Origin of the sequence: Campylobacter corcagiensis, assembly GCF_013201645.1 — a bacterium.
GTDB lineage: Bacteria > Campylobacterota > Campylobacteria > Campylobacterales > Campylobacteraceae > Campylobacter_B > Campylobacter_B corcagiensis.
Map to the genome: position 1 here is coordinate 630,416 of NZ_CP053842.1, position 115,343 is coordinate 745,758.

The 115,343-nt window shown below is 32.2% G+C and carries 112 protein-coding genes, 3 tRNA genes, 3 rRNA genes and 1 pseudogene (2 of these 119 running past the window's edge); 60 read left to right on the forward strand and 59 right to left on the reverse strand.

The annotated features are described in order from the left end of the window. Positions 1-589 carry the 3' portion of a sensor histidine kinase gene (locus CCORG_RS03355; protein ID WP_232088131.1) on the forward strand. 458 nt of this gene lie to the left of the window's left edge, so the window shows 589 of its 1,047 coding nt (coding positions 459-1,047); its start codon lies off the left edge, out of view; the stop codon is at positions 587-589. On the opposite strand, the gene CCORG_RS03360 is transcribed toward CCORG_RS03355, so the two are convergent. Genes CCORG_RS03360 through glmS form a run of 5 tightly spaced genes read right to left on the reverse strand, consistent with a single transcriptional unit; the run spans position 556 to position 4,557 of the window. Next, positions 556-1,392: a cache domain-containing protein gene (locus tag CCORG_RS03360; protein ID WP_025803856.1), complete on the reverse strand. Its 837-nt coding sequence runs from the start codon at positions 1,390-1,392 to the stop codon at positions 556-558. The genes CCORG_RS03355 and CCORG_RS03360 overlap by 34 nt on opposite strands. 20 nt (positions 1,393-1,412) lie before the next feature. Continuing rightward, positions 1,413-1,715 carry an ABC transporter permease family protein gene (locus CCORG_RS03365; protein WP_025803855.1) on the reverse strand — a complete coding sequence of 101 codons (303 nt, stop codon included), beginning with the start codon at positions 1,713-1,715 and terminating at the stop codon, positions 1,413-1,415. 53 nt (positions 1,716-1,768) lie between these two features. Then, the gene (locus CCORG_RS03370) at positions 1,769-2,335 is read right to left on the reverse strand and encodes a YceI family protein (protein ID WP_025803854.1); all 567 of its coding nucleotides are present in this window, start codon (positions 2,333-2,335) and stop codon (positions 1,769-1,771) included. Between the two features lie 34 nt (positions 2,336-2,369). Continuing rightward, on the reverse strand, positions 2,370-2,753 hold the full coding sequence (locus tag CCORG_RS03375) for an HIT domain-containing protein (RefSeq protein ID WP_232088130.1): 384 nt from the start codon (positions 2,751-2,753) through the stop codon (positions 2,370-2,372). Then, entirely contained in the window at positions 2,746-4,557 is a 1,812-nt protein-coding gene (gene glmS, locus CCORG_RS03380) for a glutamine--fructose-6-phosphate transaminase (isomerizing) (RefSeq protein WP_025803852.1), read from the reverse strand. Before glmS ends, CCORG_RS03375 begins: the two co-directional genes overlap by 8 nt. A 144-nt stretch (positions 4,558-4,701) precedes the next feature. Here glmS and mqnE point away from each other — a divergent pair, with 144 nt between their 5' ends. The 13 genes and pseudogenes from mqnE (at position 4,702) to CCORG_RS03440 (ending at position 18,773) form a co-directional block, all read left to right on the forward strand. Next, a complete protein-coding gene (gene mqnE / locus CCORG_RS03385; protein ID WP_025803851.1) occupies positions 4,702-5,778 on the forward strand; it encodes an aminofutalosine synthase MqnE in 1,077 nt (358 codons plus the stop codon). Position 5,779: 1 nt separating this feature from the next. Further along, complete coding sequence (locus CCORG_RS03390; protein WP_025803850.1) at positions 5,780-7,069, forward strand: NCS2 family permease; 1,290 nt, start codon at positions 5,780-5,782, stop codon at positions 7,067-7,069. A 3-nt stretch (positions 7,070-7,072) separates the two neighbouring features. Further along, positions 7,073-7,516, forward strand: coding sequence for a phosphoribosyltransferase (locus tag CCORG_RS03395; protein WP_025803849.1), 444 nt, complete (start codon positions 7,073-7,075; stop codon positions 7,514-7,516). An 8-nt stretch (positions 7,517-7,524) separates the two neighbouring features. Then, positions 7,525-8,670, forward strand: coding sequence for an MFS transporter (locus CCORG_RS03400; protein ID WP_025803848.1), 1,146 nt, complete (start codon positions 7,525-7,527; stop codon positions 8,668-8,670). A 46-nt stretch (positions 8,671-8,716) separates the two neighbouring features. Further along, positions 8,717-9,847 carry a glycosyltransferase family 39 protein gene (locus tag CCORG_RS03405; RefSeq protein WP_161632389.1) on the forward strand — a complete coding sequence of 377 codons (1,131 nt, stop codon included), beginning with the start codon at positions 8,717-8,719 and terminating at the stop codon, positions 9,845-9,847. 44 nt (positions 9,848-9,891) lie between these two features. Continuing rightward, positions 9,892-10,644: a pilus assembly FimT family protein gene (locus CCORG_RS03410; RefSeq protein ID WP_025803846.1), complete on the forward strand. Its 753-nt coding sequence runs from the start codon at positions 9,892-9,894 to the stop codon at positions 10,642-10,644. A 517-nt stretch (positions 10,645-11,161) separates the two neighbouring features. After that, positions 11,162-12,673, forward strand: a 16S ribosomal RNA gene (locus CCORG_RS03415). A 202-nt stretch (positions 12,674-12,875) separates the two neighbouring features. Further along, positions 12,876-12,951, forward strand: a tRNA-Ala gene (locus CCORG_RS03420). A gap of 655 nt (positions 12,952-13,606) precedes the next feature. Continuing rightward, positions 13,607-16,500 (forward strand): 23S ribosomal RNA (locus tag CCORG_RS03425). 327 nt (positions 16,501-16,827) lie between these two features. Then, positions 16,828-16,945: ribosomal RNA gene (rrf, locus tag CCORG_RS03430) — 5S ribosomal RNA — on the forward strand. The 16S, 23S and 5S rRNA genes sit together here with 1 tRNA gene alongside, the layout of an rRNA operon. Before the next feature lie 547 nt (positions 16,946-17,492). Then, positions 17,493-17,669: a hypothetical protein gene (locus tag CCORG_RS03435; RefSeq protein WP_172658545.1), complete on the forward strand. Its 177-nt coding sequence runs from the start codon at positions 17,493-17,495 to the stop codon at positions 17,667-17,669. A gap of 157 nt (positions 17,670-17,826) precedes the next feature. Then, positions 17,827-18,036: pseudogene (locus CCORG_RS09125) on the forward strand (hypothetical protein); the annotation flags it as partial. A gap of 431 nt (positions 18,037-18,467) precedes the next feature. After that, complete coding sequence (locus CCORG_RS03440; RefSeq protein ID WP_172658546.1) at positions 18,468-18,773, forward strand: ComEA family DNA-binding protein; 306 nt, start codon at positions 18,468-18,470, stop codon at positions 18,771-18,773. Here CCORG_RS03440 and CCORG_RS08925 read toward each other — a convergent pair. The 25 genes from CCORG_RS08925 to CCORG_RS03555 all read right to left on the reverse strand — a co-directional run bounded on the left by CCORG_RS08925 (position 18,770) and on the right by CCORG_RS03555 (position 36,783). Continuing rightward, positions 18,770-18,934 carry a LexA family transcriptional regulator gene (locus CCORG_RS08925; protein WP_265092853.1) on the reverse strand — a complete coding sequence of 55 codons (165 nt, stop codon included), beginning with the start codon at positions 18,932-18,934 and terminating at the stop codon, positions 18,770-18,772. The two genes, CCORG_RS03440 and CCORG_RS08925, sit on opposite strands and share 4 nt — an antisense overlap. Next, positions 18,931-19,026, reverse strand: coding sequence for a S24/S26 family peptidase (locus CCORG_RS09085; protein ID WP_265092852.1), 96 nt, complete (start codon positions 19,024-19,026; stop codon positions 18,931-18,933). Before CCORG_RS09085 ends, CCORG_RS08925 begins: the two co-directional genes overlap by 4 nt. Before the next feature lie 26 nt (positions 19,027-19,052). Beyond that, positions 19,053-19,427: a hypothetical protein gene (locus CCORG_RS08930; protein WP_232088129.1), complete on the reverse strand. Its 375-nt coding sequence runs from the start codon at positions 19,425-19,427 to the stop codon at positions 19,053-19,055. 393 nt (positions 19,428-19,820) lie between these two features. Further along, positions 19,821-20,624: a DNA adenine methylase gene (locus tag CCORG_RS03450; protein ID WP_025803640.1), complete on the reverse strand. Its 804-nt coding sequence runs from the start codon at positions 20,622-20,624 to the stop codon at positions 19,821-19,823. 110 nt (positions 20,625-20,734) lie between these two features. Next, a complete protein-coding gene (locus CCORG_RS03455; RefSeq protein WP_025803639.1) occupies positions 20,735-22,786 on the reverse strand; it encodes a phage tail protein in 2,052 nt (683 codons plus the stop codon). Between the two features lies 1 nt (position 22,787). Further along, positions 22,788-23,012, reverse strand: coding sequence for a hypothetical protein (locus CCORG_RS03460; protein WP_025803638.1), 225 nt, complete (start codon positions 23,010-23,012; stop codon positions 22,788-22,790). Between the two features lie 61 nt (positions 23,013-23,073). After that, entirely contained in the window at positions 23,074-23,820 is a 747-nt protein-coding gene (locus CCORG_RS03465) for a phage BR0599 family protein (RefSeq protein ID WP_025803637.1), read from the reverse strand. Continuing rightward, complete coding sequence (locus tag CCORG_RS03470; protein ID WP_025803636.1) at positions 23,813-24,373, reverse strand: hypothetical protein; 561 nt, start codon at positions 24,371-24,373, stop codon at positions 23,813-23,815. Before CCORG_RS03470 ends, CCORG_RS03465 begins: the two co-directional genes overlap by 8 nt. Continuing rightward, positions 24,370-25,377 (reverse strand): hypothetical protein, encoded by a 1,008-nt coding sequence (locus CCORG_RS03475; RefSeq protein WP_081755098.1) that lies wholly within the window; start codon positions 25,375-25,377, stop codon positions 24,370-24,372. The genes CCORG_RS03470 and CCORG_RS03475 overlap by 4 nt, the downstream gene beginning before the upstream one ends. Then, the gene (locus CCORG_RS03480) at positions 25,374-26,447 is read right to left on the reverse strand and encodes a hypothetical protein (protein ID WP_025803634.1); all 1,074 of its coding nucleotides are present in this window, start codon (positions 26,445-26,447) and stop codon (positions 25,374-25,376) included. The genes CCORG_RS03475 and CCORG_RS03480 overlap by 4 nt, the downstream gene beginning before the upstream one ends. A 3-nt stretch (positions 26,448-26,450) precedes the next feature. Next, on the reverse strand, positions 26,451-27,620 hold the full coding sequence (locus CCORG_RS03485) for a hypothetical protein (RefSeq protein WP_025803633.1): 1,170 nt from the start codon (positions 27,618-27,620) through the stop codon (positions 26,451-26,453). A gap of 227 nt (positions 27,621-27,847) precedes the next feature. Then, entirely contained in the window at positions 27,848-30,166 is a 2,319-nt protein-coding gene (locus tag CCORG_RS03490; RefSeq protein WP_025803632.1) for a tape measure protein, read from the reverse strand. Beyond that, a complete protein-coding gene (locus CCORG_RS03495; protein ID WP_025803631.1) occupies positions 30,159-30,473 on the reverse strand; it encodes a hypothetical protein in 315 nt (104 codons plus the stop codon). The genes CCORG_RS03490 and CCORG_RS03495 overlap by 8 nt, the downstream gene beginning before the upstream one ends. Position 30,474: 1 nt before the next feature. Next, positions 30,475-30,750: a hypothetical protein gene (locus tag CCORG_RS03500; protein ID WP_152534269.1), complete on the reverse strand. Its 276-nt coding sequence runs from the start codon at positions 30,748-30,750 to the stop codon at positions 30,475-30,477. Positions 30,751-30,770: 20 nt separating this feature from the next. Next, positions 30,771-31,268, reverse strand: coding sequence for a hypothetical protein (locus CCORG_RS03505; RefSeq protein ID WP_025803629.1), 498 nt, complete (start codon positions 31,266-31,268; stop codon positions 30,771-30,773). A 325-nt stretch (positions 31,269-31,593) separates the two neighbouring features. After that, positions 31,594-31,959, reverse strand: a complete 366-nt coding sequence (locus CCORG_RS03510; RefSeq protein WP_025803628.1) for a hypothetical protein — start codon at positions 31,957-31,959, stop codon at positions 31,594-31,596. Then, the gene (locus CCORG_RS03515; protein WP_025803627.1) at positions 31,959-32,876 is read right to left on the reverse strand and encodes a hypothetical protein; all 918 of its coding nucleotides are present in this window, start codon (positions 32,874-32,876) and stop codon (positions 31,959-31,961) included. Before CCORG_RS03515 ends, CCORG_RS03510 begins: the two co-directional genes overlap by 1 nt. 227 nt (positions 32,877-33,103) lie before the next feature. Continuing rightward, positions 33,104-33,388 carry a F0F1 ATP synthase subunit B family protein gene (locus tag CCORG_RS03520; protein WP_025803626.1) on the reverse strand — a complete coding sequence of 95 codons (285 nt, stop codon included), beginning with the start codon at positions 33,386-33,388 and terminating at the stop codon, positions 33,104-33,106. Continuing rightward, a complete protein-coding gene (locus tag CCORG_RS03525; RefSeq protein WP_034971690.1) occupies positions 33,381-33,608 on the reverse strand; it encodes a hypothetical protein in 228 nt (75 codons plus the stop codon). The genes CCORG_RS03520 and CCORG_RS03525 overlap by 8 nt, the downstream gene beginning before the upstream one ends. Next, on the reverse strand, positions 33,574-33,909 hold the full coding sequence (locus tag CCORG_RS03530; RefSeq protein WP_081755099.1) for a hypothetical protein: 336 nt from the start codon (positions 33,907-33,909) through the stop codon (positions 33,574-33,576). The genes CCORG_RS03525 and CCORG_RS03530 overlap by 35 nt, the downstream gene beginning before the upstream one ends. After that, a complete protein-coding gene (locus tag CCORG_RS03535) occupies positions 33,909-34,328 on the reverse strand; it encodes a DUF5675 family protein (protein WP_025803623.1) in 420 nt (139 codons plus the stop codon). Before CCORG_RS03535 ends, CCORG_RS03530 begins: the two co-directional genes overlap by 1 nt. 179 nt (positions 34,329-34,507) lie before the next feature. Next, complete coding sequence (locus CCORG_RS03540) at positions 34,508-34,858, reverse strand: hypothetical protein (RefSeq protein ID WP_034971686.1); 351 nt, start codon at positions 34,856-34,858, stop codon at positions 34,508-34,510. A gap of 1 nt (position 34,859) precedes the next feature. Next, positions 34,860-35,159, reverse strand: coding sequence for a hypothetical protein (locus CCORG_RS03545; protein ID WP_025803621.1), 300 nt, complete (start codon positions 35,157-35,159; stop codon positions 34,860-34,862). A gap of 38 nt (positions 35,160-35,197) precedes the next feature. Beyond that, entirely contained in the window at positions 35,198-36,052 is an 855-nt protein-coding gene (locus CCORG_RS03550) for a Mu-like prophage major head subunit gpT family protein (RefSeq protein WP_025803620.1), read from the reverse strand. Further along, entirely contained in the window at positions 36,052-36,783 is a 732-nt protein-coding gene (locus CCORG_RS03555) for a phage protease (protein WP_025803619.1), read from the reverse strand. The genes CCORG_RS03550 and CCORG_RS03555 overlap by 1 nt, the downstream gene beginning before the upstream one ends. Before the next feature lie 458 nt (positions 36,784-37,241). Between CCORG_RS03555 and CCORG_RS03560 the strand changes: the two genes are divergently transcribed. The 5 genes from CCORG_RS03560 to CCORG_RS03580 all read left to right on the forward strand — a co-directional run bounded on the left by CCORG_RS03560 (position 37,242) and on the right by CCORG_RS03580 (position 42,634). Then, a complete protein-coding gene (locus tag CCORG_RS03560; RefSeq protein ID WP_025803618.1) occupies positions 37,242-37,724 on the forward strand; it encodes a DUF1804 family protein in 483 nt (160 codons plus the stop codon). Continuing rightward, positions 37,714-39,318, forward strand: coding sequence for a phage terminase large subunit (terL, locus tag CCORG_RS03565; protein ID WP_025803617.1), 1,605 nt, complete (start codon positions 37,714-37,716; stop codon positions 39,316-39,318). Before CCORG_RS03560 ends, terL begins: the two co-directional genes overlap by 11 nt. After that, complete coding sequence (locus CCORG_RS03570; protein ID WP_025803616.1) at positions 39,315-40,604, forward strand: phage portal protein family protein; 1,290 nt, start codon at positions 39,315-39,317, stop codon at positions 40,602-40,604. The genes terL and CCORG_RS03570 overlap by 4 nt, the downstream gene beginning before the upstream one ends. A 120-nt stretch (positions 40,605-40,724) precedes the next feature. Then, positions 40,725-41,939, forward strand: coding sequence for a phage head morphogenesis protein (locus CCORG_RS03575; protein WP_232088128.1), 1,215 nt, complete (start codon positions 40,725-40,727; stop codon positions 41,937-41,939). Between the two features lie 113 nt (positions 41,940-42,052). Next, positions 42,053-42,634, forward strand: coding sequence for a phage virion morphogenesis family protein (locus CCORG_RS03580; protein WP_025803614.1), 582 nt, complete (start codon positions 42,053-42,055; stop codon positions 42,632-42,634). Here CCORG_RS03580 and CCORG_RS03585 read toward each other — a convergent pair. The 9 genes from CCORG_RS03585 to CCORG_RS03625 form a co-directional block, all read right to left on the reverse strand. After that, positions 42,626-43,339, reverse strand: coding sequence for a hypothetical protein (locus CCORG_RS03585; protein ID WP_025803613.1), 714 nt, complete (start codon positions 43,337-43,339; stop codon positions 42,626-42,628). The genes CCORG_RS03580 and CCORG_RS03585 overlap by 9 nt on opposite strands. Before the next feature lie 80 nt (positions 43,340-43,419). After that, complete coding sequence (locus CCORG_RS03590) at positions 43,420-43,608, reverse strand: NrdR family transcriptional regulator (RefSeq protein WP_025803612.1); 189 nt, start codon at positions 43,606-43,608, stop codon at positions 43,420-43,422. Beyond that, the gene (locus CCORG_RS03595) at positions 43,605-44,048 is read right to left on the reverse strand and encodes a hypothetical protein (protein WP_025803611.1); all 444 of its coding nucleotides are present in this window, start codon (positions 44,046-44,048) and stop codon (positions 43,605-43,607) included. Before CCORG_RS03595 ends, CCORG_RS03590 begins: the two co-directional genes overlap by 4 nt. Then, positions 44,041-44,679, reverse strand: coding sequence for a hypothetical protein (locus CCORG_RS03600; RefSeq protein WP_025803610.1), 639 nt, complete (start codon positions 44,677-44,679; stop codon positions 44,041-44,043). The genes CCORG_RS03595 and CCORG_RS03600 overlap by 8 nt, the downstream gene beginning before the upstream one ends. Before the next feature lie 60 nt (positions 44,680-44,739). Further along, a complete protein-coding gene (locus CCORG_RS03605) occupies positions 44,740-45,153 on the reverse strand; it encodes a hypothetical protein (RefSeq protein WP_025803609.1) in 414 nt (137 codons plus the stop codon). A gap of 105 nt (positions 45,154-45,258) precedes the next feature. Next, a complete protein-coding gene (locus tag CCORG_RS03610) occupies positions 45,259-45,429 on the reverse strand; it encodes a hypothetical protein (RefSeq protein ID WP_161632385.1) in 171 nt (56 codons plus the stop codon). 155 nt (positions 45,430-45,584) lie between these two features. Then, entirely contained in the window at positions 45,585-46,508 is a 924-nt protein-coding gene (locus CCORG_RS03615) for an AAA family ATPase (RefSeq protein ID WP_025803608.1), read from the reverse strand. Positions 46,509-46,735: 227 nt separating this feature from the next. After that, positions 46,736-49,348, reverse strand: coding sequence for an IS66 family insertion sequence element accessory protein TnpA (gene tnpA, locus CCORG_RS03620; RefSeq protein ID WP_025803607.1), 2,613 nt, complete (start codon positions 49,346-49,348; stop codon positions 46,736-46,738). After that, positions 49,348-49,569, reverse strand: a complete 222-nt coding sequence (locus CCORG_RS03625) for a helix-turn-helix domain-containing protein (RefSeq protein WP_025803606.1) — start codon at positions 49,567-49,569, stop codon at positions 49,348-49,350. Before CCORG_RS03625 ends, tnpA begins: the two co-directional genes overlap by 1 nt. A 205-nt stretch (positions 49,570-49,774) precedes the next feature. Between CCORG_RS03625 and CCORG_RS03630 the strand changes: the two genes are divergently transcribed. Next, positions 49,775-50,365, forward strand: a complete 591-nt coding sequence (locus CCORG_RS03630; RefSeq protein ID WP_216832733.1) for a LexA family transcriptional regulator — start codon at positions 49,775-49,777, stop codon at positions 50,363-50,365. A gap of 906 nt (positions 50,366-51,271) precedes the next feature. On the opposite strand, the gene CCORG_RS03635 is transcribed toward CCORG_RS03630, so the two are convergent. The 3 genes from CCORG_RS03635 to CCORG_RS03645 all read right to left on the reverse strand — a co-directional run bounded on the left by CCORG_RS03635 (position 51,272) and on the right by CCORG_RS03645 (position 53,207). Continuing rightward, positions 51,272-51,916 carry a hypothetical protein gene (locus CCORG_RS03635; RefSeq protein WP_025803604.1) on the reverse strand — a complete coding sequence of 215 codons (645 nt, stop codon included), beginning with the start codon at positions 51,914-51,916 and terminating at the stop codon, positions 51,272-51,274. Positions 51,917-52,207: 291 nt separating this feature from the next. Then, positions 52,208-52,771, reverse strand: coding sequence for a hypothetical protein (locus CCORG_RS03640; RefSeq protein WP_025803603.1), 564 nt, complete (start codon positions 52,769-52,771; stop codon positions 52,208-52,210). Positions 52,772-52,976: 205 nt separating this feature from the next. Then, positions 52,977-53,207, reverse strand: coding sequence for a hypothetical protein (locus tag CCORG_RS03645; RefSeq protein WP_025803602.1), 231 nt, complete (start codon positions 53,205-53,207; stop codon positions 52,977-52,979). 81 nt (positions 53,208-53,288) lie between these two features. On the opposite strand from CCORG_RS03645, the gene CCORG_RS08875 reads away from it, so the two are divergent. Beyond that, entirely contained in the window at positions 53,289-53,429 is a 141-nt protein-coding gene (locus tag CCORG_RS08875) for a hypothetical protein (RefSeq protein WP_216832734.1), read from the forward strand. Between the two features lie 341 nt (positions 53,430-53,770). Beyond that, positions 53,771-54,493, forward strand: a complete 723-nt coding sequence (locus tag CCORG_RS03650) for a hypothetical protein (protein WP_025803601.1) — start codon at positions 53,771-53,773, stop codon at positions 54,491-54,493. Between the two features lie 107 nt (positions 54,494-54,600). Here the strand turns inward: CCORG_RS03650 and CCORG_RS03655 are convergent. Continuing rightward, a tRNA-Leu gene (locus CCORG_RS03655) sits at positions 54,601-54,686 on the reverse strand. 141 nt (positions 54,687-54,827) lie between these two features. Here CCORG_RS03655 and CCORG_RS03660 point away from each other — a divergent pair. Further along, positions 54,828-56,576 (forward strand): PhoX family protein, encoded by a 1,749-nt coding sequence (locus CCORG_RS03660; protein ID WP_025803600.1) that lies wholly within the window; start codon positions 54,828-54,830, stop codon positions 56,574-56,576. Positions 56,577-56,647: 71 nt separating this feature from the next. Beyond that, complete coding sequence (locus CCORG_RS03665) at positions 56,648-58,396, forward strand: hypothetical protein (RefSeq protein WP_025803599.1); 1,749 nt, start codon at positions 56,648-56,650, stop codon at positions 58,394-58,396. 43 nt (positions 58,397-58,439) lie between these two features. On the opposite strand, the gene CCORG_RS03670 is transcribed toward CCORG_RS03665, so the two are convergent. The 3 genes from CCORG_RS03670 to CCORG_RS03680 all read right to left on the reverse strand — a co-directional run bounded on the left by CCORG_RS03670 (position 58,440) and on the right by CCORG_RS03680 (position 59,819). After that, positions 58,440-58,736, reverse strand: a complete 297-nt coding sequence (locus CCORG_RS03670) for an HU family DNA-binding protein (RefSeq protein ID WP_025803598.1) — start codon at positions 58,734-58,736, stop codon at positions 58,440-58,442. A 179-nt stretch (positions 58,737-58,915) separates the two neighbouring features. Then, positions 58,916-59,647, reverse strand: a complete 732-nt coding sequence (locus tag CCORG_RS03675) for a YaaA family protein (RefSeq protein ID WP_025803597.1) — start codon at positions 59,645-59,647, stop codon at positions 58,916-58,918. Positions 59,648-59,742: 95 nt separating this feature from the next. Beyond that, positions 59,743-59,819, reverse strand: a tRNA-Arg gene (locus CCORG_RS03680). A gap of 140 nt (positions 59,820-59,959) precedes the next feature. Between CCORG_RS03680 and CCORG_RS03685 the strand changes: the two genes are divergently transcribed. From CCORG_RS03685 to CCORG_RS03715, 7 genes are read left to right on the forward strand one after another with little or no spacing between them, the layout of a single operon-like run. Next, on the forward strand, positions 59,960-61,423 hold the full coding sequence (locus tag CCORG_RS03685) for an acetyl-CoA carboxylase subunit A (protein WP_172658547.1): 1,464 nt from the start codon (positions 59,960-59,962) through the stop codon (positions 61,421-61,423). Continuing rightward, positions 61,420-61,590, forward strand: coding sequence for a hypothetical protein (locus CCORG_RS03690; RefSeq protein ID WP_172658548.1), 171 nt, complete (start codon positions 61,420-61,422; stop codon positions 61,588-61,590). Before CCORG_RS03685 ends, CCORG_RS03690 begins: the two co-directional genes overlap by 4 nt. Then, positions 61,587-62,315 (forward strand): arginyltransferase, encoded by a 729-nt coding sequence (locus tag CCORG_RS03695; RefSeq protein ID WP_025803596.1) that lies wholly within the window; start codon positions 61,587-61,589, stop codon positions 62,313-62,315. Before CCORG_RS03690 ends, CCORG_RS03695 begins: the two co-directional genes overlap by 4 nt. A gap of 2 nt (positions 62,316-62,317) precedes the next feature. Beyond that, positions 62,318-63,586 (forward strand): APC family permease, encoded by a 1,269-nt coding sequence (locus CCORG_RS03700; RefSeq protein WP_025803595.1) that lies wholly within the window; start codon positions 62,318-62,320, stop codon positions 63,584-63,586. A gap of 2 nt (positions 63,587-63,588) precedes the next feature. Continuing rightward, complete coding sequence (locus CCORG_RS03705; protein ID WP_025803594.1) at positions 63,589-64,482, forward strand: ATP-grasp fold amidoligase family protein; 894 nt, start codon at positions 63,589-63,591, stop codon at positions 64,480-64,482. Then, positions 64,448-64,927, forward strand: coding sequence for a Cys-tRNA(Pro) deacylase (gene ybaK, locus CCORG_RS03710; RefSeq protein WP_034971681.1), 480 nt, complete (start codon positions 64,448-64,450; stop codon positions 64,925-64,927). The genes CCORG_RS03705 and ybaK overlap by 35 nt, the downstream gene beginning before the upstream one ends. 12 nt (positions 64,928-64,939) lie before the next feature. Continuing rightward, the gene (locus CCORG_RS03715) at positions 64,940-65,545 is read left to right on the forward strand and encodes a DUF2179 domain-containing protein (RefSeq protein ID WP_025803592.1); all 606 of its coding nucleotides are present in this window, start codon (positions 64,940-64,942) and stop codon (positions 65,543-65,545) included. 176 nt (positions 65,546-65,721) lie between these two features. Here CCORG_RS03715 and lptB read toward each other — a convergent pair whose 3' ends face one another. Next, the gene (lptB, locus tag CCORG_RS03720; protein ID WP_025803591.1) at positions 65,722-66,453 is read right to left on the reverse strand and encodes an LPS export ABC transporter ATP-binding protein; all 732 of its coding nucleotides are present in this window, start codon (positions 66,451-66,453) and stop codon (positions 65,722-65,724) included. A 109-nt stretch (positions 66,454-66,562) separates the two neighbouring features. Here lptB and CCORG_RS03725 point away from each other — a divergent pair, with 109 nt between their 5' ends. From CCORG_RS03725 to CCORG_RS03810, 18 genes are all read left to right on the forward strand, one after another. Next, positions 66,563-67,783, forward strand: coding sequence for an argininosuccinate synthase (locus CCORG_RS03725; protein WP_025803590.1), 1,221 nt, complete (start codon positions 66,563-66,565; stop codon positions 67,781-67,783). Positions 67,784-67,830: 47 nt separating this feature from the next. Then, on the forward strand, positions 67,831-68,274 hold the full coding sequence (gene rplI / locus CCORG_RS03730; protein ID WP_025803589.1) for a 50S ribosomal protein L9: 444 nt from the start codon (positions 67,831-67,833) through the stop codon (positions 68,272-68,274). Continuing rightward, positions 68,274-68,819, forward strand: coding sequence for an ATP-dependent protease subunit HslV (gene hslV / locus CCORG_RS03735; protein WP_025803588.1), 546 nt, complete (start codon positions 68,274-68,276; stop codon positions 68,817-68,819). The genes rplI and hslV overlap by 1 nt, the downstream gene beginning before the upstream one ends. Position 68,820: 1 nt before the next feature. Continuing rightward, positions 68,821-70,137 (forward strand): ATP-dependent protease ATPase subunit HslU, encoded by a 1,317-nt coding sequence (gene hslU, locus CCORG_RS03740; RefSeq protein ID WP_025803587.1) that lies wholly within the window; start codon positions 68,821-68,823, stop codon positions 70,135-70,137. Next, entirely contained in the window at positions 70,134-71,012 is an 879-nt protein-coding gene (gene era / locus CCORG_RS03745; RefSeq protein ID WP_025803586.1) for a GTPase Era, read from the forward strand. Before hslU ends, era begins: the two co-directional genes overlap by 4 nt. A gap of 58 nt (positions 71,013-71,070) precedes the next feature. Beyond that, positions 71,071-72,609, forward strand: coding sequence for a hypothetical protein (locus tag CCORG_RS03750; RefSeq protein WP_025803585.1), 1,539 nt, complete (start codon positions 71,071-71,073; stop codon positions 72,607-72,609). Continuing rightward, a complete protein-coding gene (locus CCORG_RS03755) occupies positions 72,606-73,253 on the forward strand; it encodes a hypothetical protein (RefSeq protein WP_025803584.1) in 648 nt (215 codons plus the stop codon). The genes CCORG_RS03750 and CCORG_RS03755 overlap by 4 nt, the downstream gene beginning before the upstream one ends. Beyond that, positions 73,250-73,639 carry a hypothetical protein gene (locus CCORG_RS03760; RefSeq protein ID WP_025803583.1) on the forward strand — a complete coding sequence of 130 codons (390 nt, stop codon included), beginning with the start codon at positions 73,250-73,252 and terminating at the stop codon, positions 73,637-73,639. Before CCORG_RS03755 ends, CCORG_RS03760 begins: the two co-directional genes overlap by 4 nt. Further along, positions 73,620-74,447 carry a hypothetical protein gene (locus CCORG_RS09090; RefSeq protein ID WP_172658549.1) on the forward strand — a complete coding sequence of 276 codons (828 nt, stop codon included), beginning with the start codon at positions 73,620-73,622 and terminating at the stop codon, positions 74,445-74,447. The genes CCORG_RS03760 and CCORG_RS09090 overlap by 20 nt, the downstream gene beginning before the upstream one ends. Before the next feature lie 152 nt (positions 74,448-74,599). Next, on the forward strand, positions 74,600-75,202 hold the full coding sequence (locus CCORG_RS09095) for a hypothetical protein (protein WP_172658550.1): 603 nt from the start codon (positions 74,600-74,602) through the stop codon (positions 75,200-75,202). Beyond that, the gene (locus CCORG_RS03775; RefSeq protein ID WP_025803581.1) at positions 75,195-76,016 is read left to right on the forward strand and encodes an ATP-binding protein; all 822 of its coding nucleotides are present in this window, start codon (positions 75,195-75,197) and stop codon (positions 76,014-76,016) included. Before CCORG_RS09095 ends, CCORG_RS03775 begins: the two co-directional genes overlap by 8 nt. After that, positions 76,009-76,884 (forward strand): tetratricopeptide repeat protein, encoded by an 876-nt coding sequence (locus CCORG_RS03780; RefSeq protein ID WP_025803580.1) that lies wholly within the window; start codon positions 76,009-76,011, stop codon positions 76,882-76,884. The genes CCORG_RS03775 and CCORG_RS03780 overlap by 8 nt, the downstream gene beginning before the upstream one ends. Continuing rightward, the gene (locus tag CCORG_RS03785) at positions 76,881-77,420 is read left to right on the forward strand and encodes a hypothetical protein (RefSeq protein WP_025803579.1); all 540 of its coding nucleotides are present in this window, start codon (positions 76,881-76,883) and stop codon (positions 77,418-77,420) included. Before CCORG_RS03780 ends, CCORG_RS03785 begins: the two co-directional genes overlap by 4 nt. A 4-nt stretch (positions 77,421-77,424) precedes the next feature. After that, the gene (locus CCORG_RS03790; protein ID WP_025803578.1) at positions 77,425-79,182 is read left to right on the forward strand and encodes a GspE/PulE family protein; all 1,758 of its coding nucleotides are present in this window, start codon (positions 77,425-77,427) and stop codon (positions 79,180-79,182) included. Further along, positions 79,179-80,426 carry a type II secretion system F family protein gene (locus CCORG_RS03795; protein ID WP_025803577.1) on the forward strand — a complete coding sequence of 416 codons (1,248 nt, stop codon included), beginning with the start codon at positions 79,179-79,181 and terminating at the stop codon, positions 80,424-80,426. The genes CCORG_RS03790 and CCORG_RS03795 overlap by 4 nt, the downstream gene beginning before the upstream one ends. 128 nt (positions 80,427-80,554) lie before the next feature. Beyond that, positions 80,555-82,687 (forward strand): FtsK/SpoIIIE family DNA translocase, encoded by a 2,133-nt coding sequence (locus CCORG_RS03800; RefSeq protein WP_051487281.1) that lies wholly within the window; start codon positions 80,555-80,557, stop codon positions 82,685-82,687. Further along, positions 82,684-83,853 (forward strand): FtsW/RodA/SpoVE family cell cycle protein, encoded by a 1,170-nt coding sequence (locus tag CCORG_RS03805; protein WP_025803575.1) that lies wholly within the window; start codon positions 82,684-82,686, stop codon positions 83,851-83,853. The genes CCORG_RS03800 and CCORG_RS03805 overlap by 4 nt, the downstream gene beginning before the upstream one ends. Then, on the forward strand, positions 83,850-84,890 hold the full coding sequence (locus CCORG_RS03810) for a UDP-N-acetylglucosamine--N-acetylmuramyl-(pentapeptide) pyrophosphoryl-undecaprenol N-acetylglucosamine transferase (protein ID WP_034971675.1): 1,041 nt from the start codon (positions 83,850-83,852) through the stop codon (positions 84,888-84,890). The genes CCORG_RS03805 and CCORG_RS03810 overlap by 4 nt, the downstream gene beginning before the upstream one ends. Here the strand turns inward: CCORG_RS03810 and CCORG_RS03815 are convergent. Both CCORG_RS03815 and CCORG_RS03820 read right to left on the reverse strand, forming a co-directional pair. Further along, complete coding sequence (locus tag CCORG_RS03815; RefSeq protein WP_025803573.1) at positions 84,863-85,924, reverse strand: tyrosine-type recombinase/integrase; 1,062 nt, start codon at positions 85,922-85,924, stop codon at positions 84,863-84,865. The two genes, CCORG_RS03810 and CCORG_RS03815, sit on opposite strands and share 28 nt — an antisense overlap. Before the next feature lie 10 nt (positions 85,925-85,934). Then, a complete protein-coding gene (locus CCORG_RS03820) occupies positions 85,935-88,496 on the reverse strand; it encodes a YhdP family protein (RefSeq protein ID WP_025803572.1) in 2,562 nt (853 codons plus the stop codon). On the opposite strand from CCORG_RS03820, the gene mltG reads away from it, so the two are divergent. The 11 genes from mltG (at position 88,444) to CCORG_RS03875 (ending at position 104,967) form a co-directional block, all read left to right on the forward strand. Continuing rightward, a complete protein-coding gene (mltG, locus tag CCORG_RS03825; protein WP_025803571.1) occupies positions 88,444-89,394 on the forward strand; it encodes an endolytic transglycosylase MltG in 951 nt (316 codons plus the stop codon). The two genes, CCORG_RS03820 and mltG, sit on opposite strands and share 53 nt — an antisense overlap. Before the next feature lie 42 nt (positions 89,395-89,436). Further along, on the forward strand, positions 89,437-91,608 hold the full coding sequence (locus tag CCORG_RS03830; RefSeq protein WP_025803570.1) for an NADP-dependent isocitrate dehydrogenase: 2,172 nt from the start codon (positions 89,437-89,439) through the stop codon (positions 91,606-91,608). An 11-nt stretch (positions 91,609-91,619) separates the two neighbouring features. Then, entirely contained in the window at positions 91,620-92,435 is an 816-nt protein-coding gene (locus CCORG_RS03835) for a lactate/malate family dehydrogenase (RefSeq protein ID WP_025803569.1), read from the forward strand. Between the two features lie 65 nt (positions 92,436-92,500). Then, positions 92,501-92,815, forward strand: coding sequence for a 4Fe-4S binding protein (locus tag CCORG_RS03840; RefSeq protein ID WP_025803568.1), 315 nt, complete (start codon positions 92,501-92,503; stop codon positions 92,813-92,815). Then, positions 92,812-93,948 (forward strand): 2-oxoglutarate synthase subunit alpha, encoded by a 1,137-nt coding sequence (locus CCORG_RS03845; protein WP_025803567.1) that lies wholly within the window; start codon positions 92,812-92,814, stop codon positions 93,946-93,948. The genes CCORG_RS03840 and CCORG_RS03845 overlap by 4 nt, the downstream gene beginning before the upstream one ends. Continuing rightward, positions 93,938-94,783, forward strand: a complete 846-nt coding sequence (locus CCORG_RS03850; RefSeq protein ID WP_025803566.1) for a 2-oxoglutarate ferredoxin oxidoreductase subunit beta — start codon at positions 93,938-93,940, stop codon at positions 94,781-94,783. The genes CCORG_RS03845 and CCORG_RS03850 overlap by 11 nt, the downstream gene beginning before the upstream one ends. Continuing rightward, positions 94,780-95,325 (forward strand): 2-oxoacid:acceptor oxidoreductase family protein, encoded by a 546-nt coding sequence (locus CCORG_RS03855; RefSeq protein WP_034971671.1) that lies wholly within the window; start codon positions 94,780-94,782, stop codon positions 95,323-95,325. Before CCORG_RS03850 ends, CCORG_RS03855 begins: the two co-directional genes overlap by 4 nt. A 246-nt stretch (positions 95,326-95,571) precedes the next feature. After that, positions 95,572-96,438, forward strand: a complete 867-nt coding sequence (locus tag CCORG_RS03860) for a prepilin-type N-terminal cleavage/methylation domain-containing protein (RefSeq protein WP_025803565.1) — start codon at positions 95,572-95,574, stop codon at positions 96,436-96,438. After that, positions 96,438-97,394: a prepilin-type N-terminal cleavage/methylation domain-containing protein gene (locus tag CCORG_RS03865; protein ID WP_025803564.1), complete on the forward strand. Its 957-nt coding sequence runs from the start codon at positions 96,438-96,440 to the stop codon at positions 97,392-97,394. Before CCORG_RS03860 ends, CCORG_RS03865 begins: the two co-directional genes overlap by 1 nt. After that, a complete protein-coding gene (locus CCORG_RS03870) occupies positions 97,394-97,831 on the forward strand; it encodes a hypothetical protein (RefSeq protein WP_025803563.1) in 438 nt (145 codons plus the stop codon). The genes CCORG_RS03865 and CCORG_RS03870 overlap by 1 nt, the downstream gene beginning before the upstream one ends. 92 nt (positions 97,832-97,923) lie before the next feature. Next, a complete protein-coding gene (locus CCORG_RS03875; RefSeq protein ID WP_025803562.1) occupies positions 97,924-104,967 on the forward strand; it encodes a hypothetical protein in 7,044 nt (2,347 codons plus the stop codon). Between the two features lie 64 nt (positions 104,968-105,031). On the opposite strand, the gene CCORG_RS03880 is transcribed toward CCORG_RS03875, so the two are convergent. The 10 genes in view from CCORG_RS03880 to murJ are tightly spaced (at most 51 nt apart) and all read right to left on the reverse strand, a layout consistent with a single transcriptional unit that may run on beyond the window. Further along, positions 105,032-105,664 (reverse strand): YggS family pyridoxal phosphate-dependent enzyme, encoded by a 633-nt coding sequence (locus CCORG_RS03880; RefSeq protein WP_025803561.1) that lies wholly within the window; start codon positions 105,662-105,664, stop codon positions 105,032-105,034. Continuing rightward, positions 105,664-106,788, reverse strand: a complete 1,125-nt coding sequence (rseP, locus tag CCORG_RS03885; RefSeq protein WP_025803560.1) for an RIP metalloprotease RseP — start codon at positions 106,786-106,788, stop codon at positions 105,664-105,666. Before rseP ends, CCORG_RS03880 begins: the two co-directional genes overlap by 1 nt. Next, on the reverse strand, positions 106,781-107,335 hold the full coding sequence (gene pgsA / locus CCORG_RS03890; RefSeq protein ID WP_025803559.1) for a CDP-diacylglycerol--glycerol-3-phosphate 3-phosphatidyltransferase: 555 nt from the start codon (positions 107,333-107,335) through the stop codon (positions 106,781-106,783). Before pgsA ends, rseP begins: the two co-directional genes overlap by 8 nt. Next, positions 107,332-108,114 carry an enoyl-ACP reductase gene (locus CCORG_RS03895; RefSeq protein WP_034971667.1) on the reverse strand — a complete coding sequence of 261 codons (783 nt, stop codon included), beginning with the start codon at positions 108,112-108,114 and terminating at the stop codon, positions 107,332-107,334. Before CCORG_RS03895 ends, pgsA begins: the two co-directional genes overlap by 4 nt. Then, the gene (gene dapA / locus CCORG_RS03900) at positions 108,114-109,010 is read right to left on the reverse strand and encodes a 4-hydroxy-tetrahydrodipicolinate synthase (RefSeq protein ID WP_025803557.1); all 897 of its coding nucleotides are present in this window, start codon (positions 109,008-109,010) and stop codon (positions 108,114-108,116) included. Before dapA ends, CCORG_RS03895 begins: the two co-directional genes overlap by 1 nt. Positions 109,011-109,012: 2 nt before the next feature. Then, a complete protein-coding gene (locus tag CCORG_RS03905; RefSeq protein ID WP_025803556.1) occupies positions 109,013-110,251 on the reverse strand; it encodes a M16 family metallopeptidase in 1,239 nt (412 codons plus the stop codon). Further along, the gene (locus tag CCORG_RS03910; RefSeq protein WP_025803555.1) at positions 110,241-111,320 is read right to left on the reverse strand and encodes a quinone-dependent dihydroorotate dehydrogenase; all 1,080 of its coding nucleotides are present in this window, start codon (positions 111,318-111,320) and stop codon (positions 110,241-110,243) included. The genes CCORG_RS03905 and CCORG_RS03910 overlap by 11 nt, the downstream gene beginning before the upstream one ends. A 51-nt stretch (positions 111,321-111,371) precedes the next feature. Next, on the reverse strand, positions 111,372-113,108 hold the full coding sequence (locus CCORG_RS03915; protein ID WP_034971663.1) for an ABC transporter ATP-binding protein: 1,737 nt from the start codon (positions 113,106-113,108) through the stop codon (positions 111,372-111,374). After that, positions 113,093-114,475, reverse strand: coding sequence for a cysteine--tRNA ligase (gene cysS, locus CCORG_RS03920; RefSeq protein WP_025803553.1), 1,383 nt, complete (start codon positions 114,473-114,475; stop codon positions 113,093-113,095). The genes CCORG_RS03915 and cysS overlap by 16 nt, the downstream gene beginning before the upstream one ends. Further along, positions 114,462-115,343, reverse strand: the 3' portion of a protein-coding gene (murJ, locus tag CCORG_RS03925) for a murein biosynthesis integral membrane protein MurJ (RefSeq protein WP_025803552.1). Its footprint extends 546 nt past the window's final position; the window shows 882 of its 1,428 coding nt (coding positions 547-1,428); its start codon lies off the right edge, out of view; it ends in the stop codon at positions 114,462-114,464. Before murJ ends, cysS begins: the two co-directional genes overlap by 14 nt.

A 115,343-nucleotide genomic window follows, 5' to 3' on the forward strand; every position in this document is an offset into this window, starting at 1 on the left:
AAATTTAGAGATGCTGGAATTTAGAGATAAGCACACTCATCGTATAAAGGGAGCTTTAAGACAGATGAAGGTTGCATATGAAGATGTTGAGTATTTTATCAAAAATGAAAGAGTAAATTTTCCAAAAGAGATTATAAATTTTAGTGAGTTTTTAAGGGATAGAATACGCTTTTCAAGCACAATAGCAAATGTTAAAAAAATCAGTATAGAAGAATTTATAGCAGATGGATTGGAAATTTATATGAGTAAGGTTGAGGCTACAAGATTGGTTGATAACAATCTTTCAAATGCCTTAAAGTACTCTCATCCAAATAGTATTATTAAAGTAGAACTTGTTAAGGATAAAAATAGTGCTAGTTTTAGCGTGGAAGATTTTGGTATAGGTATAAAAGATAGTGCTAAAATTTGGAGTAGATTTCAAAAAGAAGATACTACTAGGGGAGGTTTTGGTTTAGGGCTTAATATAGTTCTTAAGATTTGTCAGAAATATGCTATAAACTACTCTGTAGATAGTGTATATCAAAAAGGCTCTAAATTTACTTATAAAATTCCACTTTATAAAGAGTTGCTACTTGATAATATCGGATAGTTAATGTGAAGGATTATATAGCCTATAAATTCCTCATTCAAATCAAAAAATTTCATAGAATAGAAGTGATTACTTCCTATTTTTGTGTAGCTTTTATTTAAGTCTATCTCATTTAGCATATTAACAAAATTTAGATCTACATTCATTTCATTTAGTAAAATATAACCCTTTACCAAGGAGAGTTTATCACTAAAGCAGTCAGTTTTAAATCTCTTTGGAATAAGGATAAAAAGATTTACACCGGATTTTTTCATACTCTCATTTAAATATGAAAAATCAAGCATAACCTCTACTGAGCCAAGAAACTCTTCATCTTTAATAATAGGAGAAATTCCTCTTGTATAAACCCCACATCTTCCAATCTCAATACCAGAAATCGGCTTTTTGCTATTTTTAACCATTTTAAGTGAATGCCTAAAGCTACTTAAATCATCGCCTGTTAGATTAGAATCCCAGCTTCTAACTAGACTTAATATATCATTTGAGTGTAGGTGAATTTTCACATTTTTATAAAGTGGAATTTCTTTAAGTGTGTTTACATGGTTGTTTAGTATGTTTTTGCAATCATCCAAATTTTTACTTGACATACACTCCTTGAGGGCTTTATTATGAGAGATGAGAGTTGACATAGCAAGAGCGTTTAATCTATCTTCTTTGGCTGAATTTAATAAAACCTTAGCACTACTGTCTAAAAAATCTTTAGACTCATCTATGTTTTTACTGTTTAAGTACCCAATTAAAAAGTACAAAACCAAAGATGCAGTAGCTATAAAAAAGATAGTTTTTAGAAATTTATGGCTCATTAGTTATATTAATTATTAGGTTAAATCTTACTATATATATTAAAAACTACGATTATCATAAGCAGTACTGATATTGTAAAAAGAAGCACAACACCAACTGTTTGAGTTATCTTTCTGTTTCTAAGGTATCTAAGCCTTTTTCTATCTGCTGGACTAAGCCTTCTTGATATTGTTTTGATGTTTTTATTTATTGATTCTATATTTTGGCTATTTTTTAGCTGTAAATCAAGCAAACTTTCAAGATTTTTTATGCGTTCTTCTTGAGCGGTTTTAAGATCTTCTATCTCTTTTTTTAGAGTTTCAATCTCTTTATCATATGACATCTAAATTCCTTATAAATTTAGCAAATAAAGGTAGCAAATTGCTACCTTTTGGTTTATATTGCGTCTGCTTCTACTTCTATTGTGATATCTACTTCGCTACCAATACCAATGCTTTCTTCGCCAACATTAAATTTAGTTCTATCGATTTCGCCTTCTAGTGTAAAGCCGATTTTATCAACTTTTTCATTTTTAATAACGCCACCAAAGTCATACTCAAATTCAACTGGTAAAGTTACATCTTTTATTGTTAGATCGCCTTTTACAACGCCTTCTTCACCATCATCTTCTTTTACAAACTCTTTCATTACAAATTTCATTTCTGGATATTTTTCTACTTCAAAGTAGTCTGGATTTCTTAAATGGTCATCTCTTCCTTCATTTTTTGTGTTAATAGATGCAACCTTAACTATTGCTTCAAATTTCTTTAACTCCTTTGTCTCAGGATCAAAGTCTATTTTTCCTTCAAAATCATCAAAGCTACCTCTAACATTGCTAATTTGAAGATGTTTTATTTTAAACCCGACATTAGTATGAGTAGGATCAACTGCGTAATCTTTAGCATTTGCAGCTCCTACTAGTAAAAACGAACATGCAACTGCTGAAAATAGTAATTTTTTCATTTTCTTTCCTTTTATTGAAATAATCACCATTTTACTAGGTATAAGTAAACAAAATTTCTAAATTTTTCTTTAAAATTTCTGTAAATTTATCAAAGCTAGGCAAATTTAAGTTGGTATCTCTTTGTTTTTTACCCCACACTGACTCTGGGAAAAAGTTATCGTTTTTAAATCTAGCCATTACATGAATGTGTACTTTTGGAACATAATTTGCAAAACTTGCATGATTTATCTTATCTGGTTTATAAAAGCTAAGCATAGTTTTTTCAACTATCATTGAGGCTTTAAATAGCCTATCTAGCGTAAATTCATCACAATGGCTTAACTCTTTAAAATCCTTTTGGGTAAAAATCTTTACCCAAGGAATTTGAGAGTTTTCTTTTTCTATATAGATAAAATCATCTTCATAAATTCTACTCAACTGTCACACTCTTTGCTAAATTTCTAGGCATATCAACATCATTTCCAAGTCTTATTGAAATTTCAAGCGCAAAAAGCTGCAACACAACCATCATCTCAAAAAACTCACTCATAAAATGCTCTTGTTCACTAGTTTTGATAAAATCATCGCTTAGTTCAAATTCAAGCGGACTTATAGCTAAAACAAAGCCATCTCTAGCAGCTATCTCTTCGACATTGCTTTTTGTTTTTTCATAAAGGGTGTTTTTTGGAAGTAGTGCAATAGTAAAAAGCCCTTCATCAACTAATGCAATAGGACCATGTTTCATCTCGCCACTTGCGTATCCTTCAGCATGAAGATAGCTTATCTCTTTTAGTTTTAAAGCCCCTTCTAGTGCTAAAGGATAAAACACATCTCTTCCAATAAAGAAAAATCCATGTCCGTGCAAGTAGTGCTTACTTATGCGGCGGATTTTTTCATGGAGTTTTGGATCAACTTCTAGGACTTTTGGTAAATTTAGAAGTGCTTTTGTCTCATTTTTTAACTCATCATTTGATAAAATTTTTCTTAAATTTGCTAGATATAAAACTACCATCCAAAGAGTCATAACCTGCGTAGTAAAGGCTTTTGTTGAAGCTACGCCTTTTTCTATGCCAGCTCTTGTTAGTATAACATTTCCAGCTAGTCTTACCATTGAGCTATTATCAACATTGCAAATAGCTAATGTTTTAAGTCCAGCATCTTTAGCTATTTTTAGAGCTTCAAGTGTATCGGCTGTTTCGCCACTTTGAGATACAACTATGAAAAGTGAGTTTTTGTTTAAAAATGGCTCTTTATATCTAAATTCACTTGCTATTTCTACTTTTGTGCGAATTTTTGCTACCCTTTCAAAAAGATAGCTTGCAGTTAAAGCAGCATGGTAGCTAGTTCCACATGCACAAAGAACTATTTCGTCTATGCCATCAAATATTTCAGGTGAAATTTCATCAAATTTTATAGTGCCATTTTTAACTCTTCCCATCATGGTTTCAGTTGCTACTGTACTTTGTTCATAAATTTCTTTTTCCATAAAAAACCTAAATCCCTCTTTTTGGGCATAGCTTCTATCTGTTGGTAGAGCATGTTTTTGTGGTTTTATGGTTTTGTGATTTTTATAAATTTCTACAACACCTTTTTTGGCATAACCATACATCTTGTCATCTAAATAAACAACATCTTTGACATACCCAATAAGTGGTGCATCTGATGAGCTAAAGAAAACTTCGCCATTATCATCTTGTCCAATTATCATCGGAACAGCATTTTTAGCAAAAAATATTGTATCACCAGCAGCTTTTGAGATGATTAAAATAGCATAACTTCCAACTAGTTTTGATATAGTTTTTTCAAAAGCCTTAAATGGATCTTTTAACTCTTCGTTAAATTTCTCAAAAAGATGAACTATAACTTCAGTATCTGTTTGACTTAAAAAATTAACACCATCTTTTTCTAACTCATCTTTTATCTCTTGATAATTTTCTATGATTCCATTATGAGTTACAAAACTATACTCGCCAAGATGTGGGTGAGCGTTGATTTCGGTCGGCTTTCCATGAGTTGCCCATCTAGTATGACCTATAGCAACGCCAAAGCCATCTGAAGTGAAATTTTTAGTTTTTTCTTCTAAATTTGATAGCTTGCCAACAGCTTTAAAGCAATCAATCTTTTCACCTGACATTGTAGCAATGCCTGAACTGTCATAGCCTCTGTATTCAAGCTCTTTAAGTCCGCTAAGTATGATAGATTTTTTCTCTTTGCTTCCGATATATCCAACTATCCCACACATTCTTATATCCTTTATGAAAATTTAAAAGCTTTAATTATATATTGTTAAAATTAACAGTTGAAATTTTAATAAATTTGGATTAAAAAGCTTTTTTAAAGTCATAACTGTATATAATTACCAAATTTAGAAATTTAAGGCTTATATATGGAAATTTTAGAAAAGTTAAAAAACAAAGAGCGTTTAAGCTATGAAGATGGGCTTAAGCTTTACGAGCTTGATCTTTTTACACTTGGAAAATTTGCAAACGCAAAAAGGCGTGAGTTAAATGGTGATAAAGTTTACTTTAACGCAAATCGCCACATAAATCCTACAAATTTTTGTAAGGATGTTTGCCTTTTTTGTGCTTTTTCAGCTCATCGTAAAAATGCTAAATCTTACACAATGAGCCATGATGAGATAATGGCTATAGTTGATGATACTGTAAAAAGAGACACTAAAGAAATTCACATTGTCTCAGCTCACAACCCAAATGTAAGTTGGCAGTGGTATTTGGAAATTTTTAAGATGATAAAAGATAAATATCCACACCTTCATATAAAAGCAATGACCGCAGCTGAGGTTGATTTTTTAGCTAAAAACAATGGCTTTAGTTATGAAGAAATACTTGATAAAATGATAGAGTATGGGGTTGACTCTATGCCTGGTGGTGGGGCTGAAATTTTTGATGAAGCCATTAGAAAAAAAGTATGTAATGGCAAGGTTAAAAGTGATGAGTGGCTAAAAATTCACTCTCTTTGGCATCAAAGAGGGCGTGAAAGTAACGCTACGATGCTTTTTGGACACATTGAAGAAAGAAAGCATAGAGTTGATCATATGCTAAGACTTAGAGATGTTCAAGATATGGCTATTAAAAACGGCAAAGGTGGGTTTAATGCCTTTATACCGCTAGTTTATCAGCGTAATAATAACTACTTAAAGGTTAAGAAATTTCTAGGGTCGGTTGAAATTTTAAAAACTTTTGCCGTATCAAGACTTATGCTTGATAATATCACTCACATTAAATCCTACTGGGCAACTTCAACTATAAATTTAGCTCTTGTAGCACAAGAATTTGGCTGTGATGATTTAGATGGAACGATAGAAAAAGAGACCATTCAAAGCAGTGCTGGTGCAGCAAGTAAAAATGGCTTAACAATGAAAGATTTTATTGATTTAATAAAAACTGCAGGACTAACTCCAGTTGAGCGAGATAGCTTGTATAATGAATTAAAGGTTTACTAAGATGGAGAAATTTTTTAAACTAAAACAGATGAATAGTAGCGTTAAGCAAGAATTTAACGCTGGACTTACGACATTTCTAACTATGATGTATATCATACCTGTAAATGCCATCATAATGGGCAATACTGGAATGCCAATAGAAGCACTTCTTACAGCAACTGCTCTTGTTACGATTCTTGCAACTGGGTTAAATGGATTTTTTTCTAACACGCCAATTGCTTTAAGCGTTGGAATGGGACTTAATGCTTACTTTACTTTTGGGCTTGTAGCTGGTATGAAAATTCCGTGGCAAACAGCTCTTGGTGTGGTATTTCTTAGTGGGGCGATATTTTTAGTTTTATCTCTTACAAATTTTCGTATCTGGATACTTAAAAGCATTCCACTTGATTTAAGAAGGGCAATAAGTGCTGGAATAGGCGCATTTATCAGCTTTATAGGCTTAAAAGAGATGGGAATTATAGTTCATAACGAAGCAACTTTGGTTGGGCTTGGAAATTTCAGTGATCATAACACCTTACTGGGTCTTTTTGGACTTGCTATGGTTGTGCTTTTTTGGGCTCTTAGAGTAAAAGGAGCTTTTATTATTGCGGTGTTAATTACTTCAATTGTTGCGTGGAGTTTTGGAATTTCACCAAAGCCTGATAAATTTTTCTCTCTACCAGCATCTATTTCACCGATATTTTTAGAACTTGATATAGTTGGAGCTTTTAGTTTGGCTTTGATTCCAGCTATTGTGACATTTTTTATTACTCAGCTTTTTGATTCACTTGGAACTCTATCTGGAGTAGGCAATAGAGCTAAGCTTTTTGATGCTAAAGATGGTATGAAAAAATTTGAAAAAACTTTAGGCGTTGATGCTTTTGCTTCTACGACTGGTTCACTTCTTGGAGTATCTACTGTTACAGCTTTTGCTGAGAGTGCAAGTGGAGTTGAAGAAGGTGGTAGAACTGGACTTACAGCAGTTGTTACAGCTGCGTTTTTTATTTTAACTCTTTTTATGCTTCCGCTTTTTGGAGCTATACCTGGAAATGCTGTATATCCTGTTCTTATAATGGTAGGAGTTATGATGTTTAGCGAGCTTGTAAATATTAACTTTAAAGACTCAGCTATCTGCGTTGCATCATTTTTTATAGTTATGCTTATGCCGCTAACTTACTCTATCACGACAGGGCTTGCTTTTGGTTTTGTTGCTTACTTTTTTGTTAGGCTTGTAAAGCGTGAGTTTGAATTTTTAAATATTGGCGTAGTTTTTTTAGCTGCTATTAGCCTAATATCTTTTATTATAAGGTAAAAAATGATTTATTATGGTTATGAAGAATTTAGTAAAGATGCTAAGAATTTAGCAAGACTTGTTAAAGATAGTTACGCACCAGATGCGTTTGTACCAGTTGTTAGAGGGGGGCTTACTTTAGGGCATTTTATAACAGTTGCTCTTGGTAGTAGAAACCTTTTTCCTATAAATTCAATCCATTATGATGACACTCAAAAGCTTGATACTATTGATGTTTTTAATATTCCAAATTTAAACGGTTATAAAAGAATTTTACTCATTGATGATATCATAGATAGTGGTGAGAGTATGGTTGAAATTTTAAGGGTTTTAAAGGAGAAATTTCCACATGCTCAGTTTAAAGTAGCAACTCTTTTTTACAAAAAACACGCTTTATTAAAACCTGATTTTAGCGTAAAAGAAGCAAATGATTGGATTGAATTTTTTTGGGAGAAGGTTGAAATTTAGGAGTTAATATGAGTAAGAAGGCTGAAATTTACATAATGTATTTTTGTGCTGGACTTACGCTTTGTGTGATGTATGGTGTTCAGCCTATACAGCCTGTTTTTATGGAAATTTTAGGAATTTCTAAATTTGAAGCAAGCCTTTTTACCACTTCTATTCTTGTGCCACTAGCAATTGCTAGTATCGTTTATGGCTATATTTTAGAAAAATTTAGCATAAAGAAAATTTTAGTTTTTGCCTTTTTTGCTTTTGGCGTATTAGAGCTTATGTTTGCTTTTTGTAATGACTACTATTTTTTGCTAAACATTAGAGGGCTTCAAGGTCTCATCGCTCCAGCTGCTTTAACTGGCATAATGAGCTATATCTCAACTAATACCTCCAAAGAAAATATCGCAAGTGCAATAGGCGTTTACATAGGAATAACAATACTTGGTGGATTTATAGGGCGGTTTTTATCAGGACTTAGTTATGATATCTTTAACTCTTGGCGGGTATTTTTTGCTATTTTAGGAGTTGTTTTGTTAATGTCTGCTTTTATGCTTACTAAAATTTCAAGTAAAGTAAGTGTAAGTCCTGTAAAACCAAAGCTTGGCGATATATTTAAGATCTTAAAATTTAGATCAAATGCCCTTATAGTTGCTTATATATTTTGTCTGTTTTTTAGCTTTACAGCTGTTTTAAATTTCTTACCATTTGAGTTAAATAAACTTGGCGGAAATTTTAGCGGGACAAAAACAGGACTCATTTATTTTGGGTATTTTATAGGTGTTTTAGTAGCTTTTAATTCTAACAGGATAGTTTCGTTTTTTGGAAATGCCCCAAAAGCGATGTTTTTTGGTGCTATAGTTTTTATATTTGGGCTTTTTTTTCTTGAATTTGATAGCTTTTGGATTATATTTTGTGCGATGCTTGTTGTGTGTTTTGGAAATTTTATAGGTCATAGCATTGCATCTGGATATATAAATAGAATAAACGACACTCATAAAGGTATAGCAAATGGGCTTTATGTGAGCATTTATTATCTTGGTGGTTCTCTTGGAAGTGTAGTTCCAAGCTTCATTTATTCTGGATATGGCTGGAAAATTTTTCTTATATCTATTGGAATTTTAGTTGTGATTTCTCTTATTTTTTCAGGACTTTTAAGTGTTAAGAGATGAGAATTTTCTATTTGTCTTGATATTTCTGATCAATTTAGTCTGCCTTTTGTTTGCAATCTCAAATTTAAGCATAAGTCATTATGAGGCTCAGATTTTTTTTAACTCTGAAAATTTAGTAAGCTTTTTAGCAAATTTATCTTGTCATCTCTTTGGGCAAAATGACTTTGCTGTGCGTTTACCTTTTCTTTTGATACATTTAATCAACTGTATCATAATGTATAGATATTCAAAGCTTATCCTAAAAAGAAAAGGCGATAGATTGCTATGTGTAAGCATTTATATGTTTTTGCCTGGAACTATGGTAAGTGCGATTGTGGTAAATGAAGCTGGCATAATTTTATTTTTTACTCTGCTTTTTTTGTATTTATATGAGAGCAAAAGATCTTTTATATCATATATGGTTTTGACTATTGCTTTATTTGTTGACTCTGCTTTTGGCATTTTATATCTTGGCGTTTTATTTTATGCTATATATGATAAAAAAAGAAATTTAGCCATTGTTGCAATTGTTCTTTTAATGATATCAATTATATTTTATAACTACGACATACATGGTAAACCAAGAGGGTATTTTTTAGATGCTGTTGGAATTTATGCAGCTGTTTTTTCTCTTTTTGGATTTTTGTTTTTTATATATGCTGTTTATAGAATTTGGATTAAGGAAAGAAAGAGCCTTCTTTGGTTTATAGTTATTACTGCATTTTTGTTAAGCCTTATTTTGTCTTTTAGGCAAAGATTTGATATAGAGAAATTTTTACCATTTGCTACAATAGCTGTTCCGCTTATTGTTAAAGTTTTTTTTAGCTCGCAGCGTATAAGACTTCCAAAATTTAGAAAAAAACATAACTTTTTTGGACTGCTAACTTTGATATTTTTAGCTATTCACTCTTTTTTTATAATAAACAGTCAAATTTTGTACCCGATTGTTTTTAAAAATGAACCTAGTAGGCACTTTATATATAAATTTGATATTGCAAAAGATTTGGCTAATGAGTTAAAAAGTAAAGATATAAATAGCGTTATAACATTAGATTCAGAACTTAGAGTAAGGCTAAAATTTTATGGGATCCAAAGCGGTGGAAGATACATTTTAAGTAGTGAAAATATTGGTATTTCAAAGCATGAAATAGATATAGTTAAATTTGGAAATACTGTTGTGAAATTCTATCTTTTGTGATTTTATGCTATAATTTTACTTAAATTTCAAAAGAGGGTTAATTTATGTGTAAATTAAAAAAAGCTTTTACGATGATTGAGCTTGTTGTAGTTATAGTTGTTGTTGGTATTTTGGCAGCTATTCTTATGCCAAGATTTGATAGAAATGCTCTTCTTGAGGCCGCAGATCAGGTGGTATCTCATATAAGATATACGCAACATTTAGCACTAAGTGATGATGTTTATGATCCTACTGACTCAAATTGGTATAAAAAAAGATGGACTATATCTTTTAACAGGGTTGGAGATGATGATACAGATAAATGGCGATATAGTGTTTACAAGGATATAACTGTTAGTGGAAATCTTAATAGTAAAGATGAGATAGCTAGGGATCCTTTAAGTCCTAATAAATATATGACATCTGGTTGGAGCGGTATGTCTAATAGTGAAAAAACAAATACACTTGATAAATATAATTTAAGTTCAAAATTTGGTGTAAAAGAGATTTTTTTATCTGGAGGGTGTTCTGCAAGCACTAAAGGTGGCGGTAATATATCTTTTGATAATAAAGGAGTGCCATATCGTTCAATATCAACAACTAAGGGAGGTGGAGCAAAAAATTCTGTTGATAGAATGATTAATTCTAATTGCAATATTACATTGGTAAATGATGGGCCATCTAAGGATGCTGGAAATCAAGCAGTTATAACCATAACTCCTGAAACTGGGTATGCAAGAATTATATGGTTTCCAGGTTGTGAAAATACTCCTGGACAGCCAAATAGATGTATAAAACCAGCTGACAGAACAATTTAAATCAAAGAAATTTCAATAAATTTGAAATTTCTCCCCAACTTTCAGCTATATTTAAGCTTTACTCTTGTATAATTTCATTTCGCTTTTAAAGGAAGCCTTTTTAAAGAGCTTAAATAATAATTTTATCAAGCTAAGTTAAACAGTCTTTTTATAAAAGTATGTTTTTTAAATTTAATAATGTTAAACTATAAATCAAAGTCAATCTTTGAAATCTAAATAAGTGATCGATTGAGCCATTTATTTATATACTCTTTATAGTCTTTTCTATCGTATATAGATAACTTTAAGATATCTATATAAAATATGGAGAACCTTAGATATAAGCAAGTAATTAACTTACTATATCAATTAAGAGTAAAATTATAAATTAATAAATATTTTAAAATCTTATTTTTACTATAAATTCCATAGTAGATTTAAGCTATTAAAGTTTTAAAGATTAAACTTAAATAAAAACAAACACTCTTTAGTTTTTATATACCATAATAGTAATATAAAAATACTAAAGTTTCATATTTTTATGGAGAGTTTGATCCTGGCTCAGAGTGAACGCTGGCGGTATGCCTAATACATGCAAGTCGAACGATGAAGTCCTAGCTTGCTAGGATGAATTAGTGGCGCACGGGTGAGTAATATATAGTTAATCTGCCTTACACTAGAGAACAACAGTTAGAAATGACTGCTAATACTCTATACTCCAACTTATCATAAGTTAAGTTGGGAAAGTTTTTTCGGTGTAAGATGAGACTATATCGTATCAGCTAGTTGGTAAGGTAATGGCTTACCAAGGCTATGACGCGTAACTGGTCTGAGAGGATGATCAGTCACATTGGAACTGAGACACGGTCCAAACTCCTACGGGAGGCAGCAGTAAGGAATATTGCGCAATGGGGGAAACCCTGACGCAGCAATACCGCGTGGAGGATGACACTTTTCGGAGCGTAAACTCCTTTTGTTAGGAAAGAATAATGACGGTACCTAACGAATAAGCACCGGCTAACTCCGTGCCAGCAGCCGCGGTAATACGGGGGGTGCAAGCGTTACTCGGAATCACTGGGCGTAAAGGACGCGTAGGCGGATTATCAAGTCTTGTGTGAAATCTAATGGCTTAACCATTAAACTGCACAGGAAACTGGTAGTCTAGAGTAGGGGAGAGGTAGATGGAATTCTTAGCGTAGGGGTAAAATCCGTAGAGGTTAAGAGGAATACTTATTGCGAAGGCGATCTACTAGAACCTAACTGACGCTGAGGCGTGAAAGCGTGGGTAGCAAACAGGATTAGATACCCTGGTAGTCCACGCCCTAAACGATGTATACTAGTTGTTGCTTTGCAAGTCAAAGCAGTAATGCAGCTAACGCATTAAGTATACCGCCTGGGGAGTACGGTCGCAAGATTAAAACTCAAAGGAATAGACGGGGACCCGCACAAGCGGTGGAGCATGTGGTTTAATTCGAAGATACGCGAAGAACCTTACCCGGACTTGATATCTAACAAATCATCCAGAGATGGAAGAGTGTCTGCTTGCAGAAATGTTAAGACAGGTGCTGCACGGCTGTCGTCAGCTCGTGTCGTGAGATGTTGGGTTAAGTCCCGCAACGAGCGCAACCCACGTGTTTAGTTGCTAACAGTTCGGCTGAGTTCTCTAAACAGACTGCCTACGCAAGTAGGAGGAAGGTGTGGACGACGTCAAGTCATCATGGCCCTTATGTCCGGGGCGACACACGTGCTACAATGGCATATACAGTAAGACGCAATATCGTAAGATGGAGCAAATCTATAAAATATGTCCCAGTTCGGATTGGGGTCTGCAACTCGACCCCATGAAGCCGGAATCGCTAGTAATCGTAGATCAGCCATGCTACGGTGAATACGTTCCCGGGTCTTGTACTCACCGCCCGTCACACCATGGGAGTTGATTTCACTCGAAGCAGGGATGCTAAATTAGCTACCTTCCACAGTGGAATCAGCGACTGGGGTGAAGTCGTAACAAGGTAACCGTAGGAGAACCTGCGGTTGGATCACCTCCTTTCTAGAGTACAATATAGATACTCTCTCACAAGATATCTATAAGAAAGTTACAATTAAATGATCAATTGAAAGCTTATTTAGATTTTAAAGGTTGACTAAGGTTATTGTCTAATTTCTTAAAAAATAGATATAAATACTAAACCAGTAGCATTTATGAAATTAAGATATATCTGTATTGTAAATGTAAAAAAATATATAAAGATGGGGAATTAGCTCAGCTGGGAGAGCGCCTGCCTTGCACGCAGGAGGTCATCGGTTCGATCCCGTTATTCTCCACCATTAAAATAATTGAGTTAATAGCTTGTCTTAAATTTATAGTTTAATACTAAATAGTAGAGATTTAATCTTAAAATTTACCCAAATTTTAAGATTAGGTCTTTACCTAAACGATCTTTAAAGTACAATTGTTAAAAGTCACAAACAAGTTTTATAAAATAAAACAATTTTACAGGAACTTGTTAAAGCTTTAATCTAACTATTATAAAAGCAAACATATAGATTTTAACTGTTATCAAGATCTATTTGTTAAAGATTGAATCACGGATATATAAAGAGTTAAAACTTATCTTTATATCATCATTAATCTCTTTCCGTCTTAAATAGTTAGTTTAAATATTATAAAGCATATTTAAAACTTCAGTAGTTTTAAATTTAAACATAAAGATATAATTTAAAGATACTATGTAATAATAGATACACTATAATATGATCTATAAGAACTATATAGTATAAATCATTAAATTTCAAATCTTTATAAATTTAACTTTATCTTTAACAAGGAAGTAATGCGAATTAGAATATCAACATAATAAAATGATTCTAATACTTCGTAAGCGACATAGTAAATCTACCTTAATTTAGATTTAGGTGGGTCAAGGGAGTGTTTACACTCCTTGTCGCAAAGAGTAGCTTTGCTACTCTGCGAAGTTAAAAAAGGTAAGCTACTAAGAGCCAATGGCGGATGCCTTGGTTGGTAGAGGCGATGAAGGACGTACTAGACTGCGATAAGTCTCAGGGAGCTGTCAAGAAGCTTTGATCTGGGAATTTCCGAATGGGGCAACCCAGTATATAGTGATATATACTACCATTGTTATGGAGCAAACGTGGGGAATTGAAACATCTTAGTACCCACAGGAAAAGAAATCAATAGAGATTACGCTAGTAGCGGCGAGCGAACGCGTAATAGGGCAAACCACTAGTTTACTAGTGGGGTTGTAGGACTGCAATAAAGACTAAAAAGAGTTAATAGAATAATCTGGAAAGTTTAAGCATAGAGGGTGATACTCCCGTATATGAAAACTCTTTTTTACTTAGCAGTATCCTGAGTAGAACGAGGCACGTGAAACCTTGTTTGAAGCTGGGAAGACCACTTTCCAACCCTAAATACTACTACCAAACCGATAGTGTACAAGTACCGTGAGGGAAAGGTGAAAAGAACCGCGGTGAGCGGAGTGAAATAGAACCTGAAACCATTGGCTTACAATCATTCAGAGCACGATTCTTTATGACGTGTGATGGACTGCCTTTTGCATAATGAGCCTGCGAGTTGTGATATCTGGCAAGGTTAAGGAAATCCGGAGCCGTAGCGAAAGCAAGTCTTAATAGGGCGTTTAGTCAGATATTGCAGACCCGAAACGAAGTGATCTATCCATGAGCAGGTTGAAACCGGTGTAAGAGCCGGCGGAGGACCGAACCCGCTGACGTTGAAAAGTCTTGGGATGACTTGTGGATAGGGGTGAAAGGCCAATCAAACTTCGTGATAGCTGGTTCTCTCCGAAATATATTGAGGTATAGCGTTATGTAGTAACTATAGGGGGTAGAGCACTGAATGGGCTAGGGCATACACCAATGTACCAAACCCTATCAAACTCCGAATACCTATAGTGTAATCATAGCAGTCAGGCGGCGAGTGATAAAATCCGTCGTCAAGAGGGGAACAACCCAGACTACCGACTAAGGTCCCAAAATCTTATTTAAGTGGAAAACGATGTGAAGTTACTTAAACAACCAGGAGGTTGGCTTAGAAGCAGCCATCCTTTAAAGATAGCGTAATAGCTCACTGGTCTAGTGATTTTGCGCGGAAAATATAACGGGGCTAAAATAAGTACCGAAGTCGTAGACTTAGTTTTACTAAGTGGTAGGAGAGCGTTGTATTTAGCGTTGAAGATGTACCGGTAAGGAGCGTTGGAGCAAATACAAGTGAGCATGCAGGCATGAGTAGCGTTAAATCAGGTGAGAATCCTGATCGCCGAAAACCCAAGGTTTCCTACGCGATGCTCGTCATCGTAGGGTTAGTCGGGTCCTAAGCAAAGTCCGAAAGGGGTATGCGATGGAAAATTGGTTAATATTCCAATACCAATTATTATGTGCGATGGAAGGACGCTTAGAGTTAGTGGGGCTAACTGATGGAATAGTTAGTCTAAGAGTGTAGGTTGAGTTATAGGCAAATCCGTAACTCTTTATCCGAAACTTTAAAGGCTTTTCAAACTCTTCGGAGAGCGAGAAGAACCCATGATACTGTCGAGCCAAGAAAAGTTTCTAAGTTTAGTAATAATTGCCCGTACCGTAAACCGACACAGGTGGGTGGGATGAGTATTCTAAGGCGCGTGGAAGAACTCTCTTTAAGGAACTCTGCAAAATAGCACCGTATCTTCGGTATAAGGTGTGCCTACCAGGGTGCAAGCCCTAGAGGTTACAACAAAGAGTCCCTCCCGACTGTTTACCAAAAACACAGCACTCTGCTAACACGTAAGTGGATGTATAGGGTGTGACGCCTGCCCGGTGCTCGAAGGTTAATTGATGGGGTTAGCATTAGCGAAGCTCTTGATCGAAGCCCGAGTAAACGGCGGCCGTAACTATAACGGTCCTAAGGTAGCGAAATTCCTTGTCGGTTAAATACCGACCTGCATGAATGGCGTAACGAGATGGGAGCTGTCTCAAAGAGGGATCCAGTGAAATTGTAGTGGAGGTGAAAATTCCTCCTACCCGCGGCAAGACGGAAAGACCCCGTGGACCTTTACTATAGCTTGACACTGCTACTTGGATAAAGATGTGCAGGATAGGTGGGAGGCTTTGATTAATAGACGCCAGTTTATTATGAGCCATTGTTGAGATACCACTCTTCTTTATTCGGGTAGCTAACTAGCATATGTTATCCATATGTAGGACAATGTCTGGTGGGTAGTTTGACTGGGGCGGTCGCCTCCCAAATAATAACGGAGGCTTACAAAGGTTAGTTCAAAACGGTTGGAAATCGTTTGTAGAGTATAAAGGCATAAACTAGCTTAACTGCGAGGCCAACAAGCCAAGCAGAGACGAAAGTCGGTCTTAGTGATCCGGTGGTTCTGTGTGGAAGGGCCATCGCTCAAAGGATAAAAGGTACCCCGGGGATAACAGGCTGATCTCCCCCAAGAGCTCACATCGACGGGGAGGTTTGGCACCTCGATGTCGGCTCATCGCATCCTGGGGCTGGAGCAGGTCCCAAGGGTATGGCTGTTCGCCATTTAAAGCGGTACGCGAGCTGGGTTCAGAACGTCGTGAGACAGTTCGGTCCCTATCTGCCGTGGGCGTAAGAAGATTGAGGAGAGTTGACCCTAGTACGAGAGGACCGGGTTGAACCAACCACTGGTGTATCTGTTGTTCTGCCAAGAGCATCGCAGAGTAGCTAAGTTGGGATGTGATAAGAGCTGAAAGCATCTAAGCTCGAAGCCAACTCCAAGATTAATCTTCTTTTAAGAGCTCTAGTAGACTACTAGTTTGATAGGCTGGGTGTGTAAGTGATGTAAGTCATTTAGCTGACCAGTACTAATAGCTCGTTTGCTTATCTTATTTTTATTTTTTACTCTTTTTGTTTTATGTGTTGTCAGGTTTCGTAAAACACTGTGGTCACTACCTATAAGGTAGCTCCCTTGTATTTTACTCACCTTCCTAGCCTAAAATCAAAAATAGTTAAAAAAATAGCTATTATGAGATTATAAATATCATATAGTTTTAAGCATTACTTCCTTGTTAAGGATAAATCTTTATCCAAAGTAAAATAGTTTTATAAAATAAAACTTTTGACTTTTAACAACTCCAATCGTTAAATTAGAGATTTGACTACAGTTTTATTTTTAGACTGTAGAGTTTATATCTTAGATCTTTAATTTAACGATTGTCCGTGATTATAGAGAGTTGGAAACGCCTTGACCCATCCCGAACCAAGAAGCTAAGCAACTCATCGCTGATGATACTCTCTCTTACTGAGATGTGGGAAAGTAGGTCTTTGCGGACTTCGTTATTATACATTACTAAAATTCATTAAAACCAACACCCCTTAATAAAAATAACATAATAAAATATAATCTTACCTATTTACTAGTTGTAACAAGTCTTATAGAGAATGTTTGTTTGTAGAATTAAGCTATTTTAACTTATATAAGTTTATAAAGCTATACTATTTTTAAATCTTATGATAGTTTAAATTTGCTTTAATATATTAGGATAATTAAGTAAATTTGGTGTATAGCCTAGTAGAATAAATCTTATAGCTTTTACCGCTTTAAATTAATACTTGTAAATCTTTGTTGGTTTAATACTGTTTTTTAAGTTTTTAAATCCTATCTAGGAAGTTAAGAATTTAATTCAATACCAATATGAACTAACTGGTATTATTATTTTAAATCAATACTTATAAATCTTTTAACTCAAAAAACTACTTTAACTTTATTTTAGTGGTTAAATTTGCTTTTGTAGTACTTGGAATTTAACACCACCTTTAAATTTTAGTATCCATATTAAAATAATAATATGCTATAATTTTTTAAATTTTAGGAGCTGTTATGGGTGATAGGGTAGTTTTATTTACAGATACAATCCAAGATTTAAATGGAGTTAGTAGATTTATTCAAGATATGGCTGATTATGGTAAAGATGATGGTTTTTATGCTATATCATCAAGCTCTTTTAGGAATTTTCCTGATAAGGGGAATGTGGTAAATGCCATTATGTATCTTTGAGGGATATTATTTGTGGCTCTAAACTGGCATTATAATACTTATGAAACAAATATATATAGCTAGATAAAAGCTACTTTTTACCTCTCTAAAACTCATAACTTCAAGCAGAAGGAAAAGTATTTTTAAGATAGTAAAGTAAATACTTAAATAGTATCATTCCACGTTAAAAGGTATTATAAGACGCAAAATGATTCTAAAAGTATTATTTATACTTGATGGTTGGAGTGGTTATGATGGACTAGTAGATATAGTATATGATAAACATTTTAGAGTTAATCACGGTAAAAATAAATTTACATGAGATATATAAATAGTGCCCTTAGTTTTTGGAGTTTTACAAAAAAGACTTACTAAATTTAATGGTGTATAAGTAAATTTTGAATTACGTTTACTAGTAGCATAGTAAAAATTAAAAAAGAGTCTGAATTTAAATAGAAAAAGGATTATTGGCATAATATATTTATAAATTTATTCAAAAAGAAAGGATTGTTAGTATAGACTCTTATTTTTATTGGCATACATCATAGAATCTAATATATAAAAAATACTATAAATAGTACAAGTTAGCTGTCAATACTAAAAATCTAAAATTTCATTAATTTACTTTCATCTATTTTTTAGATTTTTGAAACCCCCTTTTATAGCATTGTAAAATTTATCATTTTTAAGCTCTCTAAATTCATCTTTTAATAAATTAAGAATTTCTATAAAAATAATTTAACAATTAAATTAAACTAATTTACAATATATTAAGTATCCTTTAATAGAATAAAATTTATTTAATTTTAAGGAGAATTTATGAAAAAGTTACTACTATTTTTAGTATTTAGTTTTTCAATGTTATTTGGAGCTGTTAATATAAATACAGCATCAAAAGAGGAGCTTATGACTTTAAAAGGTATAGGTGAGGGTAAAGCTAAGGCTATAATTGAATATAGAGAGAAAAATAAATTTGATAAGCCTGAAGACATTAAAAATGTATTCTCGCATTTAAAATGGGACGGATTTGTATATAAAATGGGAATTTTCAATTTTAAACGCTTAAGCTTAGCAGCAAAATTTCCCATTTTAAATGCAAAAAAAGACTTTAAATTTTATGATTAAAGATGCTTTATAGTAACTTTTAACTTCCCTCTACCTCTTATAATTCCAACAAACATACCAACGATTTTACACTCATATATAAGATATCTTACTGGTGTGTATGTAGGGTTGTAAGACACTAAAAAAAGTTCATTATCTTGCTTATAGCACTCCTTTATCATAAGAGTGTATTTACAGCATAAATCTCACCATCTTTAAATTCAGCCCCTACTGCTATAAAACAGCTATCGCCGTCCATTATATATGGCTCCATGCTCTCGCCAATTGCCGTTATGATGTCTATTTTTCCAAGATATTTAACATTCTACGCTCTAAAATCTTATCACTCATAACCACCTCTTCAAACTCTTCATCACTATTATTAGCTCCACCGCCCAAAGAGGCATTTATATCAAACATTCTTAGAGTTTTAAAACTCTGATTATCTCCAGCCTCCACGCCATAAAAGAATAAATTAATAGAAATGTCCTCTTTTGCTAAAAAGTCCATTATATCTTTATATGGTGGTGAATTTCTAAATTTAAGCTGTGCGTAGTTGTTTGGATCAAGCCCTAAAGTAGTTGCCACATCTTTATCTTTTACGATTTTGCCCCTAAATTTGGGCTTATTTGAGATTATATCTTTAAGCCTTTCATTTATTTCATCCATTGTCATATTCTAATCCTTTATAAAATGTAATGTAAAATTTACCATATTTAAATAAAAAAAGTATAAATAGTATTTTTTATAATAAAAATAGCCTACACACAGCCAAAGCAGAGCTTCGTAGAGTTATAATGATCTTATATTAAAAAGGAGAAAAGATGATATATATAAGTTTAAAAAAAAATGTATTGAAACTATAAAAAGGCTTTTTATAGCAGAAGAGGTTTATGATGATACAGCCGTCATAATAGGGGATAAAATAGGCTATATAAGAAATTCAAGCAGTGGTACTCAGGTTTTTTATTACGTGATTGGAACTTTAAAAGATAAAACCATATATCTAAAACATGGTAAAATAAACCTTGATTATTAAAGGGTGATTAATCACCCTTTAAATTCTTTTTAAAAATTCATTATTAAAAGCTCACTTGTAGTTCTATTTTTAGAGTTTGCGTTTAGACTGTAAGTTGTTTTTAACTCCTTGATATTAAAGTTCTTGTATAGATCTCTAACTACTTCACAATCATTATAGCTTAGCATAAATTTACCACTAATTTTTTTTAAAATATCAGCTAAATTTTTATGGTTATTTATATTAAAGCCTGTTTTATAATAGCTTTCTGTTCCTGCATATGGTGGGTCTAAATAAAATAAGGCATCTTTGTAATCATGCTCTTTTATGAGTTTTTCATAGCTTAAATTCTCAATTACTGCATGTTTTAATCGTTTTGAGTAGGCATTAAAATCTCTATAAATATTTTTAGCGCTTCTATTTTTCTTGCACATTGCAAAGTGCTCTTTTTTAGAACCAAAGCTTAGGCTTATTAGATAAAAATAAAACGCTGCTTTTTGTATATTATTTTTAGGTTTAACTCTTTTAAATTTAATATCTTCAAAAATCTCTCTGCTTTTTAGCATAGAGTTAAGCTCGATGGCTAAACTTTGTGGATTAGATTTTATAACCCTATGCAAATTTATAAGCTCACTATTGATATCGTTTATAATTTCAATTTTGCTTTTTTCTTTTGCATAAAATACAGATAACGCACCACCAAATACCTCTATATAGCTAGTATGATTTGGCATCAAAGTTACAATATCCCTAGCTAAACGACTCTTGCCACCTATCCAGCCAAATGGGGCTTTTAGAGTAGTTTTACTCGCCTTGTTTATGCATGAAGAAGAAGTAATACTATAATTACTCATAGAAAACTCCTTATTAAAAATAATTTTTTAAGAAAACTATAAAATACGAGTTATAATTTTCTTGCATGATGAAGAAGTGGGGGTCTTGCCCCCTTAAGTTTTAATATATCTTACGCCGTTATTTGCTCGCAATCGCTTAAAAAGCCACCTTTATACGCCATTTGCCATAGATAAAATGTAGTTCTAAGTGGCACCTCTGCTTCAAATCTTTCACCTTTTGTCTCAAAAACAAACTCTTTTTCATTAACAAACCATTTAATTATCACCCTGTTTTCATTTAAACCCTCATCAACTCCTGCTATGATATTATCAGCATTTCTGTAGTTTGCACCATGTAATCTAACACGGTTTTTCCACTCTAAAACTACTTTTTTGCCGTCTCTAAGGGCTTTTAAATTTGATATAGGATAAGGTTTTTTTGCGTTTTGAGAATGGCTAAACTCAAGCTTTTTAATTTCACTTTTAACAGCAAAGTTTGAAGCCTCAAAAAATAGCGTTGTATTTGGAGCAACTAGCGGTAAGGTTATAAGATCATTTGCATCAACTGGAGCAAACCAAACTAAAGCCCCTTTTAAATGCCTTGATATCTTTGTTCCACTAAGCCCACGCATTAAGGTCTTAACACGCCATTTTCCATCACCTAAATCCTCTCTATGCTGGAAATTTATAAACTCATTATCTATTAAGCAAGTAAATTTTATCCTTTGCCACCCAGCCCTAGTAGCTGATACTTTCCATAAAGGCGTGATCTCATCTACTAAAAAGCTAATCTCATCACCCATTTCAGGAGATATCTCGAAGTTCTGGCTAAGCCTTGCAACACTAAAAGGCTTTACATCAACGCTTTTTCCACTTAAGCCATCTCTTACTCTTATTTTTTGCACAAACCCACCTGGCTTTGCCACAACTGGTAAAACTCCCATTTCATCACCCATTTCTACGGTGCTTTCAACCGCACTAAAATATTCTAGCTCATCAATTCTTAAATCAATTGGCTTATATAGGTCTTCTTGAACGCTTGTAATTGTGATATTTTTTAAGGCAAATACATCCTCACACGCCTCAACACTGATACTTCCTTCTTTATCACTTCCTAAATTTAGTATTCTAATTGGCATATCAATTACGCCTAAAGCACTATTAGAAAAAAGTAGCACATCCCCAACCATAAGGTTTTTAAACTCATAAGAGCTTAAATCAAATCTTAAATTTGCCAAAGGATAGCTTAGCTTTCTCATAAGTCTAGTTAAGACTTTATTTGCATTTGCTGCACTGCTTATGCTCATATATTCAACACTATAAGCTCTTTCAAATCCTAGAGTTTGCCTTGTAGCTGAGTTTATGGCACTCACACTAGCGGCTGAAAAACTACCCCTGCTGGTATATTTAACAGTTACTCTTGAGTATGTCTCATCCCAAGCCTTTCTTTTAAATTTTAGATTATTCATATTGCTTTCATTGATGAGCTTTAAGTTTTTTTGATCATAATCATCCCTTAAAAGTCTAAGAGTTAATCTTCCTGTTGCTGGATTTATACATAAAGCCCCGTCAATTGTTCTTAATATTTCTTGCACCCACTCTTTTGCCTCTTGTGGCTTACTCATAATAAAGCTTATCCCAAGACCCTCATTTAAAAGTGTTTTATTTGCCTCTAAAAATGAGTCTTTATCAAGCACTTTTTCATCAAGACCGATAAGTTTTGTAAGCATATACCATAAAACAGATGCTGGATTAGCATCACCATTTATCTCATCACTTACACCTACATAGTTCCAACCAGTAAGATTTGTTCTTTTAACTACAGCTGAGTAGTTTGGAGCACTTCTAACATTATCCCCAATAAAGCCATTTATTACAAAGTAAGCGGTATTTTTATATGCGATGTTTTCTCCTGTTTGCTTTGTTAAATAGCTATCAGAAGTGTTTTGAGTTCCATCATAAAAATAAACTCTTGATTTAGAATTTCCACTTCCATGAGTTGGTTGTTCTTTGCCTGTTATAGCCTCAAAACTTCCACAACCTTTTAAATTTGGTTTTGCAGCCGTATCACCATTTAAACGAAACTCTAAAAGCTCATCTACTTTTGAACATAGTGCGTATGCTAAGCCTAAAAAATAAGCATATCCGATGACTTGAGAGCCACCACCTCCACCTTTACCCATTTTAACTCCTTATCTCAGAACTTCTTAGATCTCCATACCATATTACATTACCCCTTATATGGCAAGTCCCAAAAACTTCAGGCACAACCCTACCATTATCATTTGTTGGGTAATTAAAATCATCTAGTCCAGCAGATGATGCATTATCCATAGTTGGTGTTGGCATCATCAAATAAACAGCAACTAAGGCTACAGCGGTAATTGCTGCAATAATAGCATAAAACATAATCTTTCTCCTTTTTTAAACTTCTAAAGATTTACATATTTAAAATCTTTTTAAATCTTTTTTAATATCCATCTGTTATTGGGTTTTTACTTGGAACAAAAGCAAACCCACCAAAACTTACACCATTATTAAACTTATTTTTACAAGTTGATAAAAGCTTATCACACCCAGCGTAGCAATTTATCACACTTGATTTATCCAAATTCCCTAGTGGAAACATCAGAAAAATTGTATCCTTGCTAGATTTTGTTATATAGCTTCTTTGACGGTTAAACTCAGCATATCCACCTGTAAAATAACCAACTGGCTTTTTTTCTATAAGGCTTGATTTTATACTCATAAAATCTTTTGCTATCTCACACTCGCTTCCTAAAATAGTGATTTTAAAATCATCTTTATTTAAAGAGCAGTTTTTATCAAAGCACTCAAAAGAGCAGTTCCTACTATATGTTCTAGTTGGAATTTTGCTTTTCATAAGCCCACCAAGAGTTGCAAGGCGTAAAGATGCAGTGCTGTCATTTAAACTAAACTCCACATCTTTTATGCGTCCTACAAATTGCTGTAAGCCTTTTTCATCTAAGATTCTTACATAAACATTTACACTAGGATTAAAAAATTTAAATAAATTTATAGGATAAATATCCTTACTAGCTATAATTACCGCATCATCATTTAAACTATCTTTTGACAACTCTTTTGTATAGATACTAGCTGCTTTGTAAATATTATTATTTAGAGTAAAATCACTATCTTTGGATGAATAATAAGTAACTTCATTTTCTAAAATAAACTCAAACAACTCACTCATAAAATACCTCCTTAAAGTCTAAGCTTACTCTAAAACCTACTGAATTATTTTTTATAAACTCTATCTCATCTTTGTTAAATCTAACATGGATTAACTCTTCTATTAAGGTATTTTCATCTACATCAAACTCTAAAGCATCTTTTAAAACAACAACTTCACTATTTTCTTTTAATTTAACATCTAAAATTTGAGTAATAAAACGCCTATTAAACATCAAGTGTCTTGTTTGAGCGTATATCCAAAAAGCTTTATTTGAGTTTTTTGATGAAAAATAGTTATTTCCTTTTGGGGATTTTAAAGCAGTGAGATCTTTTGTATGGCTTGGGATAAAAAAATCTTTTAACCTTGCTTTATGCTTATCAAAAAATGCCTCAAACTCTCTTAGTTCTTTTAAGTCATGCACAAAATAGTTATGTGATATAACTCTTAAAGTAGGTGTTAGGCTAAATTTAGTCTGCACATTTTTACCAACTAATGAGTAGTCGTTAGAAATCGTTATTTTTGGCTTTATTAAAGGGGCTTTAAACCAAATATCTTTATCTAAATATCTCATTTTAACTCCAAAAATTCTAATTTATAGCTCTTTACCTCACTTGTTAAAAAATCATAATTTATACTTTTAGCAGGAGTTGTTTTTAAAAGTGGCACTATATAATCCCCACTATTAATTGAAATTTGCTTATCTATTGTGATTTTATCATCATCTAAATTTAGTATCTTTGCAAACTCAAAATCGTTAAAAGCCCTCCAAACTATTAGGTATTTATCAAACTCCTTTAAAGTTGTATCGCATCTTAAAATATTTAGTGTCCCACTTGTTTTACTTATGCTTAAACTATTCCACAATGGCACTAAACAATATCTTTGTAAAGCAAAACTAAGAATTTGTTCAACTCCGCTATTAAGCTCTTTTGTAATTACATTAAAGCTAACTTTTTTCTTATAGCTTTTAGATAGCGAGGTTCTAACCTCTTTTGAGTTTTGTGCTGTAAAAATGGATGTTTGATAAACCTTACTCTCAGAGTAACTATAAGCTGGTTTGTAACTAAAAACAACTGCTCTTGTTCCTTTTATATAAATAGTTATAACTTGTTTTGTAAAAATAAAATTTATTAGCCCACCAGCATCTATATCTCCAACACTACTAGCTATTATGCTAATTTCTCTCCACTGGTTTGGTTTATAGATATCACTAGCTTTTGTGCCTGTGATAGTTAGCCCACTTGAAGTAGTTTCAATATTTTCAAGAGTTGTAGCTTTAATATCAGCATTTCTTAGCCTTAATCTTAAAACCTTATCACTTGTTATCATCTCAAAGTCAAGTTCTCTTTTAAGGCTAGTAAAATCTTTACTATTTGCATCTTTTTTAACTACATAAGCCCATATTGCTAAGTCATGGTAAAATGCCTTGCAAAGAGTTGAGATTTTAGTTATTTTTTCTTTTTTAGTAGCACTAGGGGTAGCTTTTTTAGTGATTTTAGCACTTTTAGAACTACTTTTAGTTAGTATTAAAGAGTTTGGAAAGACTTTATAATTACCAATTAAACCTACCATCATAGCCTTACCGCCAAACCAAATCTATTTCTTCTATATCCTACTTCTTTATTAGCACTATATAAATCTCCGTGTGGTTCAAATACCATAAATTTCTCACTTCCCATATGAAGTTCGCTTCTGTTTTTAAGCCCAGTAAATCCAACTATCCTAACATCATCTAAAATCCCAGCGTGAGTCCATTTTTCTAAATCATTTTTATAAAAAAACTCAGGTGCAACCACAACATTAAGTCCTGTGTTTTTATCCTTTATAACCTTAGCTATCTCATATACACTTAGAGCATTTAGTTTTATATAGTCTTTGTTATTGATATAGTAAGCATTTGTCTTTGACTGGCGGTTTAGATTAGATAAAAAGTTTTCCCACTCTTGCAAATTTGTCATAATCCTACTTTTTGTTATTAGATTATAGATACTAGAGTTTTTAGAGTCTGATTGATTAGTGTGCCAATACCCACCGACTAAGACATTAAATAGTGAGTTATTATCTTCATATTGAGGTAGTTCAAAAGGTGTAAAGTTTTGATTAATTATACACTTTGCATCTTTACTCATCCTACTATAACTTCCATATGGACCATATCCAGCAAAACAATCACTAAAAATAATATGTCCGCCATTAAACTCATGAAATTTAGTTAAATTTGAACTAAAAAAAGAGTATGTTGCATTTGGGCGTAACTCCATATTGCAAAACAAAGTCTTACTATCTCCAACTAAGGTATATCCTTCCATGTCATAATCAACCCTGTTTTTATAGTTGAAAAAAATAGCTGTTGTTATTTGGGCGGACGATTTATAAGCACTGTGCTGATTAAGCCTTGAATACCCAGGTTGGTCTTCAAAGCCCTTACTCTCATCAAAACTCAAAGCCCCTGCAAACAATCCAACATTTGCCCCATTTGCATTTACATAATCAAGCATAATTTGTAAGTAATTTCCATAACTATTTTTTAAATAAAGCTCTGTTTTGCTTTGTTTATTTATACTCCAGCCACACTTTAATGCAAAAGCACTAAAAATAGTTAAAAACTCAAACCGATCAAGACATTTTCCACTTTGAACTATCATATTTTAATCCTTTTTTATGGCAAATAGGTTATATGCACTATTTTCACTTCCATCTTGAATAACAACATACTCGCTTCCATTAATACTAATACAATCCTCACTATTAACCCCAGCAGTTGCGACTATCTTAACTATGCCATCAAGTTCTCCATAAATCTCTCCATTAAAATAATCCTCTGTGTTTTGGCCAGTGATGTTTTGAGTGTTTTTTTTATAATAAAACACAGGGGTGCTAAATAGCTCACCATTTGGATAAGGCGATATATCAAGGCTGTCTTTACTCCAATTTATTATATTTGTAGTAGGCGTTACAACGCTTTGATTTATTGAAAGCTTTGGGTTTTCTAAACAACTTTTTTTAATATCTGAAAACCTAGTAAGTAAGTCATAACTTCCTGCGATACTAGCAAAATTTGATGTAAAGCTCCACTCTCCACCATAAATTCTTAATTTCCCAAAATATCCTATTTGATAAAGCGGACTTTTTAAGTATGCATCGTTTTGGTCATAGACTCTTATAGCAACTATAATTTTGTTTTTATCAATATTTAAAAAATACTTTATTTCGCTATCAAGTCCAGCTAAATTAGAAATAACTCCTCCGACTTGATCTTTAAAACCTAGCTCTCCTGAAAAGCTTAAAGCCACACTACACATCAAATTTGTATAATCACTTGGAACCAAAAAGGCTTTAAAATTAACACAAATTTGTTCCATTTCACTACTGCCACTGCTTTGCAAATAGATCTCTTTTTGGAGTGTTTTATCTGAGTTAATGACTAAATTTATCTCACTAAGATCTTTTGATGAAGTAACCTTATATCTATTAAATTTATCACTTGGAGCAAAAGTAGTTGATGAACTTATTTTATCTTTTATTAAAACCTCTGTGTTATCTTCTAAAACACCATATACACTAACTTCTGCGTCCTCATCAAAATTTATCCCACTAATGCTTTCCTTTCTAGGCAAATTTATAAAGTTTTCTTTTCCTTTTGTGGTAGCTAATCCATCTACTAAAAAAGGATTTGTATTTATAAAGCTTTCATTATCATAGACCTTATTAAAAGGTAAACTAACCTCTTTTTGAAGCTTCCACCCAACGCTTATTGCAGTTGTTTTTATAACCTCAAGTAGTTCAAACATTCCGTTACAACTTCCCTCTACATACATCCTTTACTCCTTTTTTTAAACTTCTAAACTTTTTAACTCCCCATTTAACTACACCTTTATAAAAATCCCACCCTTAGCCACTTGCTCACATACAAAGAGTATGTTCGCTTCGTGGCAGGGCGTGATTTTCATAAATACGCACCTTCTGTTTGGAGTATTTAAACTAGTAAACACTGCCTACTTTATCCTAAGTTATTACTTTCCTAAATCCGTTACTATTTAAAATCTTAATTATCTGAAATAACATTTTTAATCACTCTTTTTCCATCTCTACTACTTGCCCACTGATCAAACACAGACCTATCAAGAGTATTTACTATCACAACTCCACCGCTTGTACCACGATCATCTTTTAAATTTGCTACATCTTTCCTACTTAAAACATACTCTCCTGTTTGAAGTGTGGCATTTACTTCATCACTTCTTAGTCCAACTCCACCACCAAAGTGAAATTTTTGTGATTTTATCATCGCAACTTGTGCCATACCCTCTGCTATTGCAATAGCTGCCATTGCAGCACCAAGAATTGGATTACCAGCTGAGGCATAAGCATTAGTTGCAGCTGTGTAAGTATTTACAATTGCTTTGCCAACCATCATCGCTTGATATGCTCTTAAAGCACCTCTATTTTTACCATCACTTGCTTTATAAAACTGCATCGCCAAACTTCCCAAAGCATCAAACCCAGCCCCAGCTATGCCCATTTTATATGCCATATTCATCCTATCAAGTTCGTTTTCTTTAGCGATGTGATTTACTTTTAAATCTTCAAGTGAGCTATAATGAGCCTCTATTCTTGCTTTTTCAGTCTCTAAAAACTCATTAAGTGCAAACATCTTATCCATAAAGCTTCCAGATATTCCAGTATCAAAGCCCATTTTTGAGTTTAGATTATCGTAATTTTGCTTCCTATTTTCATTACCATACAAGGCTTTAGAAATCTCCTGTCCACTAAAGCCATCCTTTTGCATTTCTAAAGCCCTAATTTGAAGTCTTGTGTTACTAGCTTTTACCTTTTCGCCAAGCAGCTCATAGTATCTTTCTTTGCTTTTTAATTGCTCTAAGTTTTGCTCATCTTTAATTTTGGTTTCCTCTTTTGCAAAATACTCACTTATTTGCAAATCATTAAGCCCCAACTCTTTTAGTTTTAGTGATTGTTTTTCTTTTTCTTTTAATCTTTTATTTTCTAAATCCCCTATAGCATCATAGTAAGCTATTGCTTTATCAAGTGCTTTTTTATACTGGACTTGTGGGTTGGCTTGTTTTTTAGAAATAGTTCTTTTTGGCGTGGTGCTTTGTTTTGTAGGTGTAACAATGTTTTTAATCTGGCTTGGAGCTAGGGGCTTTTTAGCACTATTATATGAAGTTTTTGCTATGTCATTAAATTGCTCTTTGATGCTTTGAAAAATCATATCATTTTGCTTTTTAACTTCACTATATTCATCTTTTAAAGCATCTGTATTAAAGATTTTAACCTCTCCAATCTTGCCTAGACTAACTTCACTTAAGCCCACAAAGCTATTTATCCCATTTATTAAGCCCTCTAGCTTTGAAGTAGCGCTATCTATTAAAGAAGTTACAAAGCTTAAGGCGTTATTAACGCCATCTCCCACAGCAGCACTCATAGAAAGGACGCCTTCTCTAACGCCATTTACTACTAGTATCAAAGCACTTCCAATTAATTCAAAGCTCTTATAAATATCACTTCCAAACTCTACTATATTTGCTCTATTATTATCTATCCACACACTTATTAAATTAAGGGAATTTGCAACTCCTTTACTAGCCCCACTTGTACTATCAAGATCTCCTACCATTGCTAAAAGTGAGTTTTGTATCTTAACTCTTGCATTTTCTATAGTTAGTGGCATCTTTGAAAACTCACTATCTATTACTTCGCCTTGATTTTTTAAAGCGTTAAATACTTCATCTGCACTAAGCTTACCCTCAGCACCAAGCTCTCTTAAAGCCCCAACACTAACTCCTAAGCCCTCGGCTATTGCTCTAGCAAGTCTTGGGCTTTGTTCAAGTACTGAGTTAAGCTCATCACCCCTTAAAACTCCACTTGCAAAAGCTTGAGAGAGTTGAATTAGTGCAGCACTACTTGAACTAGCACTTGCTCCACTTATTAGCAAAGTCTGGTTTATAGTTTTTGTAACATCTAAAAGCTCACGCTGTGAAACACTTAAGTTTGAAGTTGCTGTTTTTAGTGAAGTATAAAGCCCAGCTGTGCTTTCAAAAGATGAAGCTGTGTTTTGAGAGATGCTAAAAAGAGTCTGCATAGATGCTATAAACTCATCATTTGAAGCACTTACTAAATTAACCCTTGCTTTTAGCATACTAAAATTATCCGCAAGTTCAAGTGATTTGCCTACTAAAGATGTAAATTTTGCTCCAAGCGTTGCAAGTCCAGCACTAAGTTGTGCAAGGTGGGCTCCAAAATCTACCTTTTGTTTTAAATTCTCAAAGCCCTTGCTTAATTTATCAACATTTGAAGTAGCATCTTTACTATCAACTGATATTTTTATACTTAGATCTTTACTCATATTGCAATCTTTTTTGGTATAATAAAACTAAAGGAGAGATTATGATACTAGTTCCAAATTTTGGTTTATTTGGTGGGATGATAGCTATTTTTATAGTCTCAATACTACTTTTAAAGAGCAGATCTTTTGTTTTAAAGATTATTGGAAGTTTGCTTTTTATCCCATTTTTACTAATTTTAGGAGTGGTTTTAAACGCAATTTTACCTGATAGTCCTATAAAATTTAGCACCCAAACTTTAAGTATTGCTATTATAATATTGCCTTTTTTAGCTCTATTTGTTTTAGATTTATGTAAAAGATAGTTCATTTTAACCCCTATTTAAACTGCTATTAACCACATTTAAAAGCCTATTTAAAACACCCCAAATTTCAACTATATCAAGACCAAATTTTTTAGCGTAACACTTCGCATAGTTAAAATTTAGTCCTACACCCATATCTTTGTTTTCTAATGCATTAAAAAACAGCTCACAAATCCTAATCTCAAACTCATCATCTAAAAATACAACTCCTACGCTTTGTAAATATGCCTTTTGATTTTCATCTTTATAGTTTGCAAATTCTTTGTTTTTTAAAAATTGCAATACAAACTTACAAAGCTTAGCTACTTTTTTTCCATCTCTTTTGCCACTTCTAAGCCTAAAATTTCCCAAAATTTTTGGTTACTTATACCTTTTTCTTTTAGGGCAGAAAGTAGCCTCTCTTTATCATCCCCACTTATTAAAAGGTTGTTTTTATACTCTAAAACACTCTCCAACTCATCATTTATTTTTTCTAAATTTATATCTTTTAGGCTTTTAAGCTTTGCATCTAAATCTGCGATCTCTTTTAAAATGGTCTTATTTTCACTTAAAAGCTCAAATTTATTAGGACTTTGTTTTAATAGCTCTTTATTTACCCTAATAAGCTCTTTTTTATATTCTATTTGGCTAAGTAGAGTTTGTTTTTTAGCATTCATACTATTAAACTCATCTAATGCCTCACGGCTTTTTAAAGTCATATCTTCTAACTCTTTTTTCTCTTTTAGACTAGGGTCTTTTACTTCGATATTAAAGCTTTCATCATCAACAATAAAATTTATGCTATACCTTGTTTTTATCATCTTTTTAATCCTTTTTTTAAACTTCTAAACTTTGACAACCTTTGCAAAAAGCTTAAGCGTGTCTGCTACTAGCGACGCACAAGGAGTGCGTCTCATTTGCCACGCTACGCTTTTTACAAATACTGCCTACTTTATCCTAAGTTATTGCTTTCCTTTCTAACATTTAAGTTATTTCTAACCACTTTTTTGGCTATCTGCTACGCCATAGATTTTCAAAATTCAGCGTAGTTAAGATAATTTTTTCCTGCCACGATGCGATTTATCGTCTGATAATGAGCGAGTGGCTAAGGGAAGAATTATTTTAAATCCGTTATTATTTTAAATCTTAATTTATATCATAATACGCAATTGCCACTTCTTTCCCATCTAAATTAACCTTAAAATATCCACTTGGCTTATTGGGTGGTTGGCTATATGGCACATCTGTTTTACTTAACTTTAAAACCCCAGCTATATCAATATTTTTAACCATAAAATCCTTTGTTTTATCTCCATTAGCTAATGATTTTAACTCACTTACCTTTGCATACTCTTTTAAAGTCTCATTTAGCTTAGTAACTGATTGATACTCTTTTAATAAATTATCAACTTCACCTTTTGTATAAAGCATTTTAAAATTATCATTTATTATGATTCTCCAACTAGTTACGCCAAGTTCCATTGTTTCAAGTCCATTGCTTAATCTTGCCATTAGACATCCTTATAATAAACTAAACTAAAATTATCATCACCCTTATCACTAAGTGCTAAAAACTCTCTTTCTATCACATAGATACCATCCATATCTTCAAACTCAGGTGTTTTTGATATTTTTGCTCTTGGAATTGTAAGCTTAAAGATATCTTTATTATTTGCATCTTTAAAAACAGCCTCAAATTTCATAACCCCACCACTTGCAAACTCTCTAAATCCACTCTCGCCACCATGTTCAAGACGCATTTTTAAAGTTAGTTTTGGCTCATAATCACTCATATGAAACTCACCGATATTGGTAAATTTCTCATAATTTATCACATTACCCATCTCAAAACTAAACTCACTTAAGTTAATATCTACCCCATTTAAAGTCATAGCCCCTAATCGGCGTATCAGCAAAGCCTCTCCAGCTTTAATATCGCTTATTGTTTGATCACCAACTACCTCTCCATCATATGCAGCCTTGATGCTAAATTTCATCTCTAATTTATCTCCAACCTTACCACTGATACTAAAAGAGCTTTTTGCACCTTTTCCTTTATATTTTCTATCAGGCAGTATTAGATCAACACTTCCTGTTACAGCTGAGTGAGTATCAGGGGTGTAGGTTATTGTTTTTTTAGTTGTATCTTCTTCTTTTTTTAAATTACACATCAAAAACAAATTATCATAAAAATTGATATCTTTATAAAGGCAAGTTGTAGCCTCTATCTCCATTTGCCCCCAATCAGCAATTGTAACAACATCCTTTGCACCACCAAAAAAGCCAAAATTTGGAATTTCAACTTCATCAAAACTTACCTTTGGCTGGATATTTGAACTTACTTTTAAAACTTGCGTTGGTTCTTTGTAAGTTCCACTAACGCTTTCGATTCCCACTTTAAGACCAGTTCTTGCTAAAACTCTTGCCATTATCTCTCCTTTTTTTAATTAACTCCCCATTTAGCCACACCTTTATAAAAATCCCACCCTTAGCCACTCGCTCATTATCAGACGATAACTCGCTTCGTGGCAGACATGATTTTCATAAATACACACCTTCTGTTTGGAGTATTTTGTTAGCAAATTACTTGCTAAACGCTTACTTTATCCTAAGTTATTTTTAAAATTCTCTAACTTTTTTAGCTATTTCTAGCAACTTAGCTTTTTTTTGTGTTATGTAAAATTTCCTTTACATCGGCGTGAATTTCGTTTTGTTTATGTTTAACTTCATCAAATTCTCTATCTGTTTTATCAAGGTTTTTATTTAGTGCATCTGTGTTGTTTTCTACCACTTTTGAGATGTTTTTTACAACATAAACAGCAAAAAATACTAGCACCCCAACCATAACTAAAACAAAAAACACAGTCACCCCTGTAACGCCCCAGCTATCGCTTCTGCTTATAAAATCGCTTCCACTGTTAATTATTTTTTCATCAATCATCTTTTATTCCTAGGCAAAATTTTAAAGTATTCTCACACTCCATGTAATAAATCATTTTTGCTTTATGACTTTCAAAATCGCCATTATTAGCTGGTTTTAAAGGCATTTTAGCGTCACATTTTGTAGGAATTAAAATGTCTTTATAAATCACTTTTTCTTTACTGGCACAACCAGTCAAGATAAAGCTAATCACTAGTATTAAATAAACTTTTATATGCATTTAGTTCCCCTTGACAGCTTTTGTCTTTTACATAGATTTTTTTAATCTTTTCTACGCTTTTTGGCTCTTTTAGTTCGCCTTTAATTTCAAGTCTTTTTATAGCTTCGTTTTGCAACTCTAGGCTTTTATCGCATCTAAAAAGCTCAAATCTAGCAGTTGCTAGATCAAATTTAAGCTCTTTTATTTCACTATCTTTAACTGAAATTTGAAGCATTAAATAAACTAGATAAACTATACTTAAAATCACACCTACAATGTTTAAAGCATTTTTGTATTTAAGTATAAAGCTTATTACTCTCATCATACGCTCACATTATCAATTTCTACTATAAAATCTTCAAATTTAAGATACTCCACTAACTCTTTAAATTTTTTTATAGAGTTAAATACGCCATTTTTTCCTAAACCATCGCCTACTATCACGCACCCAGTTGTATCACGACCATAGTTGCCTGTGTGGATTAAAATCCTTCTATCTTTACTAACTAGCTCATTTGATAGAAGTGGTAGTTTTTTCTTGAATCTTGGACTATAACTCCAAACGGCATTATACTTGCCCTCTGGTATTCGTCTATCTAAATTTGGCTTTACTTCATCAGGTCCAGCTGGTTCAAGCGTCCAGCCTGTTAGTATCTCACCCCCATTTTCATCAAACAAAGAAAACGCCCCTAAGGTTGCATCGGCTACTTCTTTATCTCTTCTTATTACCATTTTTTTCATCACTATCCTTTTAAACTTCTAAATCTTTGCTTTATCCTAAGCTATCAAGCCCACGCTATAGATTTTCAAAATTCAGCGTAGTTAAGATAATTTTTTCCTGCCACGAAGCGAGCATACTTCCTGTATGTAAGCGAGTGGCTAAGGGAAAAATTATTTTAAATCCGTTACTATTTTAAATCTTAAATATCATCTCTAAAAATTTTAAAACTAACACTCATTTCATAGCTATAAAGCATCCCATTAAATCCTTTAAACTGGGCGCTTATATCTCCTGTGTCAGCCAATAAAAAGTCATGTTTTATAAACTCACGCCTAATACTATCTACTAAAGATAAAGCACTAAAGTTATCGTCATTTAAGCTTTTAGCTTGAATTAAGATGATGAAACTAACTAAATCAACATTTATATTGATTTGATTAAGTCCTTTAAAAAGTAGATATACCCCACCTTGAGGACTAGCATTGCTTATATCTATTGAGTTTGGAACTATTTTTTTTAAAGCCAAATATGCATCTTTTAATGTTTTCATTTCAAAACTCACTTTTTCTTATTCCATATATTGTTTGTGTTATTAGCTCACCACTTTCACCCTCTATCTTTTCAGCCATCTTTAAAGCCTCTTTCATCAGTATTAGATCAAGCTCCGTTGGCTCAATCTTTAGTAGAAGCTTTAAGCGAAACATCGCTAGATCCATTATCATCGGCTCTGGTAGGGGCTTGTTTTGTGTTAGCTCCTTTGCTTCCTTTAGTGCTATTTCCACCATTTGTTCTGTTATCTCTTCTGGATTGTAAAGGCTCTGTTTGGCTCTTATCATCAATTCTTGTTCCATCTTTTTGCCCCTTAAATAACTCTACACTATAATGCATCTTAAGCCCCACTTGATTTATAAGCTAACTGCCAAAGCGCATACCCAGCATTCATAAAGCTTTTACACCCAAATAGTGCTGCATCTTTCATAAAGTGGTGATCATTACTTGCTTCAAAAACACCGTCCTTTGCAACCTGTAAAACAAAAGGTTTAACTGGCTTACTAAGATCCATCAAATACCAGCTACTATCAGTTATCTCAGGCATCACTAAAAGCTCATATCTTTTATAAGTTGGATTTGTCTCTCCACCTACTAAAAGATCTTTTTCAATTGTTTTTATGGCATTTGCTAGGTTTTTTGGACCACAAACTAAGTGCGATGGCATTACGCCTAAACTTTGCCCACTATCGCCTTTTATACTCATCATAAAGGCTTGCGCAGCTATTAAGTTTTCACTATTTAAAACACCTGTGCCTAAATTTGCATAAGTATCATTTCCTATTTTGTGTGCATCATTAAAAAAAGATAGTCCATCATAGCACTTACTACTCTCTCCAGTTAGTAAAATATCAGCTACCAGTTTTGCTCCAAATTTTTTAGCATTAAATGCCATCTGTTCAATGGCTGGTTTATATAGACCAACTTTATCATACTCTAAATGATTATTTGGAACTGTTACAGTTGCTTCAAATGGCTGGTTTTCTAAGGTATATCCATAGTCTTTAAACTTTTTGATATCTCTATCGCCAACCCACTCTTTCATCATCGGAAAGTTTCCAAGCCAAACATACTTTTCACTTAAGTTATTGCTATTAACTCTCATAGCTAAGGTATCAGCTTCGCTTTTTACATCATTAAATGTTTTTTGAAATATAGCTTTAAAGCCAATTGCTGTCTCTTCAAAATGTGCCATTATTTTGCTCCTTTGTATTCATCATCACTTAGCCCTAGCATCAAGGCTATTTTTCTCTCTTCATCGCTAAGGGTTTGTTTTTCATTTTTTTCAAGATCTTTTTTGCCAAAAATAGAACTCATCGCATCTAAGCTTTTTTCTATCTTTTCAAGCCTAGAATTAAGCTCTAATTTATCATCTTCATCTTTATTTTCATCAGCCTTACTGCTTTGTTTTAACTCATCAAGCTCTTTTTTAAAAGCTTCATTTAAAGCTTTTACCTCATTTAGCTCTTTTTCTAAAGCCTTATACTCATTGCTATCTTTAATATCCACTTTTTCTCCTTTATGATTTAATGCATTATTTAATAAATTTGGTCTATTAACTAACCCAACGCTATCAAGGGCTACCACACTGCCTCCACTTACATCATATACAGGGCTTAAATACTTATAAACTCTATTTTCAATAAGCTCTTTGCCTTTTTTATTTAGTTCTAGCTTTGCATAAATTCCATCACTTTTTAATTCAAAGCTATTTTTATCAAACCAACCAACCGCACCTCCAAAGCTATGATTTTCATCTAAAACTATATCAAGGGCATTTTTTTGGATATTTTCAACTAAGCTTTCACCGCTGATTTTAAATTTTCTACCATCAAGCCCAACAACCTCTCCAATAGGACTTACTTTTATAAGTTCGTTTTCTTTGAAATTTAGACTTAAAGGTTTTTGAATAACACTCTTTTGCAAAACTAATCCTTTCCTAAACTTTTAAAACTCTGCCATTTTATAGATTTTTTAAAATAACTTCACTCTAAGTGTCTATATTTAGCAAATGTAAGCATTTGGAGTGAAAAATCTCATTTTTTACTCTAAAATGTGAAAAATTAAAAATTTTAGCTTTTAAAAGCAATTTATCTTAAAAGCGACCATTGAGTTAAGTTAAAAGTTTTAAACGATTTTAAACAGCTTAAAAGTGTTTTAAAAGGGTATTGCAAAGAACGGATTATGCAAAGTAATAACTTAGGATAAAGTAGGCGTCTAGGCAAAAGGTTTTTAGTAAAAATAATAGATTTTCAAAAATAGGCGTAGTTATTAAAAACTCGTAAAATCCACAAGGAGCATACTTCCTGTATGTGACGCAGTGGATTTTTAAGAGTTTTGAATAAATCCGTCAAGATTTTAAATCTTTAAAAAAAGGAGATATTTTGAGTTCTACAAAGGAGCTAGCTAGGGAGCTTTACTTAAAAGGCTTTAACATTTCAAAAATAGCCCAAATCTTACATAAAAGCCCTAAAACTATCCAAAACTATAAAAGCCGTGATGGTAACTGGGATATGATAAAAGCAACAGATGCTATCTTAAATGCTAAAAATAGTGGTGAAACTATCTATAATAGCTTCATAGACCAGATGTATCAAGCCATAAAAGATATAACCGATGATGATAAGCTCTCGTCTATAGAAAAAGCAAACGCTTTATCAAAAGTAGGCGATAGCTTTGCAAAGATGAAGTATATTGCTAAGCTTGAAGATCCAGCATCATATAAACTTAGCATTGTAAAAGAGGTTATTAAGCTTATAGTAGAGCACTTTAAAAGCAGTGGGGATGATAAGAGCTTACAAAACTTAGTTTTACTTTTAGATAGTGCTGAGTTTAACAAAAAAATAGAGAATTTAAATGCTATTTAATAAAGACGAACTAAATGGCTTTTTAAATGATGTTAAATTAACTAATCAAAACAGCTCTAATTTACAAAAAATAGCCAAATTTGAGTTTAAAGAGTGGCTAGATGGCTTAAGCTCTGATCTTAAAAAAGCCTTGCAAAGTGGCTTAGACCCTACAAAAAAAGATGAAAGAGTAAAAAAGGCAAAGAGCAGTTTTAAAGATATGGTTAGTATCTATTTTGGCCACCATGTAAAATTTCCAGAAACTTCTAAATTTAGAAACTTTTTTTATAAACACAACTCCACTCTAACTAAAAACAACCATCATATGGTTTTTAAAGCCTACAGGGGTGCGGCTAAAACTACTCTTATAAGTAGACTTTATGTTTTGTTTATAAAAGTAGTTAAAAAAGAAAAAAGAAACACCATCATAGTCTCAGCCACACTTGATCTAAGCAAAAAAACGCTTGATTTTATAAAAGACGAACTAGAGACAAATTCTCTTTTTATAGATGATTTTAACATCACAAAAGGAGAGATTTGGAGTAGTGAAGAGATTGTGTTTTATGTTGGTAAAAAGCCTTTTAAGATAAGTGTATATGGAGCTGGCAAAAAGATAAGGGGCGAAAACTGGAGAGGCTTTAGACCTGATTTGATAATATGCGATGACTTAGAAAATGATGAAAATGTTAAAACAAAAAGTCAAAGAGATAAAATTTACAACTGGTTTGAAAAAGCCATTATGAAGCTACCAGCAAGAGATGATGAAAACTACAACATCTTTGTTATAGGCACAACCTTGCATTATGACTGCTTACTTAACCGCCTTGAAAAAAGAGTGGATTTTAAAAGCTTTACATTTCCTTTGGTTTTAAGCTTTCCTTTTGATTTAGAGACTTTTGCATTAGATGAGTTTATCTTAGATGATATCTCTTTAAATAAAGAGAGATTTTTTCTAGAGTATAAAGCAAGTAAGGGGGCTTTTTTAAGTGAGTATCAACAAGAGCCATTAAGTAGTGATGAGCTTAGCTTTAGCTCTTATCAAACATTTGATGAGATGCCACTATGTGATGCTTACTATATGGGAATAGACCCAAGTTTGGGCAAGTCAAAAGGGGATTATTTTAGTATAGCTATTTTAGGGCTATTAGATAATAAATTTTATGCAAAAGTTAAGATGACAAAATTAAAGCCTGAGGTGATGGCTGAGAGAATTATCAGCGAAGCAGCTAGTATCTTAAGTCTAAACAGGCCTTTAAAAATAGCCATTGAAACTGTGCAGTTTCAAGAGTTTTTTAAAGACTATTTAGAAAAAAGGTCTTGTGAGTTAGGAATTTATTTGCCGATTATTTCGCTTAAAAATACAGTGGCTAAAGAGTTAAGGATAGATAGTTTAACCCCACCAATTAACAATGGAGTTATCTTAATAGACAAGCACTCTCATACTTTTATAGATGAACTTGATACTTACCCAAAATCAGCTCACGATGATGGGCTTGATAGTTTAGAGTTTGCATGGCGTATAGCAAAAGTGCCAAATTTTGATTATGAAAAGGCAAATAAATTTATGAGTGAAATTAGACAAAAGAAAAGCTTTTTAAAAAGGATATTTAGATGAAAGAGTTTCTAAAACCAAAAAGAGAATTTATCAAAACAGATTTAAGCTACTACACAGAACTAACAGCTAGTAGGGTAAGAGCAGCTCTTCTAACCAAAAACCAGCAAGAACTATTTCCTCTTTTTAATCTCTTAGTTGATAAAGATACCAGTTTAGGTAGTGAGTGCGAAAAAAGATTAAATTCTACTTTAAATAAGTTTTTTACCCACGATTTAGGAGAGAGTGAAGATGAAAATATTGAAGAGATAATTAAAGCTAGTGTTGAGGCAAGGTTGTATGGATTTTCACTGCTTGAGCTATATTTAGAAAATAATTTTATAAAAGTTAGTTTGGTAGATAGAAGTTATATTGAGTTTAGAGAAAATTTGCCAACTTTAAGGATAGGTAAAAACCGCTTTATTGCCAAAGAGCCATTTTTTATAACTATTACTTCAAACCCTGCTATGTTAAAAACTCTTTGGATAGCTTATGCAAAACACTATGTTTTAAGCCTTTATCTGAAATTTGCTGAGTTTTTAGGCGTTCCACCGCTAATTGGTGGAGCTACTAGTAGTGATGAAAAAACACTTAAACAGATGAGTGAAGCATTTGAAAACCTAAGAAGTGGAAGTTATGCTATATTTGGCGTAAATGATACGATTAAGATACTTGAAGGGCGTGGAAGCCAAGAGGACTTTATGGAGTTTATCCGCTACTGTGATGCTGAGATAGCAAAGTGTATAAATGGCTCAGTTCTTAGTTCAAACACGGCAACTACTGGAAGTTACGCACAAGGCAAGATCCACGAAAATAACCGCTTTGAGATAATTGATGCTGATATTAAATTTGCCTCGCGTCAAGTAAAGAACTTTTACTCTCGTTTTAACAAAAAGGCTAATTTAAATATTCAGTATGAAAAAGATAAAAACCTGCTTCAAAGAGCCCAAATGCTCTCAATTTTATACCCACTTGGCTATGAAATGAGTATAGATGATATGGCTAAAGAGTTTGATCTTCCTCTTCCAAAAAAAGAAAAATTAAAAAGCTTAAACTATAAACTACCTAAAAAACCACTTGATAAATTTGATGAGTTTATAGAAAGTCCTAATTTTAAAGAGCCTTTAAAGGGCGTTGAAACTATGATTAAAGATAGTTTAAACACCTTATTAAAAGAGTGCAATACTTACGAAGAAGCATTTAATAAGCTTTATGAAATTTATGATGGTGTTCCTTTAGACATTTTAGAAAATGTGATGTTTAGTGCCATGTCTAATGCTGAAATTTTAGGACTTAGTGATGAGTTTTAAACTTCTAAAGATTACTTTATTAAAGTTTTATTTAAATCCACTGCGGATGCACTGCTTTGCAGTGCTATATCCGCCCTTTGAACGTGGTCAGGGGTGGGGGTTAATAAAAAAGGATAAATTTTGATTGATTTTTTTAAAAATCCTGATGAGCTGGTGGCTAAATTTAAGTCTAAAGATTTAAAGACTAGTTTTGATTATGATGAGATAAGGCATGAAGCCCACAAAAGAGTTTTTACAATAGCTAAGATGATAAATCTTGATCTATTAAAAGATATGCAAAACTCTATTAGTAGGGCGATAAATGATGGTATAACCTTTGATGAGTGGAAAAAAGATATCATACCGCACTTAAAAAAGAGTGGTTGGTGGGGTGAAGTTAAGGTAAAAGATCCTAAAACTGGCAAAGAAAAAGATATCTTTGTTGGCTCAAGGCGATTAAAGACTATATTTGATACAAATTTAAGAACTACTTATGCAGGAGCTAAAAAGCAAAGCCTTGATGAAAGTTCTATAGAGTATTACCGCTACACAGCAGTTCTTGATAGTAGAACAAGACCAAGTCATAGAAAAATGCATGGTAAAGTTTTTCATAAAGACCACCCCTTTTGGAAAAAGAATTTTCCACCAAATGGCTGGGGTTGTAGATGCAGTGTTAGGGGCTATACAAAAGATCAGCTTAAAAAAATGGGTATAACCCCACAAAGCCTAAAGCACCCTGATATCGCAGATAAGGACTTTGCTTATAACATAACAGATCACGATTTAAAAGATGAGTTTTACAAAAAGGCTAATAAAAAGCTAAAAAATACCCCTAAAATAGCTAAATTTGAGAGTGAGAGAAATCTTTATGTGTGGCAAAAGGGGCTTGATGAGATGGTAGATGAGATAATTGTAAAGAAAAACTATAAAAGCCCTATAAATGCTATTCAAGTTGGAATGCTAAATAAGGAGGTTATGGAATTAATATCTAAATTCCTACCACTTAAAAACAGAGATAAAAAAGGACTTATTTTAACAAAAGATAGATTATATCATGCAAGACCTGAACGAAAAGGTGAGTATAATCATGATTTTAGTATAGATGAGATGAGGCAAATAGTTAAAATTTTAAGCGATGAGAGTAAAATTTATGTGGATTTAAGAGACAATCATAACAACATAGTTTTTATCTTTGATGATGTAAAGGATGCCAAAAGATTAAATTTAATACCAATTGAGATGATAAAAACTCATAAGAAATTCAAAGATGATAACTATATAATAACACTTGATAAGGTGGATAAAATAGACATAGAAAACTGGATAAAAGGAAAGAAAATAGTTAAACTTAAGTAAGTGTGGGTAGGATTTGAACCTACAACATCGAACTTTTCATTCTGTGGTTACCTGCTTTTAAGCTTCACATCTTCACACTTACTTTATTGTATTATACCACAAAAGGAGTTAAAATGCCAGTTAAAGTAACAAATTTAGATGAAATACAAAAAAGCCTTAAAAGGCTTCGTGCCTACACAATAAACTTAAAACCCACTCTAAAAGCAGTTGGTGAGATGGTAAGAACTAGCATAGATGAGAGTTTTGAGAGTGAAAAAAGTCCATTTGGCAAGCGTTGGAAGCCAATATCTGCAACTACAGCTTTTAACTATGCAGGTGGTAAAAGAAAATCCTACTATAAAAATGGCAAATCACAAAAAAAGGGTTTTTTACAAAAATACGGCATTCATGGAGATAAAAAGCTTTTATATGAGAGTGGAAATTTAAGGACTAGCTGGGGCGTTAAGGCTGATAATAAAAGCGTAGTGGTTGAAAGCTATGCTAAGGGTGGTAAGCAAAATTTTCCATATGGTTTAACTCATCAATTTGGTAGTAAAGGCATCCCCCCACGACCATTTTTACCAATTGATAGTAGTGGAAATTTAGAGCCGAATTTAAAGCGTGATATTTTAGAGATGATAGAAAATGATATAAATAAAAAAGCCACAGATATGGCTGTTAAAACATTTATTAAGTCCATTAAAAATTTAACATAAAGATATGTTAAATTTTCTTACTTTTTTTATAACATCCTTAATCTCTTTTTTATCAAAAACATTGTTTATAAAATATTTTGGTATATTAAAATTAAAATCATCATCTACATAGAGCTTTGTATCTGTTTTGAGTTTTTTATACTTTTGGTGCTCTTTATTGGAGTATTTTAAAGCAAATTCGCTTATGGCTCTAACACTAGAAGTATCACCAAAAAAATTTGGTGGATAATATATCTCAAAAAACGGATCGTTTGGAGTTAAATATTTTTTATCTGCTTTCTTATTAGGGTTGTCATATCCACTTATGTTAAAATACCAAAAATCATCATCCATATTGGCTGTTTGAAATATATAAAAAACTATATTATACGCTAAATTTTCATGATAGTGATATATATCAGATAGTGTATTAGAGTTATGTCCAAGTTGCCTTATGAGTTTTCTTTTTTCTTTGTCTAAGCACTTATAATAGATTTTATCAAAAAAATATCCACTATAAACTAAATTTATCACATCTATATCTAGGTTTTTTATTGTAAAATGTTGGATTTTTTCAAATTTATCTAGTTTTAAGAAATCACTATATAAGCACGGTTTTAACGATTGAAAATATAGTGTTTTTGTCTTTTCAAATATATAATCAATAATATTTTCACTTGATAGACTGTTTTTTCGCTTGAATATTTTTTGAATTTGATTTATCATATCGCCTGATAACCCTCTTTGCTTATATTATATTTTTTTATAAAATTTGTCAAGAATTATGGTTAAAATTATATCAAAATTTATTGTTTTTTCTCACTTTCATTAGCTATTTTTTCATACTCTTTTAGATACTCGTTTGCAGGATTAACACTCTCAGTTGTTGTAAATGTTTTACCACATTTTGGACATTTTCTAAATCTGTGCACGACTAGGCTTTTAGCCGTTCCTATAACTTCAGTTTTATCATTTGCACAATATGGACATATCATCTTTTATCTCTCCAAGCCTTTATCTTACTCATTATGCTTATTAGCTTTGAAAGCTCACCTTTTGTAAAAGAGTTTATCATCTCCAACTTCCAAAGCATCTTTTTTGTATTTTTAAAGACAAACTCTCTAAATTTAGCATCGCTGTAATTAAGCTCATCCTTTAAACTAAGGCATTTTGTGATCTGCTTTTGCGTAGCAAGGTTTGGATTTAATCTAGCTCTACCCTTATAATCAATCTCATCTATAATAGCATCTTTACCATTCATAATATCAAGTAGTAAAATCAGCTCTTTTATGCTTAAATTTGCTGATGAGTTAGTTTTAAATGAGTTTTCTAAAAACTCACTCCAAGCCCCCACTTCAAAAGCACTTTTATAAAAAGGATGTAGGTGAATTCTAGCTAGCAAGCTATTTCTTAAAAGGCGCTGTTTCTTAGTCATTTCCTATCCTTTTTACTACATTTTCTACCATTTTATAAGCTTTTGTGTTTGTATCAAGGACTTTTAATTTCTCATCTTTTTTCTCTATTTGGCTAACTTTTACTTCCTTATACTCAATCACACCAATTCTTTCTTGATGCTTAAACAAATACTCCCAAACCCTTTTAGTATCAAAGCTATCAAGCCTTTGAAAAACTCCATTTTTATTGACTATAAATTTATTTCTTAAATTCCCCTCATCATCTATGCATATCACAACACCCTCAATGTAAGGGCTTCCTTTGCACCCACTAAAAAGATCTTCTCCCCTAAAGGCTAATTTACAAAATCTCTCAACCTCTTTTATGCTTTTTAAAGCTTTTTTGCCCTTTTTTATCTCACTTAAAATTAGGGCTTTTTTATACGCATTAACTGCTCTTTGCATCGCAACATCCACACTTACAAACTCTTCTCTAAAAGTGTCCATATAGATGCTAAAATCAATTAATTTATCTGTCTCAATGCCCTCTAAAACTTTGTGATATTTAATAACCTTTGAGCGTGGTAAAAATGATCTATTATCGCCAAAAAGCTCTTTTATAAGTTTGCGTCTTTCATATCCAATTGCTTCAAAAATCTCATCTATACTCATTTTTTAACCTTTTTAAAACCTTAATCAAGGGCTTTGTTACAAAGCCCTTTGTTAAAATCTTTAAATCAAACTTATATAAGGCGTTTTCTCTCTTATATCCAAGCACCCTTTTATCCCATCATCATTTAAAGCTAGTTCTTGAAGCTTTTTTTCAGGCTTAAACAAAGTCGTAGTTTTAACTAAATCATCAAACCTCTCTCCTAAAATAAGCCTTAAATTACTCTCATCACTTATTTTTACATCATAGCCCAAACTTACCTTTACACCACTATCACTATCAAGTATAAAGTTTATGGTGGCAGCGTTTTTACTTTTAAGCATCTCCTTTGCAAACTCGCCAATTAGTTCTCTAAGTGGCTTTAACTTCTCATTTAACTCATCAATTGCAAGTTTTAAATCACAAAAATCCTCAACTGCTCTAATTAGAGCTTTATCACTATTTTTTACTTCGTTTTTTCCTATTTTTACTAACATTTTTTACCTTTCTTTTTTTGATTTTTCTAACTAATTCAAAAAGCCTTTTTTGTAGGCTACCGCTTTTCATTTCTCTCCTTTCTGTTTTCTGTATTGCGTAATCCTTTACGCCTTTTTAAGCACTCTATTAGCTATTTTTAAGCCGTCTTTACTAAAGCTAATCTCTCTTTTTACTCTTTTTGCATATACACCTCCATCTGGTCTAAACTTAACAACATCAAAGCCTAAAGCTCTCATTTTTGATTTAAATATCATCATCTCTCCTAAATTTCTCATAATTTTTTCCTTTATTTAATGTTTTTAACAAAATAGATTTTCAAATTTCAGCATAGTTATCAAAAACTCGTAAAATCCACAAGGAGCGGACTTTTTGTCCGTAACGCAGTGGATTTTTAAGAGTTTTTGACAAATCTGTTACTAATTTAAATCTTTCAAAGTAAAAGCATCTTTGTTGCTTCATTTATACACTCCCCATCTATACCCATCTCATTTAAATCCGCCACTCTTTTAGCTCTTTTAAGTAGTTTTTCCGTTTTTCTAAAATTTCCCCTTGTAAGGCGTTCTATTTGATTTATCAGCTCGTTATTTTCCACGCCAAAAAGCTTACAAACTTCTACTAGATCTTTATTTACTTTTGCTTTATCACCGTTAAGGTATGTTAACCCTTCCAAAAACCACTTTGACCCCACACGGCTACTAAGTTGTTCATACTCAAGGTTGCTTTTTTTAGCCCCGGTTAAGTTGTTTAGCAGTTTTTTTGTCCCAACCAACACCACAGGGCTTTTACTAAAATCATACATCCTTCTTAACGCCTCTAAAGCACGATATGGCAAATGTTCTGCTTCATCTATGATGATTACCTTATCTATCTTTTTAAGGCTATCTGCCACATCTCTTATCATCTCATCTACGCTTTTACTTGTAGTTATGCCAAATTTAAGGCATAGCATACGAAAAAGTGCCCTTGCATTTGTTGATATAGTTGCCTCTATTAGCACCGCTTCTGGGTGGCTTTTAGAAAACTCTTTTATAGCTCTACTCTTACCAGTTCCAGCATCTCCTATGATTACGCCTAGATCTCTATCTTCCACACTCCACTCAATCACAGCATTTATGCTTTTTGCATCTTTTGTAGTGATAAATGGTAGGTCGTCTTGATTTTTTGGCTTACTTTGGATAAAATTATCAAGGTAATTTTTTGCAAGGTCTTCAACTTTATTTGCATATTTGAAGTCCTTGCCTTCTTTCATATATCCAGTTAAGTAAGCAGGATTTATCCCAACTGTTTTTGCAAACTGATTTTGGCTTACCCCTTTGCTAAGTAAAAACTCAGCGATTCTCTCTTGTAAATTCATATCTATTCTCCTTTTTTAAACTTCTAAATCTTGACAACCTTAACGCTTTTCCTGTGCATATTTCTGCACTTACTATCACAAAGATAGCTCCCTTGAAATATGCAAAGTCAAAAGCGTAATACTGCCTATTTTATTAAAGTTATTTAGCCATAAGGCACCGTCTTAGCAAACAAGCATTTAAAATTTTTAAAAGCTTTTTAAAAGGCATTTTTATGCCCTTTAAAAAACTAACTAACATCTTCTATCAACTCATCAAAGCCCTTAAATTTCTTTGTCTTAGTTTCATCTTTTTTAAGCCTATATTTTTCATAATTTGCAGCTTGGTTTGAGATCTCATTTAGCTTTTTAGATGTTTGTATTTTTTCTTTAACACTACTAATATCATTTGATAACTCCCATTTTTCAGCCTTTAAACTTTTTCTATGCAGTTTTTTTATGTTTTCTAACTCATATAAAGCATCTCTTTTTAAAGACTGGCTAGCTTTATCTATAACCTTTTTTATCTCACTTAGATCTTTTTTAAAGCTTTTATTTACTATTTTTAACTCATCAGCACTTAAATTTGCTTTTTTACTATCTCTTGCCACGCATAAAAACTCGCCTTTTTGGCTAAAGACATAAATTTCACTAACATCATCTATATTTTGACGAATAGTTACCCTTGTTTTAACTGGTGGCATATCAAAGCTAACAAAAACATCTCCGTTAAAATTTATGCCTTTTTTAGTTACTACTCTATCTACACCTTTACTTGCATAAAGTAAAAACTCAGCGTAATCCACGCTTAAAAGTTTAGTATCATCGCTATTCCATATATCCATTGGGCTAGGTTTTCCTTTTCTTCTTTTGCCACTTATTAAATCCCACTTCATATTTAAAATTTCAAGCTCTTTTTTAGCCTGGCTAAAGCTTAGTAAATTCTTTAAATTTGTCATTTTAGAATGTCCATACTCATCTTTTGCGTGACGATCTTTTTTAGGCGTTCTTTGTTCTATCTGCTCTCTTGTTTTTAGATCATTTCCGATATATCCTGGAAGCATTGCAATACCTGAGTGTTGAAGCGTTTTAAATCTTCTTTCAACCATTCCTTTTTGTTCCCCACTATAAGGCAAGGCCGCTTCATAAAAAATACCAAGACCATTTAATAGCTCCTGGAAATTTCCGCTTAAATAGTCTTTTCCGTTATCGCCTTTTATAGTTTGTGGTTTTCCTAGGGTGCTTATAGCCTTCCAAAGTAGGCGAATAATGTTTAAGCTATTGCTTGTTTTTTCTAAGCTTACTACCCCACGACCACTATAAACATCAACTATGCTTAAAATGTGCGGACGAAACGGCTCATTAGTTTCATCATCTCTTACTATCATATCAAGTGGGCTACTATCTATTTGCCAACACTGATTTCTAAAGGTAAAAATCTCTCTTTGATCTCCCATTGATGGTTTAAAATAGCTTTTTGCTTTATCAAAGCCTTTAGTTATAACTGTGTATTCAAGTGGCTTGTTTTTGTAGTGATTATCTAAAAATCTCTTTATCACACCACTATCACAAAAGCTAAACTCACCGCTTAAATTTAAGCCATACTTTAAGCCATCTCTTTTTATAATCTCAGCATTTAGACTATCTACGCACTCAGTTAGATTAAAATTTCCAGCCCCGTAAGCTCTAAATTTACTTAAAACAAATTCCTGCATCCAAGGCTCAAGCTTAGACTCACCTTTGCGGTGCATTCCACTTTTATCCGCTAGCCCCACAGCACCGCCGTTTTTATACTCTTTTTTCCAGCGGTAAAATGTAGATTTGGAGAGATTTCTAGCCTTACAAAAATCAGCCACACTTTGCCCACTTGAAATTTGCTCTTTGATGAGTTTTATCTTTTCATTAACTTCATCTTTTTGTTTATCGCTAAGCTGGAAGTAGGTCACATTTTTAGCGTTACCACACAAAGCACTGTTGTGACTATGGCTATCGGCTTTGGAATTTTTAGAGTTATCACCACCCAAAATGCTAGAGTTATTAGATACACCGCCTAAAACACTTACATCGCTACCCACACCACATAAACCACCCTTAGTGCTACTGCCACATAAGCCACTTTTAGACTCTTTAGCGTCATTAACTACGCCACCTAAAACACCACTTTTTAAATCTTTAGTTAAATTTAAACTAGCGATATGTTGTTTTTCATCATCACTCATCTTGCTTTCGTTTCGCGTTATATGACTATCTAACTCACCATCGCCACTTGAAATTTCACTGCTTTTTATCTCTTTTTTGTTTTTACCACCAATGCCTTGATAACCATTTTTGTTATCTAAAATGCGTCTTTTATTATTTATCTTGTCACAACTATACACACCGCCGTCACTATGAGTATCAAAGCCACTCACTCCAGCCACGCCGTCACTATGACTGTCAAAACCACTTGCTTTATCCACACCGCCATTTACATAACTTGCTCTATCATAATCATTCACGCCACTCACTCCAGCCACGCCGTCACTATGGCTGTCAGCACCACTCACACCACCATTTACCACACCACTTCCTAAATTTTGTATAAAATCATCACCAAAGATATCACCCAAACTAATCTCTTTTAACCCACCTTTATCTAAGGTGTAAATTTTCGTATCATTTGATATTTTTTTACTATGTAGTGCCATTTTTAACTGGGCTATTTCTATTTTAAAAAGTAACCTAGCCCCACCACGACCCCTTTTACCTGTATTTTCTATGCGTAGAAAAGGATAGCGATTAGAATTTCGGCTAACTGATTCTCTTAATGTACTTTGTCCTACATTAAATACTATAGATGCGGTTTTACTGCCCACATAAAACATTAACTAGCCTTTTTATTGTCTCTTAAGCCACTAGGAAGTTCATCTATAAAACCATCATTAAGGAGTGCTTCAAATACTTCTCTAGTTTTTCCTTTTGTGTTTCTCTCGCCAGTTAGTTCTCCCCTAAGCACCCTATAACCAATATCTGGATCTAAATTATTGTTTCTAAACCATTTTGATGGCGTTATGCATTTTTTATCAAATATTTCGCTAAGTGTCATTACTTCTCCTTTCATATTGTTTTATTTTTAAAAAAATACTTCAAATTTAATGGAAGTATCTTTATTTTATGCTACAATACTAATATAAAGTTGGAAGTATTATATCGCAAAAAGAGATGTAAGTCAATACAAAATGCGATATTTATAGAAAGTTAGGGTTAAAATGGGTAACATAAATGATATTTTGAATAGACTATATCACAAATTGAATATAAAGAGTGATGCAGAATTTTGCCGAAAATACAACATAAAACAAAATACTCTTAGTACTTGGAAAGCTAGAAACAGTATTCCTTATGAGTTATTGCTCTCAATATCTAAAGAAGAAAATATTCCAGTAGATTATATATTTTTAAACAAAAATTTTAATACTTCGCATAATGAGAATAACGGCTATAAAATTAAAAAAATTAGCCATAATGCAAGTGCTGGAACTTTGACAGATATTGAAGGCATTGAGGTGTATGATACAGATGATTTTATATTTATTTCGAAAAATCTTTTTAAGACAAATATTAATCCTGAAAAAACTAGAATAGTAGAGGTCGTTGGAGATAGTATGTCCCCCACATTAAACTCTGGAGATTATGTCATAATAAATATTGACAATAATTTTATAGGTGATGGAATTTATGTGATAAATTATAAAAATATTTTCATGGTTAAAATGTTGCAACAAAAACCGGATGGCTTAAAAATTAAAAGTATAAACCCACTATATGAAAGCTATGAATTAGAAGAAGACTCACAAGAAATTTTTGATATTATTGGCAAAGTAATTAAAACTATAAGCTAAAATAAAAAAAATCTTAAAGTCTAACTTAATCATTTAAGGTTAAAAAGTACTGTATTTTAAGTTAACAAATAAGATAGTGGCATATTTTTTTGTCTGACTTAATCTTAAACTACCGATTAATCGTGCTTTATGAACATTAAAATATATTAAGCTTCATTAAGTCATATTTTTAGCTAAATTTACTGACTTAATCCCCAAACCTTAAACAATTTTATCTGTTTTTACTATCAAACCTTAAAAACAAAAAATGCCCATATTTAGTTGTTTTGTTATTTTTGTGATGAATTTTAGGAAATTGTATAGTTGTTAAACATTAGCCATTATTAGCCGTTTAAAGCCCTTTAAATAGCGTTTAAAACTTTAAATTTATGAACGCTTTTGTGAGAAAATCGCCCTTTTGGGATATTTGGGATTTTTTACTATCCTTAAACCACGCACTTAAAATAAGAATATTTTTATCTAAACCACCATTCCATCGCTATTTTAAAACCATTTTCCACCCAACCACTTTTCCCATTTTATCTACACCCCCACAAAAAATGTAAAAGGAATAGGCGATAAGGTTTATGAAGGCATAAAGGATGATATTAAAACAAGTGGAAATACAGAGATAAAAAGTAAGTAGTGAGATATGCAAATAGAAGAGCTTTTTACTAAAATAGTGGAGGCTCTTTTTGCCAAAGTAAAATCAATATTAAAACTAATGCATTAAGCAATAAAAAGTAATAATTAATTATGGTGTAAATTTAGGATATTGGTCAGAATAAGTAAATCTTTATAATTAATATCAATATAAATCTTAATAATATAAAATTAATCAATGAAATTTCCAAATAGTTCAGAACCATCATCTATATAGCCATTGTTATTTTTATCTATAACTAAAAATCCATCATCTTTATCTATCTAAGAAGTTTTATATTTAACATTATTACCGTCGTGATTAAAGTATGAGTTGGAGTTATCTCTATTTATGATTGAAATTTTAGAGTCACTGTTTAGGTCTAGGACTAAAGGGTCGTATTCGTCAATGAGATATTTATTTATAAGCTCAAACCATTCACAATCTGTGCCACCACCCCAAGATATTGAGTTATTGCATTGATAGCCATTAGTATTATTTTTTGAGTTAGTAGCATTGCCACCTGTATTATTTTCTGTGCTATATGTATCTCCACCATTTCCAGTGCCACCACCAGTTTCGCCTGTGTTGTTTGGCTTTTGTGGTGGAGTAGTAGAGTCTTTTTTTGGATTCTGGTCTTGGGTTGGTTGGGCGTTGGAGTTACCCCAATTGACTCTAGGGCTTTGTTTTTCTATTTCGTCAAGCTTATCGAATCTATTATAATCATCAACTTTTCTATTTTTTAAAGTATTTTTTGAATCTTTTATTGTTGGATTACCAATTCCATCCACACCAGGTAAATATTTATCGAAAACTCCTGTTGTAATATCTATTGCATCATCAGCCCAATCTCTTTCGTTTTCTCCGCTAGGGTTTGTGTTCTTTATCTGTTCATCAGCATGTTCAGTTTTCTTTTTTAAGTTAGCCATTGTCAATCTCCTTTATTAATATATTTTTAAGTCTTAAGTTTTTTGTTAAATTCTGAAATTTTAAAAGTCTATTTATAGCGTCATCAACTCTATCGTTTCTATTTTTAAGATGTTTTATAGATAAGCTTAAATAATCAAGTTCATTATCTAAAGCCAGCTGATACTTTTTTGAGTTTAAAAGAGCTAGTTGTTCATCCGTAAGATGAAAATTATCAATACTAAAATACTTAGTTTTTTCATAAAATGGAACTAAAATATTGTAAGCTATATCTATAATTAGAGCATCATTTACTATTGCTCCATTTTTAATGTAGCACTCAAAAAGATTTTTTTATTATGTTTATGTGCTAAAGTAAGAACAGTTGTTTGATAATCATTATAATCCAAATTTATATCTATCTTATCAATATTTTTATTTACAAAGTCAATCAAATACTCTTCATTAAGTGCTATGGTGGCATGTTGTATAAGCGTAAGTTGTGTATCAAGCACTTCGTAATTTAAATCAGCACCCTTCTCAACCAGATGATCAAAAAACTCATAATGGTTTACTTTTTCTGTTTTTTTAAAAAGTTTATTTTTTGCAATAATTTCATCTATAGATTCAGCAAATACAATTGCATGCTCTAGCGGTCTTAAACCCTCACTATCGGTAGCATTTATAAGATTGGGGTATTTATTTAAAATTTCTATAAATTTATCATAATTTGCATAATTGATGGTTTTGTTTAGTTCATCAACTTGTTTAGTTAAATTTTGGTTTTGCAGTGTTGTATTATCATCTTTTACTTCATCTGCAAAGACAAAATTTAATGTTAAAAATAAAAAGAGTATTGCTTTAAAAATTTGCTTCACATTCTTTCCTTTTGTAAAATTCTATTTTTGTTTTAATAATTTACGCCACAAATTTATAACTTTTAAAATTATAAATCTTTTTAGTTATTAACTAGTTATTTTTGCTAACTTTTTAAAATTTTGTATAAATTTATCTATTTTCGTAATTAATACTATTTTACTTAATCTTTATTAAGTTTCCACACTATGATTAAATTTATTAAAATTAGTACTGGAAAAGCAAACTTTTTAAAATACTATTTGTATCTAGCCTTTCTTTATAATCATAATCAACTAGTACATTTCCTTTTTCATCAACTACTTTATCGGCACTCATCTTATAAGTAGGAGAATTTGAATAAACTATCACCTTTTTATTATATAAATTTGGTGTTATATTTTTATCAACGCTTGGAGAATGCCAAAATTTAACTATTTTACCATCGTTTGTCTGCAAGTAAAGTAGCTATCTCTGCCACGACGTCCAAAATCTGAGGCAGCGTCAACTTTTTTTACAATACCTATTGTTTTGTAAAGATTGGTTTCTGGTTTTAGCTTAATGCTGATTATGCTTAAAAAATATAAAAAACCAAATATAAAAGCAATGCACATAAAAACTGATGAAAGCCCATTTTTTGTGGACTTTGGATTTAAAACTCTTTCAAAAAATCTTAAATAAATTTCTGTTTTTTAAATTCTTTTATAAATTCTAATTTTTTTAAATAATTTATTTCTTTTTCAAAAATATTCATCTCATTCCTTATTTTCACCCTAAATTTATTTGAATTTAAAAACCATAGCTATATTTTTTATTACTACCATTTTAAATTTTAATCTTATTAATGGAATATATTTTAAATTTGTGTATTCTACATCTTTAAATCTTAAAATAATTTTTAGTAGGTATTTAGATTTTTAAATACACAATTTACTTTTATTTTTGCTATTTTATTGCTTTAAATTTAAGATAAAATTTAGAAATAATACATAAAATTTTAAATTTATTAGTAGGTTAACTTTATGGATGCTGTTATGAGAAATCAAGAAAATTTAAGTAATAAGAGTTTAAGCAAGAGAGATTATGATAAAGACCCAATTATTATAGAAAATAATGCTATTTTAATAAATTTTATAGCTCTTATCATTGGAGTATTTTTTATAGCATTCGCATTTATATTTTTTAAATTTAATGAGAGCGTAAATTCATCCTTTGGTTCACTTACTGGTTTGGTGGCTGTTTTAACGGCGTTTTTTAATAGAAAAAGTAGCAAAATTATTATAAAAGATAAACATATAAAATTCATAGATAAAAATTTGGAAAAAGAAATTATTATAAACAAACACTTAAAAATTTACCAAACAACTGATACAAGAACTACTTCTATAAAAAAAGATGAGGATGGATTTTATATAGTTATGGCAATTGCTATTTTTTGGGCTTTAATAGTTTTAGTAACTAATAGAACTTATGGTTTATTCTTTATAATTTTTTTTATTTTTATGATTTATACTATTTTATATCTGCCTAGTTTGATTTTTCAAATTCTAACAAATAAAAGCGTAAAAAATCTAAAATTTTATGGAAATATTTTGATATGGAAATTTAAATTTGTACAAGAGTATGAGTATATTAACATACTTCCTAGTTATAAACAAAGGCTTGAAGTAAGGGATTATTTTTTAGAAAAATTAGAAATTGATGTAGATAAAACTCCTAAAATAAAAAATATTTTTAAAATTTAACAATAAATACAAATTTATATTTTTATTTTTATACATAAGGTTGTTTGTTATTATATATGTTTATTTTATTTTTATTGATAGTTTATAAAAATTTAAAATAACTTCCATGGTACCCAAGGTCGGACTCGAACCGACACAGAGTTTCCTCTACCAGATTTTGAGTCTAGCGTGTCTACCATTTCACCACTTGGGCTAAAAAACAATCCGAGATTATACAAAATTTTAGATTAAAATTAGCTAAAAATTTATTTATAATAACAGTTATTATTTTAATGTATTTCATTGTTTCCGTTTGGTTATACAATTCTTTTCTATTTTTTAACAGGAGTATATAATGAAAAAATTTCTTTTTCTTGCACTATCAGGCATGAGCGTTTTTGCTAGTGATGCACTTACGAGTATTGAATTTAGCGAGGTAAAAGTTCCAATGACTGATGATGAAAAAAGAGGCATTGGTGCTAGCGATACAGTTAAGGTAAATGGCAAAGAGTATAAAATAGGCTTTAATACCATTATGCGCTCAGGCGATAAAGTTGGTGATGGCGTTTTTGGTGCTTTATATGATAAAAATGGCAAACTTATAACAACAAAAGATGGAAGTCCTAGAATTTCTGATGATAATGACTTTTCTTCACTTTTAACTTATAAAGATAAAATTTTTATGATTTCTCATTTTGAGACAAGACCAGCAGCTATGTATATAACAGAGCTAAGTCAAGATGAAAATGGAAAACTAACAGCAGTTAATACAAAAAACATTGATTTTTCTGAATTTGGAGGGCTTTGGGTTCCATGTGCTGGTTCAGTAAGTCCTTGGGGAACACACTTAGGAAGTGAAGAGTATGAACCAGATGCTAGAACAGTAAAAGAAGATGGTTCAAATGGTGAATATTCTGATCTTATGGGCGAGTATTTTGGTGGAGATTTAACAAAAGTTAATCCATATGCTTATGGTTATATCCCAGAGATAAAAATCACTAGTGAAAATGGTGATGTAGAGGTTACAAAACACTATACTATGGGTAGAATGGCACATGAGCTATCTTACGTGCTTCCTGATAAAAAAACTGTTTTATTAAGCGATGATGGTACAAATGTCTCTTTATTTATGTTTATAGCTGATAAAGAAGAAGATTTAAGTGCTGGAACACTTTATGCAGCAAAATGGAATCAAACAGATGATAAAAATGGCGGAACTGCTGATTTGGAGTGGATTAGCCTAGGACATGCAACAAATTCAGAGATTCAAAAAGCTATAAATGATGGCGTTAAATTTGGCGATATGTTTGAAGTAGCTGATTTTAAAGATGATACTTGCCCAGCTGGATTTACTCCTACAAAAGCAAATGCTGACTCTAACCAAGACACTGAGCCTGAGTGTATAAAGCTAAAAGATGGCATGGAAAAAATAGCTAGTAGATTAGAGTCAAGAAGAGTTGCGGCTATAAAAGGTGCTACAACTGAATTTAGAAAGATGGAAGGTATTACATACAACAACAATCTTAATGAAGTTTATATTGGAATGAGTGAGATTAATAAAGGTATGGAAAGCTTTAAATCAAAAGGTAAAGATAGCAATAAATACGATGTTAAAGGTCAAGACCATATCAGACTTCCTCACAACACTTGTGGAACTGTATATAAACTAAGCCTAGTTGAAAATGAAAAAATCGGTTCAAAATATGTTCCAAGCGTAATGAAAGGTATGGTATCAGGAAAATATAGCGACACAGGTGATAAACTAAATACTTGTGATTTAAATGGTTTAGCAAATCCTGATAATGTTACTTACATAAACAATACCGGAACACTGATAATCGGCGAAGATACAGGCTCAGGTCATCAAAATGATGCTATTTGGTCATACAATATAGCACAAGATAAGCTAACTAGAATTTTTACAACTCCTTATGGAAGCGAAACAACATCACCATACTACTACAACAATATCGGTGGTTTTGGTTATATAACTGCAGTTATTCAACACCCATATGGTGAGAGTGATGAGGATAAACTTTCAAATCCACAAGATGCAAGAGCATACACAGGATATATCGGACCACTTCCTGTAATTACAAAATAATTTTACACAAAAATTTATACTCTTATAGCCTACTTATTTGAGTAGGCTTTTGTTATTTAAAAGGAGATTTTATGAAAAAAAGTTTGATTTTATTAAATTTGCTTTTTATCAATTCTTTTGCGGTTGACATAATAAGTAAAGAGATTATCAACTCAGATAACTCTTATGTTTCATCGCAGTGTTATACAAAAACTATCGATGAAGATAATCCAAAAATCATCTCAAATCCTTGTTTTACTTGCCATAGTCTAAATAAAGAGCCAAATTTTACTTATGAGGATTATGATGTTCAAGAAAGTTATGACTTTCCACTTCCTGCTACTAAAAATCCTTTTACAAATTTATTTGTAGATAGAAGTGAAGATATTGCTAAAATTAGCGATGATGAAATTTTAAAATATGTTAAAACTGATAACTATAAAGATGAAAATGGCGAGATTATTTTAGCTAAAAAGTTAAAAAATTTAGATAAAAGTTGGGATTATAACAAAAATGGAATTTGGGATGGATATATACCAGATTGTGAATATAGCTTTGATAATGAGGGTTTTGATAGAACAAAAGATGGCGGATATACAGGCTGGAGAGCTTTTGGGTATTATCCATTTTTAGGGACTTTTTGGCCAACTAATGGAAATACTGATGATGTTTTGATTCGTTTGCCTGAAATTTTTACTCAAGATGAAAATGCTAAATTTGACCTTGAAATTTATAAGATAAATTTGCTTATAGTTGAGAGTTTGATAAAGCAAGAAAGTGTAAAAACTTTTGATATAGATGAGAGTAAATATGGCGTTGACTTAAATCAAAATGGCAAATTTGATATCGCAAATGAGATAGTTTTTAAATGGAATAAGCCTGATTATGATTTAATGAACGAAAAGCTTTCAAATTTTAGTATGAGTTATGTTGGGCTTGCAAAAAATTTGCTTATAGAAAATGAAGTAAATATTGCTCCTGGGCTTTATCCTGTAGGAACTGAGTTTTTACACTCTGTTAGATATATAGATGTAAATGGCGATAAAACAGGCATGGCAAAAAGAATGAAAGAGCTTAGATATGGTGTAAAAAGCTATTGGCAAAGCTATGGGGATTTATCAGACACTGGTGCAGCTGTCGTAAAAGAAAAAAGTGATTTTCCTGATAGAATAGATCAGTATATCGGAAATGTAGAAGTTGGGCTAAATAATGATAGGGGTTGGTTTTTTCAAGCTTTTATAGAGGATAAAGATGGCGAACTTAGACCACAAAACTATGAAGAAACTCTATTTTGCATGGGTTGTCACTCAAATATAGGGGCAACGGCTGATTCAACTTTTGTTTTTCAGCGTAAATTTGGAGATGATGAGTTTCAAAATGGTTGGTTTCACTGGAGCCAAAAAGATTTTTCTGGCATAAAAGATATGGTTTTAGAAGATGGCGAGGGTGAATATGCTAAATATTTAGCTTTAAATAACGCTGGAGATGAGTTTAGATCAAATACCGAAATAGTTGAAAAATTCTTTGTAGAGGGTTGGAAAAACAACCATGAGATGATAGAAAAAGAGTATGCTTTAAATCAAAAAACTCCAGGTTTAAAAATGGATAGAAGTTGGAAATTAAAAGCTGATGCTATGGAAATTTTAAAAAATGACATTAGCTATCTTTTAATGCCAAGTGCAAAAAGAGCTATAAAACTCAACAAAGCATATAAAGCTGTAGTTGATGAACAAAGCTATATCTTTGGTAGAGATGTAAATATAAAACCATCAAAAAATGTCCACAAAGAAGTAGAACAAGGCGAAAGTACAGGAATAAAAGCGTTTTTATATGAGTATTAAGTGATATAAATTTAAAAAGCCTAGTTAAAAACTAGGCTTAAAATTATTTCTTTTTAATCTTTTTTGAAGCAGCAACTGCATCTTTAAGTTGTTTACCAACTTTAAATTTAACTACATTTGTAGCTGGAGATTTGTAAGTTTTATCAGTTCCTGGAACTTTACCCTCTCTAGCAGCTCTTGTAGCAACATCAAAAGAACCAAAACCTATAAAGCTAATTGAGTCACCATTTACTAGGCACTCTTTTGTAACTTCTAGGGCTGCATCAACAACACTTTCTGTATCTTTTTTAGTTAAACCAGCTTTTTCAGCAACTGCAGCTATAAATTCAGCTTTTTTCATAAAGTATCCTTTTAATGAGATTTGCAGGGTTATTTTACAATACTTTTGGTAAAAAAACAATGGTTTTACCCCTAAAATTAGCTATTTCTATCTAAAATCGTTTAAAATTTAGAAATTTTTTCAAAAAATATGGATATTTATCTTAAAATTTTCTTATATACTGTATGAAATTGTTAATGTTATCTTATTTTGTATGTTATCTCTGTTTTATTTGACTGTTTTTTTATCTCTTTAATTGATAAGTTTTCAACCTTTAAATCCTGAAATTCATCTAAGGATTTTATATTTGCTTTTGCTATCTCTTTTAAAACAGCTCCACGGTAAAATTTTGCCCAGTGGCTTACTATTTTTTCATCTTTTATAAATTTAAGCGTTATAAATGGCTTTTTGATACTATAAAATTTCTCATAAAAAGAGGCTCTTAAATCTAAAATTTCATCTTCTTTAAGGTACTCATCTAAAAATTTACCTAAATTTCTACCATAGTAAATTTCAGGTTTTAAGCCCAAAAAAGATGCACCTTGCTTAAATTTATACTCGGGTATTATATCTTTAGCTCTTAATACTCCATATAAATTTGAAAAAATAAGCACATTTTCATCTATATAATTTTTAGCCATTTGGTCTAAATTTTGGTACTTTAAGGCATCATATGCTACTCCAGTGTAGCGTTTTATTGCTTTTAGTCCGGTTTTAGATTTATAAGAGAATTTAAATCTTTGAGCATCGCTTAAGTTTTTAATGCCAAAAAATTTTGATAGCTCATCAATACTTGAGGATTTAATGAAATCATCATATTTAGATAAAAATTCCTCTCTTAAATTTAGGCCAAATATGAGATTTTCTACGCTAAATTTAGTATCTCCAACATCACTTCTTTTGGTTTCACTTGGAGAGAATAGTATCTTCATAATATTTCCTTATTTTCATAATGTTTTTATTTAGCACTACAATTGATTTTTAAAGCAATATAAAACGCCATTATAAGGGAGTTTTAAAAAAATAGTGGTACGCCCTAGAAGATTCGAACCTCTGACCTCTTGAACCGCAATCAAGTGCTCTATCCAGCTGAGCTAAGGACGCATTAAGCAAAAGTAAGGCTAGAATTATACTCAAAGCAAGCTTAAATTTAGCAAAAATATATCAAATTTAGAAATTTATACTTTTTTTAATCAAATTTATAATACCATTATCATTTTATATTGATTCAAAAAGGTCGCAAAATGAACTTGATACGAAAAATTCTCATAGCAAATCGTGGCGAGATAGCTGTAAGAGTTGTAAGAGCATGTAGGGATTTGCATATTGAAAGTGTTGCAGTATATACAAAACCAGACAGAGAAAGCCTTCATGTAAGAATAGCAACTGAAGCTTATGAGATAGGTGAACACCCTATGAATGGCTATTTAGACGGTGCTAAAATAGTAGAAATAGCCAAACAATGCGGAGCAGATGCAATCCATCCTGGATATGGATTTTTAAGTGAAAACTACGAATTTGCTAAGCTTGTAGAAGATGCAGGGCTTATTTTTATCGGTCCAAAAGCCGATGTCATACGAAAAATGGGCAACAAAAACATAGCTAGATATCTAATGCGTAAAAATGGAATTCCAGTTGTTCCAGGAACTGAAGCGATAAATCATGAAAATATTGATACTATCAAAAGATATGCTAAACAAATCGGCTATCCAGTTATCCTTAAAGCAAGTGGTGGCGGTGGCGGTCGTGGAATTCGTGAAGTTCATAAAGAAGAGGATTTAGAAAGGCTATTAGAAGATTGCAAAAGAGAAGCAAAGGCGTTTTTTAATAATGAAGAGGTATTTATGGAAAAACTTGTCATAAATCCTAGGCATATTGAGTTTCAAATTTTAGCTGATAATTACGGAAATGTTATACACTTAATGGAGCGTGATTGTTCTATTCAGCGTCGCCATCAAAAAATCATAGAAATCGCACCAAGTCCAACAGTTAGTGAAAATTTGCGTAAAACTATGGGAGTTACAGCTGTAGCCGCTGCTAAAGCTGTTGGATATAGCAATGTTGGAACGGTTGAGTTTTTGCTAGATGATTATAATAATTTTTACTTTATGGAAATGAATACTCGTATCCAAGTTGAACACGGAGTAACAGAAGAGATTACAGGAGTTGATCTGATAGTTCGTCAAATAAGGGCTGCTTCGGGTGAAATTTTAGATCTTGAACAAAGCGATATTAAAGCAAATGGATTTGCTATTGAAGCTCGTATTACAGCTGAAGATGCATCTAAGAATTTCTTGCCAGCTCTGGGCAAAGTTGTAGGATACTATCCAGCTCTTGGGCCATCAGTTAGAGTAGATAGTCACCTTTATAAAGACTACAATGTGCCGCCATTTTATGACTCACTTCTTGCAAAGTTAATAGTAACTGGAACTAGCTACGATTTAGCTGTAAATAAGCTAGAAAGAGCTTTAGAAGAGTTTAGCATTGAAGGAATCACCACAACTATACCGCTACTTTTGGCTGTTGTAAAAGGAAGAGAGTTTAGAAGAGGATTTTTTGATACATCTTATACTGATAAAAATATGGCTAGTCTTGTAAAAGAGATGGAAAAATACAAAAATAAAGCTAATAAATTTAAAAAAGAAGACGACCTTCATATAGTAATAGCTGAAGCGGTTAGGATGTTTGAAAGTGAGAACAAAAGATGAATGACTTTTTTAACGACCTAAAAGCTATAAAAAAAGAGTTAACTAAAGAGCAAACTAAATTAGAACAAGAAAAGACTAAAATTGAAGAGAGTATAAAACAAAGAGAAAAACGGCTTCAAGATGAGTTTTTAAAGTACGCAAAAGATGCTTGTATAAAAAAGATATGAACAGCGTTATACCCTTTTGTACTCTTGATACAAAGTGTCCATATTTAGGAGATAGAAACAGTAGAACGGAGTATATTTATATAAAAGGGTGTTTGCCAGAGATTAATAATAGTCTTGTAAAGCGAGGATTTAGGCGATTTGGAAGGTATTTCCAAAAGCCTATTTGTGAAGGTTGTGGTGAGTGTATAAGTGTAAGGATTGATGCTTTTAATTTTAAGTTAAGTAAAAGCCAAAGAAGAGTAATTCGTAAAAATTCTAATACCAAAATTTATATCTCACGCCCTTTAGCAGATGATAGTCATGTTGAGCTTTTTAGAAAATATCATAAATATATGAACATTAAAAGAGAGTGGAAATACTACGATATAGATCTTATAAAATACTATGATCTTTACATAGCAGGATATGAGAGTTTTGGCAAAGAAATTTCATACTATGTGGATGAAAAACTAGTTTGTGTTGATTTAGTAGATATTATTGATGATGGAATAAGCTCGATTTATTGCTACTATGACCCTGATTATTCGCACTTAAGTTTGGGTAAATTCTCACTTCTTAAAGAGATTGGTTTTGCAAAAGAAATGGGGCTTAGGTGGATATATTTAGGCTATTATGTTAAAGGTTGTCAAAGCTTAGAGTATAAAAAAGATTTTCTACCTCAAGAGAGTTTAGTTGAGTATGTGGACTTAGACAAAAGTCCTGTTTGGGTAAATTTTAAGGCATAAATTTGAAAAGCATAAGTTTTTTACAAGCCATATCAATTAGTTTTGGTGCCATTATTGGCTGGGGTGCTTTTGTTATGCCAGGAGATCTGTTTTTAAAAAATGGCGGGCTTAGTAATAGCTCTTTTGCTATCATAGTTGGTTTTGTTATGATACTTTTTATATCATTTAGCTATATGTATATGATGAAGCGTGATGGTGGTGATGGTGTGACTTGGGTGCTAAGATATCTTGGCATTAATCACGCTAAATTTTACACTCTTTTTACAACTCTTGGATATATATCAATCATCGCTTTAAATTTAACTGCTATACCGCTTTTGATTAGATATACTTTGCCAGATTTTATCTCTTTTGGGAAGCTTTATACACTTGGTGGCTGGGATATAGTTTTTAGTGAGGTTTTAGTAGCACTTTTAACATTAGCTATATTTGCTTATGTAAATAAAAAAGAAATCAGTGCAAAAACTCAGCTTTTTATCGCTTTGGGTATGGTTATTTCTATTTTGGTGCTGTTTATTTGGTCGCTTGGTGGTGCTAAATTTAATGGCTTAGTAGAGCCTAGGATGATGGAATTTGAGCCTTTAAATTTTAGTTATCTTGCTATTATAGCTGTTATGCCATGGGCTTTTGTAGGGTTTGAAACAACTCCACAAATTTCTACATCTATTAAAAATCCTAGAAATATTATTATTTTTATATCTATAGTCTCAGGCGCATTTTTTTATATAGTTGTAAATTTTATTACGGCTATAAATTTTGACTTTAGTTTAGATAGAGTTTTATCAAGTAGTTGGGCGATGGGCGAAGGTATAAAGACAAAACTTGGCGAATTTGGGTTTTTGATCCTTGCTATTTCAATGCTATGTTCAATAATTTCAGGCATAAATGGCTTTATGCTTACTACTGTAAAGGTACTAGAAAACTCAGGTAGAATCGGGATTATAAAGCACACAAGTCGAGCAAATTTGATAGGATTTATTGTCTTACTTTGTGCTTTAGCTCCTTTTTTAGGTAGGGCTTATCTTGTTGATATCGTATCAACAGCAAGTGTTGGCATAACTATATGCTATGCTTATATAACTTTTTTATCATTTAAAATTTGCTCAAATTTAGGTTTTAAGATTTTGTTTTTTATATCATTTTTGATAAGTTGTAGCTTTATATTGCTTCTTATTTTGCCATTTTCACCAGCATTTTTAAGTAAAGCTTCGTGGATGATACTTATTGTTTTTGTTATGTCTGTATCATTGTATAAATTTATAAAAGGTTAGATATGTTTGATAGGGTTAGCAAATTTAGCTACTTTTTTGCCACTGAGATTTTAAATTTAATCATAAAAGATGATAAAAAGTTATTTGAGATAATATATAAATTTATCCACCATGAAGAGATTAATTGGGATGATCCAAAATGTTTAAGCGAGAAGATAAACTACCGTAAAATTTATCAAAAAAATCCGCTTTTTTCACTATGTGCTGATAAATATAGAGTTAGAGATTATGTTAAAAACCACACGCAAATTTGTAAACTCATACCACTACTTGGAGTTTATGATAGTTTTGATGAGATTGATTTTAGCAAATTTGATTGTGATGTTATTCTTAAAACAAATCACGCAAGCTCAGTTGTAGCTATCATTAAAAAGGGTGATGAAATTGATATGAAAGCTTTGAAAAAACAGATGGATTTTGCTATGAGTATGGATTTTGGTGAGTTTTCCAGGGAAAGTCACTACTCAAAAATTCCACCCAAAATAATAGCTGAAAAACTAATGACTGATGAGAGTGGAAATATTCCAAATGACATTAAAATTCACTGCTTTTATGGCGAGCCAAAATTTATCCAAATAGCAAATCCAGAGCATACAACAAATGATATATTTGATCTAGATTGGAATAGATTAGATGTGATTTATAGAAATGAACCTTCAAATAATCCTATGAAAAAACCTAAAAATTTAGAACAAATTTTAAAGGTCTCAAGTGAGCTTTCAAATGAGTTTGACTATGTAAGGGTTGATCTTTATAACTTAGGCGATGAAATTTACTTTGGTGAGCTTACATTTACGCCAAATGGTGGCTTTGCTAAAATTTTACCACGAGAATTTGACTATGAGTGGGGGAGTTATTGGGATGTCAAAAAAAGTGTCCAAAACCAACGCTGCTAGGATTTTAGATACTCTAAAAATTAGCTATGAGCTAAAAGAGTATGAAGTAGACTTAGAAAATTTAGGAGCAGTTAGTGTGGCTAATAAAACAGGTCAAGATATCTCTAGCATTTATAAAACTATAGTTTGTCAAAGTGATGATTTTGAGTATCTTGTGGCTTTAGTTTCAGGAGATAAAACACTTAACTTAAAGCTTTTAGCAAAAGAAGCTGGTGTTAAAAGAGTTGAACTAATAAATCTTAAAAATTTAGAAAAAATCACAGGATATATACGAGGTGGCTGTTCGCCAATAGGAATGAAAAAAGCTTTTCCTACCTTTATAGACTCTGATATTTTAAATTTAAATAGCGTTTTAGTAAGTGCTGGGCTTAGAGGCAAGCAGCTTATGATCTGTGTAAAAGATCTGATCTTAGCTACAAATGCTAAAGTTTGTAAAATTTCCTAGAAAGGATACGCTTTGGATCTATTTGCTTTAAGTGATCACTGGTTATATATAAATTTTGGTATACCACTACTTATATGTTTAGCTAGAGTTTGCGATGTTACTCTTAGTACAATAAGGATTATTTTTGTATCAAAAGGTGAGCGTTTTATAGCTCCTGTTTTGGGGTTTGTAGAAATTCTTATATGGCTAGTGGCTATCACGCAAGTCATGCAGCACTTAGATCATTGGCAAAACTACATAGCTTATGCGCTTGGTTTTGCTCTTGGAAATTTTTTTGGTATCGTTATAGAAAACCGCATCGCTTTAGGGCATGTAATGGTTACTATCATCACAAAAACTGATGCTAAAAAACTTATAAAAATCCTTAGAGATAGCGGATACTGGGTAACTGAAGCAGATGCTATAGGAAATGATGGTGCGGTAAGTTTAATGGTAACTATCATCAAACGAAAAGAGATATCAGCAATAATTCCTATCATTAAGGAAAACAATCCTTGGGCTGTTTATACATTTAGCGATATAAGATATGTAAATCAAAAGATGGCAAATGTACCTGTTGTTTATAATCTAGAAAGCAAAGATAGTATAAAAGATGAAAGAATTTTAGAAAAAATTTAAATTTAGTTTGTCTGTTTTTAAATTTAATCCAAAAAGTATAAAATTTAATAAGTCTAAATTTGTATAATTTTTAAATGCTAAGTTTAAAGATTTTATATGATAAATTTATTACAGATTTAAATTGTAATTTTTATACCTTAAATTTAAACTATAAATTTGTCCTTTACTAAATATTTTTAGAATTTAAAGTCCTCTCCAAGGTAGTGTTTTCTAACATTTTCATCATTTGCTACTTTGGCTGCAGTTCCACTTGTAAGGAGTTCTCCATCTTTTATAACATAAGCTCTATCGCAAATTGCTAAAGTTTCACGAACATTGTGATCAGTTATTAAAATGCCTATATTTAGCTCTTTTAAGCTTTTAATTATACCTTGTATATCAGCTACAGCTATTGGATCAACTCCAGCAAATGGTTCATCAAGTAGCAAAAATTTAGGCGTTATAACAAGACTTCTTGCTATCTCACACCTTCTTCTTTCGCCCCCACTTAAACTTACTCCAAGACGGTTTTTAATCGGTTCTATATTTAAAAGCTCAAGCATCTCTTCAACTTTAGCTCTTGCTTCTTTTTTGCTCTTGTGTGCTACCTCTGCGGCTAAAAGTAAATTTTCTTCGACTGTTAAATCCTTAAAAACGCTACTTTCTTGAGGTAAATACCCAATGCCTTGTCTAGCTCTTTTATGAAGTGGAGTTTTAGTGATATCTTTTGAGTCAAGCACAACAGCACCACTGCTTGGAGGTATAAGACCACATATCATATAAAATGTAGTTGTTTTTCCAGCACCATTTGGACCAAGTAACCCAACTATCTCACCACTTTCTACTTTAAGCGAAAAACCTTTTATTATATTAGTTTTTTTAATTATTTTCTTTAGATCTATAGCTTCAAGTTTATGTTTTTCTGACATTTAACACCTTAAAATTCATATTAGAGCTACATTTTACCTAAATTTTAATAACTTTTAACTATATTTTAGATAAAATACCAGGTTATTTCAGATTAAAAAGGTTAAAGAGATGAAGAAAGATGTTAAAAAAGTAGTTTTAGCTTATTCGGGTGGATTAGATACAAGTATTATTCTTAAGTGGTTAGGCGATACTTATGGTTGTGAAGTTGTAACATTTACCGCTGATATCGGGCAAAATGAAGACTTAAAACCAGTAAAAGAAAAAGCCCTAAAATTAGGCATAAAAGAAGAAAATATCTTTACTCTTGACTTAAGAGAGGAATTTGTAAGAGATTATGTTTTTCCTATGTTTAGAGCAAATACAGTATATGAAGGCGAGTACTTATTAGGAACTTCTATAGCTAGACCGCTAATTGCTAAGTATTTGGTTGATATCGCTAAGAAAACTAAAGCTGATGCAATAAGTCATGGTGCAACTGGCAAAGGCAATGATCAAGTAAGATTTGAACTTGGTGCATACGCTTTAAATCCTGACATAAAAGTTATTGCTCCTTGGAGAGAGTGGGATTTAAATAGTCGTGAGAAGCTTTTAGCTTATGCTGGTAAACACAACATCGAAATTCAGCAAAAAAAGGGTAAATCTCCATACTCAATGGATGCAAATTTGCTTCATATCTCTTATGAAGGGCTTGTTTTAGAAGATCCAGCCGTTGCACCAGAAAGTGATATGTGGAGATGGACAACAGATCCAAAAGATGCACCTAATGAGAGTGAAATTATCGAGATTGAGTATAAAAATGGCGATCCAATTTCTCTAAATGGCAAAGCTTTAAAACCACATGAAATGCTTGATGCTCTAAACAATCTTGGTGCAAAGCACGGTATTGGAAGACTTGATTTGGTTGAAAATCGCTATGTTGGAATGAAAAGTAGAGGTTGCTATGAAACTCCAGGTGGAACTATAATGTTAAAAGCTCATAGGGCTATGGAAAGTCTTACTCTTGATAGAGAAGCAGCTCATCTTAAAGATGAGATAATGCCAAAATATGCTACCTTTATATATAATGGCTACTGGTTTAGCCCTGAAAGACTCATGCTTCAAGCACTAATTGATGAGAGTCAAAAGCATGTAAATGGTAAAGTTAGATTAGAACTTTACAAAGGAAATGTCATAGTTCTAGGTAGAAAAAGTGAGACTGATAGTTTATTTAATGCGGAATTTAGCACATTTGAAGAGGATTTGGTTTATGACCAAAAAGATGCGGCTGGATTTATCAAGTTAAATGCATTAAGATTTATAATAGCTGGTAAAAATGGTAGAAGTATGTAGAATAATATGTATTATTTTAAGTAAAATTTAGTATAAAAAGGAAAAAAATGAGAGTTTTATTAATAAAAGATGTAAAAGGTTTAGGAAAAGCTGGAGAGATAAAAGATGTAAAAGATGGCTATGGGCATAACTTTTTAGTTGGTAAAGGTTTTGCGAAAGTAGCAACTGATGCGGTTATAAGACAGCACAATGCTCAGCTTAAAAAAGAAGCTGCTCAGCTTGAGGCCCAAAAGGAAGAATTTAGAGATTTAGCAAAAAAACTAGAAAAAATTCGCCCGGTTATTAAAAAGCCAGTAGGTGAAAATGGCACACTTTTTGGATCTGTAACAAAAGATGATGTAGCTAATGCTCTAAAAGAGCAAAATGGTATCGAACTTGATAAGAAAATTTTAGAACTAGATAGTATAAAAAATGTGGGAATTTTTGATGTAGAGGCTAAATTTAAACACCAAATTTCAGCTAAATTTGAGATAGAAGTGGTGGCTGAGTAATGTTTCACGCAACTACTATACTTGCATATAGGGGTAAAAATGGCTCGGTAATAGGTGGTGATGGGCAAGTAACTGCTGGAAACACTATCTTAAAAGGTACAGCTACTAAAATTCGTAAAATTGGTAAAGATGGCAAAGTTTTAGCAGGATTTGCTGGAAGTACAGCAGATGCTTTTAATCTTTTTGATATGTTTGAAAACGCACTTGACGGCGCAAAAGGTGATCTTTTAAAAGCTATTATTGAGTTTAGTAAAGAGTGGAGAAAAGATAAATATTTAAGAAAACTTGAAGCTATGATGATAGTTTTAGATAGAGATCACATCTTTTTGCTTAGTGGTTTAGGTGATGTGGTTGAGCCTGATGATGGTAAGATTGTAGCCATTGGAAGCGGTGGAAACTACGCTTTATCTGCTGCTAGAGCTTTAGAGAAATTTAGTGATTTAAATGAAGAGAATTTGGTTAAAGAAAGCCTTAAAATCGCAGGTGAAATTTGTATATATACAAATTTAAACATTAAAACTTACGCTATTTGGGACAAGGAGTAAAATGCTAACACCAAGACAGATTGTTGCTAAACTAGATGAGTATGTTATAGGGCAAAGTGAGGCTAAAAAAGTCATCGCTGTAGCACTTCGTAACAGGTATCGCCGAATGAAACTTGATGATGATATAAAAGATGAGGTAATTCCTAAAAATATCCTTATGATAGGTTCAACTGGCGTTGGTAAAACTGAGATAGCTAGACGACTTTCAAAGCTTTTTGGTCTTCCTTTTGTGAAGGTTGAAGCTAGTAAATACACTGAAGTTGGCTTTGTGGGGCGTGATGTTGAGAGTATGGTTAGAGATTTAGCTGTAGCGGCCTTAAATTTGGTAAAAAATGAAGAGATAGAAAAAAGTAGTGAAAAAATAGACTTTGAAGTTGAGAAAATCATTCTTGAAAAACTCCTTCCGCCACTTCCAAAAGGTGCTAGTGATGAAAAGCTAAGTGATTATGAAAAAAGCTTTGAAAAAATGAGACAAAGGCTTAAAAGTGGGGCTTTAGATGATCTAAATATTGACATAGAAGTCAATCAAAACATGCTTGATACTAATCCAAATTTACCACCAGAGATGCAAAATATGCAAGAAAGTTTTGTAAAAATTATCGGTGTTGCTAATAAAAAGGTCAAAAAGAATTTAAAAGTAAAAGATGCTAAAACTGTCCTTAGAAGCGAGGCTAGTGAGAAAATTTTGGATATGGAAGCTATAAAAACTGAAGCTATGAGAAGAGCAAGAGATGAGGGAATTATTTTTATAGATGAGATTGATAAGGTGGCTGTTGGAAATGGAGCAAGGCAGGGTGATCCTAGCAAAGAAGGTGTTCAAAGAGACCTGCTTCCAATAGTTGAAGGAAGTAGCGTTGCAACAAAATATGGCACACTTGATACTGATCATATCCTTTTTATCGCTGCTGGGGCGTTTCATATGAGTAAGCCAAGTGATTTAATACCTGAATTACAAGGGCGTTTCCCACTTAGAGTGGAACTTGATAGTTTAGATGAAAATGCACTTTTTGAAATCCTTACAAAGCCTAAAAACTCACTTCTTAAGCAGTACACCGCACTTTTAAAAACTGAAAATGTTAACTTAGAATTTAGCCAAGATGGTATAAAAGAGATCTCTAAAATAGCTGCTAATACTAACGAAAATATCGAAGACATAGGAGCTAGAAGACTTCATACCGTGCTTGAAAAAGTAATGGAAGATATTAGCTATGAAGCAGATAGTTATAGTGGTCAAACTGTGAAAATAGACGCTGATTATGTAAAACAAAAAGTTGGCGAAATTTCAAAAGATGTTGATTTGGCAAGGTATATTCTTTGAAATCCTCAAGAAGTGGTTTTGTTTCGCTAATTGGTAGAACAAATGCTGGCAAAAGTAGCCTAATAAATTTTTTATTAGGCGAAAAACTCTCTATGGTCTCTCATAAGCAAAACGCCACTCGCCGTAAAATTAACGCTATTGTGATGAATGGCGATGATCAAATCATCTTTATAGATACCCCAGGCCTACATGAAAGCTCTAAAGTGATGAATAAGCTTATGATTGATGTGGCACTAAAAAGCATGGGAGATGCAGATTTAGTGCTATTTTTAGCTAGCGTTCATGATTCTACACAAAATTATGAAAAATTTCTAAATTTAAAACGCTCTGTTGGTCATATTTTAGTTTTAACTAAAATTGATGAAGTTGATGATAAAAAACTAGCAAATAAACTTATGGAATACTCTAAATTTAGTAAAGAATTTATCTCTCTTGTGCCAGTTTCTATCAAAAAAAATATATGTAAAAAAGCACTCCTTGATGAAATTTCAAAAAATTTACCACTTCATCCACACTACTATGATAAAGAACTTATTAGCACTACAAATACAAAAGATATATATAGGGATTTGATACTTGAAGGGGTATTTGACTCGGTAAGTAGTGAAATTCCTTACTGCACTGATGTGATTGTAGAAAGAGTTGAAGAAAGAGATGATATTGTTAAAATTTATGCCAAAATTATTACTGATAATAACCACCATAAAAAAATCTTGATCGGTAAAGGCGGAGAGACGATAAAACGCATAGGAATTAGATCAAAAAAACTCATTTCAGAATTTACTAAGGTTAAAATTTTTGTCAAACTGGAAGTAATAGTTAAAAAAGGATGGAATTTAGACGAAAACAGTGTAAAAGAGCATTTTATATATTGACTTTTTTTTAAAATTTATTTAAACTATAGTATTTAAAATTTACTTTAAGTGAGGGGATATGGCTAAGAGATCAAAAAAGAAGGGTGGCATTCCTATAGTTGCTATAAATAGGGCAACCGAAAATACCTTTGTTCTTGACGATAATATCATCAACAATTATGAAATGTCCAAAAGGGGTGGAAGAAAAGAGTTTTTTATTACCTATATTCCATATAGAGACATAGTTACGACAAATGTTGAAATAAATAGGGCAACACCAGATAATGAAATAGCAGACGCTATAACGATAAAAACTTATGAGGATTTATCACTTGATCCAGGTGATGATTATAAAATAACGTACTTAGAAGTGCCAGCAAATAGTAATGATAGTAGATATTACAATGTTTTTGCTATTAATAACACCCTACTTAGTGGGGACTTAGAGCCAATAGCTAATCACACTAGATATATTGATTATGTTGCAAAAGCTCCTTTTTTGATGAGTGCTTTATATAAGAGAAATATTGTTGTACCATCTGGGGTTGATTGTTTTGTTTATTTGCAAAAAGATGATGCATTTTTAACAATTTATCAAAATGGAGAGTATTTTGACTCAAGATCTCTTAGGTATAATCTAAAATTTATACATGATAAATACACTGAACTTACAGGCAATAGAGTTCCAGAACAAGAGTTTTATGATGATTTATCTAGAAATGGTGCAAATATTTCTAACGATCCAGTTTCTAGAGATTTTATGATACAAATTTTTGATGACATGATATTTTATATAGGTGATATAACTAATAGCATATCTAAAATTAACAATATTAAGATCGATAATATGTATTTTGGTACTGATATAGGAGATATACCAGGTATAGAGGTTTTCATACAAGATAGACTCGGTTTAAACTACAAGGCTTTTGATTTTTCTATTGCTATAAATCAGAAAGATTTTGATTTAACACAGCTTGATGTTCTTATGATGCTTATGGCTCAAGAGTATATCTTAAATAAGGATGATTCATATAACTATACACCATATGGTCGTCCACCTGCTCTTAACCAGAGGGAGAGTGGAAAACTTCTTGGAATTTGTGCGCTTGCCTTTATTGCTGCTATGGCTTATCCGATTTACCAGTATGGATATGGATTTTATAATCAAAAAGTAGCAGAAAAAACAGAAAAAGAGTTTGCCATAAAAGATGCAGAAAGAAATAGAGTTAGAAATACTTTAGCAGATCTTCAACAACAAATTGATGATACTGTTAAGAAATTCGAAGAACAAAATGGAATTCTTACTAAAAGAGTAGAGACTCTTGATGCAATGTTTGATAAAAAAGTAAACTATCCTTTAAGAAGTAAAGCTGTTTATGATATATCAGGCATGGTCAATTCTAATGAAGGTATGCTTACTAGGATTGAGTCAAATGATGAAAATATGACTTTCTCCGTAAGGACAGAAACAGAGAAAAAAATGACAGAACTCCTTAAAAATATAAGCAATACCGATGGTTATTCAGTCGATACTAAATCGATTATTTTAGATGAAAATAATGCTACAGTTGCATATGAGAGTAATGTTAGTGTTAATGTGGAGGTTGTTAGATGAGAAAGCAAGGAATATTAGATAAACTTGATGCCTACCTTATTGAAAGAGGTGCAAGTGGTGCTCAAGTAGTAAAAATTGGTGCGGCATTATTTGTTGCTCTTATAGTTTATCTTGGGGTTTTTCCATATGCTGAGAGTTATTTTAATGAAAACGAAACAAGGCTTAATACTGCTGTTAAAAATTTAAATGAAGCAAATAATTATCTTAGAACAAAAAATGATTCAACAATTGCAACTTTTCAAAACGATCTTGCAAATGAGCAAAGAAAGCTAGATGATGCAATAGCTGAGAATGACTATATTGACTCAAAACTTAAAGAAATTTCTGTACTTACTTATAATGAGCAAAATTGGGCTGATTTTCTTGATTCGCTTACCACATTTGCTAAAGAACATGATGTTAAAATTTATAAGATAACAAGTGATGTAGTTAAAGATGTTGTTTTACAAAAGGTTCAACCTATGCTAAATATATCTATTGTTGGTGAGGGGAACTTCCATAGTATGCTAAAATATATTAACTCTATAGAGGAATCAAAAATGGTTGTGGATGTAAATGGTCTTGAGATGAATGCTACAACAAAAGATGGTAAAAGCATAGGTAGTAATATTAAAATTTCAGTATGGGGGATGAAGTATAGATGAAAAGAGGCATTTTATTATTTATATCTTTAGTTGGATCTATGTTTGCACAGCCAGATACATCTAGGTATGACGAGAGATTTAATATGCTTAGTCAAAAAAGAGTGGGTTTGAGTGACCAGCAGATTATATCTTTACATAACCCATTTTCTCCTGCAAAAGATGAGGTTGTTAAAGATGTTTCACCTGATGAACTTATTGGTAAAGATTTGACAGCTATTATAGGTGATAGAGTTAGAATTAACAATGAGTGGTATACACTTGGTGATAATATTGGTTCTTTTAAAATTTTATCTCTTAGTGGCGATGGTGTTTTGTTGGAAAATGAGAGTGGTAAACTAGAATTAAAACTAAACAAAGGAAATAAAAATGTTATTATCAAATATTAGTAAAAAACTTACCTTAGCACTAGTGTTGAGCCTCAGTGCTAGTTCGCTGTGTGCTTCTGTATGTGACAGAAGAGCATTTAATATATCTGTTACAGATTCGGTTACAATTAATGATATCTTAATTCAACTTTCAGATACTTGTAAATTTAGTATAGTTGCAAAAGATGCTGTTGCAGCTGGTGAGCTTAATAAAGAAATAGTAGGTGTTAGTATAAAAGATATGTCTTTAAGGGAGGTATTTAATGTTCTTATAAGTCAAAATAATATGGAATATAAGTACATAAATAATGTCCTTCAGGTATCAGCACTTCAAACTAAAACTTTTAGACTTGACTATATTAAGGCTGTTAGAGAGGGAACTGCAAACCTAAAAGCTTCAACTGATTCTAGTCCATATGAGTTTGACGATGAAAGAAATAACGAGACAATGGAGGATAATGCCATTAGAGCAAGTGAGAAGTTTAGTTTTTGGGAGACATTGAGTGATGAGATAACTCTCATTATGAATAATGGTACAGAAAACTATGTAGCTGTAGCACCAATTATAAATGAAAATGCTGGGCTTGTAACTGTAACTGCAACTAAATCTCAATTAAATAGAGTTCAAAATTATATAGATGGTATGCAAAGTAGGCTTAAACAACAAGTTATACTTGATGTATCTATTATAGCAGTTGATATGTCAAATAGCTATAGCAAGGGTATTGATTGGTCTCAGTTTAAACTTGGATTTGATACATATCTTGATTATAGTAAAAATCATTTATCAGTAATGGGTACTGATGAGAATAAAAAATTTATAATGTAAGATATGATGAGAGTGGTAGAGTTATTCCTTGGAATGACCCAAACAACTCTTGGTTAAATAGAAAAGGAATAAATTCTCTAAAAAACTCTTTTAGTACAACACCAGGCGATGGCTTTGTTATAGGTGCAGGTCTTAACTTTAATATAGCTGGTATGATAAACTTTTTAGAAATGAGTGGAAAAACAAAAACTGTTTCTAGCCCAAAAGTTATGACTCTTAATAATCAACCAGCTATTATAACTGTTGGTAATGTTATCAATTATATCCTATCTTCAAATAGTGTTACATCTGATAGTGTATCAACAGAGGATAATGAGCAGTATTCATCATTTATTGGTGTTCTTTTAAATATAACTCCTACGATTGCTGATGATGGCAAGATTATGCTTAGAATAAATCCATCTTTAAGTGATTTTAAATATCCAGGCGATGATACCAAAGAAGCGTCTGATAATAGAAAAAAAGCTCCTGATACAATAGAGAAGAAGATTTCAACTGTTGTCACTGCAAATAGTGGAGATACTGTAATACTTGGTGGTTTGATTGAGCAGAAAAAAGGAAAAGATGGTACAAGTGTGCCAGTTCTTAGTTCTATACCATTGGTAGGAAATTTGTTTAAAAGTACTAGTGATGTTTTAAGAGTAACAGAACTTGTCTTTATTATAACTCCAAGGTTGGTTAACGATACTTCAAGACCTATTGGTGACTCTTTAAAAGAGCTTGGCTTTTCTAAATCTTTATATACATATGAGTAATAATTATACTGCTATAAAAGATATATTTATCGAGACTGACGATGTCAAAGATTTTGTTAATCTCGATAAATCAACTTTGGCTTATCATAAAATTTTAAGTGCACTGCAAAAACCACTTAAACTTATACTTTTTTATGGTAAGCCTGGTACTGGTAAAACTTTTTTGCTGTGTAAGATTAAAGAGGATTTGGAAAAAAAACTAGATGTTGTATTTTTTCCACAACCTTTTTTTGATGAAAAAGAGTTTTTTTCAGAAATGTATTTTCAAATCTTTGGACAATATGGAGATGTTGATGGTTATGAGAGCTTTATAAGACTATATAGGGATTATCTTGTTGATAAAAAAGATAGTGGTAGTCCAAAACAGGTAGTTATACTTCTCGATGAGGCTCAGTTATATCCACCTAATTTAATAGAAAAAATTCGTTTTTTGGCTGACACAAGACTTTTTAAAATTCTCTTTACAGTTCATAAAACAGATGAAGAGGATACATTGGCAAAAGACTACTTTAAGACGAGAATTTGGTCGAGTATTGAACTTCCAAATTCTACTCTTAATGAGCTAAAATTATATATTGAAAAAAAACTTATGTTTCATAATTTTCATCAGTATTATTATATGTATAATGATGAAAATTTTAATATCATTTATCATCTTACAGATGGTAATTTAAGGAATTTAAATAAACTGCTTTTTAAAATTTATGAGCTTTGTGAATATTATGAAGAGAATAAACCAACAGAAATTGGTGCAACTCTAAACCAAAAGCTTATAGAGATGGCAGCAATTAGTGCAGGACTTATAGATGCTTGAACATTTTGAAGTTGTAGAACTTGAACAAAAATGGAAACAATATAAAGAAGGAAGTAAGAAGTTTCCTTTGGTTTTTAAATTTGACAAGGTTGTTTTTTTACTTTTGACATCTGTAGCTGTAGGTGCTATATGTTGGCTGTTTTTTAGAACTAATAATAGTACTGATTTATCAAATCTTGAAAAAAATATAACTTCCACAACAATTATAAAAAAAGAAGAGATTGCAAAAGTTTCTGATAATTTGGAAGTTCTTGGTAATAATAATATTGATAATAATGAAGAAATAGCCCCAGTAGTTAACTTACCAAATAGAGGTGGCTTAAAGTTTAATGAGATAGGAGTTGATGTTAGTGTTGATTCTGGTGGATTTTCTATCAATAACTCATATGACTCAACAACTTCTGGGATAGTTGATGATAGACAATCTTTTACTGCCATACCAAAGGATGAAATTATTGATTTTGGTAAACCACCAACATCTCCTAAAGTAGCATCAAACATAGAAAATAAAACTCCTGCTAGATCTAGTAGCGACAATAGAGGAAAGATTAAAATTCAAACATCTAATCTTAAAACTGATAAAAGCAGTTTAGAGAGTAAATTTTACTCTACTGGAAATATTATGTACTCTCTTAGTATAAGTGAGAATGCTTATAGTAAAAAGAACTATGATGAAGCAATAAAATGGGCACTTATTTCAAATGAAGTTGATAAAAATAGTGCTCAAAGTTGGATACTGTTTGCTAAAGCTAACTATAAAAAAGGCAATAAACAAGATGCTCTTATAGCTCTTGAAAGTTTTAATGCCAAAAGGCAAAACCCTGAAGTTCAAGCAGTTATAAATCAGATAAAAGCAGGAACTTTATGAGATTTTTAGCTACTTTTATTTTGATATTTTCATATCTTTGGTCAATTGATGAGTATGATATTAAAAACTGGAATGATATTGGGCAATATAATAGAATTTGTAGCGATAATGTAAGGGAACTGTTTATTAAAAATCAAAATATTAGCATTGCAAACATATATGCAAATGCTTGTCTTAAGATGGATAAGATAAATGAACTGATAATTCCTATGGTAATGCTTTATAGCACCAAAGATGGAAGAGAAAACTCAGCTCTTTATTCAACTATTCTTTTTCAGAAAAAAATGCTCTATTTAGCACTAGTCGATGGTGTTGATATAAGTTATATTGTAACTCCTAAAGTAAACTATATTTTATCAACTGTGTTTGATAAATTTGTAGCTAAGGATTATGTAAAAAGTGGTGATATCTATAAAATGATTCTAGGCGAAAACGAAAAATGTGATCTTTTTATTGAAGAAGTTAATGGTATTAAGCAGATGGTTATTGCCATTTACAGGGATTCAAAGATAGTATCTATTAAAAAGTATTGGTGAAAAAATGGAAGAGATAGAGAAAAAAATAGTAGACTTGCTTGTAAAGGCTGAAAGAATTCCAGCTGGAATTGAAGATGAGATAGTCGAAAAGATGGATATTGGGCTTACTTTAGGTGAGGTTTTGATAGGCGATAACTATCTGACTGAAGATGAGCTATCTAACGTTTTAGCTGATCTTTACAGGGCTAATAAAATTACGCTTGATGAAGTTTCTGAAAAGTTTTTTATAGATAAAGATACATTTCTTTCAAATTTTGCAAGAAAATTTGGTATGGTATATATGAATCTAAATGATGTTGATATAGATTATAGAATTGCTGAAAGGACATCTCTTGCGCAGCTTAAAAAATTTGGTGCTTTACCTATAAAAGAAGATGATTTAAATATCTATGTTGCTTTAATGGAGCCATTTGATATAAATGCTCAAGATAGAATTCAAGCACTATTTAATAGAAAACTTCTTAAGGTTGTTTTAGCAGATCCCTTACACATTGAAAAATATTTAGGAAAAGTTGCCTTAAGTGAGAGCATTAAAGGCATTGTTGCAGATATCAGAAAAGAGTTATCTAGCACTAACGATCAAGGTGGAACAGATGGATCTACAAGTTCAGGAATTTTGCAACTTATTGAAACTATTATCAAACAATCAATTGTATCAAGAGGAAGTGATATTCATATAGAACCAACTGAGACAAACTGTGTAGTTAGAACTAGAATTGATGGAATGTTAAATGAAATTTTCATTTTTGATAGGGATATATATCCACCACTTGTTTCAAGACTAAAACTTTTATCAAATATGGATATATCTGAGAGAAGAAAACCACAAGATGGTAGGTTTTCTATGAAAATCAGTGATAAGGAGTATGATTTTCGTATTTCAACTCTTCCTATAGTAAATGGCGAAAGTATAGTTATGAGAATTTTGGATAAATCTAAAATTCTCATAAGTCTTGATAAGCTTGGAATGCACCCTGATAATCTTAAGAAATTTAATGCTGCAATGCACTCTCCTTATGGAATTATCTTAGTTACTGGTCCAACAGGAAGTGGTAAAACAACTACCTTATATGCAGCACTTAACGATATGAAAGATGTTGCAACTAAGATTATTACAGTTGAAGACCCAGTTGAGTATCAGCTAAATCTTATCCAACAAGTTCATGTTAATGAAAAAGCTGGTCTTACGTTTGCTGCTGCATTAAGATCTATCCTTCGTCAAGACCCAGATGTTATAATGATAGGTGAGATTCGTGACCAAGAAACACTAAGAATTGCTATTCAATCAGCCTTAACAGGACACCTGGTTTTTTCAACTCTTCATACAAATGATGCTATTAGTTCTATACCAAGAATGGCAGATATGGGAATAGAAAGCTATCTTATAAGTGGATCAGTTATGGCAATAGAGGCTCAAAGGCTTGTTAGAAAACTTTGTCCTAAGTGTAAAGAACCAACAACTCTGCCAAAGCATCTGTTGGATAATTTTAAGGATTATAAACTTCCTGAGAATTATCAGTTTTATAAGGCGGTTGGATGTGATGCATGTGGTGGTAGTGGATATGCAGGGCGTGAGATGATAAGTGAAGTTTTGCCAATAAGTGAAAAACTTCAAACTCTTATAGCAAATAGTGCTTCAAAAGATGAGATGAAAAAGGTTGCATATGATGAGGGTTTTATAGATATGTTTCATGATGGTATATTGAGGGCGGCAAGAGGCGCAACAAGTGTAGAAGAAATTTATAGGGTGGCAAAAGAATGAAAAATTATGAAGTTGAATTTGTTAAAGATGGTAAACGGCAGAAAATGTTTATCAAGGCAAGTGATAGTGTTGCTGCTAAGAATATTGCGAAAAGATCAAATAGCGGTACAATAATGAAAGTTGGAGAGACCAAAGAAGTTCCTATGGGTCAACAACTCGAAGAGCTTAAAAGCAGTGTTACAAGGCTTCTTGGCCTTAGTGGAAAGATAAAAATTCCTAATTTGGTCGCTTCTATTAGACAGCTTGCTGTTATGACAAATGCTGGAATTTCAATTCATGATAGCATTAAAGAGGTTGCAAACTCAACTGAAGATAAGAGATTAAAAGAGATTTTTTCTGTTATTAATGACGATTTAAATGCTGGCTTAAGTCTTTCTGAGTCAGTTACTAAATTTAAACAAGAGTTGGGTGATTTGGTTATTGCTATGGTAAGTCTTGGAGAGACTACTGGTAATATAGCAGAAGCTCTTGCCAAACTTGCGATGCTTCTTCAAGAAGTTTGGGATAACCAGCAAAAATTTAAAAAAGCTATGCGTTATCCTATTACGATTTTAGTAGCTTTAGCTGCAGCTTTTACTATACTTATGATTTATGTTGTTCCTAAATTTAAAGAGATTTTTGATGAACTTGGTGCAAATTTACCAGCTCCAACTAGATTTCTTTTTGCAATTGAAAACATTATGAGTAATTATGGACTATATGTTCTAGCTGGTATTATAGCTGCTATTTTTGGTATAAGGTATATGCTTAGGACAAGTGATGAGTTTAAAAAAGGCTGGGATAGGGGTATATTAAAAGTATATCTTATAGGAAGGATTATATTCTTCTCAACAATGTCAAGATTTACTCTTATATTTACTGAGTTAGTAAAAGCTGGTATTCCTATAGCAGACGCACTTGATACTGCAAATAAAATGGTTGAAAACCAAACTCTAAAAGTAAAGCTAGGAACTGTTAAGATAGCTGTTCAGCAAGGTGTGAGCCTAACTGATGCTTTTAGAAATACTGAAATTTTTGAAAGCATGCTTATACAGATGATTAGTGCAGGTGAACAAAGTGGTAGCTTAGATAAGATGCTTGGAAATGTTGCTGATTATTACAAGATGAAATTCGATGATATTATAGATAATATCTCAAGCTATGTTGAACCGATTTTACTTTTCTTTATGGCTGGTATGGTTCTACTTCTGGCACTTGGTATATTTATGCCAATGTGGGATTTGGGAAGTGCTGTAAAAAGCTAACTAAAATTTGGGCAACTTATGCCCAAATTTAGCTCTTTTAAAACCTTTTTTTGATACAATACCTTTCTTTAAATTTAACAAAGGAATATACTATTTTAAGAGAGATTATCTTTATTATCGCTGCTGGAATTCTTCTGTTTGTAGAGTTTGCTACTATATCTTTAAGTCCTGATGCTTTTGGAACACTTGGCGTGGCTATTGGTGAGCAAAATATCCTACTTTTTGGTTATTTTGCATATATATATCCAGTTGTTGGGATTGTTTTACTATATCTTACTTTTAGACATATAAAAAAGATAAATTTTAGATTTATAGAGCTTGTTTCAGGGCTTATACTTCTATTTTTTACCATTTTGATAGCTCAAGCAAATATATTTGTAATAAATGGTGGAAGGATAGGCTATTACATTGTATCAGGTCTTAAGGATATGATAGGAAGTGCTGGAATGTGGGTATTTATAGCAGTTATATTTGGTCTTTCTTTAGTGCTTATTTTTGAAGAAAAAATTGCTGTTATCATAAAAAAAGCTTTCATATCTACAAAAAAAGATTTAGAGATAAAAATAGATACTAGCCCCTCTAATGATGAAAATTTAGAAGTAAAAGAGGCTGCTACTAAGCCAGATATTAAATCTCAATCTAGAAAAAAACCAAAAGAGATAGATGTAGGGCTTGTGGAAAACATCTCAAAAGATGAGGAGTTATCACAAAATTTAGAAAATTTTAGTAGTGAAATTACAAAAAATTCTAATTTAAAACCAGAGGCTAAAAATGAATTTAAAAAAGTAGAACATCTTAGTGAAATAGCTGAAAACAAAAAACTTCTAGATAACTTAGAAAAAGGAAGTGTGCCTAAAGTTAAAGATTTTGAGTTACCGCCTCTTAAATTTTTAAATGACCCTCCAAAAAAGAAAAAAGCCGTGGATGAAGCAGAGATCGATCAGAAAATTTTTGATCTTTTAGATAAACTTAGGCAGTTTAAGATAAATGGTGATGTTGTTAGAACCTACTCAGGTCCTGTTGTTACTACTTTTGAATTCCGTCCAGCTGCTGATGTCAAAGTAAGTAAAATTTTAAATTTACAAGATGATCTAGCTATGGCACTAAAGGCTGAAACTATTCGCATACAAGCTCCAATTCCTGGAAAAGATGTAGTTGGAATTGAGATTCCAAACAAAGATATTGAGACTATTTATCTAAAAGAAATTTTAGAAAGTGAAATTTATAAAAGTGCAGCCAGCCCTTTAACTATCGCACTAGGTAAGGATATAGTAGGTCAGCCATTTGTTACAGACCTTAAAAAACTACCTCATCTTTTAATAGCTGGAACAACAGGTAGTGGAAAAAGTGTAGGGATAAATGCTATGCTTTTAAGTCTTTTATATAGAAATTCTCCACAAACTCTAAGGCTTATAATGATAGATCCGAAGATGCTTGAATTTAGTATATATAACGACATACCGCATCTTTTAACGCCAGTTATAACTGACCATAAAAAAGCTATCACTGCTTTGGCAAATTTAGTAGCTGAGATGGAAAGACGCTATAAAACAATGGCAAGTACGCATACTAAAAACATAGAAAACTACAACCAAAAAGCTACAAAAAAGGGCCTAGAGACGATGCCTTATATAGTTGTTATAATAGATGAACTTGCTGATCTTATGATGGTAAGTGGTAAGGATGTTGAGTTTTATATCGCCCGTCTTGCTCAAATGGCAAGAGCTAGCGGCATTCATCTTATAGTTGCAACGCAGCGTCCAAGCGTAAATGTCGTAACTGGGCTTATAAAAGCAAATTTACCATCTCGTGTAAGCTATAGAGTAGGTCAAAAAATTGATAGTAAAGTAATATTAGATCAAATGGGAGCTGAGAGTTTACTAGGGCGTGGTGATATGCTATTTACACCTCCAGGAAGTCCTGGTCTTATAAGACTTCATGCTCCTTTTGCTAGCGAAGAAGAAATTTTAAAAGTTGTGGAATTTTTAAAAGCACAAGGTCCAGCTATATATGATGAGAGTTTTTTAGTTGATGAAGAAAGTAGCACTTCAAGCTCATCTAACAGTGATGAAGCTTTAGAACTTGATGAGCTTTATAATGAAGCAAAAGAGGTAATACTAAGTGATGAAAAGACTTCTATTAGTTACTTACAGCGTCGCTTGAAGATTGGCTATAATAGAGCAGCTACCATAATAGAACAGCTTGAAAAAACAGGTGTTTTAAGTGAGCCAAATTCTAAAGGTCAGCGTGAGATATTGTGAAAACTGATAGAATTCTTTTTTATACTACATGTTTTTTGGTAGCTATAGGCATTGTATTTTCGCTATCGCTTAGTGTTTTTACGGTACTTCTTTTTGACTATAGCCACCTTCATTTTTTTATAAGGCAGTTTATAGTTGGAAGTTTTGGAATTTTTCTTATGTGGGTTTTATCAAAAATAAATCCATATAAATTTTTAACACCACTATGTTTGTTTATGTTTTTATCTATGCTTTTTTTGATGATTATAATGCCTTTTTTGCCATCTTCTATTGTTAGAGAGGTAAATGGTGCTGCTAGATGGATAAGACTATCGGGTTTTAGCTTTGCTCCTGTTGAGTTTTTTAAGATTGGATTTATATATTTTTTAGCTTGGAGTTTTACAAGAAAGATAGGAAATTTTAAAAAAACATTTGGTGCTGAGATAATGACTTTGATGCCATATATTGTTGTTTTTATGATTATTATTTATATTATAGGCGTACTTCAAAATGATCTTGGGCAAATTGTTGTTCTTGGTCTTGTGCTTATTTTTATGGTTCTTTTAGCTGGGACTAGTTTTAAAATTTTTATTTTTGGTGTATGTCTTGTAGCATTTGTTGTTGTTTTGGCTATTAATACAAGCGAGCATAGAATAGATAGAATAATGTCTTGGTGGGCAGGTTCTCAAGATATTGTACTATCTTTTTTACCTGATGATATTGCTTCAAGGCTTCAAGTTGAAGGTGGAGAAACACCATATCAAGTATCTCACTCTATAAATGCTATAAATAATGGTGGATTTTTTGGAGAAGGAATTGGACTTGGAACTTTTAAGCTTGGATTTTTAAGTGAAGTTCACACCGATTTTGTCTTAGCAGGTATTGCTGAAGAGATGGGTTTTGTTGGGATTTGTTTTGTTGTGGGGCTATTTTTTATTCTTTTATATAGAATTTTTAAGATTGGCGAGAGATCACAAAATAAGGTTTACTATCTTTTTTGCATGGGTATAGCTTTGATGTTTTTATTTACTATGATGATAAATGGATATGGCATTACTTCACTTATACCTATAAAGGGTATAGCCGTACCGTTTTTAAGTTATGGTGGAAGCCATCTTTTAGCAGCTTGTACATCCATAGGGTTAATTTTAATGATATCAAAGTATTCAAAGTTGGGTATTAAATGAGTTCTATAGTTGTTACAGGTGGTGGAACTGGTGGGCATTTGGCAATAGCTAAAGTTATAGCTACTGAGATAAAAAGTAGGGGCTTTGAGACTATATTTATCGGCTCAACTCATGGTCAAGACAGAGAGTGGTTTGAAGGTAGTAATCTGTTTTCTAAAACTTACTTTTTACAAAGTAGCGGGGTTATAAATAAAAAAGGTTTAGCTAAATTTAGCTCACTTTTTAACATTTTAAATTTATCAAAAGAGTGTGCTAACATTTTTAAAACTCATCAAATAAAAGCAGTCTTTAGCGTTGGTGGATACAGCGCAAGTCCAGCTTGTTTTGCTTGTGTTTTTACAAAAACTCCACTTTTTATCCATGAACAAAACGCCTTTATAGGGAGATTAAACAGGCTTTTTAAGCCATTTTCAAAAGGATTTTATAGCTCGTATTCTAAGCCAAAATTTGATTATCCAGTAGGTGGTAGATTTTTTCAATCAGCAAGAAATAGAACTAGTCTTAAAAAGGTACTATTTTTAGGTGGCTCTCAAGGTGCTAAATTTATAAATGATTTAGCTCTTGATTTAGCTCTTAATTTAACAAAAAAAGACATTTTAATCTCTCATCAGTGTGGAAAAGCAGACTTTGAAAGAGTGGCTAAATTTTACGCTGATAACTCTATAAAAGCTGATGTTTTTGCCTTTTCAAAAGAGCTTGACATTAAGATGAATATGGCTGATTTGTGCATAAGCAGAAGTGGTGCTTCAACTCTTTGGGAACTATGTGCAAATAAGCTTCCAGCTATTTTTATACCATTTCCTTACGCTGCAAATGATCATCAGTTTTATAATGCTAGATTTTTAGCTAACTCAAATTTGGCTAAGATTTTTAGACAAGATGAAATTTCACAAAATTTCATAGACGAAATACTATCTTATGACATTGCTACAACTAGTAAAAATTTAAGCAAAATTTTAAGCCCAAATGCTGCTAAAACCATAGTTGATGATATGTTTATTAAGCTGGGTTATTCCATAAATTCCTCTGCTGTTTGAGCAGCAAGGCGGAGTTTATCGCTATTAAAGTGAGTATAAATTCTTGATGTATTTAGGTTTGCATGACCTAAGGCTTCTTGGACTAAAACTAAGTCTTTATGCTTTTTATATAGCATCGTAGCAAAAGTATGCCTAAGCATATGAGCGCCATTTTTAGCCTTTCTAATTCCAGCCTTAAAGAGAATTTGCTCAACTATACGGCTTACATATGCTTGAGTTAAAGGGCGTCCTTTGGAATTTATAAAAACAAAGCCATCTTTATTTTCATAGTGTGTTTCTAAAGCGTTTAAGTGATCTTCTATGAGATGTTTTTTTACCATTACGATTCTATATTTATTGCCTTTGCCCCTTATCCTAAAAATAAAAAGATCACCTTCTTGGCTAATATCTCTAAATTTAAGGTTTAAAGCTTCGCTAACACGTATTCCAGTAAAGATTATAACTTTGATAATAAGCTTGTTTCTATTTGTGTTTTTTTTAAAATCACTTGCTTCTACAGCATCAAGAAATTCTTTTAACTCATCTTCGCTCATAAATTCAGGAAGTTTTGTTCCCATACTTCCACTTATACCACCCCAGTTTTTTAACTCTATACCAAAGTTATGACTTACTTGATTTTCTTCATTTTGTTTATCTAAAAATGAGAAAAAATTTAGCGTGGCTATGCGGTAGTTTTTCTTAGTTGCATCACTTAGTCCACCTGTCACACTAGCTAAAACTTCGCTTAAAAACTCCTCATCAATCTGCTTAAAACTATCAAGTTCATAGAAAAATATAGTTTCAAAGATTTTTTTGAGCGGATTAAAGTAGGTATTTATGCCCGTAATTCCAGCATTTCTAGCTTGTTTTACAAGCCCATCAAGCTCATCAAGAGTCTCTACGCCTTTAGTTAATGCAAAATTTACACTATTTAGTGCTTTTGGATCTTTTAGCTCTTTATTTGACAGTGAGCTTAATTTATACTTTATAAATCTACTTAGCCAAAAAATTGCTGAGGCTTTAAAGTTTTCTTTATAGTCTAGTTTATACTTCAAATTTTACTCCTTACTCAAATATCGATGCTGGAAGTTCAAGTATGTTTTTTATTAAGTTAAAAGGGCTCATAAGTATATCTTTTGCGACTTTATTTGAGTACACTGGGTTTTTTGTGGTGCCACGAATTTCAATTATAGTTGAAAGTGTTCTATCGCTACCAAGAAAAATTTGGTTAATTATAGGTAAGTTTTGTAGTAAACTACTAGCATCTTTTAGATACATAACTTCAAGATCAATATTTAAAGCACCTGTTTTTAGATCGATATCACCAATTCCAGCGATATCTGCGCTAGTACCAAGAAAATTCATTCCTTGAATGTGGATATCATTACCTTTTCTTGAAAAGTAAATTTTACCATCTTTTACAGTAAAACCTTTTTCGTTGAAATCAGGAGTTTTAAACGAAGCAAGAGATGGAATGGTGTTTAAAAAAGTTAGCATTCTTTGGTATACGATAAAATCCGTTAGATATGTATTTTGCATCAAAATCTCAGCATTAAAGTTATCAAGGTTTTCTCCAACTGCTTTGATGGTTAAATTTCCACCACTAAAGCTATTTCTTCCAAGAAAGTTATTAACGCTTTCTCCGATTAAATTTGTACCATTTAATACAACTATATTTTTATCTGTTTTAAAAAATAGATCGCCTTGTGGTATCATTTTAGCACTAAAATCTATATCTTTTTTATACAAATTTCCACTATATGAGCTTAAATTTAGGCTTTTACCGATATCTTTAAATATAATATCTGAGTTTTTTCCTCTAAAATTTACCTTTGGAAATTCCGAAGTTTTGCTATTTTCTTTAAAACTTAAAACCAGATCAATTCCGTTTACATCAACATCTACAACTTCGTTTTTAACGACGAAATTTAGCTTCCCACTCAAGCTTTTGCCACTAACGACAGTTGGTGAGATATTTATAGTAAAGCTATCATTAGAGTATGGAGCTTCATTTACTAAAAATGGCATATCAAAATTTACATTTTCTGTAGTGACTATAAAATTTTTAAAATCCTTAGTTGTAACTAAAACATTTCCACTTTTTATTCCTAAGTTGTTTAAAAGATTAGAGTAGGGTGCAATTTCGCTTATATTTGGCAGATTTATTGTGTTTTGGTTTTTGGCTAAATTTAGCTTTACTCCAAGTTCTTTTACATCTATAATTGTATTTTTACCAGAAAAATCAAGAATTACTTTTGAGTTTAAATTTTTTCTATCATAGATATCTGATAGTTTTATCTGGCTAAAATTTGTAGTGAAATTTCCTTTATTTGTCTTTGTATCTATTATCCCATTTATGTTGTTTGCGTTAAAAATTTTATTAAAGTTTAAATTTGCATTATTTATAGTGATTTTTGAGTTATCTATCTTTATATCAGCACTTTTTGAGTAAAAGCTCACCCCAGATATCTCAATATTACTATCTTGCAGATTGAAATTTCCACTTATATCAGTGGTATCTTTTTTGATATCAAGCGTTATTAAAAGATTGCTATTAAGCTTGCCACTTTTTTGTAAAAGCGGTAGTTTGACACCAAAATTTTTTATGACATTTAATATCTCATTATCAAGCAAACTATTCGTTTTTAAATCTATATAAACTTTTGTATGTTTGTCCATAAAGCCTTCTAGACTAACTTTGCTGCCATTTAAATCTTTGCTTTCAAAAACAGGATTTATTAGATCAAAATAGAGTTTTTTATCTTTAAATTTGATATCAACACTATCTGCGATGGCTGGTGGGCTATTTTTATGAAAATTAACCCAAACATAGTTTGCTTTTGCTACGCCTTTAAATTTATCTGGATGATAATTAAGAGTTTTTATATCAAATTCTCCCTTAAGGCTCTCTATTTCATACTCCAAAGCAACAACATTGCCATATATCCACTTTGATACCTCTTCATCAAGCTGTCCTATTTGCATAAGCCAAAGAGTTAAATCCTCAAGACTTGTAGCAGCAGCGTTTGATACTTCATACTTAATAAGACTATCTTTTAGCGTAAAATCAAGCTTTCCAGCTATTCCATATCCTACAAAAAATCCATCAAATGAGTAACTATCGTCTATTAAATTTGCTTTGCCATTTCCAGCTAGAGTTATATTTGCATCTTTAAAAGATAGCTCATCTATGGCTATTAAAAATTCATTTCCTTTTTTATTTAGATTTGCATCTACCTTAAGAAAAGGTGTGTTTATAAAAAATATATCATCTTTATATTTTGCTGAAATTTCGTTTTTAGCTATTTTTACTGATTTTAGATCGATCTCTTTAAAATACTCTCTTATATATTTAAAGTTATTTATTATCTTATCAAGTTCTACAGCAGAGTAGCCTTTTTTGTTATTTTTTGTATCATTAGAGTCAAAAATTTCTATATTTTCAGCTTTTAATATTAACTTTTTATCTAATTTTATATATAATCCTTTAAAGCTAAACTTTTCGTGGCTAAACTCATCAATGTTTATACCATGCTTTATAGCTATAAAACATACAGAAAGGGCAATGCCTAAAATGAGAACAATCTTAACAATAACATTTGCTATTTTCGATATCGCTTTTATCATAATATTTACTTTTTTATCCAATCTTGTTGCACCTGTGCCTTTTAAGGGCATCGTTGAAGTTCCAAAAGGAAGTGCAACTAAGATTATAACACATTTTTCTACTGCTTATACAAATTTCACCCCACTTGATCCACATATCTTAGATCGTCTTGGAAAAGTTCAAAGCGGATATTTAGATATCGGAAGTGAGGATTTAACTAAAATAGACTTTTTATATAAGCTTACTACAGCTAAACCTGCTATTATGGATATTACGCTAATTCCTGGCGAGACGACTATTGTTTTTCTAAAAGAGCTTGCAAAAAATAAAAATCTTGATTTTATAAAGTTAGAAAGTGAGTATAACGCTACAGCGCCTTTTTATGAAGGTTTTTTGATTCCTGAAACATATCATATGGCAAAGGGCTTAGATGAAAAAGGAATTATTAAAAATTTAGTAGAAAAATCAAACCAAATTCATAAAAGCTTATCAAAAAAACTAAGCGATGATAATAAAACTAAGTGGCTTGAAATAATAACTAAAGCTAGCGTTATCCAAAAAGAAGCAGCAGATGCTGATGAGATGAGAGTTGTTAGTTCAGTTATTGATAATCGTATAAAAAAAGGTATGAAACTTCAGATGGATGGAACGCTAAATTATGGTGAATTTTCACACCAAAAAGTAACGCCTGAACGCATTAGAAACGACACAAGTGAATTTAACACTTATATCCATGATGGACTTCCAAAAAGCCCAGTTTGTACAGTTTCAGTTGATGCTATAAAAGCTGCTATAAATCCAGCTGATACAGAGTATTTATACTTTATGAGAGATAAGAAAACAGGAAAACATGTGTTTACTAAAACCTTAAAAGAACACAATGAACAAGTAAGAATTCAAAGGAAATTAAGCAATTAACAAAGCTATGATAGAATTCAAAAAACTTAAAAAGGATAGAATATGATTATTTACACTTACACTGACGAAGCACCGGCACTAGCGACTTACTCGCTTTATCCTATCATCAAGCACTTTTTAGAAAAAGCAAGTATTGATATCACAACAGCTGATATATCATTAGCAGGGAGAATTTTAGCAAATTTTCCTGAGTATTTAAATGAAGATCAAAAAGTTAAAGACTACCTTCAAATTTTAGGAGAATTAACTAAAAAAAGCGATGCAAATATCATCAAACTTCCTAATATCTCAGCTTCTTTACCACAGCTTTTAGATTGCATAAAAGAGCTTCAAGATAAGGGTTTTAAGGTTCCTAACTACCCAAATGAGCCAAAAGATGAAAAAGAGCGTTTAATAAAAGAGCGTTACGCTAAAATTCTAGGAAGTGCAGTAAATCCAGTCTTAAGAGAGGGAAATAGCATACGAAGAGCTGCTGGCGCTGTAAAAGAGTACGCTAAAGCAAACCCGCATAGTAACGGCGTTTGGAATAAAAATACAAAGACAAAAGTTTGTTATATGGATGGCGGGGATTTTTACTCAAACGAAAAGTCTAAAATTTTTGAAAACAGTACAAATTTAGAAGTTGAATTTATTCCTAAAAATGGCGATAAAAAGCTACTAAAAGAGCTAAATATCCAAGCTGGTGAAGTTGTGGATGCTACATTTATGAGTGCAAAAAAGCTTGATGAGTTTATAGCTAAAAGCATAGACCTTGCTAAAGATGAGAGCCTTTTATACTCAGTTCACCTAAAAGCAACAATGATGAAAGTAAGCGATCCAGTTATATTTGGGCACTTTGTAAAGGGATTTTTTGATGAGGTTTTTACTGAATTTCAAGGTGAACTAAAGGCCTTAGGAGTTAATCCAAATAACGGCTTAGGCGATCTTTTTATAAAAATAGAAAATTCAAAACTAAAAGATAAAATCTTAGCTAAATTTGATGAAATTTACGCTTCAAGACCAAGTCTTAGCATGGTAAATAGTGATAAAGGCATAACAAATCTTCACGTTCCAAGTGATGTGATAATTGATGCTTCAATGCCTGCTATGCTAAGAAATAGTGGCAGACTTTGGGATAAAGATGCTAAAGAAGTAGAGGCTTTAGCTGTTATTCCAGATAAGAGTTATGCTGTAGTTTATGAGGCGATGATTAAGGATTTAAAAGAAAATGGCACTTTAGATCCAAGCCAAATAGGAAGTGTGACAAATATCGGTCTTATGGCTAAAAAAGCCGAGGAATATGGAAGCCATGATAAGACTTTTATCATAGAAAGTGATGGACAAATCATAGTAAATGACTCAAATGGTGAAGAAATTTTCAGATTTGAAGTAGAAAAGGGCGATATTTTTAGAATGACTCAAACTAAAAGTGAGCCTATAAAAAACTGGGTAAAACTAGCCTTTGATAGAGCAAAGCTAACGGGCGAAAAAGCAATTTTTTGGCTAGATGAAAAAAGAGCTCATGATAGAAATTTAATAATGCTTGTAAAAGATGAGTTAAAAAAGTATGACTTAAAAGGCTTTGATTATGAAATTTTAGATCCATTTAGCGCAACGCTTAAAACAAATCAAACCATAAGAGAAGGTAAAAACATTATAAGCGTAACTGGCAATGTTTTAAGGGATTATTTAACTGATCTTTATCCGATTTTAGAGCTTGGAACTAGTGCTAAAATGCTCTCAATAGTTCCGCTTTTAAATGGTGGCGGTATGTTTGAAACTGGAGCTGGTGGGTCAGCACCAAAACATGTTGAACAACTAGTAAGTGAAAACCACCTAAGATGGGATAGTTTAGGCGAGTTTATGGCATTAATCGTTAGTCTTGAACATTTAGGCACACAAAATGCTAAAATTTTAGCCAAAGCTTTAGATAAAGCTGTTTCAAGGTTTTTAAAAGAGGATAAAAGTCCTAAAAGAAGAGCAGGAGAACCAGATAATAGAAACTCACACTTTTATTTAGCTATGTATTTTGCTGATGAGTTAACTAAAACTGAGCTTGGAAATATCTACTCAGACTTAGCTTTAAACCTTAAAAACAACGAAGCAAAGATTAATGATGAGCTTTTAAGCGTTCAAGGAAAAAGTGTAGATCTTGGTGGGTATTATAAATTTGATGATGAAAAAGCATCTTTAGTTATGAGACCTAGCAAAACCTTAAACGATATCATAAACTAAAAGGAAAATTCGTGAAAGTAGGAATCATAGGAGCTGGAAATATCGGCTCAGCTCTTGCTAGTTTGCTTATGCTAAGTGATTTTGTATCTGAAATTTCACTTATTGATATTAGGGATGATTTTGTAAAAGGTAGAGCTTTAGATCTAGAAACTATGAGTGTTATTTTAAAAAAAGATATCAAAATCAATCACTCTAAAAGCTATGAAATTATTAGAAATTTTGACATCTTAGTTATCACAGCTGGAGTTGCTAGAAAGCTAGATCAAACTAGAGATGATCTTCTTAAAATAAACGCTAGTATAATAGGCGAAATTTCACAAAATATAGCCAAATTTGCACCAAATTCTACTATGATAATGGTTACAAATCCTCTTGATGTTCTTACTTACTACGCTTATAAAAAAAGTGGCTTTAAGCCTAGTAAGGTTATAGGTATGGCAGGAGAGTTAGACTCAGCAAGAGCAAATTTAAATTTAGCTAAAAAAGAGCAAATTTCACCCCTTAAAGATAGTGCTTATGTATTAGGTACGCATGATGATGAGATGATTGTAGAGCCAAATTTTATATCTGATGAGACTAAAAAAGCTGGTCAAGTTATTACTAAGCTAACTGGTAGTTCAGCATATTTTGCTCCAGCAGCTGCTGTTTATAAGATGATAAAGGCTTTGAAATTTGGTGGAGTTGTGATATGTTCGGTTATTGATGAAAACAGGGGCGTATCGTATGGACAAAAGGTTTTGCTAAAAGATATGGAGGTTAGTGAAATTTTAAAATCTCCAAAGATTGATGTTACAAATTTAAAAGACAAAATATCTCTTTTGGAGTGATAATTAAATAATATTTAAAAAACAGTTATAAAATTTAGCATTTTAGAAAGCTAAGGAAAAAATTTATGGAAAAAGAAGTTGCGGTTTGGACTGATGAGAGTCGTTGTAAGGGATGCAATATCTGTGTAAGCTACTGTCCTAGTGGGACTTTAGCTATGAGATATGAACCAAGTGCCATTCAAGGCATTATGATAGAAGTAATTGACGCTAGTACCTGTATCGGGTGTAGGGATTGTGAGACGCATTGTCCTGATTTTGCTATATTTGTAGCTGATAAAGGCTTTAAATTTGCAAAACTAACTCAAGAGTCAAAAGCTAGAAGTGAAGCGATAAAATCAAATAATTACATGCTTCCAGAGGATTTTGGAGGTGATAAATGAGAGAGCTTATAGCAGTTGGAAATTCTCTTGTGGCAAAGGCTGCAGTTGAGTGCGGATGTAGGTTTTTTGGTGGATATCCTATAACTCCATCTAGTGAGATAGCTCACGAAATGAGCTCACTCTTACCAAAAAATGGTGGAACTTTTATCCAGATGGAAGATGAAATTTCAGGCATTTCGGTTGCTATTGGTGCTTCTATGAGCGGAGTTAAGGCGATGACAGCTAGTAGTGGACCTGGAATTTCACTTAAAGCTGAGCAAATCGGACTAGCTTTTATAGCTGAAATTCCACTTGTTATTATAAATGTTATGCGTGGTGGTCCTTCAACTGGACTTCCAACTCGCGTCGCTCAAGGTGATATTTTACAGGCTAAAAACCCAACTCACGGGGATTTTCAAAGCATAACTTTAGCACCTGGAAATTTAGAAGAGTGCTACACTATGACAATAAAGGCATTTAACTTAGCTGAGAGATTTATGACTCCTGTATTTTTGCTTTTAGATGAGACTGTGGGGCATATGCAAGCAAAGGTGAGCATTCCTGAAATTTCAGACCTTGAAGTTATAAATAGAGCTGTATTTAAAGAAGATCCAAGCGAGTACTTGCCATATAAAGCAGGAAAAGACGAACCAGCCATACTAAATCCTTTTTTTACAGGTTATAACTACCACATAACCGGACTTCATCACGGAAATAGCGGTTTTCCAACTGAAGATGGCACTATAGTTGACTATAATATAAAAAGGCTTTTTAATAAAATTTTAAACCATAAAGATGAAATTTTAGAATTTGAAGAGTATTTTTTAGAAGATGCTGAAATTTGTATTATAGCGTATGGAAGCCTAAATTTAAGTGTAAAAGTAGCGATAGATCGCCTAAGAAGAGATGAGGGTATAAAAGTAGGGCTTTTTAGACCCATAACTCTATGGCCAAGTCCTGCTGAAAAGCTAAGAGAGGTTGGTTCTAAATTTAAAAAGCTCTTAGTTATAGAACTAAATTTGGGTCAGTATTTAGGCGAGATAGAACGAACCACAAAAAGAGATGATATCTATACTTTACTTAAGGCAAATGGTCGCCCAATAAGTCCTGATGAGATAATAGCTAAGGTTAAGGAGATGGAAAATGGCATTTAATTATGATAAATATTTAAGGACAGATAAGCTTCCAACTCTATGGTGCTGGGGCTGTGGGGATGGTGTGATACTAAAAGCAGTTATTAGAGCTATGGATACACTAGGCTGGGATAGTAAGGATGTTTGTATCGTTAGTGGAATAGGGTGTTCTGGAAGATTTTCAAGCTATATAAACTGTAACACTGTCCATACAACTCACGGCAGGGCCATAGCGTACGCAACCGGCATAAAACTAGCAAATCCAACTAAAAATGTTATCGTTATAACTGGAGATGGCGATGGTTTGGCAATCGGCGGAAATCACACAATTCATGGCTGTAGACGAAATATCGGACTAAATCACATCTTAATAAATAACTTCATATACGGACTTACCAACTCTCAAACTAGCCCAACAACACCAAAGGGCTTTTGGACTGCTACGGCAAATAAAGGTAACATTGATCCAAATTTTGATGCTTGTAAACTTGCAATCGCAGCAGGAGCGACTTTTGTAGGTAGAGAAAATGTCATAAACTCAGACCGCCTTGTTAAGCTTTTTGTTAAAGGTTTTGAGCATGATGGGTATAGCTTTTTTGATATATTTTCAAATTGTCATGTAAATTTAGGAAGAAAAAACAAAATGGCACAAGCTACTGATATGCTCAAATGGATAGATGGTATGTGCGTAAATAAAATCAAATTTGATAAACTGACTAAAGAAGAGCAAGTTGGGAAATTTCCAGTAGGTGTACTTCACGAAGACAGTAGCCATATAGAGTACACTAAAGCTTATGCTAAAGTTATAGATGCATATCAAGAAAACACAGCGATAAATTTCAAGGATATAGTATGAAACAGCTGAGATTTGTAGGAGTTGGGGGGCAAGGCGTTATTTTAGCAGGGGAAATTTTAGCTGCTGCAAAGATAAAAGATGGTGGATACGGCGTAAAAGCATCAACTTATACTTCGCAAGTTAGAGGCGGTCCAACAAAGGTTGATATTTTACTTGATGATGAAGAGATAAGATATCCATATGCTGATGAAGGAAATATTGATTTTATGTTAGCAACTGCTAATAAAAGCTATCAAATTTACAAAGATGGCTTAAGAAATGGCGGTATAATGGTCATAGAACCCAATTTGGTAACTCCAAGCGATGAAGATAGAAAAAGGTGGCAAATTTATGAAATTCCTATCATATCTATCGCAAAAGATGAAGTTGGAAATGTCATAACCCAAAGTGTTGTTGCTTTGGGTGTGGCTGTAGCTTTAACTGGTGTAATGGATTTAGAGTTAGTAAAAACTAAAATGCTCTCATCTGTTCCAGAAAAAACAAAAGAAATTAATGCCAAAGCTTATGATTTTGGAGTAAAAGCAGCACTGGCTGCAAAATAAATTTAAAAGATAAAGCCATTGTTTTGTATAGATAATAGAAATTTTATAAAATTTAAAATAATCTATTTTGGTGTGTAAAATTTCTATTATTAAATTTAAATTTTATTATATATTTTCATTTAAAAATTGTAAAATTTAGCACTAATTTGAAAAAAATAAAATTTTTTATTCTATTTTTCATAACTTTATAGTACAATATAGACATTTATACTTAAAGTGTTAAGTAAATAAATTAAAAGGACATGTATGAAACGAGGTTTTTCTATGATAGAGCTTGTTTTAGCTATAGTTATTATTGCTATTTCGATTGCATCCTTGCCAAGAATAGTAAGCAGCTCTTTAGGCTCAAATAGCTTTATTGTATCACAGCAAGAAGCTGTACTTCAGTCAAAGGCATTGATGGGTAAGGTTATGATAAGACCATTTGATAGTACACATATTGCAGCTAACTGTCGTACTAAAAGTATCGCTGATGCTGCGAATTGTAATAATGCACCATTTTGGGAAAATATAGCTAGGGATTTTGAAAGAGAAACTGCTGGTGCACTTCTTTTTGTAAATAATTTTAAGACCACTGAGTGGAGTGCACCAATTTTTAATTATGCAGAAGCGCCAGGTGTATATTATAATGCAAGTGGGGTTGTTACTGATGGAGAACTATCAAGGTCTTTTGGAGATAGGAGTGCAGGAGGGGTTAATGTGGCCATCCCATCATCAAATTCTTCTGATTTTCTTAAAAACTCATTTGGTCTTAACCCTGATATGAATGATATTGATGATTTTAGTGGACCTAGTGGAAATTTTATTGGTAGTTTTCAAGGAAATAATTCTGATTCTATATTTAGATTAAATTTTGCTACTACCGTTACTTATTTTGATGATAAAAATTTTATCAATCCAACAGGAAAAACTATAAAAGCAGATATTAAGACAGCCGCTACTGGTGGTGGAAGAATTAATACTATAAGCAATATTAAATTTATAGAAATTCTCACAACTGTTCAAGATGATATAGACGCAGGTTTACCACAAGAAGAAAGTCGGCGTGTGATACTTAAGTCATTTGCTGCAAATGTTGGTACGCCAAATGTATATAAGAAGGAATGGAAATAATGAGAGCTTTGATAGACTATAAACTTAAAAAAGCCTTTACTATGATAGAACTTATCCTAGTAATTGTTATCGTTGGTATATTAGCAACAATAGCTTCTGATATTTATCTAAATATTTATAAAAACTATGCTATAACAAGAGTTGTTGATGACCTTGAGTCTAGGACAGAGATAGCATTAGAGCAAATTTCTTCAAGACTTAGTGATAGAATTCCAGAATCTGTCATAGCAAGAGACATAATAGCGGGCAATAATAATGACAGGCTGTACAATGCACATAGAATTCCTGTCCATGCTGACCGAAGTCTAGCTCTTGAGTGGATAGGTTCTAGCGTAGAGACTAGAAATTTATCAGATACTACTTTAGCTAATACGATTGGTTGGAGTGGATATGTTGATTTAGGTGCTAGTGGTGGTAATACAATAAAAACTCTAGGTAGTAACTTAAATAACACAGAAAATATTCTTAATACTTTAGTTGGTAATAAAAATGATTTAGCTTTGATTTTTTCTGGCCTTTTAAGCTATAATGCTAGAGAGAGTAAAAATGGTTTTGGTTATCAAGATTCTAGTGAAGCAGCAGATATGAAATCTAATAAAATAATGCGTGTGGATATAGATAGTAAAGATACTTTTAAAGTTCGAACAGATAGTAGTTTTAACTTAGGTCAGATAACAGATATGTATCACTTAGCACATAGTGCTTATGCTATAGTTCCTGAACCTAGCGGTACAGCAAATGGAATGCAGTTGTATAATCTAGTTTTGTACTATAACTATAAGCCTTGGGCTGGTGAGGCCTACTCAGATGCTAATACTAAAAGTGCTTTGCTTTTAGAAAATGTTACTCTGTTTAGATTTAGAGGACTTGATGGAGCTATGGAGATGAAGATATGTATCACAGACCCTAGTGAGAATTATAACTTTTTTGCTTGTAAAACAAAGGCGGTGTTCTAATGAAAAGAGGATTTAGTTTGATAATGGCGATATTTTTTGTGGTTATAATAGCAACTCTTGGTATGCTATCACTTAACTTCTCAACTAAAACAGGCAAACAAACTGTAAATTTATACTTAAGAGAGCAAGCTGAGCTATACGCAAAAAGCGCTATAGACTTTACGGTTCTTGCTATGCAAAGAAATGACTATTCAAAAAATTGTTTGGATAACCTGACTATAAAATTTGATGATACTTTTAGTGCTAATGTTGATATTACATATCTTGATAGTGCTATGACTGGATGTAAAAACAGGTCAGGTGGTGCAGTATCTACTTATTCTGTAAAAAGTGGCAAAGGAGATAATATAGCAATATTTGATGTTGTGGTTAGTACTGCATCAGGCGTTAGCCCTGAACCTATAAGGTTTCACAGAAGGACTATACAAAGACCATAAGTAAACTATTTTAGAGCTTAAATGCTCTAAAATTTATAAAAGTTCTACAAGTAGAGTTTTTATAAATTTAAGCCTTTTAAGGAGGAAAAGTCATGAAAACAAGTGTGTTTTTCAAAAATTTATTAGCTACTTTTACTTTGGTGCTTTTGTCATCAAGTCTTAATGCCGATGGTTTGAGTCCAGGTGATTATGGTGGAACGCCTTGCCCAAATGGTGCTGCATTTTGTCCACCAGCAGAAGATGGCTCTATAATGGGAAATCTCAATCTATTTTATGGTAATGGTAGAAATTTAAACAAAAATGAGTGTAAAGCTCTCGAATATAAAGATAGATGTAGTTCAACTAGAAGTAGATACTACTGGCAAAATGATCATTGCTGGGAAGATACTGATTGTACAGGTAAAGGCTATCAAAAACTAATGAAAACTGGTGTTCCGATTTATTACCAAACAAATATACCTAGTAAAGATGGAAGGGTTGGTTCTTTCTCATCTTTTAAAACAGACCCCTCATACTCATCTTTAGTTTATGGAGACTACGCTGTTGCTGGGGAAAGTGTTTTGAAATTTAAAAATGCTGTAGGACGTATGGACTTTGAACCTGCAGAATATGAAAAAGATGGTGGTAGTGACTTTGAGCTAAATGGTAAAAAAAGTACTATGTATCTACCAGCTAGTATAAAGCCTGAGTATATCAAATACGCCCGTGTTACATGGGTGGGAAGCATCCATACGACAAATTTTACAAACTCAAAGGTTGCTAATAATGTATTTGAATTAACATGTACAAATTCTGCACAGCAGTTGATCTTAAAATCTGATAAGAAGCAACTCTCTCCAAATTGGATACGAAATATTTGCGAAAATGCACTTAAAAGTCGCAAGGTGCATGATGTGGATTGCGGTGCCATACCAAGTATGGTGGAAAATGGTGTTTACGACCCAGTAAAAGGTAATGATTACTTCATAGATCTTAAAAAATATAATGATCCAGGAAACTATGTGACCTATGTGGAAAATGGTGAAAAACCAGTCTCAAATAAGCCAAAAGCTTTTTTTACTTGTAAAGATGAAAGCGTTTCCCCATGGATGAAAAAAGTTAATCTAAAGCCTATCTCCTCTGATGCTATTAAACAGTGTAAAGAAAAATTTCCAAATGCAGATTGTGATAAAATGTTAGGGAATTATGAGGATTATTATTATCCTGTTAGTGAGAGCAAACCTGCACCTGTTAGAATTGATATTCAACCAGATACAACAAAGCTTTTAAAAGAAGATGTGGCTAGTAGAAAAACTTCACTTAGACAGATGTGTAATGAAAAATTTGGAAATAATCCAGATTGTAATAGATACTCAGATGATCCTATATATAAACCCTACACACAAGAAGAATTAGAAGGTCTAATAGTAGAAAAAAAAGAGATAATTGCTGGTCCAACAGTTAAAGTTCCAAAAGTTACATTTTTATGTTTTGATAAGAGCAGCCTACATGGATATTCTACTGGTCTTGGCTATGCGTATCACAATGATAAAATGAAAAATACTCTAGAAAATGTAAAGTCAGATTGTAAGCAAATTCTTAAAAATAATACTTCTTTGTGTGATAAATTAACTAGTGATAATATAAAAGGCTATGAAAATTCGCTTCGCTTTGCTGGTACAAATAATCCAGACCTTGCTAAGCAAATCAATACAAAAATGTTTCCTAGTATAAAGCTAGAATGCCCAGGAGCAGGAAGGGATTGTAGCTATATAGATGGTTATAGAATATCTCAAAAAATGTGTAGGCTTCAAAAAGTAGAAGAGGTCTCAACCCCAGGAACTACTGAACGCACAACAGAAGGTTTTGTGTGTGATTTATATCCTGAGAGATGCGAGGCAAACCTACCTAGCTGGAAAAATATATCTCTAAGCGGTGGCGTTGGAGAAGATACTGAAACATTTTGTAAAGAAAATCCAAGCCAGTGTGTTCAAAATGTAAAAACTTGTAAAGCTTGGGAGTATGGAACTGACAATTCAAGTTATTGTGATAAAAATAAAGATAAATGCGAAATGGCAAATTTTTGTATGGGATATAACTATATCTCAACTAAAGCACCAGCTAAAAACACTAATTCAAGAGATAATCTAAACATAGCCGAACTTGCAAGAAAAGAACTAGGTGGATATCGCAATATGTCCTTAAAAGTAGGAAATGGCGAAACTACAAAAGTAGAAGCTAGAGATGAGGATATATACTACACTATGTCACTTGACAACACTCAAGCAAACGGGCAAGGCTCTTTATGGTTTATATACTCTGCAAGTGCTGATGTAACGGATTATGTTAAAAACGCTCTTTCTATGACGAATAACTCATCATCAGGAGATATCTGGGAACTACCAATAATTGGTGGTGATGTTTTAACTTCTGATGGAGAAGTTATAAATGGAAGAGCATTTTGGCATCTAGGTAGGGAGTTTAAAAGTGGTTGGCTAACAGCAAATTTTGGCTCATATCTTTTAACTATCGTTTATAGCAATGACAATGTAGCAAAAGAAATGCCTGATAAAAAGAGCAAAACATATCAATTTTATAAACCTAAAAATGTTACTATTTTTAATGGATTTGCCGCACTTAATGACCCAGATATAAATAATCCTCAAGGTGCATATCTTGACTTTGATATAGGTGGTTTTTATACTCCAAGGCAAAAGAACTATGATGCTAAAGCCACAGTTTATGCTGCATCAAACGCAAACTACTTTAACCCAGGAGATAAATTTGCAGTTTCATATAAAGGCAATCCAAACGACCTTAGAAAAGCATATAACAGTATAACAAATGGATATAACTTCTCAGGTGGTAGAGCTATTGTAAAACCAGGAGATAATGATGTATCAGTTATAGATCCTAACAAATGGCGATCCATATCTATAAACTCATATATCTTAAATAAATTTAAAAATCCTGATGAGAAAACGCAGTTCATGGTGCCAGAACAAACTAATATCCATTTTCAATATGGTGTATTAGCTCATAATACTTCAGGTGAACAAACCTACCCAAGTGTTATAGCTTTTTCAACAGATCTTTATGTCCCTGAAGTTTGCTACTACAGCACAGTCTATAATATGGCAGGTAAGAGCTCTAGGGGAAAAGATGGTTTTGTTGTAACACCAAATGAAACATTGAGAAATCAAGTCTATTTTACTATTCACAAAAATTCTGACTCTTACGACTCAGAAGGTCTTGTTATAGTTCCAAAACTATCAAGAAACCTTGTATATATAGATAATTCTACTAAGGTAAGTAACCCAGGTGATCACGACCCAACTGGCTTTGATAACCTAGAGTCTATAGAAGATAATAAAGCCAGCAGAGCTAATAAATACTATAACAAACTCGAAGGTAAAAACTATGAACTATACCTAGGTAAGGGTGCTGGAGTTAAAGTGGGAAATAGTATCTCTGGTGGTACGCTTACAAAAGACACAAAAGCATATGTTGAATTTAAAACTAGGATAGGTGGCTACTATGAAGAGCCAGTTTATAAGTACAGCTTCTCTTTAAAAGGTGTTACTATGGACTATCAACTTCAAATGCAGCAATGCCCAAATCCAATCGGTAGCAACGATACTAACATAGTAGAACTTGTTCCTGTAGAGGGCTTGATAGTTGTAAATGAAAACTATGAAAAAAAAGGAGATGATGTTAGCTTATATACGCAAGTAGCAAACGAGCCATTTAATCTTAAGTTGGTTTATGATCAAAATATAACTGATATGAATGATACAAGAATCACAAATATTTTAGGTGATGATAAATTAGCTGAGCTGCTTTGTGGCAAGGGATCAAACCCTACTGATCAAGGTTGTGCTGCTAAAATAGAGAAATTTGAAAAAGATAGAGCAGAGCAGGCAAAGGAGATAAAAAAGACCGATGATGAACGAATAGAAACACAAAAAGAGCTCTACAATAAACAATCAGAGCTTTCAGCGGCAGAAAAAACACTACAAAATGCACAAACAGCATATAATGAAGCAAAAAATAAGTATGATGCAAATAAAGATGACTCTGGGTTAGAAGCTGCTTATAAAGCTAGTAAAAAAGCTCTTGATGATGCTAAGAAAAAAGTGGATGATTTAAATTCAAAAATAAATGATTTAGAACAAAATCTAGAAGACATTAAGAAAAAACTAGAAAAAGCTAAAAAAGATTTACAAGATACTGAAGCACCTATTAAAGATGAATTCGTTAATAGATTTTCAAGACTAGATGGAGTGTTTGTTACGACTCTTACTACTAATAGTGCACTTGCTAAAACAGGTAAAGCCACTAAAAAAGAACAGTGCGATTATGTTGTTAAGAACAGCTATGATTCAAGCTCAAAAGAGTGGTTTCAGTTTAAGCATTTTCAAGATTTTGCTATGGGTGATGATAAAGCCAAAAAAGTAGGTGAAGATGGCACTATAACCCTAATAAATGATGATAAAAGCAAAGATCATGCATATAACTCTTATGAATTTTTCTCTGATGAAAATTCTGATAAACCTATTATAGATATGAAAAAAGTAGATATAGGCTTAGCTAGGAAAGATTATACATTTGCTGTAAGTTATATACCAAGCGGACAAGAAACACTTACTAATTGTCAGTATGATTGTATAAAAAATAATACTAAAGATGGCATAAGAGACATGGAAAAGATAAAAGCTTGCCAATCAAAGTGTAGTGCGGACAATGACCAGCAAATTAAAGATGAAGTTTATAGAATAAACATCTGCAATAGTGATGAATTTGCTGTAAGACCAGCTTACTTTAAACTATCAAAAAAGGTAAAAGATCTATATACTGCTGGTGATAGTAAACTTGCTAGTGATTTTAAATCAAACATATATCCATCAGATAAGGATGGCAATTATGTTTTAGGATATGATGCTTTACTACAGCCAAGTACATTTGATAAAAATAAATCACAAGAAGAACAACAACCAGAACCAAGTACTATATTTGCTCAGTTATCCACAAAAGAGTGTTTAAATGAAAAAGTAGCAAATGTATACTTAAAAGGCGATGAGATTTTTTATGCAAAAAGTAGCACTGATGTAAGTAACTCAGCAGGAGTTGCTATAAATACTTTGTGGGATAGAAGTGAAAAATCTTCAAATAACTTAATAGCTGATTTTAAGTACGAAAAAGATTTAGCTGATGAGATAAAAACATATAACTCTATAACTACAAAAGATAACTTAAAAAGAAAGGCTAACAATAGCAAGAAGTATTCTGATGTCAGCCTAGGTAAGTTAGGAGCTCTTAACTACTACAATATAGGATATGCTAGAATGAGACTTACTGATAGTGCTTGGACTGCTGATGATAGAGCTGATTTTGGGTTTGGATGTATAGAAGGTAACTATACATATAAAACTAAAAATAACAAAGGTAAAGTTGGTTGTTATATCGGTATGGATAATGATCAAAAATTTGATCTATTGGGCATAGGTAGCTCAGTTGTAACAGAAAACAGACTTGATAATCAAGATTTAGTTCTAAAATTTACTTACGATACGCTTAAGACTGATATAGTAAGTCTTGATGATGCTACAACTAGGAGTAATGACGGTAGAGTATACGAATATACATACTTTAATGATTTTGAAGCATCTAAAAGAATGGGTGCAGATATGACTATACTATCAAAAGCATTTGTACCAACAACAATAAATGGAAAAGAGCATAATATAACAACCACTCTTTATAATGGCGGTTGTTATTCAAGAGATATGATATTTGGACTTGATTTTACTTTTGATTGTAATGATAATGCCGATAAGATTTCTTCAGCAAATAGATGTGGTAAATTATATAATAGAGCTGAGTTTTGTAAAAATAATATCCTAGACTCAAGATGCTATAAAAATGTAACATTATTAGCTGAACAAAAGGCAGACTACGATGCAGATGATAACCTTACAAAGGGTATTAAATTTTCAGCAAGTGGTGGCATAGAGCATTTCACAGATAAAAGAGACAAGTATAAAAAGATAGAAAATATAAATTTTGTTAAAAACAGTGGAAAAGGTTCAATTACCAATGTATTTGATGAGCTTGAGAACATGTTTGAAAATAACAAAACCACACCTTATAGACTTCCAGTATTTGTTGCTCCTAAGGAAGAGTTTATAAATGGAGAAAACAACGGCACTATAAAAATAAATTTTGCTAGAAGTGTTAAAACTCCACTAAATCCTAAAGTAATATATGCTCAAGACTTTAAGAAAAATAGTGCAGTTGATCATTTTGAAGAGGGGCTTGATACAGATAACGAGATAACAGAATATGAAATTAAAACTGACGGCATAAAAGCTAAAAATATTAAGTTTTCTAATTTAGCTGATGTTAGCAATAAATCACCATTAGATTTTTATTATGGCTATGTGAATGCTGAGAAAAATCAGTATACTTGGGATATAGACTATGTTGAAGGCATAAGAGATGAACAAAATGTAGATGTATACTCTATGATTTATCTTGATTATAATGGATCGGGTGATATTAGTCCTAAGTTGTCTTTGATAGCCAATGATGATGATTTAAATAAAAATGTAACTGGTGTTAATGACAAACTTTACTATGTTGGTGATAAAAATCCTAATAGAACAAATTTCTATCAAAATCCATCAGAACTCTATCATAGTGGAAGTAAGGATTTTGTGATAAGATATATTGAAAATAGTAAACCAGCTGGTTCATGCGTTAGATCATATGAGGTTTCTGGGTTAAATCCTAGTAAAAGCATGGAAACAAAAGATGTAGAAAATGATAATGGTGTTATTACTTCAGTTAGGCAATTCCAAAAACTGAACCTCTCTTCAGATGTAGATAAATGGTATGTGATAGAAGTAGAGACTGAGCCATGGTTATTGTATACTGGAGAAGAATCTAGTAAGTGTGGTGTAACTTCAACAAAATATAATTACTTCGAGTTTATATTATCACTTGCTAAAACAGCTCCTGGAACTGGAAGGTGGGGTGGTGTAGGTACAACTAAGTCCGGAGATATTCTTGGAAACTACCTAAACTACGATGAGAATGGAACAGGTAACGATATACAAAATTCTCAACAAATCCTTACACCTAGAACTAACTGGTAAGTCAGTTAAGAGTGCAGATTTGCACTCTTAACTTTTAATAATTTTAAAAGTTACTTCTAGCTAATTATTTAAACAACAAGCTTCCAAGTCTTATCATGTTTGAGCCACATTTTATAGCGATTTTATAATCACTACTCATTCCCATAGAGCAAATTTTAGCCCCCATGCTTTGTAGGTTTTCATAAATTTTATAAGCTTTTTCAAAGCTTTTTGCCACTTCTAGTTCGTTATCACTATGAGCTCCAATACACATTATGCCTTTTAGGTTTAAATTTGGACAACTCTCCATGATAGCGTGATAAGTTTTAAGCGCTTTTTGTGGGTCGATGCCGCTTTTACTATCTTCATTTGCCACATTTATCTCAAGCAAAGTATCCAAAGTATAATCAAGCCTTTTATTAACAGCCTGAGCTAACTTTAAAGAGTTGCAACTTTGCCATAAAGTAGGGCGAGTTCTTAGAAGTTGGTTTATTTTATTTGATTGTAAAGTGCCTATAAAATGCCAGTTTAAATTTAGCTCTTTTAACTCAGTGCTTTTTTTAACTAGCTCTTGAACTCTGTTTTCTCCAAAACTCATCTGACCTTGTAAGAAAAGCTCTTTTACCTCTTTTGAAGTGACATTTTTACTAACGGCGATTAACTCAACTTTGCTGCTTGAAATTTCATCAATCTCATCTAAAAGTTTTTTTAAATTTATCAATTATACGCTCCAAACATTCTTAAAAAATCATTTACTATAGTAAACGCCATAAGCATAAAAAGTAGTCCCATTCCAGCATAACTAAGCCCAGCAAAAACTCTATCACTAACTGGCTTTTTAAAGATGACTTCATAGAGATTAAAAGCGATATGTCCGCCATCTAAAACTGGTAGTGGAAATAAATTTAGTATGCCTAAATTTACTGAAATTAGTGCTGTTAAAACTAAAAGCACAGATAAGCTTATACTTGCAGCTTTTGTTGTGATATCGGTAATGGCTACGATTCCACCCATCTCTTTTACAGGAACTACGCCAGTTACTAGCTTTTCAAGGCTTATTATGATTAGTTTTGAAGCCTCGATGCTTTCATTAAAAGCATAAGGAATCGCACTTAAGCCTTTGTGATAAACTCTTACAAACTCGCCATTTGGTGTAATTCCAATGAGAGGTTTTTTTATATCTTCACCAAACAAGGTCTTTGCATCGCCTATTTTAGGAGTTAGGGTTAGATTTAAAATTTCATTATCTCTTAAAATTTCTAAACTCATACTCTCTAATGTAACAAGCTTTGAGATATCGTCCCACTCTTTTATTTTTTTATCATTTATGCTTAAAATTTTATCATTTGGCATCAAATTTGCACTTTGTGCGGCTGAGTTTTCCATCACAGTTCCAATGGTAGGAGCAAGTTTTTCAACACCTATAAAACCAAGTGCGATGTAGATAAAAAACGCTAAAATAAGGTTAAAAAACGGACCTGCAAAAAGTATGTAAATCCGCCCCCAAGGACTTAGCATATTATAGCTATCTTTATCGTAGTTTTTTAAAGTTGGATCAGCGTCATCTTGACCTTTTAGCTGGACATATCCACCAAGTGGAATAGCACTTAATGCATATGTTGTTTCTTTAAATTTTTTAGTATAAATTTTCTCTCCAAAACCGATACTAAAAACATTTACACAAACCCCAAGCTGTTTTGCAGCTAGAAAATGTCCAAGTTCGTGGAAAAATATTAAAAATGAAATCACTAAAATAGTAACTATAAAAAGCGGTCCCCAATGCCATAAAGCAATTCCTAAAATCACCAAAACAATTGCTAAATTTAGATTTTTCTTATCCAAGATTTTTCCTTAATTTCATCTCTTTTACATATCCATAAACATATAAAAAGCCTGAATACAGGGTTAAAAACACACTTATCCAAAGCAAAGTTTCACCAAAAAACCACTCCATAGTTAAAAACACAATTGCAACCATTTGAAAAACGGTTTTAACTTTTCCAGCCATTCCAGCACTTACTTTTACGCCATCACTTGCCATGACAACTCTAAATCCTGTGATAAAAAACTCTCTTATTAAAATCAAATAAATCGCCCACGGATTTGCACGGCCTAAATACATAAGCCCTATAAATCCAGCTAAAGTTAGCATTTTATCAGCAAGTGGGTCGATGATTTCACCAAATTTGGTTATTTGGTTCCAACTTCTTGCGATATATCCATCAAAAAAATCAGTTATTGAAGCTATTAAAAAAACAAGTGTTGCAAAATAATTTATCCAGCTTTGGTGTAAATTTGGACAAATCCCAGCCAAATTTACAAGCAAAAAGAAAAACAAAAAGGATAAAAATATCCTAAAAATAGCTAAAATATTTGGTAAATTTATCATTTTTTAAATGTCGTTCCGCCATCAACTATAAAAGTATGTCCAGTTACCCAACTAGCTTTATCAGAGCAAATAAACAAACACGCCCCTGCTAAATCAGTTGGCTGACCCATTCTGCCTATTGGGCTTAGTTTTGCGGTTTGGTCTCTTACTTCTTCGTAATTTACAAACGCCCTTAATGCATCAGTTTCAATCGGTCCTCCACTTACTGCATTTACTCTTATACCAAACTCACCTAGCTCAGTTGCTGCGTATCTTACCATAGCTTCAACCGCAGCTTTAGCTGTGCCATGTCCTGAGTAGTTTTCTATATAGACTCTATTTCCAGTTGAACTAATTGAGATGATTGACCCACCGCCATTTTTTTGCATTCTTTTTGCAGCTTCTTGAGCCCCGCAAACAAAAGCATTTACCGTTGCTGTGAAGATATTATTAATCCCACGCGGTTTTAAACGCATAAATTTAGTATATCCGCCAACTACAGCTCTTCCTGAAATAATGGCATTTGAGATGAAAAAGTCAATTCTATCAAAATCTTTATCAATCTCTAAAAAAAGCTCTTTATAAGTTTCAGGTTCAAGTATATTTAGTGAATAAGACTTAGCTTTTATGCCATATTTTTCTGAGAGTTCTTTTTCTATCTCTTTTGCCAACTCTTCATTTGAGTTGTAAGTAAAGGCTATATTTACACCATTTTGTGCAAACTCTTCAACTATCGCTCTTCCTATCCCACGCGTTCCACCACTTATTACTAGAGTTTTATTTTTGAAAAAATTCTGCATTAAAATCCTTTTATATTGTATTGTTTCATTGTTTTTTCTATTTTTATTAAATTTTCTTTGCTTGGTTTGCAAAGTGGAAGTCTGTATTCTAAACTATCGATTAACCCAGCTATAAACATCGCCGCTTTTATCGGTATCGGGTTGCTTTCGCAAAACATAACTTTGTTGATATTATAAAGTTCATCATTTATCGCTTTTGCTTTTAAAAACTCATTATCAAGTGCAAATTTAGTTAGTTTTGCAGTGTAATCAGGCAGTAAATTTGATGTAACTGAGATAACGCCTTTTCCGCCATTGCTTAATATTGGATAATTTATCGCATCTTCGCCGCTAATAACTATAATTCGTGGTTCATGAGCTAAGAGATCTACGCATTTATCTATATCGCCACTAGCCTCTTTTACACCGTATATATTTTCGCAGTCGTTAAATAGCCTTATGGCTGTTTTTGCCTCTATGTTGCATCCAGTTCTACCTGGAACATTATATAAAAGTACAGGAATTTCTACAGATTCAGCGATTGCTTTATAGTGCAAGTATAAACCTTCTTGAGTTGGTTTGTTGTAGTAAGGAGCAACTGATAAAATTCCATCAGCACCGTGATCTTGTGCAAACTCAGCAAGACCTACTGCTTCGTGAGTTGCGTTACTTCCAGCTCCTGCTAAAACTTTAGTATTTGTTCCTTTACATGCATCAACAGCTATTTCTATACAAATTCTATGCTCATCGTGAGTTAGAGTAGCACTTTCACCAGTTGTGCCAACTGGAACTACAGCATCTATGCCATTATTTATTTGGCGTTTTATAAGTTTAGAGTAGCTCTCTTCATCAACTTTTCCATTTTTAAATGGCGTAATGATCGCTGTCATAGCTCCAATAATTATTTTTTTGTCCATTTTTAGTCCTTTTTTAGTATAGCATTTGTCAAATTTTGGTTTATAAAGTAAGTGTTAAATACTCTTTTTATATCCTCTTTTGTGATTTTTGAAATCCTTTTTTCATAAGTATAAAGTGCTTCAAGATTATCTCTTAAAATATAGCTTCCATAAATGTAACTAACCTTGCTAGCACTATCAAAAGAGTAGACAAAATCAGATTTTATAGTGTTTATGATTCTTTGTATATCTTCATCATTTATTAAGGTTTTTTTAGCTTCATCTAAGAGTGATAAAATTTCACTTCTTACATCTTTTGCACTAACTTCTGGATTACAAACAGCAAAAATTATAAATAAATTCTCATCTATACTTGACATATTGTAAGCAAAAATTTGATTAGCTAGGCGTTTTTCTTCAATCAATGTTTTATTGAGTAAAGAGCTTTTTCCACTATTTAGATAAGTAGAGATAGCTTCTAGTATAATAGTATCTTCATGTTTAGATGGTGGAATTTTATAGGCTAAAGCTAGAATTTCAACTTCACTATCTTTTTTAAGATTTATAAATTTTTCTCCATCTTGCTTTGGTTCGTAGGTGTGAAATTTAGGAATATCACGGCGATTTTTTATGCCACAAAAGTGTTTTTTAGCCAGAGCAAAAGCATTTTTTTCATCTATATCGCCAGCTATTAAAAGTACAGCATTTTTTGGCTGATAGTAAATTTCATGAAATTCTTTTATATCATCAATAGTCCAGTTTTTTATATCATCTTTAAAGCCAATCGGAGTCCAATGATATGGATGATATAAAAAAGCGTTGTTATAAAGCCTAAAGAAAAGATAGCCAAATGGACTATTATCTGTTCTCCAAAGTCTCTCTTCATAAACAACATCTCTTTCAGGCTGAAATTCTTCATCATTTAGGTTTAAATTTGACATAATATCGGCGTATAATTCTAAGCTTTTATCTAAATTCCCATTTGAGCATTTTATAAAATAGTGCGTATAATCAAATCCGGTTGAGGCGTTATTTACCCCACCAAAGCCCTTTACAGTAGCATCAAACTCCCCAGCAGGGCGGGTTTTTGTTGATTTAAAATTCAGGTGTTCAAGCATATGAGCGATGCCACTTTTTCCCATCACTTCATTTCTTGAACCAACCCTATAAAAAACATTTACATTTATAACATCGCTTCCTAAATTTGTAGGCACATGGTAAATTTCAAGTCCATTTTCAAGTTTTAAATAGTTATGAGTCACTTTTTGCCTTTACTGTGATATCTACTCCAACTGCTTGAGCTATATTTTCAAAACCATCGGCTTTTAAAAGTTTGCTCAACTCTTTGTTGATATCTCTTGCTATCGTAGGACCTTTAAATATAAAGCTAGTATAAATTTGCACCAAATTTGCACCAAGTTTTATTCTAGTGTAAGCTTCCTCAGCACTATCAATACCACCACAACTTACTAAAACCGCTTTTCCATAAAGCTCAGAAGATATAGCCTTAAAAAGCTCTCTTGATTTGTGAGTTATGAGCTTTCCGCTTATCCCACCTTTGTGCTCTTTTATGTTTGGAGAAAGAGAGTAGTCAACGCTAGTATTGTTTATAATAAGCATTTTAGCACCACTCTTAACAGCAACTGTGCAAATTTCAGTAGCTTCATCATAGCTAAAATCTGGCGAAATTTTAAAAGCAACTGGTTTTTTTGTTGTCTCTTTTAAGGCCAAAAAAAGCTCTTTTATAAAATTTTCTTCTTGTAAAGCTCTTAAATTTGGAGTGTTTGGAGAACTGACATTTACTAAAAACATATCACAAACCCCGTCAAGTTCTTTTGCTAAAGTTATGTAATCACTTAAAGCATCATCATTTGGAGTGGTTTTATTTTTGCCGATATTTGCTATTAATGGAACATTTAGTGGGTAAAATTTACTCACATTTGCCTTAACAGCTTTTAGTCCAAGATTGTTAAAGCCCATAGAGTTTTGAATACTTTCATTTTTTACAAGTCTAAAAAGTCGTGGTTTTTCGTTGCCATCTTGCGGTTTAGGGGTAACTGTTCCATACTCAATATGCCCAAATCCTAAATTTTGTAAAGATTTTAATACAACGCCATTTTTATCAAACCCACCAGCTAAACCAACTGGATTTGGAAAGTTTAGCCCTAGTAAATTTTGGTTTAAACTCTGGTTATTAACTACTAAATCCTTACCACATATGCTGAGTAACGATGGAAACAAATTTGCAACTCTAAGCCCAGTTATAGCTAGGTCATGAGCATTTTCTGGATCCATTTTAAAAAATATCTTTTTTAAATTATCATAGTTCAAATTTTCATCCTTTAAAAAAGAGTATTGTATCAAATTTAGCTTTAAAAGAAGCTAATTATCTAGGCTTCCTTTTAGTTTTTGATAAATTTTGCTACTTTGGCTAAGTTCTTCATCACTACCAAATCCAACAACCTTACCGTCATTTATCACAGCGATATTTGTAGCGTTTTTAATCGTTGATAGACGGTGAGCAACCACGATAACTATCTTATCTTTTCTTAAATTATCAATCACTTCTGTTATTGTGCTTTCACTTGTGTTATCAAGGGCTGAAGTTGCTTCATCTAAGATAATGATTTGTGGGTTTTTATAAAGCATTCTTGCAATTGCTATTCTTTGTCTTTGACCGCCACTTAAATTTGTACCAAATTCATTAAGTTTTGTATAAATTCCATCTTCTAAATCCATCACAAATTCATATGCATTTGCCATTTTTAGGGCTTTTATGACCTTTTCTTTATTAAATTCGCCACTATATGCCACATTATTTGCAATAGTATCGTTGAAAATATAGACTCTTTGGCTAACTAAACCGATATTTTCTCTAACGCTTTTTAAACTATACTCGTAAAGATCAGTGTTGTTGATTAAAATATTTCCACTACTTACATCAAAAAACCGCATAAAAAGGTTTACTATACTTGTTTTACCACCACCGCTTGATCCAACAAATGCTAGCATTTCGCCTTTTTTGACAGTAAAATTTATCCCTTTTAAAACAAAATCACTATCATATTTTAGCCAGACATCTTGGAAATTTATGCTATTTACAATATTTGGAAATTCTTTATCGCCACCAACAATAGATGAAAGTTTATCCGTTAGTTCAAATGTTCGCTCGCTAGCTGCAATTGCATCTTGCATTTTGTTATGCAAACTTGATATCGTTTTTATAGGCTTATAGAGCAAAAAAAGAGCTGTTAAAAACGAAAAAAAGCTTCCCATTGTCATATCATCAGATATAACTTCTTTTCCACCTACTATGATAACAACAGCTATTCCAATAGATCCAAGCGTTTCCATTATCGGCGTTACAAGTTCGCTTATTTTTACAGACTTTAAATTTAGCTTAAAAAAATTGTTATTTTCTTTTATGAAGCGCTTTGTTTCTTTAAATTCAGCGTTATTTGCCTTAACTATTTCTATATTTGTAAAAATTTCACTTAAAACTGATGTGATATCAGAAGTTTTTTCTTGAGCACTTTTTGAGATTTTTTTCATCTTTTTAGCTAGTATTGAGAGTGGATAGACTGCTACAGGCATAACTATGAGTGCAAAAACAGCTAGCTTTGGACTTTGATAAATAACAACTACAAGAAGAGCTAGTATAGTAAGAGCACTTGTGATAAACTCAGGTATCATATTTGAAACTATATTTCTAATCCTATCAATATCATTTATAGTTCTACTTATAAGCTCACCTGTGCGAAATTCGTTAAAGAATTTCATATCTAAATTTATGAGATTTCCTACTAATGTTTGGCGAAAACGTCTTACTATGTCTTGACCTATAAATACTGTAAAGTATTTTTGCATATAAGCTCCACCACTTTTTGCTGCATATATTAAAATGATAGCAAAAGGCAAGCTATAAAGAAGAGCTTCGTTTTTTTCAACAAATATTTTATTAAGCACTGGTTCTATTAGCCAAGCACTAAGACCTGTGGAAACTGAAGTCATGACCATACCAAGTATTGATAAGATAAACTCAAGTTTATAGTCTTTATAGTAAGGTGCAAAACGCTTTATAATATCTTTTAAGCTAAGCTCTTTTATATCTTTTCCCATATAGTTCCCTTTGGTGTATCCATAATGCTAATGCCAAGAGTATTTAAATCATCTCTTATCTTATCAGCTTTTGTAAAATCCTTGTTTTGTTTAGCGATATTTCGCTCATCTAAAAGCTTTGAAATTTGAGCCTTTTCATCACTACTTACTCCAAATTGAAAGTAGCTTTCATCTTTTAAAATTCCAAAAACTTTACTAATAAATTCTAAATTTGCTAAAATTTCACCTTTTTTTGCTCTGTCTTTTGGGTTTTTATCAAGAAATTCATTTGATAAATTTACAAAGTTATCTACAAATGAAAGAGCTAAAGACGCGTTTAAATCATCGCTTAAAGCCTTTAAAATACTATCTTTAAATTCCAAATTCAGGCTAGTTTTATTAGCGCCATCTACTCTTTTTTTAAGGCGGTAAATTTTATCAAGGCGTTTTTTAGATGCTTTTAAATCATCAACACTGTAGTTAAAATTCGCTCTATAATGCGAACTTAATAGATAAAACCTTAAAGCCTCTCCTGGGACTAAATTTAAGGCATCTTTTATAAAAAAGCTATTATTTAAACTTTTACTCATCTTTTCATTATCAACTTGCACAAAACCATTATGCATCCAGTATTTTGAAAGGCTTTTGTGCTCGCTACATCTACACTGAGCAGCTTCATTTTCGTGGTGAGGAAATAACAGATCCATCCCACCAGCGTGGATATCTATAGCAAATTTATTATCACCTGAGTCAAGATGAGCTTTTATCATCGCAACGCACTCTGTATGCCAGCCAGGTCTTCCTTTACCAAATGGACTTTCATACCAACTCTCATCAAATTTCCATAAAACAAAGTCTTTTGGATCTTTTTTAAACTCACTGCTTTTAACCCTTGCTAAACTCTCATCATCAAAGCTTTTGCCGCTTAAACTAAGATAGTTTTCATCGCTACTTGTATCAAAGTAAACTCCATCATTTTCTATTATGTAAGCACTTTTTTTATCAAGTAAATTTGATATATAGTTAGTTATGGCTTCTAAATTTTCAGTCGCTTTTGGTTCTAAATCTGGTCTTAAAACATTTAAAGCTTTCATATCATCTAAATATCTATCTATATAGTAGCTAGTAATTTCATCTAAGCTTTTGTTAGTCTCTTTCATTTTAGCCAAAATTTTATCATCAATGTCTGTGAAGTTTTTTACAAATTTTACATCATATCCTAAAGACAGTAGCGTTCTTCTAAGCATATCAAAACTTATGGCACTTTTTGCATGCCCTAAATGTGCATCATCATAAACCGTTGGACCACAAACATAAATTCTTGCAACGCCAGTTTGAAGTGGCTTAAATTCAACCTTTTTTCTTAAAACACTATCAAATATAACCATTAATAAAATCCTTAAAAACTAAAAGCACCAAAATTTCTACTAGGCAAATTCCTAAAATAAAGGCTATTTTTTTAGGGCGTATTATAGCTAAAAAATTATTAAAGCCAAATTCCACTAAATTTCTCCAAAGTAGATAAAATCCTCCAAGTGAGCTAGCTAATGCTAAGCCTGCTGCTCCAAGTGGTTTAACAAGCACTGCACATAAAAGTATGTTTAAAATAAGGCTTTGTATAGCTATTTTAGCGGCTATATTTTGCTTCATCTTAGCATATAAAAACAAAGAAAATAGCTTAGCTAAACCAAAAGGAACAAGCCCTATCATAAACATAGAAAGGATAAAAGCTGAGTTTTTCGTATCGCTTCTTAAAAATTCACCACGCTCAAAAAGTAGCCATATAATCTCAAAATTTAAAATAATCCCACCAATAGCTGAAAAAAGAAGTAAAGCTAATAAAAAATGAAAGCCATTTGAGAGTAAATTTAGAGCATTTTTATCATCATTTGCTTTTATGGCTTTTGAAATTTTAGGAAACATAGCAGTTGATAAAGCGATGGCAAAAAGAGCAAGTGGAAGCTGAAATATACGGTTTGTATAGTATAAATAACTTATTGCCCCAGCTCCTAAAAAAGATGCAAACCAAGTCTCTATAAATGAGCTTATTTGCGTAGCTGATGAGCCAATTACACCGTGAAAGAAATTTTTATAAAAGCCTTTTGTTTTAGCATCTTTTTTTCGCCATAAAGCAATAAAGCCAAATTTTAAATATTTTAGCATTTTGGTGTAGTGTAGGGCGATGATATGAACTATAAACTGAAGAACGCCACCAACAATAACTCCTATACTTAGGTATAAAACTGCACTCTCTTG

Excerpts from the sequence above, each read along its gene's own strand:
- CCORG_RS03360 (WP_025803856.1), bottom strand. The coding sequence starts at position 1,392 with ATGAGCCATAAATTTCTAAAAACTATCTTTTTTATAGCTACTGCATCT.
- CCORG_RS03365 (WP_025803855.1), bottom strand. The coding sequence starts at position 1,715 with ATGTCATATGATAAAGAGATTGAAACTCTAAAAAAAGAGATAGAAGAT.
- CCORG_RS03370 (WP_025803854.1), bottom strand. The coding sequence starts at position 2,335 with ATGAAAAAATTACTATTTTCAGCAGTTGCATGTTCGTTTTTACTAGTA.
- glmS (WP_025803852.1), bottom strand. The coding sequence starts at position 4,557 with ATGTGTGGGATAGTTGGATATATCGGAAGCAAAGAGAAAAAATCTATC.
- mqnE (WP_025803851.1), top strand. The coding sequence starts at position 4,702 with ATGGAAATTTTAGAAAAGTTAAAAAACAAAGAGCGTTTAAGCTATGAA.
- CCORG_RS03390 (WP_025803850.1), top strand. The coding sequence starts at position 5,780 with ATGGAGAAATTTTTTAAACTAAAACAGATGAATAGTAGCGTTAAGCAA.
- CCORG_RS03395 (WP_025803849.1), top strand. The coding sequence starts at position 7,073 with ATGATTTATTATGGTTATGAAGAATTTAGTAAAGATGCTAAGAATTTA.
- CCORG_RS03400 (WP_025803848.1), top strand. The coding sequence starts at position 7,525 with ATGAGTAAGAAGGCTGAAATTTACATAATGTATTTTTGTGCTGGACTT.
- CCORG_RS03410 (WP_025803846.1), top strand. The coding sequence starts at position 9,892 with ATGTGTAAATTAAAAAAAGCTTTTACGATGATTGAGCTTGTTGTAGTT.
- CCORG_RS03435 (WP_172658545.1), top strand. The coding sequence starts at position 17,493 with ATGGGTGATAGGGTAGTTTTATTTACAGATACAATCCAAGATTTAAAT.
- CCORG_RS03440 (WP_172658546.1), top strand. The coding sequence starts at position 18,468 with ATGAAAAAGTTACTACTATTTTTAGTATTTAGTTTTTCAATGTTATTT.
- CCORG_RS08925 (WP_265092853.1), bottom strand. The coding sequence starts at position 18,934 with ATGATAAAGGAGTGCTATAAGCAAGATAATGAACTTTTTTTAGTGTCT.
- CCORG_RS09085 (WP_265092852.1), bottom strand. The coding sequence starts at position 19,026 with ATGGAGCCATATATAATGGACGGCGATAGCTGTTTTATAGCAGTAGGG.
- CCORG_RS08930 (WP_232088129.1), bottom strand. The coding sequence starts at position 19,427 with ATGACAATGGATGAAATAAATGAAAGGCTTAAAGATATAATCTCAAAT.
- CCORG_RS03450 (WP_025803640.1), bottom strand. The coding sequence starts at position 20,624 with ATGAGTAATTATAGTATTACTTCTTCTTCATGCATAAACAAGGCGAGT.
- CCORG_RS03455 (WP_025803639.1), bottom strand. The coding sequence starts at position 22,786 with ATGGGTAAAGGTGGAGGTGGTGGCTCTCAAGTCATCGGATATGCTTAT.
- CCORG_RS03460 (WP_025803638.1), bottom strand. The coding sequence starts at position 23,012 with ATGTTTTATGCTATTATTGCAGCAATTACCGCTGTAGCCTTAGTTGCT.
- CCORG_RS03465 (WP_025803637.1), bottom strand. The coding sequence starts at position 23,820 with ATGAGTGAGTTGTTTGAGTTTATTTTAGAAAATGAAGTTACTTATTAT.
- CCORG_RS03470 (WP_025803636.1), bottom strand. The coding sequence starts at position 24,373 with ATGAGATATTTAGATAAAGATATTTGGTTTAAAGCCCCTTTAATAAAG.
- CCORG_RS03475 (WP_081755098.1), bottom strand. The coding sequence starts at position 25,377 with ATGATGGTAGGTTTAATTGGTAATTATAAAGTCTTTCCAAACTCTTTA.
- CCORG_RS03480 (WP_025803634.1), bottom strand. The coding sequence starts at position 26,447 with ATGATAGTTCAAAGTGGAAAATGTCTTGATCGGTTTGAGTTTTTAACT.
- CCORG_RS03485 (WP_025803633.1), bottom strand. The coding sequence starts at position 27,620 with ATGTATGTAGAGGGAAGTTGTAACGGAATGTTTGAACTACTTGAGGTT.
- CCORG_RS03490 (WP_025803632.1), bottom strand. The coding sequence starts at position 30,166 with ATGAGTAAAGATCTAAGTATAAAAATATCAGTTGATAGTAAAGATGCT.
- CCORG_RS03495 (WP_025803631.1), bottom strand. The coding sequence starts at position 30,473 with ATGAACTATCTTTTACATAAATCTAAAACAAATAGAGCTAAAAAAGGC.
- CCORG_RS03505 (WP_025803629.1), bottom strand. The coding sequence starts at position 31,268 with ATGATAAAAACAAGGTATAGCATAAATTTTATTGTTGATGATGAAAGC.
- CCORG_RS03510 (WP_025803628.1), bottom strand. The coding sequence starts at position 31,959 with ATGGCAAGATTAAGCAATGGACTTGAAACAATGGAACTTGGCGTAACT.
- CCORG_RS03515 (WP_025803627.1), bottom strand. The coding sequence starts at position 32,876 with ATGGCAAGAGTTTTAGCAAGAACTGGTCTTAAAGTGGGAATCGAAAGC.
- CCORG_RS03520 (WP_025803626.1), bottom strand. The coding sequence starts at position 33,388 with ATGATTGATGAAAAAATAATTAACAGTGGAAGCGATTTTATAAGCAGA.
- CCORG_RS03525 (WP_034971690.1), bottom strand. The coding sequence starts at position 33,608 with ATGCATATAAAAGTTTATTTAATACTAGTGATTAGCTTTATCTTGACT.
- CCORG_RS03530 (WP_081755099.1), bottom strand. The coding sequence starts at position 33,909 with ATGAGAGTAATAAGCTTTATACTTAAATACAAAAATGCTTTAAACATT.
- CCORG_RS03535 (WP_025803623.1), bottom strand. The coding sequence starts at position 34,328 with ATGAAAAAAATGGTAATAAGAAGAGATAAAGAAGTAGCCGATGCAACC.
- CCORG_RS03540 (WP_034971686.1), bottom strand. The coding sequence starts at position 34,858 with ATGAAAACATTAAAAGATGCATATTTGGCTTTAAAAAAAATAGTTCCA.
- CCORG_RS03545 (WP_025803621.1), bottom strand. The coding sequence starts at position 35,159 with ATGGAACAAGAATTGATGATAAGAGCCAAACAGAGCCTTTACAATCCA.
- CCORG_RS03550 (WP_025803620.1), bottom strand. The coding sequence starts at position 36,052 with ATGGCACATTTTGAAGAGACAGCAATTGGCTTTAAAGCTATATTTCAA.
- terL (WP_025803617.1), top strand. The coding sequence starts at position 37,714 with ATGCTATTTAATAAAGACGAACTAAATGGCTTTTTAAATGATGTTAAA.
- CCORG_RS03570 (WP_025803616.1), top strand. The coding sequence starts at position 39,315 with ATGAAAGAGTTTCTAAAACCAAAAAGAGAATTTATCAAAACAGATTTA.
- CCORG_RS03580 (WP_025803614.1), top strand. The coding sequence starts at position 42,053 with ATGCCAGTTAAAGTAACAAATTTAGATGAAATACAAAAAAGCCTTAAA.
- CCORG_RS03585 (WP_025803613.1), bottom strand. The coding sequence starts at position 43,339 with ATGATAAATCAAATTCAAAAAATATTCAAGCGAAAAAACAGTCTATCA.
- CCORG_RS03590 (WP_025803612.1), bottom strand. The coding sequence starts at position 43,608 with ATGATATGTCCATATTGTGCAAATGATAAAACTGAAGTTATAGGAACG.
- CCORG_RS03595 (WP_025803611.1), bottom strand. The coding sequence starts at position 44,048 with ATGACTAAGAAACAGCGCCTTTTAAGAAATAGCTTGCTAGCTAGAATT.
- CCORG_RS03600 (WP_025803610.1), bottom strand. The coding sequence starts at position 44,679 with ATGAGTATAGATGAGATTTTTGAAGCAATTGGATATGAAAGACGCAAA.
- CCORG_RS03605 (WP_025803609.1), bottom strand. The coding sequence starts at position 45,153 with ATGTTAGTAAAAATAGGAAAAAACGAAGTAAAAAATAGTGATAAAGCT.
- CCORG_RS03610 (WP_161632385.1), bottom strand. The coding sequence starts at position 45,429 with ATGAGAAATTTAGGAGAGATGATGATATTTAAATCAAAAATGAGAGCT.
- CCORG_RS03615 (WP_025803608.1), bottom strand. The coding sequence starts at position 46,508 with ATGAATTTACAAGAGAGAATCGCTGAGTTTTTACTTAGCAAAGGGGTA.
- tnpA (WP_025803607.1), bottom strand. The coding sequence starts at position 49,348 with ATGTTTTATGTGGGCAGTAAAACCGCATCTATAGTATTTAATGTAGGA.
- CCORG_RS03625 (WP_025803606.1), bottom strand. The coding sequence starts at position 49,569 with ATGACACTTAGCGAAATATTTGATAAAAAATGCATAACGCCATCAAAA.
- CCORG_RS03635 (WP_025803604.1), bottom strand. The coding sequence starts at position 51,916 with ATGGCTAACTTAAAAAAGAAAACTGAACATGCTGATGAACAGATAAAG.
- CCORG_RS03650 (WP_025803601.1), top strand. The coding sequence starts at position 53,771 with ATGGATGCTGTTATGAGAAATCAAGAAAATTTAAGTAATAAGAGTTTA.
- CCORG_RS03660 (WP_025803600.1), top strand. The coding sequence starts at position 54,828 with ATGAAAAAATTTCTTTTTCTTGCACTATCAGGCATGAGCGTTTTTGCT.
- CCORG_RS03665 (WP_025803599.1), top strand. The coding sequence starts at position 56,648 with ATGAAAAAAAGTTTGATTTTATTAAATTTGCTTTTTATCAATTCTTTT.
- CCORG_RS03670 (WP_025803598.1), bottom strand. The coding sequence starts at position 58,736 with ATGAAAAAAGCTGAATTTATAGCTGCAGTTGCTGAAAAAGCTGGTTTA.
- CCORG_RS03675 (WP_025803597.1), bottom strand. The coding sequence starts at position 59,647 with ATGAAGATACTATTCTCTCCAAGTGAAACCAAAAGAAGTGATGTTGGA.
- CCORG_RS03685 (WP_172658547.1), top strand. The coding sequence starts at position 59,960 with ATGAACTTGATACGAAAAATTCTCATAGCAAATCGTGGCGAGATAGCT.
- CCORG_RS03690 (WP_172658548.1), top strand. The coding sequence starts at position 61,420 with ATGAATGACTTTTTTAACGACCTAAAAGCTATAAAAAAAGAGTTAACT.
- CCORG_RS03695 (WP_025803596.1), top strand. The coding sequence starts at position 61,587 with ATGAACAGCGTTATACCCTTTTGTACTCTTGATACAAAGTGTCCATAT.
- CCORG_RS03705 (WP_025803594.1), top strand. The coding sequence starts at position 63,589 with ATGTTTGATAGGGTTAGCAAATTTAGCTACTTTTTTGCCACTGAGATT.
- ybaK (WP_034971681.1), top strand. The coding sequence starts at position 64,448 with ATGTCAAAAAAAGTGTCCAAAACCAACGCTGCTAGGATTTTAGATACT.
- lptB (WP_025803591.1), bottom strand. The coding sequence starts at position 66,453 with ATGTCAGAAAAACATAAACTTGAAGCTATAGATCTAAAGAAAATAATT.
- CCORG_RS03725 (WP_025803590.1), top strand. The coding sequence starts at position 66,563 with ATGAAGAAAGATGTTAAAAAAGTAGTTTTAGCTTATTCGGGTGGATTA.
- rplI (WP_025803589.1), top strand. The coding sequence starts at position 67,831 with ATGAGAGTTTTATTAATAAAAGATGTAAAAGGTTTAGGAAAAGCTGGA.
- hslV (WP_025803588.1), top strand. The coding sequence starts at position 68,274 with ATGTTTCACGCAACTACTATACTTGCATATAGGGGTAAAAATGGCTCG.
- hslU (WP_025803587.1), top strand. The coding sequence starts at position 68,821 with ATGCTAACACCAAGACAGATTGTTGCTAAACTAGATGAGTATGTTATA.
- CCORG_RS03750 (WP_025803585.1), top strand. The coding sequence starts at position 71,071 with ATGGCTAAGAGATCAAAAAAGAAGGGTGGCATTCCTATAGTTGCTATA.
- CCORG_RS03755 (WP_025803584.1), top strand. The coding sequence starts at position 72,606 with ATGAGAAAGCAAGGAATATTAGATAAACTTGATGCCTACCTTATTGAA.
- CCORG_RS03760 (WP_025803583.1), top strand. The coding sequence starts at position 73,250 with ATGAAAAGAGGCATTTTATTATTTATATCTTTAGTTGGATCTATGTTT.
- CCORG_RS09090 (WP_172658549.1), top strand. The coding sequence starts at position 73,620 with ATGTTATTATCAAATATTAGTAAAAAACTTACCTTAGCACTAGTGTTG.
- CCORG_RS09095 (WP_172658550.1), top strand. The coding sequence starts at position 74,600 with ATGATAAACTTTTTAGAAATGAGTGGAAAAACAAAAACTGTTTCTAGC.
- CCORG_RS03775 (WP_025803581.1), top strand. The coding sequence starts at position 75,195 with ATGAGTAATAATTATACTGCTATAAAAGATATATTTATCGAGACTGAC.
- CCORG_RS03780 (WP_025803580.1), top strand. The coding sequence starts at position 76,009 with ATGCTTGAACATTTTGAAGTTGTAGAACTTGAACAAAAATGGAAACAA.
- CCORG_RS03785 (WP_025803579.1), top strand. The coding sequence starts at position 76,881 with ATGAGATTTTTAGCTACTTTTATTTTGATATTTTCATATCTTTGGTCA.
- CCORG_RS03790 (WP_025803578.1), top strand. The coding sequence starts at position 77,425 with ATGGAAGAGATAGAGAAAAAAATAGTAGACTTGCTTGTAAAGGCTGAA.
- CCORG_RS03795 (WP_025803577.1), top strand. The coding sequence starts at position 79,179 with ATGAAAAATTATGAAGTTGAATTTGTTAAAGATGGTAAACGGCAGAAA.
- CCORG_RS03810 (WP_034971675.1), top strand. The coding sequence starts at position 83,850 with ATGAGTTCTATAGTTGTTACAGGTGGTGGAACTGGTGGGCATTTGGCA.
- mltG (WP_025803571.1), top strand. The coding sequence starts at position 88,444 with ATGAGAACAATCTTAACAATAACATTTGCTATTTTCGATATCGCTTTT.
- CCORG_RS03820 (WP_025803572.1), bottom strand. The coding sequence starts at position 88,496 with ATGATAAAAGCGATATCGAAAATAGCAAATGTTATTGTTAAGATTGTT.
- CCORG_RS03830 (WP_025803570.1), top strand. The coding sequence starts at position 89,437 with ATGATTATTTACACTTACACTGACGAAGCACCGGCACTAGCGACTTAC.
- CCORG_RS03840 (WP_025803568.1), top strand. The coding sequence starts at position 92,501 with ATGGAAAAAGAAGTTGCGGTTTGGACTGATGAGAGTCGTTGTAAGGGA.
- CCORG_RS03845 (WP_025803567.1), top strand. The coding sequence starts at position 92,812 with ATGAGAGAGCTTATAGCAGTTGGAAATTCTCTTGTGGCAAAGGCTGCA.
- CCORG_RS03850 (WP_025803566.1), top strand. The coding sequence starts at position 93,938 with ATGGCATTTAATTATGATAAATATTTAAGGACAGATAAGCTTCCAACT.
- CCORG_RS03855 (WP_034971671.1), top strand. The coding sequence starts at position 94,780 with ATGAAACAGCTGAGATTTGTAGGAGTTGGGGGGCAAGGCGTTATTTTA.
- CCORG_RS03860 (WP_025803565.1), top strand. The coding sequence starts at position 95,572 with ATGAAACGAGGTTTTTCTATGATAGAGCTTGTTTTAGCTATAGTTATT.
- CCORG_RS03865 (WP_025803564.1), top strand. The coding sequence starts at position 96,438 with ATGAGAGCTTTGATAGACTATAAACTTAAAAAAGCCTTTACTATGATA.
- CCORG_RS03870 (WP_025803563.1), top strand. The coding sequence starts at position 97,394 with ATGAAAAGAGGATTTAGTTTGATAATGGCGATATTTTTTGTGGTTATA.
- CCORG_RS03875 (WP_025803562.1), top strand. The coding sequence starts at position 97,924 with ATGAAAACAAGTGTGTTTTTCAAAAATTTATTAGCTACTTTTACTTTG.
- pgsA (WP_025803559.1), bottom strand. The coding sequence starts at position 107,335 with ATGATAAATTTACCAAATATTTTAGCTATTTTTAGGATATTTTTATCC.
- CCORG_RS03895 (WP_034971667.1), bottom strand. The coding sequence starts at position 108,114 with ATGCAGAATTTTTTCAAAAATAAAACTCTAGTAATAAGTGGTGGAACG.
- dapA (WP_025803557.1), bottom strand. The coding sequence starts at position 109,010 with ATGGACAAAAAAATAATTATTGGAGCTATGACAGCGATCATTACGCCA.
- CCORG_RS03915 (WP_034971663.1), bottom strand. The coding sequence starts at position 113,108 with ATGGGAAAAGATATAAAAGAGCTTAGCTTAAAAGATATTATAAAGCGT.
- cysS (WP_025803553.1), bottom strand. The coding sequence starts at position 114,475 with ATGGTTATATTTGATAGTGTTTTAAGAAAAAAGGTTGAATTTAAGCCA.